A 112,048-nucleotide genomic window follows, 5' to 3' on the forward strand; every position below is an offset into this window, starting at 1 on the left:
CTAGCGCCTGTTTAAAAAGTGGATCTTCGTCCGTCGCCTGTGCGTGTCGGTCAGCGGAGATGAGTGAGGTCTCCGGTAGATGGATCAACGACCAAGAAGACCATCACCACCGGAGACCTCGTGGGCACCGTACTCGCGGGGGCCCGTCATGACCTCACCGACGCGCAGTGGCAGCTGCTCGAGCCGCTGCTACCTGCGGTGAGTGGGCGTGGACGGCCCCGAACCGGGACCTGGCGGCAGTTGATCGACGGGATCCGGTGGCGGGTCCGGTCCGGTACACCGTGGCGGGACGTGCCCGAACGGTACGGGTCCTGGCAGTCGATCTACGGCCTGTTTCGACGCTGGCAGCGCGACGGCACCTGGGCGGCGATCCTGGCTGGTCTGCAGCAGCTCGGAGACGCGGCGGGCCTGATCTGCTGGGACGTCTCGGTGGATTCCACCCTCGTGCGGGCGCATCAGCACGCCGCCGGCGCCCGCCGGGATCCGGCCAGCCAGGTCGAGCCGCCCGGCGCCGAGCCGGTCGACCACGCGTTGGGCCGGTCTCGGGGCGGGTGGACCACCACGCTGCATCTGGCCTGTGAGCAGGGGCGTAAGCCGCTGTCGATGGTGATCACCGCCGGGCATCGGGGAGACAGCCCGCAGTTTGTGCGGGTCCTGGAACGCATCCGGGTGCGGCGGCCGGGGCGGGGTCGGCCCCGGACCCGCCCGGACCGGGTCCTGGCCGACAAGGCGTACTCATCCCGGGCCAACCGGGCCTACCTGCGCCGCCGCGGAATCCGGGCGACCATCCCGACCAAGCGCGATCAGCAGGCCCACCGGCGCAAGCGCGGATCACGCGGCGGGCGGTCGCCACGGTTCGACCCCGACATCTACCGGCAGCGTCACGCCGTCGAAGCCAGCATCAACCTGCACAAACAGAACCGGGCAGTCGCCACCCGCTACGAAAAGCTGGCCCTGCGCTACGAAGCCACCACCCACATCGCAGGGATCAACATCTGGCTCCGCCGATTAGTAAACACGCGCGACCGGCCCGAGTGGCCGGCCTCGCCGAGGGCGTCGAGTGCCTCCTCGCACACCCGGGTCGCAACCGCGTTGACGGTGTGCTCGGCGAGCGCCGGCTCCAGGACGAGCCCGGCCTCGGCCATGAGCTCGGCGCTTCCGGCGGCGCGCGCGGCGGCCACCGCCCCGGTCGCGGCGGCGGCGCTGCCGGGCAGGTCGCCGGCGAGGTAGGCGGCTCGGCCGAGTGCGAGTAACACCCGGCAGCGGTCCGCCTCGGACATCGGCGCGGGGAAGCCGAGCGCGGCACGGTACAGCCGGACGCCTTCCTCGTGGGCGAGGTGACGCACGGCGTGCTCGGCCGCGCGGAGGGCCCAGGTCCGGGCGGTCTCCGCCGCCCCGTAGGGCGCGAGCCACGCCCAGTGCCGGGTGAGGTCGGCGAGGTGCTCACCGAGATCGTCGGCGAACAGGGTCTCGATCGCCTCGGCGACGGCCCGGTGCAGCGCCACCCGGTCGACAGTGGTGAGCGAGGCCTCCACCGCGTCCCGGGTGAGCACGTGGACGAACCGGTGATCACCCCCGTCGCCGACCCGTTCCACCAGCCCGTGCCCGATCGCCTCGTCGGCGAGCGGCAGGCACCGGGCCAGGGGCACGTCGAGCGTCGCCGCGACCAGGACCAGCGGGAAGTCCCACCCGACGATCGCCGCCGCCTGCACCAACCGGCGGCATCCGGTTCAGCCGCCCGGCGACGACGTCGAGCACGCTGCGCGGCGGCCGTTCCGGGCGCCAGCTCCCGTCCGCCATCGCGCGGGCAACCTCACGGACGAACAGCGGGTTGCCCTCGGTGATCTGAAGGATGGTGTCCGCCGGCGCGTCCACGTCCATTCTCGCCAGCTGCTCGCGCACCTCGGCCAGGTCGAAACGGCGCAGGTCGAGCCGCTCCACCGCCGGAGACCGGAGCAGGTCGGGGAACACGCGCGGCAGGACGTTGTCGGGCTCCCCGTCGCGGTAGGTGACGACGAGGAGCAGCGGAAGGGTGTGGACCTGGTCGGTGACGTGGCGCAGGACCAGCAGCGTCGGCTCGTCGGCCCGGTGGACGTCGTCGAGGACGACGAGCAGGCCGTCTGTCGCCTCGGCCGCGCCCCGCAGGGCCTCGGTCACGTCGTCGAACAGCCGGAACCGATCCTCAGGTGACCCGGCCCGGCCGGCGAGCACCGACTACACGCGGTGGCCGCGCGGACGGGTCGGAGGTCAGCCCCGGATCACGGTCCGGACCGGTCCGGCTCGGGCACGAGGACGACGGGGCAGCGCGTCGGCCAGCCATGTGCGGGCCGCGTCCTCGAACTCGGGGGCCGGAAGCGGCGCGGTGTCGGCGAACTGGACCGGTTGGTGCCACACGGCGACCGCGTGCACGGTCGCGCCGACGTCCCGGGCGTAGCGGACCGCCCAGTGCAGCGCCGCTCGCGCCTCGGCCGACCCGTCGATCCCGACGACCACACCCGGCCCTGCCGCCTCGTCGGCGGCCGGGCCGGGTTCGCCCGGCGCGCCGAGCTTGTGGGGTTGGATGTTGTCCGGGACGTCGCGCAGGTCCAACGGACCCGGCGCCCCGTCTGCTCCGGGTCGAGGTAGGGCTCGGACATATCGCCCGGATACCCGGTGACGGCACGGAGTACCCGGCCATGCGGTTCGACGGCATCGGTCAGCTCAGGCATCAGCGCCCGGTGCGGGCAGTTGCCCGTCCGCACGGTCAACCCGCCGAGCCCGCTTGTCGCCCTGCGGCATGCCGGGAAGGCTGGACGGCATCCAGCCGGACGTCGGTGCGGAGGTGGCCGTGGATCAGGAGCTCGGGAGCGGGCATGAGCACACCAGCCGAGCGTGGGCACCGCCGGTGGATGCCGTCAGTGGGGAGAATGTCCTCGATGACGCGGTTCGCGTGGGTCAGGAGTCGTTGGGCGGCCGGTTACTCGCCGGCTACGCCCTCGGCAGCCTCGCACACGGTGGCTTCAGTCCATCGGTCAGCGATGTCGATCTGGCGCTGGTCCTCGCCGACCCGCTTCAGTCGTCTGACCCCGAGTCGCTGCGCGGGGTCGCCGAGAAGGTCCGCTCGATGGGATCTTCCCTGCACTCACGTGTATCGATCTTCTGGGGGACACCGGCGTCCCTCAGCGGCCGTAGCGCGGGTGGACGATTCCCACCGCTTGATCGGCTGTGTCTGCTCGAGCACGGGCGACTGCTCACCGGTGACGATGCGCGGCACGGCCTGCCCCGGCCCGACCGTGGGGATCTCCTCGTGACCGGCGCACGGTTCGCCCTCGACGCTCTCGCAGAAGACGTCGTGGCCAAGGCCGACCGACCGGACCTGCTGGTCGCCGCAGGCGTACGTTGGACAACCAAGATCGTGCTGTTCCCGGTTCGCTTTCTGTTCACCGCGGAAACCGGCCGCGAAGGAACCAACGACGCGGCGGCCGGTCACTATCTTGCACAGGCACAGGCACAGGCACAGGCACAGGCACAGGCACCCGGAGCCGAGCTCGTCGCCGCCGCCCTCGGGTGGCGAGCGAACTCGCCGAGCCGAGACGATGCGATGGCAATGCTCGGAGACGGGCTTGTGCCCCTCTACGTGCACTACCTCACCGATCACATCCGGCGCCTGGAGGCATGCGGCAACTCCGAGTTGGCTCGGGCCTTCCGCGAATGGCGCTCGCGGCTTCTCCTCGCCTGAATCGTTGTGCTCACCACGGCGGCCACGTTCCCGGCCGCCGGGAGCGGCGCCCGGGACGACAGGAGAGGAACGTCCCGGACGCCACCAGCTGATGGCCGCTCCCTGCGATCAGCCGTTGGGCCGCTGCTCGACCCCGATCACACCCGGGATCGTGCGGGGAACGTCGGTGATCCACCTGGTGCCGTCGTTCGGGTCGTTCTCGCAGCCCGTGATCGTGCAGCCCTCGGGCGCCTGGTCACCGACGGCGAGGTAGGAACCGGGGGCGGCGTCGACCGGATAAATGATCGTCTCCGGGTCGAGGGCCAGGTCCGGCGAGCCGGTCCACGGACCGTCCGGATTCGCGATCGAGTCGCGGACGTCGTCGGGCATATCGGTCACAGCGCTCATCAGGGTCCGGAAGAAGTTGTAGTAGCCCTCCTTCACCGCGGCGCCGGCCAGCGGGTCGGCGTCGAGGTTCGGGGTGTTCTCCAGCGTGTCCGGCGGGACCTCACCGCTGCGGGTGACGACCATGTCCAGGCTCGGGATCACGAAGGTGTGCTGGCCGTGCAGACCGAAGCTGAAGTACATGTCCGACGGAGCCGAGGCGATCCACGGCTGGGCCGGTGCGATCACCCTCCGGGCGAACAGCGAGGCGTTCACCTGCATGTCGTCGCCCGAGCAGGAGTTCACCCACGTCAGGAAGCCGTAACCGCAGTTGGCCTCGGTGCCGGTGTGCAGCTCCCTCATGTATGACGGATCGATGATCTCCACACCGTCGTAGGTGCCGTCATTGCGCATCAGCTCGCCGAGCCGGCCGAACTCCAGCGGCCGCAGGAACAGCTTGGAGTAGCCGAGGGTGTTGCCCGAGCGGTCGCGCTGCCACCAGTAGGCCGACTGCGGGATGCCCAGCTTGTTGAAGAACTCGCGCTGCGCCCACTCCTGGTAGTCCAGGCCGGGTTCGGCCTTCCAGATCGCGTGCTGGACCACGTAGTTCAGCACCGACGGCGTCGTCTGGTCGTACTCGAAGTACTCGCCGGGCTCGTGCTCGATCGTCATCGACATCGCCTCGCGCGCACGGGAGATGTCGGTGAACAGGTTCAACCCACGCGCCCAGTTCATCTGGACGCCGGTCGTCATGTTCAGTACGTTGCGCACCGTGATCGCGCGGTGCGCCTCGTCACCGAGCCCCTCGGGCAGGTAGTCACCGATCGGGGCGTCGACGTCGATCAGGCCCTGCTTCTCGGCGACGCCCGCGATGAGCGCGGAGACGGTCTTGGTCTGGCTCCAGTTCAACCGCGGCACCCGCTCCAGAGCGGGGTCGAGGCCGCTCTCGCCGACGAGGCAGCCGTGCCGGAAGACCTTGACGGTCTCCGAACCCTGAGCGGCCCAGTAGTCGATGGCCTCCTTGACCTTCGCCGGGTCCAGGCCGACCGCCTCCGGTGAGGACTCCTCGTACTCCCCGGTGCGCGTCATCGCGCAGTCGGTGGCGTCCCCGCTCGCGATGATGGCGCCGGCGACGGGGAGTTCCGGCAGGCTGGGCAGGTCCGGGGCGGCGAAGGCGACGCCGCCGGCCAGCCCTCCCACGGTGATCACGGCCGCGACGGCAGCCGCGGCGATGCGACCAGATGCTCGCACTCTTCCTCCGTATGTCCTTGATGCGTCACGCACTCAGATAGACCAAACGGAGCACTACGGCGAGAGATGCGCGCATTACCCACCGGCGGGGGTAGGAGGACGACTGAGCACCGACAGGTCGACAGGCACTTCCCGACCAGCGGCACGGACGGCGTTGATCCGCGTTGGGGAACATCGGCGCCGTGGGTGGCGCTGACGTCCCTCAACGGACGATCACTCGGGCTTCTCGCGGTGGAGCCTCGTGATCGCGCCCACCGCAGCGCGCAACCGCTAGAGATCCGCGAGCGCCGGCAGCGGGTTCTCGATCGCGTCGGCGACGAACCTGAGGAACCCTCCCGCGGTGCCGCCGTCGCAGACCCGATGGTCGAAGACGAGCGAGAGCTGCGTGATCTGCCGCGGGACGATCCGCCCGTCGACGACCCAGGGCCGGGGGTGGATCCGCCCGATCCCGAGGATCGCGACCTCGGGGTGGTTGATGATCGCGGCGCTGCCGTCGACGCCGAGGATGCCGTAGTTGTTGAGCGTGAACGAGCTGCCGGAGAGTTCGGTCGCCGTAGCGGTGCCCTTGCGGGCCGCGGCGGTGAGCCTGCGGATCTCGGCGTCGAGGTCCCGGATGCTGCGGCGGTGCGCGTCGCGGACGGCCGGGACGACGAGGCCGCGGTCGGTCTGGGCGGCGATGCCGAGGTGGACGCCGTCGAGATGCTGGATCTCCTCGCGGTCGGGGTCGACGCGGGCGTTGAGCTCGGGGAACCGGACCAGCCCGGCGAGGACGAACCGCGCGACCAGGGCGAGCAGCCCGGGCGGGCGCCCGCCGATGTGCATCCCGGTGCGCAGGTCGAGCAGCGCGGTGGCGTCGACATCGACCCAGGTCGTGGCCTCGGGAATCTCCCGGCGGCTGCGGGTGAGCGTCTGGGTGACGGCCCGTCGCAGGCCGCGCAGCGGCATCCGGGTGCGGATCGGCAGCCCGGTGCGCGGGTCGGTCCCGGCAACCCCGGCGGGCTCCGGCCGGGTGGGCGCGGAGGCGGCGCGTTCGACGTCGTCACGGGTGATCAGACCGTCGGGTCCGGTGCCGACGAGTGCGGCGAGGTCGATGCCGCGCCGGCGGGCGAGCCGGCGCACGATCGGAGATGTCACCCTGGGCCGTTCGGCTCCGGGGCTACTCGACAAAGCGGGCGGTGCGGCGGCGGGCCGCCGCCTGCGACGGCCGGTCGTGCCGTGCTCGCCCGACGTGCCGTATCCGATCAGGACGTTCCCCGAGCCCGCGCGCTCCTCCTCAACATAGGTCGCGGCGGCCGCGTCGCCGGCCGGGTCGATCGAGATCAACGGTGCCCCGACGGGGATCGTCTCCCCCTCGGCGCCGTGCAGTTCGGCGACCACGCCGGCGAACGGGGACGGCACCTCGACCGTGGCCTTGGCCGTTTCCACCTCGGCGACGGGCGCGTCGACCGCCACCGTGTCGCCGATCGCGACCCGCCACGTCACGAGCTCGGCCTCGGTGAGGCCCTCGCCGAGATCGGGCAGGGTGAACACCCGGCGGCTCACGACGCGTCCCACTGCAGCTCGTCGACGGTGGCGAGGACGCGGTCGACGCCCGGCAGATGGTGGCGTTCGAGCTTCGGCGGTGGATAGGGGATGTCGAAGCCGGTGACGCGGCGGACCGGCGCCTCCAGATGGTGGAAGCAGCGCTCGGTCACCCGCGCGACGATCTCGGACGCGACGGAGGCGAACCCCGGGGCCTCGGCGACGACCACGGCGCGGCCGGTGGCGCGGACCGTGGCCGCGACCGTCTCGTCGTCGAAGGGCACGATCGAGCGGATGTCCACGACGCCGAGGTCGCGGCCCTCGTCCGCCGCCTGCTCCGCGGCGGCGAGGGCGACCGACACGCTGGGGCCGTAGGCGATCAGCGTCGCGTCGCGGCCCGCGCGGCGCACCACGGCACGCCCGACGGGCGGCACCGGAGCGGTGACGTCGACCTCCTCCTTGGTGAAGTAGTGCTTCTTCGGTTCGAGGAAGATCACCGGATCGGGGCTGTGGATGGCGGCGCGCAGCAGGCCGTGGGCGTCGGCGCCGGTCGCGGGGACGAGCACGGTGAGCCCGGGCGTATGGGCGTAGTAGGCCTCGGACGAGTCGCAGTGGTGTTCGACCCCGCCGATCCCGCCCGCATACGGGATCCGGATGACCATCGGCAGCCGCACCCGGCCGCGGGTGCGGCTGGCCATCTTCGCGACGTGGCTGGTGATCTGCTCGAAGGCCGGATAGGCGAAGGCGTCGAACTGCATCTCGACCACCGGACGCATCCCGTTCATCGCCATGCCCACGGCCATGCCGACGATGCCCGACTCGGCGAGCGGGGTGTCGAAGCAGCGCTGCTCTCCGAAGGTGGCGGCGAGCCCGTCGGTGACCCGGAAGACCCCGCCGAGGGCGCCGACGTCCTCGCCGAACACGACCACGGACTCGTCGGCGGCCATCGCCTCGCGCAGCGCGGTGTTGATCGCCTGCGCCATCGTCATCGTCACCCCACTCATCGCGCGGCCTCCTCGGTGAGCTCGGCGCGCAGCAGCGCCTCCTGCTCGGCGAGCTGCGCCGTCGGCCGGGCGTAGACGTGGGCGAACAGTTCGGCCGGATCGACGACGTCCTCGGCCGAGACGCCGTGGCGGACGTGCGCGGCCATCTCGTCCGCCGCGGCGGCGAACTCGGCCTCGCGCGCGTCGTCGAGCACCCCCTCGGCGATCAGGTAGGTGCGCAGGCGGGCGAGGGGGTCGCGCGGCAGCCACCGCGCCACCTCGTCCTCGGTGCGGTAACGCGCGGGATCGTCGGCGTTGGTGTGCGCGGCGACGCGGTAGGTGTCGGCCTCGACCAGGGTGGGGCCATCCCCGTCCCGGGCGCGGCGAACCGCGTCCGACAGGGTCACCGACAGCGCGGCGAGATCATTGCCGTCGACGAGAACCGCGGGCATCCCGTACCCGGCGCCCTTCGCCGCGAGCGACGGCGCCACCGACTGGCGCGCCAGCGGCACCGAGATCGCGTACTTGTTGTTCTGCACCAGGAACACCACCGGCGCGGCGAAGACCGCGGCGAAGTTGCACGCCTCGTGGAAGTCGCCCTCGCTGGTGGCACCGTCCCCGCACAGCGCCATCACGACGGTGTCCTCTCCCCGCAGCCGGGCCGCGTGCCCGACGCCGACCGCGTGCAGCAGCTGCGTGGCGAGCGGGGTGGCCTGCGGGGCGACCCGGTGCGCAGTCGGGTCGTAGCCGCAGTGCCAGTCGCCGCGCAGCAGCACGAGCGCCTCCACCGGGTCCACTCCGCGGGCGGCGACCGCCGCGGTGTCCCGGTAGGTCGGGAACAACCAGTCGTCCTCGCGCAGCACCGACACGGCGGCGACCTGGCAGGCCTCCTGGCCGTGCGAGGACGGGTACACCGCGAGCCTGCCCTGCCGGACCAGCGCGCCGGCCTGCTCGTTCAGCCGCCGGGCCAGCACCATCGCGCGGTAGCCGGCGAGCAGCTCGGCGGTCGGGGGCAGGACGGCGGGGTCGGCGGCGTGGCCGTGCTCGTCGACCAGCTGGACGACGCCGTCGACGGCGAGTGATGTGCTCATGGAACCTCCCGGCGGCGAGACCCTGGCCCAGGATGCTGGTCCCTCATCGAGCACACCGTCTACTCTCAACGTCCAACCGAAGACGTTCGGCTCTACACAGCCCACCGCCCTGGACGATCCGCCGACCGGCGCGCAACACCGGCGGAGCCCGCAGACGAATGGCAGCCCCGAGGGAGGCAGGCGTGGCGGACGAGCTCGACACGGTCGACCGGCGAATCCTGGCCGAGCTGCAGGCCGACGGCCGGCTGTCGATGCGGGCGCTCGCAGAACGGGTGCGCATCTCCCGCGCGAACGCCTACGCCCGGGTGGAGCGGCTCACCCGGAACGGAGTGATCACCGGGTTCCGCGCCGTCGTCGATCCGGTCCGGACCGGGCTCACCACCTCCGCATACGTGTCGCTGTCGGTGCGGCAGCACTCGTGGCGCGACCTGCAGGCCCGGCTACGGGCGATCCCCGAGGTGCGGCACATGGCCCTGGTCGGCGGGGAGTTCGACGTCATCCTGCTCGTCCGCGCCGCCGACAACGCGGCCCTGCGCCGCGTGGTCCTCGAGCAACTTCAGGCGATCCCCGGCGTCCTCGCCACCCGCACGTTCCTGATCTTCGAGGACGCCGAGAACCCCTGAGGGCCGCTCGCCGCGACGATCGGCGGGTCACTCAGGCGCCAGACGCCCCGGCCGGGCCCGCGGGCAGGAAGTCGGGCAGCGAGCGGTCGCGGGTTTCGGTTCCCAGCACCGCCACGGCCGCGGCCGCCAGCAGGAACGCGACGGCATACAGCGCGAGCGGGAGCACCAGCGTGGTGGTCAGCAGCGCCCCACCGACGATCGGCGCGAGAACCCCGCTGGTCAGCAGCAGGCCGGTACCCGCGACGCCCAGCCCGCATGGATGATCGTGCCGACGTGCTCGCCCTCGCGGGCCCGGGTGTCAGCCGCCGCGCAGCGGGTACCCGGGAGGACCCCCATCGAGAGGAGTGCGAGGCAGCGATGGCAACGACGAGCGAGACCGGTCAGATCACCGGCACCGCCGACAAGGACTACAACCTGATCTGGTTCCTCGAGGCATGCCTGTCCAACGCCCTGCGCCTGGAGACCTACATCCAGGACGCGGAGCGCGACGGCGACAGCGAGCTGGCGGAGTTCTTCCGCCGCGCCCAGGGCGAGAGCCGTAAGGGCGCCGACCAGGCCAAGCAGATGCTGACGGGGCGGCTGTCCGGCTGACGTCCCTGACCCGGCGCCGCGCAGGTCGGCCGAACACATGCGCGGCGCCGGCCGCCGCCTAGGCTGGCGGACATGACGTGGCTGGCCGTCGAAGTGGATGCCGCCCGCCGGTGCTTCCTCACCGCGGGCCAGGGTCTGTTCGTCGGCGACGCCGTGCGCGCCGAGGTCGCCGCCTCGTGGGAACGATCGCGGCGCCACGATGTGGACCCTGATCGGATCGCGGCCCGCTTCGTCGGCCACCAGCACGACGTCCCGGCGTCGGTCAGATGCGCCGACGCCGTGTTCGAGGAGTTCGCCGCCCTGCACCGCGGTGCCGGCTGCTCGCTCGTCCTGCTGGACGCCTCCGGAATCGTGCGGGCCCGTCGCGACTGTGACGCCACGTTCGCCCGGCTGCTCGACGGGCTGCTGCTGGTACCCGGCTACGGCTATGCCGAGCGGGTGGTCGGCACCACTGCGGCGTCGATCACGCTGCACGAGCAGCGGGATGTCGCGATCAGGGGAGCCGAGCACTACCACTCGCAGCTGACCTGTCTCAGCGCCGCGGCCGCACTCGTTTCGGACCCGGTGGATCACACGGTCTGCGGGGTCATCGCCGTGGTGTGCCACGACACCGAGCACAGCGCCCTGCAGCTCCCGCTGGCCCGCATGCTGGCCGACCGGCTCACCGAGCGGATGGCGGGCGATCCGCACCGCAGGACGCAGGCGATGCTGCAGACCCTCGAGCGCCAGCGCCACGACGGCGGCTGGATGATGGCCACCGACGGGGACTACGTGCTGAGCAACGGCATGGCCCGCAGGCTCGCCGCCGAGGACCAGCGCGTGCTCGGCGATCTCGTGCTCGCCGGCCTTGTGCTGCAGGACTTCTCCGCCAAACACGTGGACCTGCCCTCGGCCGGGTGCGGGGATGTCGTGATCGAGCCGGTTCATCTCGACGGAGAGGTGGCCGGCGCCGTTCTGCGGGGCGGCCGGGCCGATTCCCGGCAGACGGTGCAGCAACCGGAGGCGGTGCGCCGTCAGGGCTCGCACGTGGCGCCGCTGGCTCGCCGGGACTATGCGAAGGACCTGCACGCGGACTCGGCGCGACACGACCATGCCGCGGCTCGGATCAGGGCCAACCAGGAGTTGCTCTCGCCGTACCTGCGCGCGCAACAGGGCGTGGTCGCGAGCATCCGGCAGGGACGCCACCACCTGCTGATCGGAGAACCGGGGGTGGGCAAGCGGACGCTGCTGATGAGCACGTTCCGGACGGCGTTCCCGTCGGGCCGCGTGGTGACCGTGGACTGCGCGTCGGTCGCGAACGGGCCGGAAGGCACCGCGATCGCCGACGGCGGGCTGCGGCTGCCCGACGCCGACGACGGCCGCCCGCAACTGGTCGTGCTACACGGGCTGAACGCGCTCAGCCCGGTGAGCGCCCGCAGGCTCGACGAGGTGTTGCGGCCACTGCTGTCGTTGCCGATCCCACCGCTGGTGGCCGGCTGCCTCGACACTCCCGCGGTCGACGCCACCCGCCCCTACGGGCTGCTTCTGCGGCATTTCCACGAGGTCACCCGGGTACCCGCACTGCGGCACCGGATCGACGAGATCAGTGAGATCGCGTTGACGATCATGCGCCGGCTGTCCGGGCGGCGTTCGCTGCGGCTGAGCCTGCAGGTGATCCGTGTGCTGGAAGGCTACGCCTGGCCGGGCAACATCAGCGAGCTCGAGGACGTCCTTCGCTACGTCGTGGCCCGCAAGCCGATGGGCGAGATACAGCCGCCGGACCTGCCGCAACTGTGTTTCCAGGGCCGGGCCCGGCGGCTGTCGATGCTGGAGACCGCGCAGTGCGACGCGATCATCCAGGCGCTCTACGAGGCGAAGGGCAACCGCTACAAGGCCGCGGCGATGCTGGGCATCGCCCGCTCGTCGCTGTACCGGAAGATCGACGCCTTCGGGATCAGCTATATCGCGTGAGCAGGCGGGGACGGGCGGGATCGGGGGTTCACCCGTCCGCCGCCAGGTCAGGGGTCAGCTCGGAGTGATGATGACCTTCAGCGCGGAGTTCGCCGCGGCGTTCTTGAACACGTCGTAGGCCTCGTCCATCTGGTCGAACGTGAACGAGTGCGTGCCCATCTTCTCGGCCGGGATCCGCCCGCTGCCCACCATCTTGAGCAGGGTCGGGATCGAGACGGTGTCCACCAGGCCCATCGCCAGTGTCACGTTCTGGATCCACATGTCCTGCATGGGCAATTCCACCGGGGTGCCGTGCACGCCGACGTTGGCGATCGTCCCGCCCGGGCGGACCAGCGAGGCCGCGGTCAGCAGCGTCTCCGGGTAGCCGACCGCCTCGATCGAGACGTCGACGCCGAGGCCGTCCGTGAGCGCGATGACGTCGGCGACGGTGCTCGGGCCGACCTCGACGGCGTCGGTGGCGCCGAACTCCAGCGCCTTCTCGAGACGGAACTTGTTCGAGTCGATCGCGATGACCTTCGAGGCCCCCCACAATCCGGTCGTCAGGATCGCGGCGAGACCGACCGCACCCGACCCCACGACGGCCACCGTGTCACCGGGGCGCACGTTCCCGGCCAGCACCCCGACCTCGTAGCCGGTGGGCAGCGAGTCCGCGAGGAAGATCGCCTGCTCGTTGGTCACCGACTCGGGCACCGAGTACAGCGAGGTGTCCGCGTACGGTACCCGGACGAGTTCGGCCTGCGTCCCGTCGATCAGGTGGCCGAAGATCCAGCCGATACCGCCGACCGTCTGACAGTGCGACGGCATCCCGCGCTGGCAGTACTCACATCGGCCGCATTTGGTGATCGCCGGGACCAGTACCCGGTCCCCGACGTCGAACCCCTTCACCGCGTCGCCGATCTCGGTGATGGTGCCCACCGCCTCGTGGCCGAGGATGCGCCCTTCGGTCACCGCGGCGACGTCGCCCTGCAGGATGTGCAGGTCGGTGCCGCAGATGGTCGTCGTGTCCACCCGTACTACCACGTCGGTCGGGTCCTGGATCGTCGCGTCGGGAACGTCCTCCCAGGCCTTCTTGCCCGGACCGTGGTAGACCAGTGCCTTCATCGAAACCTCCTGGGTGAGCTGTACGGCGACCGACGCTAGTGGCGGCCCACGGCCCCCGCTGTTTCAAAATCGGACCATCGCCGCCCACCCGCGGCCCGGCGCGCGATCGACTGACCCGGATCCGGGACACAGGCCCGAGGCGGCTCCCCGGCAACTCCCGCAAGAGGTAAGTTATTGCAAGTATCTTGCATCAGAGTCGAAAGCTGGAGGGATTCCGTGACCGAGTACACGCTGCCCGATCTGCCCTACGACTACGGCGGGCTCGCCCCGCACATCGCACCCGAGATCATGGAACTGCACCACTCCAAGCACCACCAGGCCTACGTCAACGGCGCCAACGGTGCACTCGCCAAGCTCGCCGAGGCCCGCGCCGCCGGCAACTTCGACGCGATCGTCGGGCTGGAGAAGGCCCTCGCCTTCAACCTGGGCGGACATGTCAACCACACGATCTTCTGGACGAACATGTCGCCGGACGGCGGCGACAAGCCCACCGGGGACCTGGCCGCCGCGATCGACGACACCTTCGGCTCCTTCGAGGCGTTCCAGGCGCATTTCACCGCCGTCGCCACGACGATCCAAGGGTCCGGCTGGGCGATGCTGACCTGGGACACCCTCGGCGGGCGGCTGCTCGTCCACCAGGTCTACGACCACCAGTCCAACCTGCCGGCCGGGCAGACCCCGCTGGCGCTGCTGGACATGTGGGAGCACGCGTTCTACCTGCAGTACAAGAACGTGAAGCCGGACTACGTCAAGGCCTGGTGGAACGTCGTCAACTGGGCCGACGCTCAGGCCCGCTTCGCCGCCGCATCCCACCCCTGACCGTCGATAGCCGTTGACGGCAATTGAACACACGTTTAAACTCCTGAACGTGGGTTCAGTACGGGCATCAGTGGCCGCGGCGGACCTGACCACGCGCGCGCGAATCCGCGACGCCGCGATCCACCGTTTCGGCGCGGACGGTTTCGCGGCGTCGGTCCGGTCCATCGCCACGCAGGCCGGGGTGAGCCCCGGGCTGGTGATCCACCACTTCGGGTCGAAGGACGCGCTGCGGGCAGCCTGCGACGAGTACGTGCTGCAGGTGATCCGCGAGTCCAAGAGCCGGGCGCTGACCCCGGGCAGCGCGTCCGATCTGCTCGCCCAGCTCGCCGACGTGGAGGAGTACACCCCGCTCGTCGCGTACATGGTGCAGGGCATGCTCGCCGGTGGCGATCTGGCGGTCGCCTTCCTCGACCAGATGATCGCCGACGCCGAGGGCTACCTGGCCACCGGCGTCGAGGCCGGCACGGTCCGTCCCAGCCGCGACCCGGCGGCCCGGGCCCGGTACCTCGTGCTGGCGAACGTCGGCGCCCTGCTGCTGCACGTTCGCCTGCACCCGCCGGTCGACGGCGACTACGCGGCGACGATCCGCGAGCTCACGGCGCTGACGGCGGTCCCGGCGCTCGAGATCTTCACCGAGGGCCTGCTGACCGACCGCACGATGCTCGACTCCTACCTCGTGTACGTCCCGGACCCGCCGCGGCGGTGACCGTCCGCACCGTTCCCGTTCCGACGCATCCCGAGGCCAGCCATGTCCGCATCAGTCATGTCCCCATCCAGCGCTGTGCCGGCCGTCGAGGTCCGCGGCCTCACCAAGTCCTTCGGTAGCGTCCGGGCTCTCGACGGCCTGGACCTGACCGTCCCGTCGGGTCAGGTGGTCGGGTTCCTCGGCCCCAACGGCGCCGGCAAGTCCACCACCATCCGGGTCCTGCTCAGCCTGCTGCGCGCCGACGCCGGCACCGTCCGGCTGCTCGGCGGCGACCCGTGGGCCGACGCCGTGGCGCTGCACCGCCGCCTCGCCTACGTGCCCGGTGACGTCAACCTCTGGCCCAACCTCACCGGCGGCGAGGCGATCGACCTGCTCGGGCGGCTGCGCGGGGGAATGGACGCCGCCCGCAAGGCCGAGCTGCTGGGACGCTTCGAGCTGGACCCGACGAAGAAGGCCCGCACCTACTCCAAGGGCAACCAGCAGAAGGTCGCCCTGGTCGCCGCGCTCGCCGCCGACGTCGAGCTGCTCATCCTCGACGAGCCGACCTCGGGACTGGACCCGCTGATGGAGACGGTGTTCACCCAGTGCATCCGCGAGGCGAAGGCGGCGGGCCGGTCGGTGCTGCTGTCGAGCCACATCCTCGCCGAGGTCGAGAAGCTCTGCGACACGGTCACGATCATCCGCAACGGACGGACGGTGCAGTCGGGAACCCTCGCCGAGCTGCGCCATCTCACCCGCAGCACGGTCACCGCCGTCACCGTGGCCGATCCGGCGCCGCTGGCGCGGCTGGCCGGGGTGCACGATCTGCGGGTCGACGGCGAGCGGGTCACGTTCGACCTCGACAACGACCACCTCGACGACGTCATGCGCGAGCTCTCCGGGCTGGGGCTGCGCAGCCTGGTCAGCGCGCCGCCGTCGCTCGAGGAGCTGTTCATGCGGCACTACGGCGACGACCTCGCCGTCCTGGGTGGGGCCGGTGCGCGATGACGACGACCACCCTCACCCCGGTCGTACGCCCGGCGAGCGGCTCCGGCGCACTGGCCGGCACCGGCGCACTGGTCCGCTTCGCGCTGCGCCGGGACCGCCTACGGCTCGCGATCTGGATGCTCGCCGTCGGGGTGCTCCCGATCTATACGGCCTCGGCGCTGGACGCGGTCTACCCCACCGCGGCCGATCGGCAGGCCCGCGCCGCACTGATGGAGAGCCCGGCCGCCATCATGTTCAGCGGACCGGGCTTCGGCCGCAGCGAGTACACCCTCGGCGCGATGCTCGCCAACGAGATGGGCCTGACGCTGATGATCGCGGTCGCGATCATGTCGGTCCTGCTCGTAGTGCGCCACACCCGCGCCGAGGAGGAGTCCGGCCGCGCCGAGCTCGTCCGGGCCTGTGTGGTCGGGCGCCGGGCCCATCTCACCGCCGCGCTGATCCTCGCCGCGCTGGCCAACGCCGTCATCGCCGTGGTGACCACCGCCGGCCTGGCCGCGATCGGGCTGCCCGGCGTCGATGCGCTCGCCTTCGCGGTCGGGATCGGCCTGACCGGCATGGTCCTGGCCGCGGTCGCCGCAGTCACCGCGCAGATCAGCGAGCACACCCGGGCGGCGTCGGGCGCCGCGCTGGCCGTGCTCGGCGCCGTCGTCGTCGTCCGTGGTGTGGGGGACATCGCCGAACCCGGCGGAAGCCTGCTGTCCTGGTTCTCGCCGATCGCCTGGGCTCAGCAGACCCGCCCGTTCGTCGACCTGCGCTGGTGGCCCCTGCTGCTGTCGATCGCCCTGATCGCCGTCGCGGCCGGGCTCGCGCATCGGCTCGCGGAGCACCGCGATGTCGGCGCCGGTCTTCGGCCACCGCGTGGTGGAGCCGCCGACGCGTCGCCGCTGCTGTCCGGAGCCACCGCCCTCACCGCGCGGTTGCAGCGCGGCACCTTCTCCGGATGGGCGGTCGGGCTGGTGCTCACCGGGATCACCTTCGGCACCCTCACCGATGCGGTCGTCGACGCCGTCGCGGGCAACCCGCAGCTGTCCGCGTTCCTGGCCGCCGGCGCCAGCAGGGATCTGACCGACGCGTTCCTGGCCGCGATGCTGACCTATATCGCGCTCGGCAGTGCGGCCTTCGCAGTGACATCAGTGCTGCGGCTACGCGCGGAGGAGACGGCGGGCCGGGTCGAGCCACTGCTGGCCGCGTCGCTGGGCCGCGCCCGCTGGCTGGGTGGCGGACTGCTGGTGACGCTCGCGGGATCGACCCTGCTCCTGCTGGCCGGTGGCCTGGCCACCGGCATCGCGGCGGCCGTCACCCTCGGTGACGGCGGCCTCGTCGCCGTCATGACCGGCGCCGGCCTCGCCTACCTGCCCGCCGTGCTCGTGGTCGGCGGTGTGGCCGCGGCGCTGGTCGGGCTGGTGCCGCGACTGTCCGCACTCGCCTGGGTCGTCCTCGGTTACGCGCTGCTCGCCGGAATGTTCGGCGCGCTGCTGGATCTGCCGACGTGGGCGATGCGGCTCTCGCCGCTGGACTGGGTGCCGGCGCTGCCCGGGGAGTCGCTGGACGTCGCGCCGCTCGGCGGGTTGACGGTGCTCGCAGCGGCCCTGGTCGCCGCCGGCCTGGCCGGAATACGCAGGCGGGATCTGTCCACCGCCTGATGGGAGCTGCCCTGGCGGCCCTCGGACGACTAGCGTCGTGGTTCGGCTCCTATCCAGCGGAGGTCATATGCCGACGTACAACCCCGCGATGCAGAAGGCGTCGATCGACGAGATCACGCCCGAGGTACACGGCAAGATCAGCAAACGTACGGCGCAGCTCGACGGCGTCGACGTCACCCGCGTGACATTCGATGTCGGCGCGCGATGGTCGGTGGATCTCAAGGACTACGCCGGCACGGACAGCTGCGAGCTGCCGCACGTCGCGCTCGTGCTGTCCGGGACGCTGCGCGTCGTGATGGACGACGGGAGCGAGGAGGATTTCTCCGCGGGCCAGGTGATGCTGCTCCCGCCGGGCCACGATGCGTGGACCGTGGGCGACGAGCCCTGCACGTTCGTGGAGTTCTCCCGGGGCAACGACTACTACGCGGCCTGATCGGATCCGTCGCCGCGGGCCCGGCCGCAGAGGGCCGCCACCCACAGCAGGCCGGTGGCCAGCGCGATGCGTTCGCACAACCCGGACGGCGGGGCGGGCCAGATCGCCGCGTAGTCCAGGCCGGTGAGGACGGCGCCGAGCAGCCAGCTCACCGGGACGACGACCGCGACCGCGGCCGAGACCCGCGACCAGCCCGGCCGACCGGCCGCCCGCAGCCGGCGGGTGGCCGCGGCCGCGGCGGCGGTCAGCCCGGCGAACACCGCCGGCCCGGCGAGGTCGTGCACCGTCCCGTGCCAGCTCCGGACGGGCGCGGCCGCCGGCGGGTAGCCCTGGCCGGGATCGATCGGGAACGCCGCGGCGACCAGCAGCGCGGCGCCGGCGAGCGCGAGCAGCCGGGGCGCCCACGGACCGACCGCGGGCGCGCGCCGCAGGCCCGCGGCCCCGGCCAGCACCGCCAGGCCGGCCAGCGCGATCCCGGCCGCCCCCAGCCACCCGCGCTCCCCCAGCGCGAGATGGCTGATCTGGTGGCGCCACGCGTCGTATCCCGGCCGGGTGGCCCCGTCGACGATCCAGGCCAGGACCGAGACCGGCGCACCGATCGTCGCCGCCAGCAACCCGCCGCGACCGGGCTGCGTCCGTTCCCGCTCGTCCAGGATGTCGCTTCGCACGGCGTCCTCCCCCTCCCTAGAATCTCACTGACGACGGAAGTATCTTCCTTTGTCAGATACTGCGCGGGGAAGGGAATCCGTGTCAAGAGAAGCGCCGGAGCGCGTTCAGCTGCTCGCCGACATCCAGCGCGTGGTCCGGCAGGTCATCGCCCGTGGGGTGTTGTTCCACCAGGCGGTCGCCGCCCAGGTCGGGCTGGGCGCCACGGACCTGCAGTGCCTGGCGGTGCTCCAGGAGACGGGCGCCGTCACCGCGGGCGAGCTCGCGACCCGCACCGGACTGACCACCGGCGGCATCACCCGCGTCGTCGACCGGCTGGACCGGGCCGGGTTCGTCCGGCGCGAACCCGACCCGCGCGACCGGCGCCGGGTGCGCGTCGCGGCGGTGCCCGAGCGGCTCGGCGAGATCGGAGGCCGGTACGAATCGGTCGCCGCCGGATGGGCGGAGCTGCTCGCCGGCTACGACGACGAACAGCTGCGCCTGTTCCTCGAGCTGTTCACCCGCATGCGGCGGCTGTCCGACGAGCAGATCACCGCGGTCCGCGCCGACCGGATCGATCAGGCGAGATCGAGCGAGAGCGCGAAGCGGAACCGGTCGCCGCGGTAGTGGATCAGCGCGGCGTCCACGACCCGGCCATCGGTGTCGAAGGTGAGGTTGGTCGAGAGCAGGATGGGCTCATCGGGCTCGGTCCCCAGCAGATCGGCCAGATGGGGCGTCGAGCGCTGGGCTTCGAGGATGTTCTCGATCCGCCCCAGCTCCAGACCGGCCCGGTCGCGCAACACCATCGTCATCGGGGCGGAGGCAAGGTCGTCGTCGGCGATGCGCTCGGCGACGTGGAGCGGGACGAAGTTCTCCGCGTAGCTGCTCGGCTCCCCGCTCTCGTAGCGCAACCGCCGGAACACCGCGACCTCGGCGTCGTCACCGAAGGACGCAGCGAATACGGCCGGGGCCGGTCCCGTGCCGCGGCTGAGCAGCCGCGACTCCTCGCTGACCTGCTGGGCCACCACCGTGTCGGCCGTCCCGAGGAACCGCAGCGGCCGCGGTTCGTACGCCCGCGGGTTGATGAAGGTGCCCCGACGGCGGTGCCGCGAGACGAGGCCCTCAGCCTCCAGGGTGGACAGCGCCTGGCGCACCGTCGCCACACTGACGCCGTAGTAGCGGGCCAGCGCCGCCTCCGTGGGCAACCGCGTCGGCTCGCCGGTGCTGCGATGCACGATGTAGGCCCGCAGGCTCTGGCTGACCTGGTACCAGACCGGCAGCCGTCCCGAGACCGGCGACGGGAGCGGGCTGAGCATCGCGGTGATGCTCGACTCCGGAGCGGTCATCGGCGCGGGAACTGACGGCCGAGGCCGCTCCAGACGGCGTCGTAGTCCGGTTGCCGGTGTCCGGCGTCCAGGGCGCGGCGGGTCGGCACGAGCGCCCAGCGGCTCTCGAACATGAACGCCAGCGTGTCGTCGATCTTCTGCGGGGCCAGCTCGGCGGTGCTCGCCCGCGCGAATGTCTCGGCGTCGGGTCCGTGCGAGGTGAACGTGTTGTGCAGGCTCGCCCCACCCGGCACGAAACCCTCCGCCTTCGCGTCGTAGACCCCGTGCACCAGACCCATGAACTCGCTCATCACGTTGCGGTGGAACCACGGCGGCCGGAAGGTGTCCTCGCCGACCAGCCAGCGCGGCGGGAAGATCACGAAGTCGGCGTTGGCCAGCCCCGGTGTCTCGGTCGGCGAAGTGAGGACCGTGAAGATCGACGGGTCCGGGTGGTCGAAGCTGATCGTCCCGATGGTGTTGAACCGCGTCAGGTCGTACTTGTAGGGCGCGTAGTTCCCGTGCCAGGCGACGACGTCCAGCGGGGAGCGGTCGTAGTCGGCGGCCCAGAGGTTGCCGCCGAACTTCTGCACGACCTGGACCGGTGCCTCCAGGTCCTCGTAGGCCGCCTGCGGGGCAAGGAAATCGCGTTCGTTCGCCAGCCCGTTAGCCCCGATCGGGCCGCGCTCGGGCAGCCGGAACGGCGCTCCGTAGTTCTCGCAGAGGTAGCCGCGGGCGGCGGCGTCGAGCAGCTCGACGCGGAACCGGATGCCCCTGGGCACCACCGCGATCTCGGTCGGGCCGATGCCGAGGCGGCCGAACTCGGTGTGCACCAGCAGCCGACCGAGCTGCGGGACCAGCAGCAGCTCGCCGTCGGCGTCGACGAAGTAACGTTCGACCATGCTCCGGTTCGCCCGGTACAGGTGCACGCCGATGCCCGCGTGGGTCATCGTGTCGCCGTTGCCTGCGACGGTGAACAGGCCGTCGACGAAGTCGGTCGGCTCCTCGGGCAGCGGGAGCGCGCCCCAGCGCAGCCGGTTCGGCGACGGCACCGTCTCGTTGAACGGCGCCGACCGGAGCTCGCCGTTGTCGATCCGGCGGAACTCGGGGTGCGCGGCGGAGGGACGGATGCGGTAGACCCAGCTGCGCCGGTTGACCCCGCGGACCTGGGTGAACGCGCTCCCGCTGATCTGCTCGGCGTAGAGCCCCATCGGGGCCCGCTGTGGGGAGTTGCGGCCCACCGGCAGCGCCCCGGCCACCGCCTCGGTGACGTGGTGGTTGCCGAAGCCCGGCTGATACTCGAGCGTCACGTCGCTCTTCGGATCCCGCAGCACCCGGGTCATGAGACCTCCCGTTCGCTCACCGATTGATATGTTTCTTCATATCAATCGGTGAGATGGGGGGCAAGCGACGTCAGGCGGCGCCCACCGCGACCGGCAGGCCGTGGCGCTTCCACTCCGGGAAGCCGTCCTCCAGCCGCGCCGCGCGCAGGCCATGCTCACGCAGCTCGCGGACCGCCTCGTCGGCGTAGACGCAGTACGGGCCGCGGCAGTAGGCGACGATCTCGGTGTCGTCGGGCAGCGTGCGCAGCCGCCGGCGAAGCTCGGTGAGGGGCACCGATCGAGCGCCGGCGATGTGACCGGCGGCGTACTCCGCGGCCGGACGGACGTCCAGCACCAGCACCTCGCCGCGGCGCATCCGCTCGACCAGCGTCGCGCGGTCGACCGCCTCGAGCTCGCTGCGGTCCCCGAGGTAGGCCCGGGCGAGCCGGTCGAGGCCGGCGGAATGCTGCTCGGCGACCGCACGCACCGCCGCCCACAGCTCCTGCACGCGCTCGCCGGCGAGCGCGTAGTAGATGCGGGTCCCGTCGCGCCGCGTGCGCACCAGGCCGGCCCTGGCGAGCGTGCGCAGGTGGTGCGAGGTGTTGGCGACGCTCTGTCCGATCTGCTCGGCGACCTGTTCGACCGGGCGTTCGCCCTGGGCCAGCAGGTCGACGATCTCGGCCCGGCGGCCCGACCCCAGCGCCCCCGCCACCTCGGCGAATGCCGAGAACAGCGCGTCCTTCGCCGCGCGATCGCCCATTGGTCGATGCTCGCGCGCACCACCTCTTCTGTCAAGTTCATATGAATACTTGACAAGAGGCCGCTCGGAGCAGATCCTCAAGCATCTACTTGAAAAGTAGGCGGCGTGGCCGCTTCTCACCCGCCGGAGGACGGCATGAGCGACAAGGTGATCGTGAATCTCGCCACGGGCCTGGAGGACGCCGAACGCGTCACCGTCGCGTTCCTCGTCGCCACCGCTGCGGCCGAGCGTGGACAGCCGGTCCGGATCTTCCTGACGAAGGAGGCGGTGCGGCTCGGACTGAAGGACGGCATCATCGGGGTGGCCTGCGAGGGATGCCCACCGCTGCCCGGGCTGGCCGAGCGGTTCGCCACCGCACACGGGCGGCTGCTGGTGTGCCCGATCTGCTTCAACGCGCGCAGGCTGGACGACACCGCGCTGGTCGGGTACGCCGAGATCGCCGGGACCGCCCCGCTGTTCGACTGGATCGGCGGCGAGGCGGCCACCGTCTTCAGCTACTGAGCACCGAGGGAAGGCCCATCAATGCACGAGGTGCTGGTCGATGCCGACGTCCTGCGCGCGCAGGTCCGGGAGAAATACCGCGCCGTCGCGACGGAACCGGACGGCACCTACCACTTCCACACCGGACGCGGGTTGGCCGCCCGGCTCGGCTACGCCGACGCGGAGGCGCTGCCCGACGCGGCGGTGGAGTCGTTCGCCGGGGTGGGCAACCCGTTAGCGCTGCGGCCGCTGCAGCTCGGGGAGCGGGTGGTCGACATCGGCTCCGGTGCGGGCTTCGACAGTTTCATTGCGGCCGGACAGGTGGGCCCGGACGGCCGGGTGGTCGGGGTCGACATGACCGAGGAGATGCTGGTCAAGGCGCGTCGGACCGCGGAACAGCTCGGCCTCGCGCAGGTGGAGTTCCGCGTGGGCCTGGCCGAGTCTCTTCCGGTGCCCGACGGCTGGGCCAACGTCGTGATCTCCAACGGGGTGTTCAACCTGTGCCCGGACAAGGCGGCGGTGTTCGCCGAGGTCCACCGCGTGCTGCGGCCCGGTGGGTGGCTGCAGTTCGCCGATATCGCCAACGGTCGGCCGGTCCCGGTGGAGGCCATGCGCAACATCGACCTGTGGACCGGTTGAATTGCCGGCGGGCTGCCCCGTGCGGGCTGGCAGGCGATGCTCGAGCAGAGCGGGTTCACCGACGTTCGGATCGGACCGGCGTGGGATACCTTCGGCGGTGCCCTCGGCGAAGGCAACGCCCGTGCCTTCGAGGTCTTCGGCTACCCCTTCCTCGCCCGCAGACGGAGGTGACGCTGATGAACGCCCCATCCGTGCAGGTGATCCCGGTCGTGGACGAGGGGCTGGGCAACTCCAGTTACGTCGTGGACCTCGGCGACGGCGCCGCGCTCATGGTGGACCCGCCCCGGGACCTGCGCGGCGTCCGCGCCGCGACCCAGCGGCACGGGCTGCGGATCCGGTTCGCCGCCGACACCCACCTGCACGCCGACTTCCTCTCCGGTGCCGTGCAGCTGGCCCACGACGACGGCGCACAGGTGCTCGCCTCGGCCGCCGGGCGCCGCGAGTTCCCCCACCGCGGGCTGGTCGACGGCGAGCAGGTCGGCCTCGGCGGCCTGGTGCTCGCCGCGCTGGCCACGCCGGGGCACACCAACGAGCACCTCTCGTTCCTGCTGCTCGACGACGGCGTCCCGCGCGGGGTGTTCACCGGCGGGTCGCTGATCGTCGGGTCGGCGGCACGCACCGACCTGCTCGGCGCCGACCGGGCCGAGGAGCTCGCCCGCGCCCAGTACGGCTCGTTGCGGCGGCTGGCGACGCTGCCCGCCCAGACCGCGGTATGGCCCACGCACGGCGCGGGCTCGTTCTGCTCGGCCCCGCCCGGGGCGCAACGCACCTCCACGATCGGCCGGGAGCTCACGTCGAACCCGCTGCTGCAGGTCCCGGACGCCGACGCGTTCATCGACGCCCTGATCGGCTCGCTGGGCAGCTATCCCCCGTACTTCCGCCGCCTGGCCGAGCACAACCGGCGCGGTCCCGGGGTGCTTTCCGCCGACGCCGGGCCGCTGGCCCCGTTGCCGGTGCCGGAGGTCGGCAGGCTGCAGGCCGACGGCGCGCTCGTGATCGACGTCCGTCCGGTGCCGCACTGGGCCGCCGCGCACATCCCGGCCGCGCTGTCGATCCCCTTGCGCCCCCAGTTCGCCACCTGGCTGGGCTGGCTCGTCCCGGCCGACGCCACGCTGGTGATCGTGCGCGACACCGACCAGGACGCCGAGGAGGTCTTCTGGCAGGCGGTCAAGATCGGTTACGAACGCCTCGCCGGAGAGCTTGCCGGCGGGATGGACGCGTGGACGGCGGCCGGACGGCCGACGGCCCGCACCGAGCTGGTCGGCGCGGACCGGATGGAGGATCGCGCCGTGCTCGACGTCCGGCAGCATCCCGAGTTCCTCGGTGGGCATCTGCCCGGGGCTCGGCACGTCGAACTCGGCGCCCTCGAAGCGGCCGCGGACCGGGTGCCCGACGTGCCCACCGTGGTCATGTGCGGGCACGGGGAACGCGCCGCCGGCGCGGCCAGCCTGCTCGAGCGGGCCGGCCACCGCGACCTCGCCGTCCTGGTCGACGGCGCGGATGGTTGGTCCCGGGCCAGCGGGCGGGAGCTGGAGACCGGCGCGTGAGCAGTAGCGAGGCGACCGGCGGTCTGCGGCTGGGGCTGCGCGCCAACCTCGCCCAGTTCACCCTGCTCGTTGCGGTCAACGCCCTGGTCGGCGGGATGCTGGGGCAGGAACGCACGGTGCTGCCGCTGCTGGCCGACCGGGCGTTCGGACTCACCGCCTACACCGCCGCGCTGACCTTCATCGTCGCCTTCGGGGCCACCAAGGCCGCTACCAACTACATCGCCGGGACGCTCTGCGACCGGTTCGGCCGCAAACCGGTGCTGGTCGTCGGGTGGCTGATCGGGCTGCCGGTACCGTTGCTGCTGATCTGGGCGCCGAGCTGGGGCTGGGTGATCGCGGCCAACGTGCTGCTGGGGCTCAACCAGGGCCTGACCTGGTCCACCACCGTCATCATGAAGATCGACCTGGTCGGCCCGAGACGCCGCGGGCTGGCGATGGGGCTCAACGAGGCCGCCGGCTACCTCGCCGTCGCCGCGACCGCGCTGGCCACCGGCTACCTCGCCGCCCGCTACGGGCTGCGCCCCGAACCCTTCTACCTCGGCATCGCCTTCGCCGCCCTCGGGCTGGGCCTGTCCACGCTGGCGGTGCGCGAGACCCGCGGACACGCCCGGCTCGAGGCCGCCTCCCACACCGCCCGCCCGGACGGGCGCCACGACCACTTGCATGCCGAGCTCAGCAACCGGAAGGTGTTCACCCAGACCAGCTTCCACGAGCCCGCGCTGTCCGCGGCCAGCCAGGCCGGGATGGTCAACAACCTCAACGACGGCCTGGCCTGGGGGCTGTTCCCCGTGCTGTTCGCCGCGGCCGGCCTGTCGGTCGCCCGGATCGGGGTGCTCGCCGCGCTCTACCCGGCGGTGTGGGGGCTCGGGCAGCTGGTCACCGGGGCGCTGTCGGACCGGACCGGCCGCAAACCCTGGATCACGGGCGGGATGCTCCTGCAGGGCGCGGCGCTGGCTCTGGTCGCGGCCGGTGACACGTTCGGCGTGTGGGCGGCGGCCGTGGTGCTGCTGGGCGCCGGGACCGCGATGGTGTACCCGACGCTGCTGGCGGCGATCGGCGATGTCGCGCATCCGGTGTGGCGGGCCCGCTCGGTCGGGGTGTACCGGCTCTGGCGCGACGGCGGGTTCGCGGTCGGCGCGCTGGCCGCGGGGCTGCTCGCTGACGCCTTCGGCCTCCGGGCCGCGGTCTGGGTCGTGGCCGCGCTGACCGCCGCGTCCGGGCTGCTGGTCGCCGCACGCATGTACGAAACCCACCCGCGCGTCACGTCCGGGACGCCGGGATGAGCCTGCCACCGCTTCCGCGCGGCGCGGTCACCGATCGCATCGAACGACGAGTCATCGGCGCCGATTTCGGCGCCGACGGCTACACCACCCGCACCCAGGCCGACGAGCTCGCCCGTCACCTCCACCTGCGGCCGGGCCGGCGGCTGCTCGAGCTGGGCAGCGGCCGCGGATGGCCCGGCCTGTACCTTGCGGCCCGCACCGGTTGCGCGGTGGTGCTCACCGACCTGCCCGTCGACGGCCTCGCCATCGCGAACCGGCGGGCGACGCGGGAGGGAGTCGACGCGCGGTGTGCGGTCGTCGCGGCGTCGGGCCAGCACCTCCCCTTCGCCGCCGAGACCTTCGACGCGGTCGGCCATGCCGATGTGCTGTGTTGACTGACGGCCAAGCTCTCCGTGCTGAGAGCCAGCCGCCGCGTTCTGCGCCCGGGCGGGCGCACCGCGTTCTTCACCATCCACGTCGCCCCCGGCCTCTCCCCGGCCGCCCGGCGCCGGGCCGCCGAGGCGGGCCCACCCGCGGTCACCAGCCACGGCAACTACCGGAACCTGATGCGCTCGGCCGGGTTCGTCGAGGTCGAGGAGCACGACGTCACCGCCGCCTATCTCGAGACCGCGCGGGCGTGGCTGCGCCACGTCGAGGACGCCGCGGACGATCTCGCCGCGGTCGAACCGCCCGGGTTGGTCGCGGATCGGCTCGCCCGTCGTCGTGAGGTGGTCGCCGCGATCGAGTCCGGGCTCTTGCGGCGCTCGCTCCTGATCGGTTCTTGATCGGGTCGGGCGCTCGCGGCGATCGGCGCCGCAGAGTTGACGTCGCGCTCCCGGTCCGGTGTGCGCTCATCCCCTCGCTGTGAGCATGATGCAGTTGGCGGCCCGAAGGTAGCGGTACGCAACCGCACGCCGGCCTGCAGGGTGGTTTCCATCACGTCCATGCGGCATCGCGGATCTGCTGACGACTTGCCCGATCATCGGCTCGACCAACGGGTATGCGCCGTGGTCAGCGCGCTTCCCGGCCGCCTCGCGAGCGGTGGTTCCACCCTGCTGTCGCCACACCCCGGGGTGCGCGTGGGGACCTGCCTTGCATCGGTTCGCCGGCGACCGGCAGACTGCGGCCCGTGCGCGCCACGAAGCAGCCGACCGACCAGATCCGCGGCATCGCGGAGATCCTGGCGTTCACGTACTCCCCCTCCGACCTGAGCCGGATCCTCGTCGAGCACACGGCCGACGAGACCGGACACTGCCGCGGCTGCCAGTACCCGACGAAGGCGTCGCCGGTGTGGCCGTGCCCCCTCTGGGAGATCGCCAAGGAGACCGAGCGGATCCGGGGGCTGCCCGAGTCCGCGTAGCGTCCGCTGCCGGTTCCCGATGGTCGCGGACGGCGCTGTCACCGTCGTCGTCCCACGACAGATCTGCCGGCAGCGCCCGATCCACATCCACCCGCATCGTCGGGAAGTCGGGACACCGATGCCGATGATCATCAGGGAATCCCCAGCCCGTCGAGCAGGCCCTCGAGGAATCCGGCTTGCACCACCCACCACATCACGCCCTGACCAGCACGGTGAGCACCGCAACCAGCACGATGCGGAAGGCCGTGTAGTGCGGCGGCCCCGAACTCCTCACGACGCGCCCGTCAACACCCGCGCGGACTCCGGCATCCCGCTGCGCCCGATGATCCAGAGCAGCGGTCGCGCCGGAGAGATCGGACCGATCCCCCGAGCGGGAGGCAGGCCGAGGAGCAGGTCGCCTTGACCACGGCAACGGGGAGCGGCTTTCGGTGGAGCTTCACCTTCTGGGCCCGCAACCGGTTCACCGTGACCTGATAGGACTCCTCGGGGTGCATCCGCGCGGGCGAGGCGGCCGCGAGCAGGGATGCCAGCGAGCCGACGAGCTCGTCGGCGACGGCGGGAATCGAGAACGGGTCGAGCACGAGCACGAGCCTCTGCGCATCGTCGAGGGTCGGTGGGCGTGGGCGAGACGGACCGTGATTCCCGCGGGAGGCGCCCCGGCATCGGTCTTCGCGGTCTGAACCTGCGAGCCGATCACGTCGACCGCACGTCGAAACGTCGCCTCGCTCTCAGTCCCCATCGGCCGAAGGGCCCCGCCGATCGCCTTCATGTGCTGGTTCAACGTGACCCTTCCGGCGAAGACCAGGCGAGTCTTGCCCGCCGACGCCGGCCCGAACACCGGGACGACGATGTCGGTGAGCACGCGGCCCCGCCAGCAACGGACGGTCGCACCTCTGGCAGACGGCAACCATCTGGGCCGCGGCCCCCAGCACCGTGGTTGGCAGCTGTGCGCCGCATCCACAGCGGCGGATGAACGCACCGAGCCGGCCTGCACGGATGGCGTAATGGGTCTCCCCGCACTGCCGGCAACGATGCGCGGGAAGCCGGTTGCGGTAATTGCAGCTCGGGTGATGGCAGGTGGCGCGGCCCGGCGCAGTACCCGGACCCCGAGGTCGCCACCGCGCAGCAGGCCGACGGAGACGAGCCAGCCGAGCCAAGCCACCGCCAGCGCCGCCGCGAGAGCCGCATAGACGACGATGCCGGCAACCACTGCACCGGCCGTCAGCGCGGCGGCGGCGACCAACAAGATCCCGAACAGGCCACCGGCGAGGAGGTAGGGCGCCGCCGAGCAGATCCGCAGCGTCGTCTCCGACGGCCGGCTGTCCGAGGACATCGACCTCAGCGCACCGGTCCGGCGGAGCGCGGTGGGCGCGCCGCACCGATGGATCCGGCACGCGAGTCCGTCGGTAGGACATGTCTGCGAACGGATCGAGCACCAAGAACCTGGCCGACCTCTACGCGCTCGCCCCGCTCGGCTGGGACGCCGTCCGCCGGCGGCTGGCGACCAACCTCACCCAGGAACCGGGGACCGGCGGACCCGGCCATCACACCTGCTGGTTGTCGACGATCGACCACGACGGCTGTCCGCACATGACCGCGGTCGGTGCCTCCTGGATCGACGGACGCTACTACTTCTGCGGTGGCCCCGGTTCAGCAAGATCTGCAACGTCGAGCGCGACCCCCGCTGCGCGTTCGGCGTCGCCATCCACGGCTACGACGTCGCCTCGAGGAGGCGTACGCCGTGATGTCCGAGGAGCCCGGCGGCGCAACCCGCTGGACCTTCTGATCCACAGCGGGGCACGGGCGGGGGGACACGGGCGGGCTCAGCCGCCAGGCGGATCGGCACCGACCCGAGCCCCCGCTACGGCTCCGCCGGTTCGCACGTACTCCTGAGCTGTCCGGCGACGGTGCCGATCCGCCGATCGTCCCCCGATGGTCCGGTTCAGGGCTTTCGGGCGACGTAGTAGAGGTTGAACGGCTCGGCCTCCACCTCGTTGACCTTCACGTCGGTGAAGCCGGCACCGGCCAGCATCGACGAGGCCAGCTGGTGGCCCCAGCCGGTACCCAGGCCGGCCCCGTCCAGGCCGAGGGAGACGCTCATGCAGTGCATCGTCGAGACGGTGTAGATGTAGGTCCCCCACGGAATCCCCAGGTTGTCCTCCAGGTTGCTCGAGGCCTTGACGTCGCCGGCGAGGAACGTGCCGCCGGATCGCAGCGCGCGGAACGCGGCTGCCAGTGCGCCGGCCGGGTCGGCCTGGTCGTGGATGGCGTCGAACGCCGTGACCAGGTCGTAGCGCCCGGAGTCGCGCATCCGGGCCACGTCGACGACCTCGAACCCGGCGTTCGTCAGGCCGAGCTCGGCGGCCTCGTCGCGAGCCCAGCCGATGGCCTCCTCGGAGAAGTCGTAGCCGATGAACCTGCTGGCCGGGAACGCGCCGGCCATCAGGTTCACCGCGTGGCCGCGGCCGCACCCGACGTCGAGGACGTCGATGCCACGCCGCAGCCGGTCGACGAGTCCCGGAGCGAGCGGCAGGAGCACGTCGAGGAGAGCGCCGTCGACGGCCGCGCCGCTGACCCCCGCCATCGTCTCGTGGAAGCGCGGGTACGCGGAGTAGGGCAGCCCGCCACCGGTACGGAAGCACTCGACGATCGCGGGCTCGACCTCGCCGAGCATGGAGATGAAGGTGGTGAGCACGGCAAGGTTCTTCGGCCCGGAGGCGCGGCTCAGCGAGACGGCGTGCTCGGTCGGCAGGCGGTAGGTCTGTGCCTCGGGGTCGTACCCCACGACGCGGGCCGTGGTCATCGCCTTGAGCCACTCGCGCACGTAGCGCTCGTCCAGGCCGGCGGCGTCAGCGACGTCGCGGCTGGTGGCGGGGCGCAGCCCGGTGAGGGTGTCGAACAGCCCGGTCTGGTGGCCGATGCTGATCATCAGTGCGGCCGCGGCGTTGTCGAAGATGGTGAGCACCCGGCCGGCGAACTCCTCTGCCGCGGCCGGGTCGATCGATGTCCGGGGGGCGATGTCAGTGGTGGTCATGACGGCTCCTCTCGCTGCTGCGGACTCCGCCACGCTAGGAAGGCCAGGCAGCGCCGGGCATCGGGAGAAGCGCCACGATGTGGGGCACGACATACAGCGAATGCCGTAGTCAGGAACTCGCCCGGGGCGCCCGGACACCGTGATCGTGGGCCCAGGCGGACGCGGCGGTGCGGGAGGCGACGCCGAGCTTGAGGTAGATGTTCGAGAGGTGGCGTCCGACGGTCTTCTCGCTGATGTGCAGCGCGGCGGCGACCTGGCGGTTGGTCTCGCCCTCGGTGACCCGGCCCAGCACTTCGGCCTCGCGCCTGGTCAGCCCCCCGGGAGGTGCTCGGCGCGCGGACGTCGTGGCGCCGAGGTCAGCCAGCGACCGGCTGGCGACCAGGTCCTCGGTGTCGGCGTTCTCGTCGTGCCCGAGGTCGCGCAGGCAGTCGGCGAGCAGCAGCCGCGCCTGAGCGGCGGCGTACGGCGCGGACATCGCCTCGTAGCCTCCGACCGCCGTGCGCAGCGGGGCCAGCGCGGCTTCGTGGTCCCCGGCCGCCAGCAGCGCCATGCCGTGGGCGTGCGCGGCCCAGGCCCTCATCCCGGGGCTGGGGAAGCTCGCGCTGATCTCCGCGAGCTCGAGCCGGGCGGCCGCCGCAGCCGAAGGGTCGCTCGTCCGATACCCCACCTCCGCCTGCGCGAGCAGGAGCGGCGCGCGGTGCAACCGGTCGCCTCCGCTACGGGCGAGAGCCAGTCGCAGCCCCTCGACTGCCTCGTCGCCCGCGCCGCGGGCCAGCGCCAGCCGGGCCTCCTCGGGCTGGGTGTTCCCGCCGCGTACCCGTACCTGCTCGAGCGCGCGCGCCGCCTGATCCAGTTCCCCGCGGAGCCGGTGGATCTCGGCGAGCTGGCAGTGAGCTTCCGCCACCACCGATGCGTTGATTCCCTCGACGTCCAGGCAGACCTGCAGCGCCTCGCGCTCGGCCTCGCTCCACGCACCGGCGAGGTTGAGCAGCTGGACCCGACGGACGCGGCAGATGCTCAGATACATCGCCGCGCTGGAGAACTGCGCACACCAGAGCTCGGTGGTCTCGGTCCAGTGCCGCGCACGTTGCGGGTCGGCGAGGTCGTGGCAGACCGCGATCATGTCGCAGTAGATCCCACCGGCATACTCCGGTTGCACGTCCCCGGCGACCACCGGGAGCATCGCCTCGTCGAGCAGGCTGAGTCCGTTGGCGACGTGGCCGAGGCGGACCTCGGCGACCCCCTCGACCGCGAGTCCCAGCGCGGTCAGGGTGCTCTCGCCGAGTTCTGCGCCGAGCCGCTGCAGCTCCCGCCCGCCGTCGGCCGCCCGCTCCATGTCCGCCTCGCCCAGCATCCCCAGACACTCGACGTACCGGAGGAGTCCGTGGGCGAGCCCGGGCGGACGTCCCTCCTGCAGCCGCCGGGCACGACCCAGCCAGCCGGACCCGATCGTGACGTCGCCGCGCAGGATCCAGGTGACCGCCACGTCCACCGCGTTGGCTGCCGCCGCCTCCTCGTCGCCCTCGGCCAGGAACCGGCGGTGGCACTCCTCACCGATCTCGAGACTCTCGCCGACCTCACCCAGCCACCACGCGGCCAGGCCGAGATGGGCGAGGGCCGCTGCCGGGAGTCGCGTTCCGCCCTCATAGGCATCACGCAGCAGCCGGTGCACCGTGTGCCAGTCACCGCGCTCGCGGGCCGCCTCCGTCGCCTGGAGCAGCCGAGTCGTCTCGGAGTCCACCGCGGCCAAGGTAGCGGTTCCGCGGACCGGGCACAGGCGGTTGTCGTCTCCGGCGGCGGTCGGCGGGCGACGGTGCCACCTGGGCGGTCAGGCGCTCGACGGCGTCGCGACGAGCTCGTCCACCGTGGGCGTCGAGCCTTCCACGCGCGCCTCCGCCAGCACCTCGCCGAGCAGCGGCGCCAGCTTGAACCGGTTGTTCCCGGAGACCGCGAGCACCGACCCGCTCCGGCTGAGCCCGACGCGGTGTCCTCCACGGCGTGGACGTGCTCGTGCACGACGGTGTTGCCCGGCCGACCCGGCACAGCCCTGCGGGCCGACCATCGGCACGCCGGCGGCCAGCTCCCACTCGCGGAAACCGTTCCGGGACTGCTGCGCCAGCCGCACGAGGCCGGGTGTCGCGTGCGCGAGACGGAAGATGCGTGACGAGCCGGCCGACCGCTCGCCCATCACCACGGCGGACCGCTCGTAGCAGGTCACCTCGGCACCGCGGGCAAGGAGTTGGGCGGTCACCGACAGCCCGACGACGCCGGCCTCGACCACAGCGATCCGCACGTCGACGAGGGTGTCACGATCGAGCCGCCCGCCACGCTTCCGGTCGACGGCAAGGCCGTCGCGTCGGTCGTCGGGGCCCTCGGGCAGGATCGGTTCGTGGACGATCGCGACGTGAACCTCCTGCGGCGGTGCGTGGAACTGGCCGCCGAGGCGCTGGCGGCGGGTGACGAGCCGTTCGGTTCGGTGTTGGTCGGCGCCGAGGGCCGGGTGCTCGCCGAGGACCGCAACCGGGTCGCCGGGGGCGACCACACCCGCCACCCGGAGTTCGCGCTCGCGCGCTGGGCAGCGGACCATCTCACCCCGGCCGAACGCGCGGCGGCGACCGTCTACACGTCCGGCGAACACTGCCCTATGTGTGCCGCCGCTCACGCCTGGGTGGGCCTCGGCCGGATTGTCTACGCGAGCTCTGCCGAGCAGCTCGCGTCCTGGCTCCGGGCACTCGGCGTCCCGCCGCCCCCGGTGCGGATGCTGCCGATCCCTGACGTCGCGCCGGGCGTGGCCGTCGAGGGTCCGGCGCCTGGGCTCGCGGAGCAGGTTCGCGACCTGCACCGCCGCTTCCACCAGCCCGCCTGATCACCACGCGCTCGATGGGAACGAGGAGCACATGGCCGTCCTGACCTGCCTCGGGACGTTCGTCGACATCGACGGCCACGAAGCAGACCTGAGGGAGATGTCCGTGTCGGCCCGCCACGAGGCGGAGCTTTCCGACGGCGGCCGGGTGGTGCTGCTGAACGACCGAGGTTGGGGCCTGTCGCGGCTGACCCGGGCGAGCACCGCCGCCGAAGACGCCGCCCGGGACGATGACATGCCCGACATCTGGGCCGCGCAGACCGTGGACGACGTTCAGGAGACGGCGCGTGTGGTGGTCGGGCCGGACGAGCCGTTCGACGGCCGCTCGCAGGAGGACATGGAAGCCGACCATTGGGCCTACCTGCAGCAGATCCTCCAGCGGCAGGGCGTCGTCGTCGATGCGGCCCAGCTCCGGCGGTTGCCGCACGACGTCGTGCTCAGCCAGCGGATGCTCGCGCGCATGAGTGGCGAGCGCGGAGATACGTGACGAGGTGTGCGGGGTGAGCGGGTTGCGGGCCTCGGGCGGAAGGCAGGGGTGAGCTGGACGGCACGTGCGCGGCGAGCGCTATCGCGAGGGTGCCGTTGCCGCAGCGGCGTCGAGCAACGATCCGGGCTGCTGGTCGGAGGCAGCACCGGTGGTCGTGATCGTCGGCAATCACGGTTCTCTCATGCCAGTGGCAGTGTTGGCCAGGTGGAGCGCGAGGGCGATGAGCCATCCGAGGCCTGCGAAAAGGGCGACGCGCTCGGCGAGGCCCCAGGGCAGAGACGTCGAGGCGTCGGAGAACGCAACGACCGCCATTGCGCTGGCGGCGATCCAAGCGACCGCGACGACGACCGCGCAGACGACGCCCCAGCGACGTGCGAAGACTGTGCGGGTCGCCAGGCAGGCAGCGAAGAGTCCGAGGAAGGTGAGACCGCCGCCGGCGTCGCGGAACTGGCCGTGCCAGGTGAACGCGTCGTCGTACCGCGTGCCGGGTGGTGCGTGCGTCACCTGCCCACGTCGGCACCCTCTCGGTCCCAACCATTTTCAGGTTGCTATCCGGCCAGTGATGCCACGGCGGTCGACGGAGGTTGCCGACACACGCTGTCCGTGGATTTCCTGTGCCTTTCGGCCACCGGCATTCGCTTCTTGGGCATCCTGTCCCGCCGAGGGGTTCCGCCCCTCTTACGATCGGCCTAGCAGACCTCGGCGCCGATGGCTTCGACGTCCGTCTGGATCACGACGGGGTTTCCACTTTCCACTCACTCGAGTCACGACCGGAGTGGGTGCCCTCTTTACCCCGAGACCTCGTGGTGCTCTCGTGGCCGGTCTCGTGCCTCCGACCACCATGCGCCCCCTCTGCCAAGGGCAAGGTCCTATCGCCTCGGTCCACATCCCATCATCCGAGGCTGTCCGATAACGAGGCGTCATCAAGGGTTCACTCACGTTCACCCGCCCGGCCTTCTTCCTGGCCTGGTGATCCCCGGATGGAACAGGGGCTCCTTGGGCACGGACCCCGGGCTTCGCACTCCGCAGACCAGGAGCCTGCAACGCGCGCCGGGGCAGGAGACGGACGTTTGAGCACTTGCCCGGAGCTACGTCACCAGCATCACCGGTCCTCTGATCGACGCAGCCCGCTCACGGTGAGCGACTCGGTGTCGCACCACAAGATTCGGCTCGTTGAACCGCACCGACATGACGCGGCGGGCGTGAGATGCTCGAACCCGTCAGATGCCTCTCTGCTCGGAGTCATGATCGGCCTCGACAACCGACATCCTCCAGCTCAAGGGGCATTTGATCTTTCAGGCGCCGCCAACCAACCAGCTCGACCGTGGATCCGGGGTTAGGCAGGGACGGTGGCGGGAGTCAGTTCCTTGCCCGGCAGCCATCCCGAGCTGATGTCCGTCACCCGCCACAGCGAGACGGCCAGCTCGACCGCTTCCACCGGACCGGCCTCCACCAGCGGTTTGACCTGCGGATCCTTGCGGAGCAGCGCCTCGATCGTGGCCTGCTTGCCGGCCGTGTCGCACACCGTCGCCCGCACTCGCCCCTGGAGAAACGGCTGGAATGGGCCATTGGGCGCAATGACGATCGCGGCCGTCGGGTTGCCGCGCAGGTTGCGCAGCGTGGTACCGCCCGTCTCCAGAACCAGCGTCAGGGTGAACGGATCCAGCTCGGCGTAGAAGGCCCCGGCGTTCCAGACGTCGTCCTCCGAGGTGGCCAGATACATCGAACTGGTCGCCGCGAGCACCTCGACGAGCTTGTCGTGGACCGCCTGCTGGTCACTCGGTTGCATGGGTGGCCTCTCGTTTCCGATGGTGAGGGACGGACGACTACCGCTTGCGGCCGACACCGCCGAGGATCAGGTGCTGCTCGGGGTGCAGTTCCCGCGCCGGCGGTCCGGCGGGCCACCACTCTTCGAGCTCCGTCAGCCCCGGGGGCAGCATCTCCAGATCGCCGAACATCGCCGCGATCTCGCTGCGGTGCCGGAACCAGCCCGAGCCCAGATGCATCAGGCCCGCCTCGAGGTTGCGCGCGAACGCGTGCAGTTCGGCGTTCTCCTCGCCCGGGTCCCAGAAGTGGGTGATCGCCACGAACGAGCCCGCGGGCAGGGCGTCGAGGTAGGGCCGCATGAGGCCCGCGGGATCGTCCTCGTCGGGCACGTGATGCAGCGTGCCGCACTGCATCAGCACCATCGGACGGTCGAAGTCCAGCCAGCGGGTGACGTCCGGAGCCTCCAGCACGGTGGCCGGCTGGGTGAAGTCGGCCTCGACGAAGTGGGTGTACTCGTTCTCCTCCAGCAGCGCCCGTCCGTGGGCGTTGCAGATCGGGTCGATGTCGACGTACACCACGCGCGCCTCGGGATTGTGGTACTGCGCCACCTGGTGGGTGTTCTCCACTGTGGGCAGCCCGCTGCCCAGATCGAGGAACTGGTCGATGCCGACCTCTTCGGCGAGGTAGCGCACCACCCGGACCAGCCAGCGTCGGTTCATCTGGCTGACCGCCCCCTGGTTCGGGGCCGCCGCTTTGATCTGCTCCCATACCTGCCGGTCGACCTCGTAGTTGTCCTTGCCGCCGAGGCTCGCGTCGTACACCCGGGCAATGGACGGCTTGGTGGGGTCTATCGCAGTTGACGGCAGATGGGCTTCACTCATGGGCTGCTCCTTTGGCGACTGCGAGTCGCCAACCTATCGCACGCCGCACAGTCCAGCTTGGATACGGGCCCTCCCCTCTCCGTTGTGCCACAGCGGCGTCGAATGGCCTGTTCACCGTGGTTGAGCTGGGGAAAGGTCCGCATCGGATGGTCGAGCGGATCAGCCCTCCACGATCACTCGATCAGGTGTCCGATCATTGCCATCGCTACTCGATATGGTCGGGCACGGACGTTCCCCGCCGACGATTGCCGTGTACGGTTCACCGGCGGATCGAGTCGGATGGTCAACAGGGAGGAGCGATATGGCCGAGCGTGGCCGCTCCGAGGCAGCCGTTGCCGGGGAGGAGCCCACTCGGGGATCGACCGCCCGACGCATTGCGCTCGGCTCTCACCTGCGACGCCTCCGCGAGGCGGCGGGCATCTCGCGGGCCGACGCCGGATATGTCATTCGCGCCTCGGACTCGAAGGTCTCCCGCCTCGAACTCGGCCGGGTCGCATTCAAGGAGCGGGACGTCGCCGACCTGCTGACCACCTACGGGGTCACCGACGCCGACGAGCGCGAGGCCTTCCTCGACATGGTCCGGCAGGCGAACCAGCCCGGCTGGTGGCGCCCGTTCAACGACGTGATGCCCAACTGGTTCCAGGGCTTCGTGGGCCTGGAGGAGTCGGCGACGCGGATCCAGGACTACGAGCTGCAGTTCGTCCCGGGTCTGCTGCAGACAGAGGCATACATGCGTTCCATCCTCACCCGGGGACGGCCGGAGTACACGCCGCCGGACGCCGAACGGCGGATCACGCTGCGGATGAAGCGCCAGAAGATACTGACCGGCGTCGCGCCGACGAAGCTGTGGGCGGTGCTCGACGAGTCCGTCCTGTACCGGCCGATCGGCGGACCGCGCACGCTCAAGGAGCAGCTCGAGCACCTGCTGGAGCTGGCCCTGCTGCCCAACGTCACGATTCAGATCGTTCCGAACCAGCTGAGCGGGTATGCCGCGGAGGGCCCGTTCACGATCCTCCGGTTCGCCGAGCCGGAGCTGCCCGACGTCGTCTATATCGAGCACCTCAGCGGCGCCCTCTACCTCGACAATCGGGACGAGGTCGAGCTGTACAGCCGGACGTTCGACCGCCTGACGGTCGACGCGGAGACGCCCGACCGGTCCCGCCAGCTACTGACGAAGGCGCTCGCCGGGATCTGAGCCGGAGGAGGCTCCGCGCACCGGGGGGACAGTGCGCGGAGCCGCTGGCCCCTCAGACGGTTCCGCGGGCGGACCCATCCGTGGGGGGACCGAACTCGCCGTGCTGCACTCCGGCCACGAACGCCGTCCATTCGGCGGGAGTGAAGACCAGCGCCGGGCCGCCGGGATGACGGGAGTGGCGCACCGCGACCTCGCCGCCGTCCAGGTTCGCCACCTCCACGCAGGCGTGCTGGCCGCTGAAGCTGCTCTTGCGCCACACAGCACCATGAAGTCGTGCCGCAGAGCTGTCGTCGCGATCCTGATTCGGCATGCGATCATCCCCCTCGCTGGGAGTCTGTAGCGTCATGGCGGGCCGAAAGTAGCAGCTTGCAGCTGCACGTTCGCCTGCAAGGTGCTTTCCGTCACGTCCCGCGGCGCCGCAGATCCGATGGCGTCCCGCCCCCATCCTCGGTGCCATCAGCAGAAATACGGGATGGCCATCTCGTTTCTCGGCTGCCTCGCAAACGGCGATTTCACCCGGCGGTCTCGCACCCCTGAATGCACGTGCAGACGTACCTTGCATCCGCGCGCCGGACACCGGCAGACTGCACGCCGTGCGCGCCACGAAGCAGCCGACCGACCAGATCCGCGGCATCGCGGAGATCCTGGCGTTCACGTACTCCCCCTCCGACCTGAGCCGGATCCTCGTCGAGCACACGGCCGACGAGACCGGACACTGCCGCGGCTGCCAGTACCCGACGAAGGCGTCGCCGGTGTGGCCGTGCCCCCTCTGGGAGATCGCCAAGGAGACCGAGCGGATCCGGGGGCTGCCCGAGTCCGCGTAGCGTCGTTCGCGCCAGATCCGGCCTCCTCAGCACCGGATCATCTCTACCATGATCATCGACTGAGGGACGTAGGCGCCATGAGTGGCGCGGATGTCCCGTAACCGATGATCATGGTCAACGCTGCGGCCGCCTGACCGATGGAACCGATCCGGCAGGCAGCGCTCGGCAAGAACGGGACATCCACCGCAGACGCGTGGCGTACGTTCCATTTCCGACGCTCGCGGATGGGCTTCGCTGCCGATACGCCTCATGACCGACGTCTGGGAGCCAGCAACCGCGAAGGACACGACTCCCCCGGCCCAAACGCCGATCATGCCATGGGGCAGGCCGATCCGCATGGGCGATAAATCCGACGCGGTCGTGGTCTCGAACGGGGCCGCGATGGACGCGGTCCACTGACATGGGTGGAACTGAGGGGATTCGAACCCCTGACCTTTGACTGCCAGGCACTGGGAGTCAAGCCGCCAGCAGCGGCGCAACGGTGTGCGGACTGGTCGTCCTGTCTGTTGTCGTCCACACCGGTCCGCTGCTCGACGCGGCGGTTGTCGCTCACTTGCCCGCTGGCTGCAGATCTTGCGTGACCGATTGGCGTCGTTCCGCTGCGCGCGCTCTGAGGGACCGCTTGGCGTCGATCAGGATCCCGGCGAAGAAGTCGACCAGTGCCTCGTGTCCGTGCAGTGGGAGCACGTGCGAGACGTACTGGTCCGGGCGGACGACGACCATGCAGCCCGTCTCGCGGTTCACGCCTCGCAGCTCGAAGATGTCATCAGCCTTCGGGTCCGGGCAGAACATCTTCTCGTAGTCGACCAGGCCAAACCTGCCCTTCTTCGGCAGCAGGACCGACGGCATCTTCTCGACGGCCAGCTCACGATGCCCCTGCTGGAAGATGGCACGGACATCGATCACGGAGTCGGGGTCGGCATCGGCCGGCGTGAAGCGCTTGATCGGAGACGCGTCCGACTCCAAGAACTCGCACAGCTCCCGGGCGAGCGAGCCTCCGGTGGTCGGGTCGTTCCGGTCGGCGAAAATATGGATGCGCCAGGCGCCGTCCGCCCGAGCGACGTGGCCGAGGTGGACCGGTTTGGCGTCGGCTAACCGGACGACCGGGGCAGAGTGGAAGCGCATCCCGACCGGGAAGCCCTCCGCGAGGTGCTGGAACATCGCTTCGGCGGTGATCATTGACGGGGCGTACCTGGTTGCGGTTCCCGCAGTGAAACGGCCTTGCGTGATGAAGTACTGCTGGAACTCCTCCGGGTCGACGCCCTCTCCCTCGCCGCCGCCGGACTCCCTCGGGTGGGCGCTGAACATCTTGGCGAACTCGCGGTCGAAATCGATGAGCTGCTTGGCGATCTTCTGACGCTCCTCGGAGTAGGTGTGCAGGAGTTCCGGCTTGGCCGAACCCCTGAGGACGGCACCCAGCTTCCACCCGAGGTTCCAGGTGTCCTGCATGGACACGTTCATGCCCTGACCGGCCTTGGCGCTGTGCGTGTGGCAGGCATCGCCTGCGATGAACACCCTCGGAAGTCGGGTGGCCATCTCCGCCACCGGCACGTCGTCGAACTTGTCGCAGAGACGCTGGCCGATCTCGTACACCGCCCACCACCCGACGTCTTTGGCCTCAAGGGTGTATGGGTGCAGGATGCGATTCGCGACCTTGACCAGCTTCTCCGGGGTCACACTCCGGTTCTCGAGCATCTCCTTGTCGCTGACCTTGTCCAGCTCGACGTAGAACCGGACCATGTATCCGCCCTCACGCGGGATGATGAGGATGTTGCCCTGGTTCGCGGAGTGGATCGCGCACTTGAGCCGGATGTCCGGGAAGTCGGTGATCGCGAAGACATCCATGACGCCCCAGGACTGGTTCATCGGGTCGCCGACCAGTTCGCGGCCGATCGCGGTCCGGGTACCGCTGCGTGAGCCGTCGCAGCCGACGACATACCTGGCCCGGATCGTCGAGGTCTCGCCGGTTTCCTCGAGGTCCTTCATGTGCTGCAGGGCGACCGTCACCGGGTACTCCGACGAGCCGTTGGTGTCGATCTGGACGTCGCTGGCGTGGAGGCTGTAGAACGGCTCCAACTTGCTGGCGGACCGCTCCATGTGATCCAGAAGGTAGGCGAGCATTCGCGCCTGGTTGACGATCACGTGCGGGAACTCCGACAATCCCTCTTCGGTATCCCGGATGCGCCCGGTACGGGTGATCTTGGTCCGGTCTTCCGGGTCCGGCCGCCAAAAGCAGACCTCGTTGACCCAGTAGGCCTCGTTGACCAGACGGTCAGCCAGACCGAACGCCTCGAACATCTCCACGGTGCGGCAGGCGACTCCGTCGGCCTGGCCCACCTCGAGCGGACCGTCCTTGCGGTCGATGACCGCGGTCCTGATGCCGGGGAAGTTGGCCATTTGCGCAGCCAGGACGAGACCGGCCGGACCGCACCCGATGATCAGGACGTCGACATCCTGGGGAAGACTTCCCGGCCGCTCCGCCACGGACGGATGCGGGTCCTCGATGAACGGGTCGCCGGTCTTGTAGCCGTTGAGATAGAACTGCATCGTTCATACCCTTCCCACCGGGAGGTTGGCACGCCGAGACGACCAGACCCAGTGGCTGACCCGCGACTTCCGACCAGCGAGAGACGCTGGTGAGCGCTGCCACATGCAGTGAGAGCGGAGACGCTGGATCGAGCCGGGCCAGGGGTGTCGCGATGGCGGAGTCGCGCCCCCGCGCGAGCGCCTGCGGTGCACAACGTCCGCCGGTCGTTCCGCAAGGTGGTCGCCGCCGCGAGGCTCGACCTGAAGGACTGGACGCCGCTGGAACACGTCTCGCGCCTCGTCGAGCATAGTGGGACGGCCGTGACCGAAGCGGTGTACCGGCAGCAGCTCCGGCCGGTACTGGAAGACGGCGCCACCGCGATGGACACCATCTTCCCGATCAGCGACGCCGGTTAGTCACTCAGCTCGCTTCTGATCTTGCGAAAGGTCGCTCCGCGAGCCTCTGACCGGGGTGGAGCTGAGGGGATTCGAACCCCTGACCCCTTGACTGCCAGGCTCGGCCGGGGCGTCTGCGACGGTCCGTGTCCGTCGGTGACGTGGGAGAGCCCCGATGCATGATCGCGCTCTGGCCGGGCTGATCGGCGGCCGTTGCTATCAGCCCGCGCTATCAGTGGGTCGGGCTGCGACATGTACCTGTCAACGCGACCGGGGGCGACCGCGCGGCGCCATCCCCGCGATCCTGGCCGGCACTTGGCGGGACCGGACGGGGTCAACCCGGAACCCCCGATCCCGCTACCTGATCACCGCGGCGCCGGAGCCGAGCTGGGCGACGCCACCACTGGCGGGATCGGGGCGCGCAGCGGGGTTGACGCCGTTCGGGCACGCTAAGACGATCATGGCCAGCGGGGATGACCCGCTACGGCTCCAACCGACCCTGCCGGCGCGTAGCCGGCGGCCCATAGGTACGACCCGACCCAGAGGCCCCAAAGCCGCCGGGTCGGGTCGTTTGCCGTCCGGCCGCAGTCCGGCCCGCTCCCGGCAGGGAGCGGCTTGAAGACGTATCGAAAGTCCTCACCGCACGGCTGTCGTCGATCTTTAAGACGTATCGGGCGACCTCCGTCACACTTCGCGGCCAGCTTCACCGTTCGCCGGTCGCATCCGATCGGTCGCATCACCGACGGGCAGGCTCACGAAGATCCGGATTAGGGTTGCCGCCAGCGTACGTGGCACGAGGCGTCACGGCGCCCGGCACCCGACGTGCGAAGGATGGTCAATTCATGGCTGCGCTGCGTGCCTTGCAGCATCTCCGAGGCGACACTCTGCCTGCTCCTCGGTTGCTTTCCGTGACGAAGGAGGTGGCCTGGTAGTGGCTCTCAAGAAGTCGGACCTGTACAGCTCGCTGTGGCGGAGCTGCGACGAGCTGCGCGGTGGCATGGACGCCTCGCAGTACAAGGACTACATCCTCACGCTGCTGTTCGTGAAGTACGTGACGGACAAGGCCAAGGCCGACCCGCACAGCCTCATCGACGTGCCCGCCGGCGGGTCCTTCGACGACATGGTCGCCCTCAAGGGCGACAAGGAGATCGGCGACAAGCTGAACAAGATCATCGGCAAGCTCGCCGAAGCCAACGGGCTCGAAAAGGTCATCGACCTGGCCGACTTCAACGACGAGGAGAAGCTCGGCCGCGGCAAGGAGATGCAGGATCGCCTCTCAAGGTTGGTGACGATCTTCGCCGACCTCGACTTCCGCGGCAGCCGGGCCGAGGGCGACGACCTGCTCGGCGACGCCTACGAATATCTCATGCGGCACTTCGCGACCGAGTCCGGCAAGTCCAAGGGCCAGTTCTACACGCCGGCCGAGGTGTCGCGGGTGCTCGCCAAGGTAGTCGGCATCGGCCCGCAGACCCGCCAGGACCAGACGGTCTACGACCCGGCCTGCGGCTCCGGGTCGCTTCTGCTCAAGGTCGCTGACGAAGCGCCACGCGGCATCACCATCTACGGCCAGGAGAAGGACAACGCCACCTGGGCACTGGCCAAGATGAACATGATCCTCCACGGCAACGAGGACGCCGACATCCGCAAGGGTGACACCATCACCAGCCCGCAGTTCACCACCGGTAGCGCGCTGCGGACCTTCGACTTCGCGGTCGTCAACCCGCCGTTCTCGCTCAAGTCCTGGAGCAACGGCCTGGAGCAGGACTACGGCCGCTTCGAGTTCGGCCGGCCGCCGGAGAAGAACGGCGACTACGCCTTCCTGCTGCACGTGCTCAAGTCGCTCAAGAGCGCCGGCAAGGCGGCGGTGATCATGCCGCACGGCGTGCTGTTCCGCGGCAACGCCGAGGCGGCCATCCGCAAGCAACTCCTGCGCCGCGGCTACATCAAGGGCATCATCGGCCTGCCAGCCAACCTCTTCTACGGCACCGGCATCCCGGCCTGCATCGTCCTGCTCGACAAGGAGAACGCCCAGGCCCGCACCGGCGTCTTCATGATCGACGCCTCCAAAGGCTTCATGAAGGACGGCAACAAGAACCGCCTGCGTAGCCGGGACATCCACAAGATCGTCGACGTCTTCACCAAGCAGACCGAGCTTGAGCGCTACTCGCGCCTGGTGCCACTCGTCGAGATCGCCGACCCGAAGAACGACTACAACCTGAACATCCCGCGTTACATCGACTCCTCCGAACCGGAGGACCTCCAAGACCTCCACGCCCACTTGCACGGCGGCATCCCGAACCGCGACCTCGACGCCCTTGCTGGATACTGGGACGCTTTCCCGTCGCTCAGGAGTGCGCTCTTCAAGGACAACCGGTCGGGCTACAGCGATTTGGCTATCGCGCTCGAGCAGGTGCAGCAGATCATCCTCGACTCTGACGAATTCAAGAAGTTCGCCAGTGACGTCCGCGCCATCGTCGATGACTGGTTCTCCGCGCATCGCCCGATCCTGCAGTCCATCAATGAGACGACCGTTCCCAAGGACCTCATCGCGCACCTCGGCGACGACCTGCTCGCCCGCTTCAAGGACGTCCCGCTGCTCGACGAGTACGACGTCTACGAGCGGCTCATGACCTACTGGCACGACGTCATGCACGACGACGTCGCCCTCGTTCTGGGTAACGGATGGCTGGAGGCTGCAAAACCTCGTGCTGCCCGCATCCTCGGCTACGATAAGAATAAGAAGCCGAAGTTCGAAGACGCCCACATCCAGTTCGGCACCGGAGCAATCGCCGAGCGCTACGTCATGGATCTGATCCCACCGGCCCTCGTTGTTGGACGATTCTTGGCAGATCAGCAAGCTCAGTTCGATGAATTCACCGCCGCTGCCGAGGAGGCCACTCATCAGCTCGAAGAGTTCGTCGAAGAGCACGCTGTGGAGGACGGCCTCCTCTGGGAGGCTCTCGATGATAAGGGAAAGGTGACCCAGAAGTCGGCATCGAGTGCCCTCACGGACATCAGTGAAGCCGGTGACGATGAAGCGGCCGAGGCGATCGCCAAGGTGATCTCGTTCCTCAAATTCGAGAGCGGAGCCAAGAAGAAGGCTAAGGAAGCTCAAACCCAGCTTGAACGCGCCACGATCAAGCAGTACGTCGACCTCACGCTTCCCGAGGTCAAGCAGCTCGTGCTCGACGACAAGTGGCACACCACCATCGCTACCCGCGTTGCGGGTGAGGTCACGGCGCTCACGCTCACGCTTGTGGAACGTATACAGCAGCTGGGTCGGCGCTACACAGAAACCGTCGGCGAACTGGACGCCGCGCTTGGCGAGCTCGAGGCAAAGGTGGCGCGACATCTCGCAGAGATGGGGGTCGGTTCGTGAGCGCGCCCTCTGAGGCTTGGACACGAAGTCCGCTCGGTCACCATGCAACCGTGACGCGTGGAGCGTCGCCACGACCGATCGCGTCGCCTCGTTGGTTCAGCGACACCAGCGATGTGGGGTGGGTTCGTATCGCTGACCTGGGCCGTTCCGATGGGCTCGTACTCAGATCTACGACGCAGTGGCTCGCGCCTGACGGCATCACACGCAGCAGGCTTCTCCCGCCAGGAACGTTGATCATGAGCATCGCCGCCACGGTGGGTGTTCCGATCGTCACCGGTATTCGTGCGTGCATTCATGACGGCTTCGTCGCAATCCAGAACTTGCGTGGGCTCGACCAAACCTACCTCCTCTACACCTTGAGGTCGCTACAGAGCGAACTACGATCAGCCGGCCAAACGGGTTCGCAGCAGAATGTCAATACGGATATCGTCAAGGGCCTACAAATCCCGATGCCACCGATAGAGGAGCAGAGGGCGATCGCAGCTGCGCTCCTTGACATCGACCACCTGATTGGTGCGCTCGAGCGTACGATCGCCAAGAAGCAAGCGATCAAGAAGGGCATGATGCAGCAGTTGATGACGGGCAGGACTCGGCTGCCCGGATTCACAGATCCGTGGGAGGTCGTAACGCTTGGTGACCTCGGAGTCTTTCTGAAGGGCCGAGGTATCAAGCGTGACGATGTGCGCCAGTCTGGCATACCTTGTATCCGTTATGGCGAGCTCTACACAGACTTCGTCAACTACACCGATACTGCACGTTCATTCGTCAGCCCGGACATCGCGGCTACCGCCTTGCCCCTTCACTCGGGAGATCTCATGTTCGCGGGCTCTGGCGAGACGCGTGAGGAGATCGGCACGTGCGTGGCCTACATAGGCGAGGAACCGGCGGTAGCTGGCGGCGACATTGTGGTATTTCGCGGGAGCTTCAACCCTATCTATCTCGCGACCCTCGCAAATACTCCCGCAGTGTCGACGCAAAAAGCTCGCGCAGGTCAGGGCGATGCCATCGTGCACATCAATAGCCGTGCACTGGCTTCGGTAAGCATCGAACTTCCTCCACGACATGAGCAGGATGCGATCGCTGAGGTGCTGGTGGATGCTGACAATGTGATCAGTGCTCTCCGTAGCCGCCTTAACAAGGCCAAGTCCATCAAGCAAGGCACGATGCAGCAGCTTCTCACTGGGCGGACGCGCCTTCCTCTGGAGGTTGCGTCGTGAATGCGGAGTGGGCGATTACGGAACTGGATCGATTTATCGAAGCGACGTCTCTGACACATGTACCTCCGCCATCTGGAGTTGTCAGCGCCGGAACATACAGAACACAGCAGCCTGATGTCGAGATAGCGAAGATGGCGCATGTTGTGGAACAGATTCTCGACCGCTCTGTCGTAGGTTGGACGGCGCTGGATGTGAGTCTGAGGCGCAGTCGTTGGGCAAGACATCGCGAGGCGGCAATCAGAGGACGCGAGGCGATCGCCCGGGAAGACGAGATACGTGAAAACCTTGGCGAGAACGCACCTGAGTTATCCGCCGCGCGTCTGCATCCATGGGTCTGGGGTGGCGCCAAGTCTCTGTGGCAATCCGGCCACTATCGGGAAGCCGTTGAGGGGGCGATCAAGAAGCTGAATGCCGAGACCCAGAACAAGGTCGGGCGGCGCGATGTTAGCGAGACCGACCTGTTCAAGCAGGCATTCACTCTTGATGCTCCGACCGCAGGTAAGACTCGTCTCCGCCGGATAAGGCCGGAGGCAAGTGATACCTACAAGTCGATTCAGCGTGGCGCGATGACCTTCGCCGAAGGCGTGTTCGCGGGTATCCGCAATCCCCTCAGCCACGAGGCAGATCAGGAGCTCTCCGAGCAAGAGGCGTTGGAGTACCTTGCAGCACTCAGCGTGCTTGCGCGCTGGGTTGATGCCTCGGACGTGGAGACTTCCTCATGAGCAATGTAGGACAGATCGAGCGCTTGGCTCAGGACCGCGTGGTCACGCTGTTCCGTGACCAGCTCGGTTACGAGTACCTGGGCAATTGGGAGTACCGCGAGAACAACTCGAACGTTGAGGTCGAGTTGTTGGCGCAGAACCTGCGCGTCCGCGGCTACGACGACACTTTGATCACCAAGGCCATCGACAAGCTCAAGAGCGACGCCTCGCTCGGCGGCGGCCGCGACTTGTACGAAGCCAACCGCGACGTCTACGGCCTGCTGCGCTACGGCGTGAAGGTCAAACCCGGCGTCGGCGAGCAGACCGAGACGGTTTGGCTCATCGACTGGGCGCACCCCGAGGCCAACCACTTCGCCCTCGCTGAGGAAGTCACCGTCCTCGGCCAGCACCCGAAGCGCCCCGACGTCGTGCTGTACGTCAACGGCATCGCCTTCGTCACGCTGGAACTCAAGCGCTCCAAGGTGGCCGTCTCCGAAGGCATACGCCAGACCATCGGCAACCAGCGGCCGGAGTTCATCCGCCCGTTCTTCACGACCGTCCAGCTTGTGCTCGCCGGGAATGACGTCGAGGGGCTGCGCTACGGCGTCATCGACACACCGGAGAAGTACTGGCTGGCCTGGCCCGAGCCGTCGGACATCACCAACCCGCTCGATCGGGCGCTGATCCAGCTGTGCGCGAAGGCCCGGCTGCTCGAGCTCGTCCACGACTTCATGGTCTTCGACGCCGGCGTCAAGAAGACCTGCCGGCACAACCAGTACTTCGGCGTCAAGGCGGCCCAGGAACGCATCACCCGGCGAGAGGGCGGCATCATTTGGCACACCCAAGGCTCAGGCAAGTCGCTCACCATGGTCTGGCTCGCCAAGTGGATCCGCGAGCAGCAGACCGACCCGCGCGTGCTGCTCATCACCGACCGCACCGAGCTCGACGAGCAGATCGAGCAGGTGTTCAGCGGCGTAAACGAGGCCATCTACCGCACGACGAGCGGCACCGACCTGCTCGCCACGCTCAACCGCTCCGACGAGTGGCTCGTCTGCTCACTCATCCACAAGTTCCGCGGCTCTGACGACGAGGTGGCGCGTGACGCCGCCGAGGGCGACTACATCAAGGAGCTGCAAGCGAGCGTGTCGAAGGACTTCCGGGCCAAGGGCAATCTCTTCGTCTTTGTCGACGAGGCCCACCGCACCCAGTCCGGCAAGCTGCATGACGCCATGAAGCAGCTGCTACCCGGCGCCATGTTCATCGGCTTCACCGGCACGCCGCTGCTCAAGGCGGACAAGACGACGAGCATCGAGACCTTCGGCCGCTTCATCCACACCTACAAGTTCGACGAGGCCGTCGCCGACGGCGTCGTGCTCGACCTGCGCTACGAAGCCCGCACCATCGACCAGGAGCTGACCTCACCCGCCAAGGTTGACCTGTGGTTCGAGGCCAAGACCAAGGGCATGACCGACTTGTCCCGCGCCGAGCTCAAGAAGCGCTGGGGCACCATGCAGAAGGTCGTCAGCTCCGAGCCGCGCGCCCGGCAGATCGTCGACGACATCCTGCTCGACATGGAGACCAAGCCGCGGCTGTCTGACGGCCGCGGCAACGCCCTGCTCGTTGGGCAGAGCATCTACCAGGCCTGCAAGTTCTACGAGCTGTTCTGCCAGGCCGGTTTCAAGGGCAAGTGCGCCATCGTCACCTCATACGCGCCGCAGGCCGGCGACATCGCCAAGGAGGACGCCGGCGCGGGCGCCACCGAGAAGCTGCGCCAGTACGAGATCTACCGCCAGATGCTCGCCGACCACTTCAACGAGCCGGCCGACCAGGCCATGGCCAAGGTCGACGAGTTCGAGCGCCAGGTCAAGGAGCGCTTCGTCAAGCACCCGGGCCAGATGCGGCTGCTCATCGTCGTCGACAAGCTGCTGACTGGCTTCGATGCCCCGTCCGCGACGTACCTCTACATCGATAAGCCGATGCGCGATCACGGCCTGTTCCAGGCCATCTGCCGCATCAACCGGCTCGACGGTGAGGACAAGGATTACGGCTACATCGTCGACTACCGCGATCTGTTCAACTCGCTCGAATCCGCCATCATCGACTACACCAGCGGAGCGCTCGACGGCTACGAGAAGGCTGACATCGAGGGCTTGCTGTCCGACCGCATCGACAGGGCCCGCGAGGACCTCGACGAAGCCCTCGAGACCATCCGAGCACTCTGCGAGCCGGTCGCGCCGCCGAAGGACACCCTGCAATACCAGGAGTACTTCTGCGCCGTGGAACCTGGCAACGCCGAGCAACTCAAGACCAACGAGCCGAAGCGCGTCGAACTGTACAAGGCGGTCGCCGCGGTCACCCGCGCCTACGGCAACCTTGCCAACGACATGACCGCCGCCGGCTACGGTGAGGCCGAGGCAGCAGCCATCAAGACGGAGATCGCCCACTACGCGAACGTTCGCGACGAGGTGAAGCTCGGCGCCGGCGAAGACATCGACTTCAAGCAGTACGAGGCCGGCATGCGCCACCTGCTCGACACCTACATCAGCGCCAAGCCATCGGAAACCATCACCAACTTCGAGGACGCCGGGCTCATCGATCTCATCGTGCAACTCGGCACCGGTGCGATCGACAAGCTCCCGGCGGGAATCAAGCGGGACCCCGAGGCGGTCGCCGCGACGATCACCAACAACATGCGCAAAGTGATCATCGACGAGCACGCCCTGAACCCCAAGTACTACGACAAGATGTCCAAACTGCTCGACGCCATCCTCGAGGAACGGCGCCAGGGAGCGCTCGACTACCAGGTCTACATCGCCAAATTGCTGGGGCACGCCCAGAAGCTCGGCAAGGGTGAGTCCGATACGGCCTATCCAGCCTGGGCGGACACCGGCGCCCGCCGGGCTCTCATTGACTTCTTCCACCCGTTGGTCGAGCTCGCTGTCGAGATCGACACCACCATCCTCCATACCAAGCCGGACTCCTGGGTTGGCAACCCGATGAAGGAGAAGAAGGTTAAGCGCGCCCTGGCTCAGGCGTTGCCACCGGATTTCGATCGCCTCGACGAGCTCTTCGACCTCCTGAAGGCCCGCCATGAGTACCGCTAGTGCTTACCTGACGGTCCGCGGCATCGACGTTGACGTCGTCTACAAGAACATCAAGAACCTACACATCGGGGTCTACCCACCGCTTGGGCGGGTCCGGGTGGCGGCGCCGCAGCGGCTGAATGATGACGATGTCCGCCTGGCCGTCATCCAGCGACTGCCCTGGATCAAGCAGCAACGGGAGCAGCTGCGGTCGGCCGAGCGTCAGTCGGCACGCGAGATGGTGACCGGCGAGTCCCACTACGTCTGGGGTCGGCGGCACCGTCTCAAGGTGATTGAGCGGCCGGGCGGCGCCCACGTCGAGGTCGACGGCGAGCGTCTGTTGCTATACGTGCCCCCAGGCATGGATCGGAATGGCCGCCTGGCTGTCCTACAACGCTCGCAGCGCGCGCAGCTTCGCAGGCGAATTCCTGAACTGCTTGCCCGCTGGGAGCCCGCCGTCGGCCGCCCAGTGCCCAAGTGGAGCATTAGGCGGATGAAGACCAAGTGGGGCTCGTGCAACCGAGAGTCCGGCCACATCTGGTTCAACCTCGAGCTCGCCACGAAACATCCTGACTGCCTCGAGTACATCGCCGTCCACGAGATGACGCACCTGCTCGAGCGCAGCCACGGCGAGCGATTCACATCGCTCATGGATCAGCTGCTTCCCGACTGGCGCGTGCGGCGCGACCAGCTCAACGCTGCACCGCTTGCAGAGGAAGAGTGGACATAGGAGGGACAAGCAAGGGAGCACTTGCTGGGCGGTCAAGTCAGGGTCTGACGCTGCGCTTATGGGATCACACTGTGGCTGGAGTGACCGTGTCATAGCTGCTCAGTTTCGGTGCCTGCAGGCTCAGGCTGCGCCGCGGGCTGCCTCGACGAGGGCGTCGTGGAACTCGGCGGCTTCGGGTTCGGCCCCGTAGCGCTGGCGCAGGACCTCGTCCAACTCCTTGCCGATCATCAGGAGCGAGGGCTGGGACCTGCGCTCGATGGCCAGCGCCTCCTGGCCGTGGGCGGCGGCCTGGGCCAGATCGCCGCGGCGGGCGGCCACCACCCCGAGGGTGAGCCGGGCCTCGGCGTTGCGCATCGGGGCATTCGAGGTCCCGTCCGCGTTGGTGGTCTTGCGAATGATCTCGCGGGCGTGCATGTCGGCGAGCTTGTCGTCGCCGATGAGCCGGTAGCAGTCCATCGCGTAGAAGTCGAACTTGTCCGGGTCCACGACGAAGTGGTTGTCCGGGCGCTCGGGGTAGGGCAGCGAGTCCAGCAGCACCCGGCCCTTCTCCAGGGCGCGTACGACGTTGCGCTGGTTGCCCATCCGCGCCCACGCCTTGGCCTCCTGGCCGAGCAGCTGCACGGCGACCGACCGGCCGGGGGCCGCGTCCTGGCCGGCCTGTGCCGCGGCGATGACCTCCCGGAAGCGGCCGTGGGTGAGGGCGAACCAGGCGCGCATCTCGTGGGCCCACGCCACGACCGAGTTGTTGTCGGCCTCCTTGCCCAGCTCCAGCGCGGCCACCCGGGTGGCCTCGGCGGTGCGGGCCTGGCCGGTGTCGTACTCCAGGCAGCCGACGAGCAGGGTCAGCCAGCCGGCCGCGTCGAGGACGTCGCGGTGCTGGGCGAGGGTCAGCCGCTGGTCGAGCAGCCCGGTGAGGCGGGTCAGCCACTCCCGGCTCTCGGTGATCAGGCTGAACGGGTCACGGCTGGCGTAGTCGCAGCACAGCTGCTCCACCGTCAGGGCGAGGGCGTCGAGCGTGTGGTCGGTGACCGAGGACTGCCGGATGCGCTGGACGAGTTCGTGGGTGTCCATGCCGCTGCGGCCGATGAGCAGCTCGTCGGTGGTGCCGCGCCGACCAGTCGGCGGCCGGTCCTCACCGAAGATGGACTCGACGACGGTGCCGAAGGTGGCCGCAATCAACGGCCGGTAGAACTCATCCGGCCGGTTCCGGCCGCGCTCCCAGCGCTTCCACTGGTCGAGCAGGCCCTCCGGGAGCGGGACCTCGGCGAAGGTCCGCATCGCCGCCACGACATCGGACTGCGACCAGTCTCGCGCGAGGCGCTCCTGACGCAGCCGCTCTGCCCATGCCGGACGCTCCTGATCCTCAGCCACACGGCGAGGGTACCGAGTCGATCGGACCCGACCGGGTGACTTGCCGAAGCCGGTCACCGGTGCGGCCACCGAACGGCCGGCGATTGGTTCACAGATGTGAAGTGGGGGCAGGCGTGCCCCCACCGGCTGCCCCCATTACTGCCTCTGCTCTCCCGTGTGACTCCGAACGATGCTGAAGACACTCGTCCATCCGGACGCGTTTCCTGCAAGTTGATCCGCTGAAGGAGCACAGCAGTCATGGATCTCATTCTCGACACCTCCGACGTGAAGTTTCAGGTGAGCGGTGAGTTCGAACCGCGCCTGGACAAGGACGGTGTGCAGCGTCGCGACAAGAGCGGCGGCACGAACCTGCCCCTGTATGCCGTGAAGCTCGTTGCCTGGTTCGACGCGGACGCGGAGACGATTCTGGTCACGGTGGCGATCGCAGATCCGCCGAAGGTGAGCCAGGGTCAATACGTGACCGTAGAGCGTCTGCAGGCGATGCCGTGGGTGCAGAACGGCAACTCCCGGGTGGCGTTTCGTGCCAAGTCCGTGGTCCCGATGAGCGGATCCGGTTCGGGTTCCAAGTCGGCCTGATCGCCGAGCAACCGACCAATCATCGTTGAAGGGAGTTCGGCATGTCCGAGTCCAACGGTAAGCCGGTGACCATCGTCCCGCAGCATCAGGAGGACGACTACGAGAGCCGATACCGGCCCATGGCCAGCCGGAAGAAGGTGCACGAGCAGATCGAGAGTTCGCTTCGTGAGATCGTGCACAGCGCCGCGTATGAGGCGAGCCAGTTCGTTTCACTGGTCTACTGCGATCGGAAGAAGGACGTCGCGGTCCGCTACGGGCACCTGGTCGATGCCATCGAGAGTTTCGAGCTCGCGATGATCTACCTCGGCATGCTGAAGCAGGTGCTGTCGCACCGCATGCGCGTCGAGGACGAGCAGAACCTCGGAGATCCGCCCTTCTGACGAAGGGCTCTTCGACCGCCGATCGGCAAGGGTGGACACGGGACCGGCAGTTGTCCCGACCGGTTGATCCGGCCCCGCGTCCTCCTCTGTCGCTACATCGCCCTATCGAGCATGAGCGAGAGGAATCGTCATCATGGCACGTCGCCGAAGCCCCGGCGTGGGCAGCCGGCGCGGCTCCCAGCTGGGATTCGTGGAGTTGTTCACTCGTCCCGAGCAGCACCCGCTGATGCGTGTGCTCGGGTTCCTGGTCCGCTACCGCGCGGAACTGACCGTCACCACCGTGCTGGTGACCGTGGCCCTCGTGCTCCGTGCGGAGCTGGGTCCCGACCTCGCGATGATCACCCTGGCGGGCACGACGCTGATCGTGTTCGCGGTCCCGGCGTCCCGCCGGTACGTCCTGCGCCGGTCCTGGTGCGTGTACACCCGGCACCGTATCCGGACCTGCTTCGTGCAGACCGGCACGATGACCTACGACGGCCGTATGCCGTTCCTGCTGTGGTCACGGCCCTCCGAAGTCGGAGAACGCGTCCGAGTCTGGCTCCCCGCCGGGCTGTCGGTCAAGGACCTCGATCAGATCACCGATCGCCTCGCCGTGTCCTGCTGGGCACAGGAGGCCCGCGTCGAACCCTGCCGCCGGCAAGCGGCCCTCGCCGTGGTGGAGATCGTCCGCCGCGACCCGCTCGCCACCGGCGACAGTGTCGCACCCGCGGTCCTGGACGGCGTCAGCGTCAACATCCACGACACCGGCGCCGAGATCGCCGCCGTGGTGCCCCTGCCGAACCGGGCCGACCTGGTTCCTGTCCCGGCAGGCACCGACCGCACCCCGCCGGCCGCCGCGCGACCGGCACGACCGAAGCACACCGGCACGACTGCCAGCTCGGAGGGCACCGACACCCGCGTCACCGGGTTCGGCGGGGTCGACGTCAGCGACTACGTCTGACCTGGCCCTGCACGACGCCGACGGCCCGGGAGCGCCTGCTCGTGTCCCGGGTCCCGGCCACTCACGGAGACCAACCACATGCCCGAAGGAATGATCAGCGATGTTCCTGCCCGCCGCACGGCGCCGACGGCCCCGCCCGTCCCGCCCTGACGCGTTCTCGATCTACGACCCGGTCCACTTCGGCATCGACGAGAACGGTCAGGCGGTCACCGTCACCCTGATGTACCGCAACCTGCTCACCGGCGGCGAACCCGGCTCCGGGAAGTCGTCCCTGCTCAACACGATCATCGCCCACGCCGCGTTGTCGACGGATTGCCGACTGTGGCTGTTCGACGGCAAGGTCGTCGAACTCGGGCTGTGGCGCTCGGTCGCCGACGTGTTCGTCGGCAACGCCATCACCGACGCCCTCGATCGGCTCCGCGAACTCCAGGCGGAGATGGACACCCGCTACCGGCTGCTCGACGTCGCCGGCCGCCGCAAGATCCTGCGGTCCGACGGGCTTGACGTGATCCTCTGCGTCATCGACGAACTCGCCTACTACTCGGTCACCATCGGCACCCCGGCCGAACAGGACGAGTTCAAGACCCTCGTCCGCGACCTCGTCGCCCGGGGACGCGCCGCCGGCATCATCGTCATCGCTGCCACCCAGCGCCCGTCTGCCGACATCATTCCCACCTCGCTGCGGGACCTGTTCGGTTTCCGCGTCGCCTTCCGCTGCACCACCGACTCGTCCTCGGACATCATCTTGTCCGTCGGCTGGGCCAAGGACGGCTATTCCGCCAAGAACATCCGACCCGAAGATCGCGGGGTCGGCTGGCTGCTCGCCGAGGGTGGAATCCCCCGCCGGTTCAAGGCCGCCTATCTCGATGACGGCGCCATCCGCGCCCTAATCGCCACCGCACTACTCATCCGCGGAGGCAACGGCGCCGCTGGTTAGCGGTCTACCGCTTTTTATCCGGCACGAACACGAATTCGGGATAGCCGCCGCTATTCCGAACACAGGAGGAGTCTGCCCATGAACACCCTGCTCATCGTCACCCTCGGCATCCTCGTGATCGGTGCTCTGCTCGTCAGGCTCGTGTCCCGGCTCGCCGGCGTCGAGACCTACACGATCAGCGCCGCCGACTTCGCCGATGACGCCGGCGCCCTCCCGGCCGACACGTCCGTGTCATACACAGCCGCCCCCAGCCCGGGCACGCGGTCATGACCGCCGGGCAACGCCGGTACGCCGAGAAGATCGCCATCCGGCTCGCCGTTGAGATCCTCACCGGCCAGCGGCACCACGGCCATCACAGCTACCTCATCGCGGCCCGCTACCTCGGTTCCTGCCACGGCCCGCACAAGCGCGACGTGCTCACCAGCCTCGTCCGGCTGCTCGCCCTGCAGCACCCGGGCCGCTACCGGCCCACCGGAACCATCCGGCGCGCGCTCGCCCTCACGGACCCGAACACCCGTTGACGGTGACCCTCATCCCTGGCATCTCATCTGCGATTTGCCGGGGGTGTTGGTGAACGCCAACGGACCTCCCGACAGAAACGGAGAGACCCATGACCGCCACCCTCGACCACCCGGCGCCGGCCACGTTCCCGGCGACCGGCCGGACCGTGACCGCCCGCGACGAGCCGATCTACCTGCGCGCCGAGACCTACACCCTCACCGCCCGCCAGATCGTGCTTGTCCTCGCCGCACACCTGGCCCGCTACGGCGACACCCTCGGCGGCCGCGTCGTCGATCCCCTCTGCGCGGTCGATGCGGTCATGCGGTTCGACGGGGCCGACCTCACCTGCTGGACCGCCGGGCGCACGCCCGCCGACGTCGCCACCGTCCTGGCCCGCGCCGAGCACATCGCCCGGGACTACTTCGGCCACCACTTCCCCGCGATCCCCTGGTGAGACCGCCGATGAACGACCGCGACCAGAAGCCCGACGAACCCGACGTCGTCGGCATGCTGCGTGCCCATCCCGGCGATCAGTCCGCGCTGCTCGCCCCGGACCTCGCACGCACCGCCGACCCCCACGCCTACCGCGCTCCGGGCTACGTCAACCTCGGCGTCGCCCTCACCGGCGGGCATGTCCTGCTCGTCGCCCGCTCGGTCCTGCAGCTGCCGCGCCCCCTCGAGGTCGCGCTCTCCCCGGCGGCCGCCGACGAACTCGGCCACGCGCTGTGTGCGCACGCCCGATACACCGACCCGGCCCTCGTTTGCCGCGCAGCGGCATGACCGCAGCCGCCCCGACACCCGCGCTCCGGTCCGGGCACGAACGGACGCTGCTGCGCCGCGCGGGCTCCCCGGGTCTCGGCCGCTGGCTCGCCCACACCGCCAGCACCCGCGGCTGCGTGCGCCCGGTCCGGCTGACCGGCTCCGTGCACACCGTCGAACGCGCCACCGGCCGCGTCGTCGAGACCCGCCACACCCACACCATGCCCGACGGGGTCCTCTACGCCCCCTGCGGCGACCGCCGCGCCAGCGTGTGCCCGCCGTGCGCGGAGACCTACCGCGCCGACACCTTCCAGCTCATCAAGGCCGGCCTGGTCGGCGGCAAGGGCGTGCCCGCCTCCGTATCGGCCCATCCGGCGGTGTTCGCCACCGCGACCGCGCCGTCCTTCGGCCCGGTCCACACCCGGGTCGCGAACCGCACGACCGGCAAGGTGCGGCCCTGCCACATGCGCCGCGACATCCGCCGCTGCCCGCACGGCAAGCCGCTGGTCTGCACCCAGCGTCACACCGAACACGCCCCCTGCCTGGGCCGCCCGCTCTGCCTGGACTGCTACGACCACGCCCACCACGTCGTGTGGAACGGCTGGGCCGGCGAACTCTGGCGCCGCACCATGATTGCCCTCGCCCGGTCACTGCGGCCCCTGGAACGCCGCCACGGCGTCAAGCTCCGCGTCTCCTACGGCAAGGTCGCCGAGTACCAGCGCCGCGGCGTCGTGCACTTCCACGCCCTGCTGCGCCTCGACCAGATCGATCCCGCCGACCCGGATGCCATACTCCCCCCACCGGCCGAGATCACCGCCGACCACCTCGCCGAACTCGTCGCCGCCGCGGTCGCCAACACCGGATTCCGCACGCCGGACTACGCCGACACCGGCCACTCCTGGCCCATCCACTGGGGCCCGCAGCTCGACGTCCGCCCGGTCGCCCACCTCGGCACTGGCGAGATCACCCCCGAAGCCGTGGCCGGCTACCTGGCCAAGTACGCCACCAAGGCCACCGAGCCCACCGGGCTCCCGCTCACCGGCCGGATGACCGCCGAGACCGCCGAGTACTACAGCGACGGCGACACCCACCTCGGCCGACTGGTCGCCTACGCCTGGCAGCTCGGCGCCCGCCCCCGCGAGTACACCACCGACCAGCAGAAACGCGACTGGCACGACACCTACGGCCGGCTCCGACGCTGGACCCACATGCTCGGGTTCGGCGGGCATTTCGCTACCAAGTCCCGCCGCTACTCCACCACCCACAAGGCCCTGCGGGCCGCCCGCCGCACCTGGCGCCGCACCCAACAGGCCGAATGGCGTGCCCGCCACGGCCTGGATCACCACGACGAGGAGACCACCCTCATCGTCTGCGATCTCACCCTCGCCGGCATCGGCTGGCCCACCACCGCCGACGCCCAGCTCGCCGCCGGCGCCGCCGCCCGCGCCCGCGAGCACCGCCAGCGCATCAAGGAAGAACGCGCCACCGCATAGCCAGCCCACCGTATGGAAGGAGAACCACCATGGACCGCGTCCTGCTGACCGCCGAGGAGGCCGCCGAGGCACTCCACGTCGGCCGCTGCACGGTCTACGACCTGATCCGCACCGGCCAGCTCCAGTCCTTCAAGATCGGCAAACTGCGGCGCGTCCCGGTCGACGCGGTGCGCGAGTTCGCCCGCCGCATGCTCGAAGACAGCGACGTCGCATGAGCCGCAACGCCAACGGCGAGGGCAGCGTCTGGCACCGGAAGGACGGCCGCTGGTGCGCGGCCGCCTACCTGCCTGTCGTCACCGGCGGCCGCCGCCGGGTCGTGGTCTACGGCAAGACTCGCCAGGAGGCCCGCGCCAAGCTCCGGGAGCTGCTCGACAAGGCCGAGCGCCAGGTGCCGGCCACCCCGGCCGGCCTGTCCGTGGGCGAGTACCTCGCCGAGTGGCTGACCCACATACGCCAGCACGTGCGCCCCAGCACCTGGGCCGGCTACGAGAGCAACGTCCGGCTGCACCTGGTCCCGCGCATCGGGAAACGCAAGCTCGCCCGGCTCACCGTGCGCGACGTCCGGCTCATGGTCGACGCCATGCGCGCCGACGGGATGAACCCGCGCTCCATCCAGTACGCCCACGCCACCCTGCGCTCCGCGCTCGAACATGCCTGCCGCGAGGAGCTGGTCTCCCGCAACGTCGCCCGGCTCGTCCGCATCCAGACCCCCACCCCGCTCAAGCCGCGCGAACCGCTGTCGGCTGCGGAGGCCCGCAAGCTGCTGGCCGCCACCCGCGGGCAGCCCCTCGACGCGCTCTGGGCGCTCCTGCTCATGCTCGGTCTGCGCCGCAGCGAGGCCTGCGCGCTGCGCTGGGACGACATCGACTTCGCCGCCCGCACCCTGCGCATCGCCAGGAGCGTCCAACGGGTCGACGGCCGGCTCCGCGAGCTGCCCACCAAGACCCGCCGCAGCAACCGCACCGTGCATCTGCCGCCCCGCTGCCTCTACGCGCTGGCCGAGCACCACCGCCGGCTCCAGGAACTCCACGGCAGTGGGCCCGGCCGGCCCTGGCCGCCCACCGGCTACGTCTTCGGCACCCGCTGGGGCACCCCGCTGGAACCGCGCAATCTCACCCGCATGTTCGGCCGGCTCTGCGACGAGCATGGCATTCGCCGCGTCCCGCTCCACGGGCTGCGCCACACCTGCGTCTCGCTGCTGCTCGCGCTGGGCATCCACCCGCGGGTGGTCATGGAGATCGTCGGCCACAGCGCCATCGAGATGACCATGAACGTCTACGGGCACGTCAACCTGGAAACTCAGCGCGCCGCGCTCGACCACCTCGACGAACAGCTCTCCGACTGAGCCCGTTGCTATCAAACGTCGCTATCAGGCAGATTTGGGCGATCTTGCCACCAGGCGAAATACCTGGCCTGAAGGGTGGAGCTGAGGGGATTCGAACCCCTGACCCCTTGACTGCCAGTCAAGTGCGCTACCAGCTGCGCCACAGCCCCTTACGATAAGAGAACCGTACACGGTCCGTTCGGGGGCCCCGCAACCGGGTGGTTCATCCGCGACCAGCGGGCGGGCGAGCGACGATGCAGCTCGCCCGCCTGCCCGGTCAGCCCTGGCCGAGAGCCTCCTTGAGCCAGTCGCGGTTACCCAGATCGATCTTCTGGCCGTTGATGGCGACGGTGGGGGTCCCGAACTGCCCGTCGGTCTGCAGCGCCGGGTTGGCGGCCGCCTCGTTGGTCGCCGCGGTGATGGCGCCGGCGTGCCGGTTGCTGGTGACGCACTCCTGCCAGTCACCCGTGGCGCCCAGCGCGTTCCCCTTCTCGACCAGCTGCGCGGCGGTGAAGCCGGGCCCGCCCTCGGCGGGCTGGGTGTCGAAGAGCTCCTTGTGGAACGCGGGCCAGATACCCGCGGGCACCGCGCACATGCCGGCGTTCGCGGCAAGGGTCGAGTAACCGGGCGGGTTGCTGAACCGGTCCAGGATCGAGGTCGAGTGGTAGTTGACCTTGATCTTGCCCTCGTTGAGCGCCGTGGCGAGCTGCGGACCGTAGGTGGTCTCGAAGCGCTCGCAGACCGGGCACAGGTAGTCCTCGTAGACGTCGATGGTGATCGGCGCGTTCGCCTGGCCCGCCGCCACGGCCGTGCCGTCCAGCGCGACGGGGTAGTTGGCCGCAACCGGCTCGGTGGACGTGCGGCTGAGCCACACCCCGACGCCAACGGCCACCGCGACCACCACGACGATCGCGACGAGGATGATCGAGGTGCGGTTGGTTCCGGCCAGCCCGCTCTTCTTCGGCGTGATGCCGGCTGCGGCCAGGCGCTGCCTGGCCGCCTCCTGGCGTCGCTGCCTCTCGTTCCGCGAGGCTCCGCCCACGTCAGTCCCTTCCTTCCCCCGACCGGGCCACCGGCCGGGACTCAAGCCGCTCGTCGATCGAGAGCAGGGTGCGCGGCCGGACCAGAAGCCAGCCCGCGAGCACGAGGAACCCGGCGTCGCGCAGCAGCTCGACGCCGTACGCGGTCTCACCGGGGGCGACCTGGCCGCCGCCGCCGAAACAGCCGCAGTCGATCGACAGCCCGCGCACCCAGGCCTGGGTCACGCCGGCGATGAACACCAGAAGCAGCAGCGCCGAGAGCCCCGCGACCAGCCGGGTCCCGACGCCGAGGAGCAGCAGCACACCGAAAGCGATCTCCAGCCACGGAAGCACCTCGGCCACGACCCCGACCAACTCGGTCGGCAGCACGTCGTAGGCGCGCACGGCGACATAGGTCTGGTCCGGGTCGAGCGCCTTGAGCGTGCCGGAGACCAGCCAGACGGCCGCAAGCCCGAGCCGGGCCAACGTCCCGATGATGTCGAGTACCTGCCCGGACCCCTGCTTCACGCGTTCAGCCTATCGACGCTTGCTGAGCGCCCTTCCGCGAGCGGGCTCATCTCAGGACGACGGGTCGGTGTCGCGGCCGCGGGAACCCGGGACGGTCAGGCCGTCGCTGACGGCGGCGGCCGCGGAGGCGTCGACGGCCGCCGAGGAGCGGCCGGGCAGCGTCTCCGGTGCGCGCAACCAGAACAGCAGCGCCAGCGCCGACACCGCGCCGGTCAGCACGAACGCCGCCGCGAACCCGCTCGTCTCGGCCACGGCGCCGGCGAGCACCGGGCCGAGGATCGCGCCGACGTCGGCGGCCATCTGGAACCCCGCCAGCACCGTCCCGCCGCGGGCCTTCGAGCCGATCACGTCGGCAACGGCCGCGGTCATCGGCGGGTTCACCAGGCCGCTACCGGCCCCGCACACCAGCGAAACGGCGAGAAACAGCGGAAGCGATCCGATCAGGCCGAGCACCCCGGTGCCCAGTGCCGTCACCACCAGCCCGGCCATCACCGGTGGCCGTCGACCGTGCCGGTCGGCGAGCCTGCCGGAGACCATCAGCGCGGCGGCGTTCCCGACCGCGAACACGGCGAGCGCGTACCCGGCCCAGTCCTCCCGCTGGTGCAGGATCTCGACGACGAACAGCGGCACGAGCGCGACCCGCACCCCGAACACCGTCCAGCCGTTGGCGAAGCTGGCCGCGAGCGCGGCCCGGAAGGTCGGATGCTTCCATGCGACGCGGAAGGTCGCCGCCGGGGCCGCATCCGGATCGCTCGCGGGCGACCCCCCGGTCCGGCCGCGGAGCATCAGCCCGGACAGGACCAGCGCGACGACCAGCGCGACCGTGTACACGTAGAACGGCGCCCTGAGGCTGATGGTGATGAGCACCCCGCCGACCAGCGGGCCCGCGATGTTGCCGAGCAGGAAGCCGGTGGCCCACATGCCGGATGCCCGGCCCCGGGCCGCCGGTGGCGCGAGCCGGACGAGCAGCGAGATCGCCGAGACCGTGAACATCGTCGAGCCGATGCCGCCGAACGCCCGGAAGAACAGCAGCTGCCAATAGTTCGCGGCGAACGCGCAGGCGCCGGTGGAGAGCGTCGAGATGCACAGCCCCACCACATAGACGCGCAGCTCGCCGAACCGGCCGACCAGCCGTCCGCTGACCGGTGCGAACCCCAGCCGGAACACCGCGAACAGGCTGATCACGAACGACGCCGCCGTGACGCCGACGTCGAAGCTGCGGGCGAACGCGGGCAGCGCGGGAGCGACCAGGCCGAACCCGATCGCGATCACGAACGCCGCACCGACCAGCACCCAGATCTCCCGGGGCATTCCTGTCGGTGCGGCGGTGCGCGTGCCCGGGCCTTCGTCGACGGCCACTCACGTCCTCCTCGTCCGCTCCGTTAGCAACGCTACGGGACTTCGGACCGTCACGATGCGACGCCTGGGGGTTCTCCCGCCTCAGGTGGTCGGGTCGGCCCCGGCGAACGTAGGGAGAGCATGCTGGTCCGGGGCGCCGGCCGCGGCGCAGTCTTTGCACCGTCCAACGAGACCACCGGTCTCGGTCCGAGAACCAGCCATCCCGTCGCCCGGAGAGCCAGACACCGCCATGACCGTCATCGCCCTGCCCACCGCGGGCCGGATCGGCGCCGGCCCGCACACTGCCACCGACCTCGCCGGCCGGATGGAGTCGCGCCAGCACGCGACGAGCGCCGCCGGGCTGGTCCACGACGCCACCGCGCCGCTGCTCGCCGCGCTGGAGGGCGCTGTCTCCGCAGCCGCCGCTCGGGGCATCAACGACACCGGCGCCCGCAGGACCGCCGATGCGCTACGGGAGGCTCGCATCGCACTCGACTTCGCCATCATCGCCGCCGGTCGCGCCCTCGCCGACCGAGAGGTGCCCGTCCGGCCTCTGACCGGCTGAGAGGATCGGGGGTGGCGAGCTCGCCACCCCGGGCGTCACGACGGCCGCCGCGGGCGATAACGGACCGCAGCCCCCTCCTCCGGGAGGAGGCTGCGACCGATCTTGCTCGAGGGGCCTCCTCATCGGCTCCGTTCGAGTACGCCACCACTGGTGGAGGTGCCGGGAATCGAACCCGGGTCCTCCGTCGCGTCACAAGGGCTTCTCCGTGCGCAGTCCGCGTCGCCTCTACTCGGACCCACCGGTCATGCGAACCTGCCGGTGTGACGATCCCAGTCGCTGTGTGATGTCCCGTGCAGCCCCGCGACCGAGCCGCACGGTCAGTTCCCTAGCTGATGCCGGTTACCGGGTCGGGAACGCTCCCGGGCCGACAGCGACGCTCCTGCCTCAGGCGGCGAGGGCGTACGCAGTGCGCTTATCAGCGGCACTTATTTTTTTGCGACGCGTGGTTAACGAGGTCATCGTCGCCTTCCTCGGCACGCTTCCCCTTGCTCAACATCCGGAGTCGAAACCGTTCACCCCCTTGACCCGCCCGGCCTGGGCAGGACGTCGAGTATAACGCCCAGGGGTCCGCGGATCATCCCAGCCGCAGAAGTCGCAGCGGCGTGTCGTGCAGCACCGAGCGCAGGAACCCGGTCCCGAGCCGGTCGTCGGCCGCGGCCCAGCCCGCGATGGCCTGCAGCTGCTCCGCATAGGGGTAGGGGATGTTGGGGAAGTCGGTGCCCAGCACCACCCGGTCGGCGACGTCGACGATCCGCGCGGGCCAGTCCGGCGGCAGCGGGGCGATGCGCTCGCTGAAGGCGGTACCGACCATCGTGGTGTCGATGTACACCCGCTCGTAGCGGCGTACCAGTTCGAGCGCCTCGGCGAAGTCGGGCATACCGGCATGCGCGAGTACCACCGTCAGCCGCGGATGCGCGGCAAGAACCTCACCGAATACATCCAGACCGGTGTGCTCGCCGGGGATCGGGCCGTGCCCGCAATGCACGATCGCGGGCACCCCCGCCTCGGCGAGCATCCCCCACGCGGGGCGCAGCAGCTCATCGCGCGGGTCGAAGGCGCCGACCTGCACGTGCACCTTCACCACCCGCGCCCCGGCCTCCAGGGCCGCACCGAGGTAGTCGGCGACGTCGGGCTCGGGATAGATCGTCGCCGTCGGGACCGCCGCGGGGTTCGCTTCGGCGAACTCGGTGACCCATTCGGTGAGCCAGCGGCCCATCCCCGGCTTGTGCGGGTAGACCAGCGGCGCGAACGCGCGGACACCGAGCTTCTCCAGCGTCGCGACGCGGTCGGCTTCCGGCGTCCGGTACTGAACCGGCCACGGCGTGCCGTAATGCGTTTCGGCCTCGTCGAAGTAGGCCCACACCTTGCGCATGACCGGCTCGGGCAGGAAGTGCACGTGGGCGTCGACGAGCCCGGACAGACCGAGATCGGCGGTGAATCGGGGCACGTCGCCGTCGTCGACGGGCGGGGTCGGGAGGCTCACCGCAGCGCCCTCGCCCGGCCCTTCGCGGCCCGTCCGTAGGCCCGCTGGATCTCCCGTTCGGCATCGCGCTTGGCCAGGTCGCTGCGCTTGTCGTAGCTCTTCTTGCCGCGCGCCAGTGCCAGCTCGCATTTGACCTTGCCGTCGCTGAAGTACAGCGACAGCGGCACCAGAGTCAGGCCGCCCTCACGGATCTTGCCGATGAGGCGCTCGATCTCGCCGCGATGCAGCAGCAGCTTGCGGGTCCGCCGCGGCTCGTGGTTGGTCCAGCTGCCCTGGGTGTACTCCGGGATGTGCAGCCCGCGCAGGAAGACCTCGCCGTCGTCGACCGTGGCGAAGGCGTCGGCGAGCGAGGCCCGGCCCAGCCGCAGACTCTTGACCTCGGTGCCCATCAGCGCGATCCCGGCCTCGTAGGTGTCGAGGATGGCGTAGTCGTGTCGCGCCCTGCGGTTCTGCGCGATCACCTTGCGGCCTTTCTCCTTCACTCGTCCAGCCTACGTCGGCGCGGCGGGATCAGACCTTCACATAAAGCCGCAGCGTCACATACCCCGTGATACCGGCGATGAGGGCACCGATCGGCAACAGGTAGAACGAGGTCTGGACGACGTCGAGCAGACCGATCGGGGGGATCACGCCGTTCTGCGCGATCCCGGCCAGCAGATCGTCGATGAAAAGGAACTTCGCCGAGATCAGCCCGATCGAGGCGAGCACCGCGCCCACGACGCCCGTCACCACCGCCTCGATGAGGAACGGCAGCTGGGTGTACCAGCGGGTGGCCCCGACGAGCCGCATGACGCCCACCTCGGCCCGGCGCGTGTACGCCGAGACCTGCACCGTGTTGGAGATCAGCAGCAGCGCCGCGACCGCCTGCACGAGCGCGAGTGTGAATGTCACGTTGCGGACCCCGGCGAGGAAGTCGAACAGCTTGCCGACGACGTCGCGCTGGTCGATCACGGTGCGCACGCCGACCTGGTCGGCCATCGCCTGGCGCACCGCCTCGGCGCCGGCGTTCTGGTCGGCGAGCTTGACCCGCAGCGTCGCGGGCAGCGACTGCGGCCGGGCGATCTCGGCGATCGACTGCCCGGCGAACAGCTCCTGGAACCGCTCATAGGCCTGCTGCTGGCTCTCGAACCGCACCGACGCGACCAGCGGCGAGTTCTCCAGCGTCGCCTTGAGCCCGGTGCAGATGGGCTGGGTGCAGTCATGGTCGGCCGCCGACACGTCCTGGGTCAGGGCGACCTGCACCTCGAGCCGGTCGCTGTAGATCGACTCGGTGGCGTCGATCGTCCGCACCGCGAGCAGCCCCGTGCCGACCAGCCCCAGCGAGATCGCCGTGGTGAGGACCATGGCCACGGTCATCGTGACGTTGCGGCGCAGGCCGGTGAGAACCTCCCGCGTGACGAAGTCGCTCCGCATGGCTATCGCCCCACACCGTAGACGCCGCGCGACTCGTCGCGGACGACCTGCCCGAGATCGAGCTCGACCACCCGGCGGCGCATCGAGTCGACGATGGAATGGTCATGAGTGGCCATCAGCACCGTCGTACCTGTTCGGTTGATCCGCTCCAGCAGCAGCATGATGTCCTGGCTGATATCGGGGTCCAGATTGCCCGTCGGCTCGTCGGCCAGCAGGACCAGCGGCCGGTTGACGAACGCCCGCGCGATCGCGACCCGCTGCTGCTCACCGCCGGAGAGCTCGTGCGGCATCCGATCCGCCTTGCCCTCCAGCCCGACGAGCTGGAGCACCTCGGGGACGACCTTGCGGATCGTCGGTCCCGACTTGCCGATCACCTCGAGGGCGAACGCGACGTTGGCGCCGACCGTCTTGTTCGGCAGCAGCCGGAAGTCCTGGAACACGCATCCGATGCGCTGGCGCAGCCGCGGCACCCGCCGCCGCGGCAGCTTCGCGACGTCGAGGTCGGCGACGAAGATGCTTCCCCTGGTCGGGACGTCCTCGCGGAGCAGGAGGCGGAGGAACGTCGACTTGCCCGAGCCGGATGGCCCGATGAGGAACACGAACTCACCCTTGTCGATGGACACCGAGACGCGGTCGAGGGCGGGGCGCGTCGAGGTCTTGTACATCTTGGTGACGCGTTCCAGGCGGATCACGGACGCGGACGTTACCGTCGTGCCGCGACCGGACCGTGATCCGACCCCCGGAGGCCCGCGGGTTCGGGCGGCGCTACGCCCCGGTGGTCTGGGTGCGCCGCCAGCGGATGGCGGCCTCGATGAACCCGTCGATCTCACCGTCGAGCACCGCGCCCGGGTTGCCCACCTCGTGCTCGGTGCGCAGGTCCTTGACCATCTGGTATGGGTGCAACACATAGGAGCGCATCTGGTTGCCCCAGGACGAGCCGGTGTCCTTCAGTGCGTCCATCTTGGCCTGCTCCTCCTGGCGGCGCCGCTCCAGCAGCTTGGCCTGCAGAACCGCCATCGCGGTGGCCTTGTTCTGCAGCTGGGAGCGCTCGTTCTGGCAGGAGACCACGATCCCGGTGGGGATGTGGGTGAGCCGGACCGCCGAGTCGGTGGTGTTGACGCCCTGCCCGCCCGGCCCCGACGAGCGGTAGACGTCCACCCGCAGGTCCTTCTCGTCGATGTCCACGTGGTCGCTCGACTCGACGACCGGCGCCACCTCGACCCCGGCGAACGAGGTCTGGCGGCGGCCCTGGTTGTCGAACGGCGAGATCCGTACCAGCCGGTGCGTGCCCTGCTCGACCGAGAGCGTCCCGTAGGCGAACGGCGCGCGTACCTGGAACGTCGCGGACTTGATGCCCGCCTCCTCGGCGTAGGAGGTGTCGTAGACGTCGACGGGGTAGCCGTGCCGCTCGGCCCAGCGCAGATACATCCGCATGAGCATCTCGGCGAAGTCGGCGGCATCGACGCCACCCGCCTCGGCCCGGATGGTCATCAGCGCCTCGCGAGGGTCGTACTCGCCCGAGAGCAAGGTGCGGATCTCGAGGGACTGGATCTCCTCGCGGAGCTTGCGGCGCTCGGCGTCGGCGTCGGCGAGCGAGGACTCGTCGCCCTCCTCCTCGGCGAGCTCGTACAGCACCGGGAGATCCTCGAGCCTGCGGTGCAGCTCCTCGATCCTGCGCAGCTCACCCTGGGCATGCGCGAGCCTGCTGGTCACCTTCTGCGCGGCCTCGGTGTCGTTCCACAGATCGGGCTGGCCGGCTTGTTCGGACAGGTCGGCGATCTCGGCGCGCAGCGCAGGCAGGTCGGTGACCGTCTCGATGCCGTCGAGGGTGCCGGCGAGGTCCTTCAGGTCGGCTGCGACGTCGGGGTTCACAACCGTCCAGGGTACGCACCGGCAGCTACTCGGTCGGGATCGAGTCCAGCAGTTTCACCATGGCCCTGGTGTGCGCGACGGCGAAGTCGGCGACGGCCCTGCGATACGGGTCGGTCTCGCCGCGGGCGGCGGCGCGGGCGGCGTCCAGCCGGGCCGCGTAGTCCAGCCGCGCGGTGCGGATCAGCTCGGCCCGCTGCTTGGCCGTCAGCGTGCCGGCGTGCAGCACGCGCAGCACGAGCGGGCTGCGCAACGCGTCCGAACCGCTGCCGGAGATGAGCCACGCCTTGAACGCGCGCTTACCTGCGGCGGTGATCACATACTGCTGCGAGGCCCGCGGGCCCTGCTTGCCCAGCCGCAACAGCCCTGCCTCGGCGAGCACGGGCAGCTCGCGGTAGACCTGGCTGCGGGTGACCGAGAAGAAGGAACCGAACTGCTCGCCCGCCGTGGCCACCAGCTGGCCGCCCGTCATCGCCCCGTCGTGCAGCAGCCCGAGCAGGGCGGCAGCGGTGGCGTTGACAGCGACAGGGCCCGGCATCTCTCCACCGTGCCACGGACCCGCGCTGATCGCATCCACAGCGGACCGAAAGGGGTCCAGTGTGGGCGAACCAAACCCCTGTGAGTGCGTAACAGTGTTAGAACACTGTTACGCACTCACAGGGCCGAGCGTCAGCGAGGCGATCTTCTGGCGCTGTGCGTCGGAGTCCCCGAACTGGCCCGCGAGGCGCTTGGCGCGCTTGTAGAAGAAATGCGTCTCGTGTTCCCAGGTGTAGCCGATACCGCCGTGGTACTGGATCATCGCGGCGGTCGACTGCAGGGCCGCGTCACCCGCCTTCGCCTTGGCCACGGCGACCGCGAGCTCGCGGCCCGCGAGACCGGACTCGACGGCGTATGCGGCATACAGCACCGCATGCTCGGCCATCGTCACCCCGACGTGCAGGTCCGCCAGCGCATGCTTGATCGCCTGGAACGACCCGACCGGAACGCCGAACTGCAGCCGTTCCCGGTCGTAGGCCACCGTGCGCGAGAGCGACTCGCGGGCGATGCCGACCAGGTCGGCCGCCACGAGCACGGTCGCCCGCGCCGTCAGCTCGACGATCATCGCCTCGCTCGCCCTGGGCAGCACCGCGCCGGCGTCCGGCACGCTGAGCGACGCCAACCGGGTTGTCCCGTCATAGGAGCGCTGCGGGGTCGCGTACGAACCCGGTCGCTCGACGAGCGCGAGACCAACACCCGACCGGACCACCGCGACGCCGGCGATCCGGCCGTACTCCACCCCCGGGATGGTTCCGGGCGCCGAGCCGCGCAGCGCCAGCGCGCCGACCACCTCACCGGATGCCACCCTCGGCAGCCAGTCCGCCTGCTGCTCATCGGAACCGGCGAGCCGGATCGCCTCGCCGGCCAGCACCGTGCCGCGCCACGGCCCCGGCACCATCCCGGCGCCGAGCGCCCTGGCGATCACCTGGGCCTCCACCATGCCGAGCCCGAGACCCTCGTGGTCCTCCGGGACCAGCACCGCCGGCCAGCCCTGCTCGGCCGCGGCCTTCCACAGCGCCTCCGGGTGGCCCTCGCCCACCGGCTCCGCCGAGACCGCGTCCTCGAACTCGCCGCGCACGGCCGCCAGGTCGAACCGCTCGGCGAGATAGCCGCGCACGGCGGCGTCGAACTCACGCTGGTCGTCGGTGAGAGCGAAATACATGTCGAACCCTGTTCCCCTCGATCAGCGCGGCAGACCGAGCACGCGCTCCGCGGTGATGTTGCGCTGAACCTGCGAGGACCCGCCCCAGATCGTCACCGACCGGGACCACATCGACTCCGTGTGCATCGGCCGCAGGTCGAGCTCCCCGATCGAGTCGAGCGTCGCGTCCTCGCCGAGGATGTCGTCGAAGACCTCCCAGAGGTCCTGGAACGTCTCCGACCACTGCAGCTTGGTCATCGACGACTCGCTGCCGAGGTCGCGGCCACACTCGACCTGGGTGAGTACGTACATGGCGTGCAGCCGCAGACATTCCAGCTCGGTGAGCACCCTGGCGAGCCGGTCGCGGATCACCGGGTCGCGGTCGCGGCCCAGCCGCTTGGCGACGGCCGCGATCTCGTCGTACTGCCTGCGGAACTCGGTGTACTGCGCGATCCCCGACGCCCCCCGCTCGAACGAGAGCAGCAGCATCGCGGTGCGCCAGCCGTCGCCGATCTCCCCGAGACAGTCGGTCGCGGGCACGCGGGCATCGGTGAAGAACACCTCGCCGAACTCGCTGGCGCCGCTCATCTGCCGGAGCGGACGCGCCTCGACACCCGGTTGGTGCATGTCGATGAGCAGCATCGAGATTCCGCGGTGGCGGGTGCTGCCCGGCTCGGTACGGACGAGGGCGAAGATCTTGTCCCCGTGCACGGCATTGGTGGTCCAGACCTTCTGCCCGTTGACGATGAAGTCGTCGCCGTCGCGCACGCCTTTCGTGGCGAGGGCCGCAAGATCTGAGCCGGCGCCGGGTTCGGAGAAGCCCTGGCACCAGATGACCTCGTTGCGCAGCATCGGGCCGATGATCTCCTTGCGCTGCGCGTCGGTGCCGATCGCCATGACGGTGGGCGCGAGGAATGTCAGGCCGAGCGGGTTGACCGTGCGCGGGGCGCGGGCGAGCACCATCTCCTCGTCGTAGATGGCCTTCATCCCCGGGGTGCCGCCGCGTCCGCCGTACTCGGTCGGCCACTGGATACCGGCGAACCCGGCAAGCGCCTTGGCCCGCTCCCATTCGCGGCGCAGCCGGAAGCTCTCGTCGTCGTCGAAGGACTCCCAGAAGCCCGGCCGTTTCCACTCCTCGGGAATGTTGGCCCGCAGCCATGCGCGCAGCTGCCTGCGGAAGTCCTCCTCGGCCTCGGTGAAGGTCAGGTCCATCACGGCCTCCTCGCGCGCTGGTCCGCCACACTCGCCGTCTGCCTGTCCACCTTGGCATACTCGCGAGTAACCTGTCGCGCCCCAACCTCGCGCGCTCACGCCGGGTATGCGCCCGCTAGCCTGAGAGTATGCGCAGCGAACGGGTGACCGTTACTCTGCCTGCCGAGCTCGTGGCCAAGGCACGGGACGCGGTACGGCGGGGATGCGCGGCGAGCCTGTCGGCCTATGTGGCCGAGGCGGTCGCCGCCCGGCAGTCGAGGGACCGCTCCCTGGCAACCCTGGCCGACCTCTACGGTGGACCGCCCCCACAGGACGAGTTGGACGCGGCGCGGCGGTCGCTGCGCCTGGTTCCGTCCGCGGCCGTCGGCTGAGTCGGCGTGATCGGCGGAAGAGTCCTCGACGCCTCGGCGCTGGCGGCGTTCGCCACCGGACGGCCCGTCTACGTGCGCGCCCTGGTCTGGGCGGCCGTCGAGGAGAACCTCGTCATCGCGATCCCGAGCGCGGCGCTCGGCCGCGCCTGGGCGCTTCTGGCCCCCGAGCACCACCCGGCCCTGCAGGTTCTGCTCGGGCTGCCCATCACGGTCATCGACGAGCTGGGACCGGCCGCCGCTCAGGAGTCCGGGCTGCTGATGGCGGCGTCCGGGCACGATGACATCGTCGCCGGTCAGGTCGCGGCCTCGGCCCGACGGCGCGGCTGGCCGGCGGTCACCGGCGATCCCGGCGCGCTGCGCAAGCTCGACGGCGCGGTCGTCATCGAGGAGTTGCCGTGAGGCTCGTGAGCGGCACGTAACGCCCAGGCGTTACGTGCCGCTCACGAGCGCCTCAGCGCAGCGGGGAGCAGCCGCGCGCCGGCGCCCTGTGCCGCGGCCCGGTCGCCCGGGTTCATCAGCCTGCAACGCGCCAGCGACAGGCAGCCGCAGCCGATACAGGAGTCCAGACCGTCGCGCAGCGCCACCAGCGCCTCGATCTGTTCGTCGAGAAGGCCGCGCCAGGCCCGCGAGAGCCTGGTCCAGTCGCCTCTGGTCGGTGTCCGGCCCGCCGGCAGCCGGTCCAGCGCCTCCCGCACGTCGTCCAGGCCCACACCGATGGCCCGCGCGGCGCGGATGAAGGCCAGCCTGCGCAGCACCCCGCGCTCGTACCGGCGCTGCCCGCCGGAGGTGCGCGTGGCGCTCACCAGACCCTCTCGCTCGTAGTAGCGCAGTGCCGAATGCGGAAAGCCGCTGCGCTGCACGACCTCGCCGATGGTGAGCAGATCCCTCGCGTCCACAACTCCCCCTTGACCTGAACCTGACTCCAGCTCCGATCGTAGGGGGATGAGTACCGCACTGGTCACCGGAGCCGCCCAGGGCTTCGGCTTCGCCCTCACCGCCGCCCTCACCGACCGCCGCACGACGACCGTCGTCGACGCCCGCGACGGCGGCAGGCTGCATGCCGCCGTCGCCACCCTGGCCCACCCGGACCGGGTCGTCGCCGTACCCGGAGACGTCACCGACCCCGCCCATCGCGGCGCGCTGCTCACCGCGGTGCGCGCCGCCGGCGGGCTGGACCTGCTCGTCCACAACGCGAGCGAGCTCGGCCCCAGCCCGCTGCCGAGCCTCGCCGAGCTGCCGCTGCACGCGTTCGAGGCCGTGTACGAGACCAATGTCATCGCCCCGTTCGCCCTCACCCGGCTGCTGCTGCCGCTGCTGCGCTCGGCGGCCGCGGCAACGGTCGTCACGATCAGCTCGGACGCGGCCACCGAGGCGTACCCCGGCTGGGGCGGCTATGGCTCCAGCAAGGCCGCGCTCGACCAGCTGGCCGCGGTGCTCGGCGCCGAGGAGCCGGCGCTGCGGGTCTATGCGTTCGACCCCGGGGACATGCGCACCGCCATGCACCAGCGGGCGTTCCCCGGGGAGGACATTTCCGACCGGCCCGAACCCGCCACCGTGGTGCCCGCGTTGCTGCGGCTGCTTGACGAGCGCCCCGCCAGCGGGCGCTATCGCGCCGCCGATCTCGGCTCGCCGATACCGCGCGAGGCCGGTCGGTGACCGCCGCGACCCGGTTCGAGCTGCCGCCAGAGCTCTCGGCCACCGAGCCGCCCGAAGCCCGCGGAGCCGCCCGCGACGACGTCCGGTTGCTGGTGGCCCGGCCCACCGGCTCGATCCGGCACCGCCGATTCCGGGACCTGCCCACCGCGCTGGTCCCCGGCGACCTCGTCGTCGTCAACACCTCGCCGACCGCGCCCGCCGCCGTCGACGCCCTCCGCGGCGACGGGCGCGGGGTCACGGTGCACATCTCGGGGCCCGTGCCCGGCGGGCCGGAGGAGTTCGTCGTCGAGCTGCGTTCGCCGGGGGGCGAGCGGGTGTCCGACGGGCGGGCAGGTGAACAGATCGAGCTGCCCGGCAACGGCTCCGTCGTCCTGCGCGGCGGGCATCCGGACGAGGCCGTTCGCGCCGGAAGCAGGCTGTGGCGGGCCCGGTTCGACATCGGGGCCGATCTGATGGGCTGGCTGCACCGGCACGGCAGACCGATCAGCTACTCCTATCTGCGCCGTCACTGGCCGCTCTCGGCGTTCCAGACGATCTTCGCCCGGCCCGGCACCGCCGACGGGCATCCCTTCCCCAGCGCCGAGATGCCCAGCGCCGCACGGCCGTTCACCCACCCCGTGCTCGCGGCGCTGGCCGCCCGCGGGGTCGGCGTCGCCGAGATCGTGTTGCACACCGGGGTGTCGTCGCTGGAGGCGGACGAGGTTCCGCTGCCCGAGCGCTACCGGGTGCCACCCGCCACCGCCGACGCGGTGAACGCGACCCGCGCGGCCGGCGGGCGCGTCGTCGCGGTCGGCACCACCGTGACCCGCGCGCTCGAAACCGTGGCCGCCGCCGACAGGACGGTCCGGGCCGGCGCCGGATGGACGGATCTCGTGCTCGGGCCGGACCGCCCGGCCCGGATCGTCGGCGGCCTGATCACCGGCTGGCACGAACCTCAGGCTTCGCATCTGCTCCTGCTCGAGGCCGTCGCCGGAGGCGAGCTCGTCGCGCGGGCGTACGCGGCCGCGCTCGCCGAGCGCTACCGGTGGCACGAGTTCGGGGACACGTGCCTGCTGTTCGGTCCGGACCGTCTCCTTCCTGCGACAACAACCACCGATCGCATCAGGTGACCGTTCGGCGCACGGCCGGCGGCCGCCCGGACGCAGCCCGAACCGGTGGACGGCGGCTGATCAGCGACGACACGCCAGCGACTCGCTTGTCGTCACGCGTTCACTTTCCGTAACGTGCCCCGGCAGTCGTCACGATCCGATTACGAGCGGACACCGAGCCGGACTCCCCACCGGCTCACCGGACCCCCGACCGGCCGTCCGCTCGCGGGTCGGCCGAGCGCGGAAGGACAGGTCTTGGCAGGTCACCGCTCCCCCAGCGGCAGGCCCGTGCCTGTGGTCCGGACCCCGATCCGGACCACTCCCCGGCACCGGGCTGCTCATCGGCAGGTCGTCAGCGGCCTGTCACCGCAGCGCAGCATCGGAACGAGCACCGCGGCCATCGGCGCCGCGTTCGGCGTTGTCACGACCGGAGCCTTCGCCGTCGTGCTCCCGGCACCGATGAGCGGGCCGGACACCGCCGAAGCCGCCGAGATCGGCCCCGCCGCACTCACCGCGAACGCGCGGACCCTCCCGGCAGGCTCGGGGCCCGCCACGAGCGTCGGTCACGTGTCGCCGGTCGGTTTCATCGTCGACACCGAGGACGCCGAGTCGGACGCGTCCGCGGAGGACGCCCTGGCCTCGCTGGACAAGGCGGGCAGGCTGGCCGACGAGCTCGCCAGACTGCACGCCCAGCAGGCGCGGGAGCAGGCGGAACAGGCCCGCATCAACGCGATCATCGCCAAGGGCGGCGTGGACGGGTGGATCGCCGAGGCGCTGCGGATCACGGAGCTACCGCAGTCGCTGGCCCCCGGGATCAAGAAGATCATCATGGCCGAGTCGGGCGGCAACCCGAAGGCGATCAACCTCTGGGACTCGAACGCGCGGCGCGGCACCCCCTCGCAGGGGCTGATGCAGACCATTCCGTCGACGTTCAAGAAGTTCGTGCACCCCAGCCTCGCCGACCGGCCGATCACCGACCCGATCGCGAACATCACCGCCGGCGTCCGGTACATGATCGCCACCTACGGGATCGACACGGTCAGGGCCGGCGGCCGCAGCAACTCCGCGGGCAGCTACATCGGATACTGACGCAAGCCCCGGAGGGTGAGCACCAGGGCGCTCTCGGTAACCCTCCATGAACCGTCGGTGATCGACGCATGCCATCATGGCCCGGGGGACATCGGTCTCGTCCCCGTCCCGAGCCGATCATCGGCCGGCCGGCTCACTGAGCGGCGGCCCAGGACCGACCGGAGGACCCACACCGGATGAGCCATGTTCGATCCATGGTCCGCATCCGGACGACCGACGAGCAGGTGGCGCGGCGGTTCCGTCCCGAACTGCAGGGCCTGCGCGCGCTGGCCGTGGCGCTCGTCGTCGTCTACCACGTGTGGTTCAACCGGGTCTCCGGCGGCGTCGACGTCTTCTTCCTGATCTCCGGATTTCTCATCACCGGCCAGCTGTTCCGGGCGGCAGCACGCGGGCCGATCCCGTTCCGCCCGATGTGGGGCCGCCAGATCGCCCGGTTGTTCCCGGCGGCGCTGACCGTGCTGCTGGCGACCGTGGTCGCGGGCCTGCTGCTGCTGCCGGAGGCCCGGTGGCTGCAGACGGTGCGTGAGGTCGTCGCCTCGGCGTTCTTCCTGGAGAACTGGCGGCTGGCCGCCGACGCCGTCGACTACTCCGCCCAGCACAACACCGCCAGCGTGGTGCAGCACTTCTGGTCGCTGTCCATCCAGGTGCAGTTCTACGTGGTGTGGCCGCTGCTGGTGGCGCTCGTGGCCATGGTGGCGGGCCGGGCGCGGGAGCGGTTGCGCGGCCACCTCACGCTGACGCTGCTCGGGGTGTTCGTCGCGTCGCTGGTCTTCTCGGTGCTGCTGACGATCACCAACCAGCCGCTGGCCTACTTCCACTCGCTCACCCGCGTCTGGGAGTTCGCGCTCGGCGGGCTGCTCGCGCTCGGCATCGACGCGATCGTGCTCGCGCCGCGGCTGCGGGTGGTGCTCGGCTGGGTCGGGATCATCGGGCTGCTGAGCTGCGGGATGGTGCTGCAGGTCGGCAGCGTGTTCCCCGGCTACGCCGCGCTGTGGCCGACGCTCTGCGCCAGCCTGGTCATCCTCGCCGGAGCGACCGGCAGCCCGCACGGCGCCGACCGCTTCCTCAGCACCCGGGCCATGCGTTACCTGGGCGATATCAGCTACGCGCTGTATCTGTGGCACTGGCCGGTGCTGCTGTTCGTCCTGGTGGTCGGTGAGCAGGAGACGGTCGGGTTCGAGGGCGGCACATTGATCATCGCGGGCTCGCTGCTGCTGGCCGTGCTCACCCACCACCTCGTCGAGGAGCCGGTGCGTCGCGCCCCGTTCGGCCTGCGCGGGCAGTACCGGGTGGGCGCCGTGAGCCTGGTCGTGGTACTGGTGGCCGCGGCGGTGTGGCAGTTCGCGGCGGTCGCCAGGGCCAACCCGCTGGCCGCGATCGGCGATCCGGACCACCCGGGAGCAATCGCCCTGCTCGACGGCTTCAGCTACTCGGGTTCCCCGGACGCCGAGGCCCTGCCACCGATGATCACCATCAACGAGGACTGGGCGCACCTCGAGCACTGGGAATGCGCGCCGCTGGCGGGGTTCCCGGCTATGGACCGGTGCGTCCAGCCCGTCGACTCACCGACCCGGCGGATCGTGCTGGTCGGCGACTCCCACATCCAGCAGTACGCCGCCGCGATGATCCCGGCCGCCGAGGATCGCGGCTGGCAGCTCGTCACGATCATGCGCGGCGCCTGCCCGTTCTCGACCGCTTCGGAGGTCGATCCCGACGACCAGGAATGCGTCGACTGGAACGAGGCGGCCGTCCAGGAGATCATCGACCTGCAACCGGACGCGGTGTTCGCACTCGCCTCCCGGGACGTCCGGGCCGGGCTCACCGAGCAGACCCCGCCGGGTTTCGTCGAGCAGTGGCGGCGACTGGACGAGCTGGGCATCCCGGTACTCGCCGTGCGGGACAACCCCCGCTTCGACTACTCCCCACCCGACTGCCTCCAACAACATGGCCGGGGCGCCCAGGAGTGCGGGGTGGCCAGGGACGAGGTCTACGCGCCGGTTCCGCCGTACGCGCTGATCCCCGACATGCCCGCGAACGTGCGGTTCCTCGACTTCAGCGACCTGCTCTGCAACGACCGGTTCTGCCCCGCCGAGGTCGGCAACGTACTCGTCTATATGGACTTCAACCACGTCACCGCGACGTACATGGCGTCGATGGCGCCGGTGGTCGGGCAGCGGATCGACGCCGAGATGGGCTGGTAGCCCCCATCCGGCGCTCAGCCGCGCGCCAGCACCGGCCGGACCCGGCGGTCCCCGACGGCGACGACGTCTCCCGAGTGCAGCTGTGCGCCACGGCGGATCTCCAGCCGTCCGTTGAGGTACACCTGTTCGGTCTCCAGCAGCTCGCGCGCGTGGCCGCCGTCCTCGGCGATCCCGGACAGCTTGAGAAACTGCCCGAGCCGGATCGGGTCCTCGGAGATCTCCAGGTCCTGGATGGGAGACTTGGCCATGGGTCCATCATCCCCGCCTCCGAGGACGACGTTCCGCCGGCCGTCAGGCGCGAACGCGACGCCGCGCACGGTCCTGCCCGCCCCCGGTGGCGGCGCAGTTCGCGACCGGGTGATTCGAACCGCCGACAGCTACGGACGCGCCTCGATGATGAGGTTGAAGGGTGTCTCCGTCGCACGCAGGACGCGCGTGAAGCCGGCACCGTGAAGGAGTTCGGTCAGCCGTTCCTCGCCGGCCTGCGCACCGAGTGCCGTGCGCGGTTCCTCGCTCATCGAGTGCGGCACACAGACGACCGTGGATGCCGTGTAGTACAGGCGACCGACCGGGTTGATGTTGTCCTCGACCTTGTCGTTGGCGTAGGGCTCGACGAGGAGGAAGGTCCCCTCCGGTTTGAGCGACTCGCGGATGTGCTTCGCCGCGCCGAGCGGGTCGGGCATGTCGTGCAGCGCATCGAAGATCGCGACGAGGTCGTACTCCGTGCCGGGAAAGTCGGCGGCTGCTGCCATCTCGAAGGTCACCCTGGCCGCGAGACCGGCGTCGGCCGCGCGGCTGCGCGCCTGCTCGATCGACGGACCGTGGTAGTCGAAACCGGTGACCTGCGATCTCGGGTACGACTCGGCGAGCAACAACGTCGACGCACCGTGTCCGCAGCCGACGTCGGCGACCTTCGCGCCGGCCCGCAGTTTCTCGTCCACCCCGTCGAGCGCGGGGATCCACGAGGACACCAGGTTCGCGACGTACCCGGGCCGGAAGAACCGCTCGGTCCCCTCGAACAGCGCCGGGTTGTGCTCGTGCCACCCGAATCCGCCGTTCGTCCGCACCGCGTCGGTGATCCGTTCTGTGCTCTTGGCGACCGCGACCGGGATGTGGAACGCCGCCGCGATCTGCATCCCGTCCGGTGAGGCCAGCGCGAACGCCTGCTCCTCGGTGAGCGAGAAGCGTTCGGTGGCGGGGTCGTAGGTGACGTAGCCGCCGGCGGCCTGACCTCTGAGCCACTCGCGCACGTACCGTTCACCGGCGCCCGCTTCCGCGGCGACCTCGGCGGGCGTGCCCGGCATGACGGCGAGCAGCGACCGGTACAGGCCCAGCCGATCGCCGATCACCGCGCTGATGGCCTGGAAGCTCCCCCCGAGATCGGCGACGAAACCCCCCAGCAACTCGTTCAGTTTTCCCTCGTCGACGGCCATGTCCTGTCCTCCCTGTCGCCTCCCTGTCGCACGGACGCGGTGAACCGCGTTCGCTGCACGTGCCCCTTGCGGGCGCCGCGCCTGTTCCTGTCGAGGTCGCGGGAGCAGGCCGGGAGGATCCGGTCATCCAGGCCTGATCCGGTCACAGGTCGTGGGCTTCGTCGTAGCCGTAGTCCCCCTCCGGCTCGACCGTCCCGGCAGCCGCAGGAACATCGTCGTGCGGCGCCCGGCTCGCCCTGTCGCGCTGCGCTTCGGACGTGACCATCACCTCGTGCGCCAGGTCGTAGCTGTAGTCCCCCGAGAGTTCCTGGTCCGGCATCCCCATCTCCACGGACCTTCCGGATAGCGCCGCCTCGTCCGACCGCCGGTGTGCTCGATGCTGACCCTCCCGGCCTCGTTCCGCAAGGCCCTGGCGTGCTCCCGAATGTCGCGGGTGAGCGTGCCGAAGGCCGAAGGGACTTTGGACCCTGGCCGTGGCCCGAAGCCCGCTGCACACTTCGCGCACTTCGACCATGTGAACGTGCTGGAGGATGGCGAGTGAACGCCCGGATGAATCTGGCTGGTGTCGCTGTGGCGACGCAGGGCGAGGTGTTGGACAGCTCGCGGGAGTACGTGCTCCGGCAGGTGGCGCGGTTCGCGCGCCGGGTGCCCGAGGGCCTGGAGTCGATGCGGGTCAGGCTCGCGGTGTTCCACCGACGAAACCTGCCGTGGTCGGCGCTGGTCCAGACGAACCTCGAGGTCGACGGTCATCCGGTCCGGGCCCAGGTGGCCGGCGCGTTCTTCACCGAGGCCGGTCGGCTGCTGCGCAGCCGGCTGAGCGAGCAGATCGCCCGGTTGCGCAACCCGGACGTCGGCAGGACATGGCCCCCGCCCGGCGGGCCGCGCTCCATTCCCGCAGCGGGGTCGACGGACCCGCGTCGCATCGTGCGCACGAAGTCCTACGAGTTGAAACACTGCTCGCCGGACCAGGCCGCGCTGTTCATGGACGTGATGGACTACGACTTCCACCTGTTCGTCGACGCCGACACCGGCCAGGACAGCGTCATCTACCGGGTGGGCCCCACCGGCTACCGGCTGGCCAGGCTGAGCGGCGTGACGCCGGCCACCCCGACCCGGGTGCCGTTGACGATCAACGTGTACCCGGTGCCCTGGTTGACGCCCACCCAGGCGGTGGCCCGCCTCGACGACACCGAGATGGCGTTCCAGTTCTTCGGCGACGGACAGTCGGGGCGGGGCGCGGTGCTGTACCGCCGCTTCGACGGCCAGTACGGGCTGATCACCGCCGAGGGCGAGGCCGAGGGCGAGGACAGCGAATGACCGTCACCTTCAACCACACCATCATCGCCGCCAAGGACTGCAACGAGTCGGCCGTTTCTTCCGCGAGCTGTTCGAGCTCCCGGAAGCGCCGTCCTGGGGCCTGTTCACCAACGTCCAGCTCGACGAGGGAGTGCTGCTGCAGTTCGCCGAGCCGCCGGCGGGGATCCAGATGCAGCACTACGCCTTCCTGGTCGACGACGACCTGTTCGACCGGGCCTACCGTCGGCTCCGCGACGGCGGCGTCGAGCACTGGGCGGATCCGCAGATGACGCGCCCCGGCGAAACCAACACCGAGCACGGTGAGCGTGGGGTCTACTTCAAGGATCCCGCCGGCCACGCGATCGAGATGTTCACCCGGCCCTATCTGTAGTCACGTCGCGCGAGGCATGGCGGAAGGCCCCGGACCGATGGTCCGGGGCCTTCCGCGTGGTAGCGGGGGTAGGATTCGAACCTACGACCTCTGGGTTATGAGCCCAGCGAGCTACCGAGCTGCTCCACCCCGCGTTGCTGTTGTGCCTTGAACTTTACCACCCCCGCAAACTGCCCGCCGCCGGGGGGGTCCCCCCCTTCGTGATCGGCGGTTGGGAGCCGCGAACCGCGATTCCCGCGGCTCCTGATTCCCAACCGCCGATCATGGATATGGGCTCAGCCGCCCGGCGCCGGAGCGGGCTGCGCCGCCTCCGCCGCCTGGAACTTCTTGACCGCGGCGTCGAGCGCGGCGAGCGCATCACCCTGGGCGGCGAAGTCGCCGGACTGCTGGGCGGCCTTGAGTTGGTCGATCGCCGACTGGATCTCTCCCGCCGCGGCGGCCACCTGCGGATTGGGCGTACCCGCCCCAGGCGCGGCCGGAGTCTGCGCCGTCCCGGGGTCCGGCGGCGGGGCGCCCTGACCGGTCTGCGTCGCACCGGCTCCGGCGCCGGCGCCGAAGACCTGGTCCAGCGCGGTCGACAGGTTGGCGCTGTAGCCCACCTTGCCGCCGTAGGAGACCAGCACCCGCGCCAGCTGCGGATATGACGCCTCCTGCCCGGCGCGTTCGATGTAGACCGGCTCGACATAGAGCAGCCCACCGGCCACGGGCAGCGTGAGCAGGTTGCCGTAGTCGATCGTCGTCTGGTTCTGCCGCAACAGGTTCAGCTCCTGTGACACGTTCGGCGAGCCGAGGAACTGGGCCTGCACCTGCTGTGGGCCCAGGGTCTGGGTCTCCGCGGGTAGCTGCAGCACCGTGATCTGGCCGTATGTCTCGGGTTCGGAGCTCGCCGACATGTAGGCGGCCATGAACTGCCGTCGCAGGCTCACCAGCGCGCTGGTGAGCTGGAAGGTCGCGCCGTCCTCACCGGGCAGCCCGGAGAGCATGTAGTACGGCGGCTGCGCGGCCTGCCCCGCCCCGGTGTTGCCCTGCACGGTCGGGTCGGACGGCACGTCCCAGAACGACACCGTCGAGAAGAACTCGCCGGGGTTGTCGACGTGGTAGCGGGTCAGCAGTTCGCGCTGGACCTTGAACTGGTCCTCGGGGTACCGGAAGTGCTCGCGCAACTCCTTGCTGATGTCCGAAGCCGGCTCGACCACACCGGGGAAGGTCTTCATCCAGGTCTGCAGCACCGGATCCTTCTCGTCGAAGGCGTAGAGCGTGACCGTGCCGTTGTAGGCGTCGACCGTGGCCTTCACCGAGTTGCGCAGATAGCTGACGTCGGTATCGGGCAGCCGCTGCACCCCGCTCTGGATGCTGTCCCTGGTGGTCTCGCCGAGCGGGACCTTCTGCGCGTACGGGTAGTTCTTCAGCGTCGTGTACCCGTCGACGATCCACATGATCTTGCCGTCGATCACCGCGGGGTACGGGTCGCCGTCCGCGGTCAGCCACGGCGCCACGGCCTCGACCCGCTCACGCGGATCACGGTTGTACATGATCTTCGATTCGGAGTTGATCGAGCTGTTGAACAGGATGTTCCGCTCGCCGTAGTACAACGAGAAGACCAGCCGGTCGAACAGGTTGCCGATCGGGACACCACCGCTTCCGGTGTAGGTGTACTGCTGCGAGTCGGTGTCGTACTCGCGGGGCGCCTCACCCGGTTCCGCCCCGACGATCGAGTAGGCGGTGATCTTCTCGCCGTAGTAGATCCGGGGCTCGCTGACCGGGATCGCGCCCTCGGTCGACGTGTCGCTCACGGTGAACTTGGGCAGCCCGCCCTGGCCGCCGGTGTCCTCCAGCGCGGCGTTCACCTGGTTCGCCGGAGCGGCCACGAACCCGTTGCCGTGGGTGTAGACGAGGTGTTTGTTGATCCAGTCCGTCTGGTTCCCGACCAGCGCGCTGCTGTCGAGCTCGCGGGCGGCGACCACGTAGTCCTGCTTCTGCCCGTCGACCGTGTAGCGGTCGATGTCGAGCTTGTCCGGGAAGCCGTAGAAGTTGCGCCGCTGCTGCAGCTGGGTGAACGTCTTGGCCAGCTTGTTGGGGTCGAGCAGCCGGATGTTGGGGATGGTCGAGGTGTCAGCGCGCACCGCCGCCGGGGTGGCCGTCGAGGTGCCGCTGTAGGGCTCGATCGCGACCTTGTCGCCGGTGAGCCCGAAGGCCTGCCGGGTCGCCTCGATATTACGCGAGATGGACGGGGCCTCGCGCTCGTTCGCGTTGGGCGCCACGACGAACTGCTGCAGCACCGCGGGCCACGCCGCCCCGATCAGCACGCTGGAGAGCACCAGCAGCACCACCGCGATCCCCGGCAGTTGCAGGTTGCGCCGGAACACCGCCGCGAAGAACGCCGCCGCGCAGATCAGCGAGATGAACAGCAGGATCAGCTTGGCCGGCATCACCGCGTTGAGGTCGGTGTAGGTGGCGCCGGTGAAGTTGTCGTTGCGCGTGGAGAACAGCAGTTCGTAGCGGTCGAGGTAGTAGGCGACGGCCTTGAGCAGCACGAACACCCCGGCCAGGACGGCGAGTTGGGCGCGGGCCGCGTTCGAGACCTGGGCGGACCGGCCGGCCAGCCGGATGCCGCCGAACAGGTAGTTCGTGACCAGCGCGACCACGAAGCTGATCGCGACCACGACCATGAACCAGCTCAGCAGCATTCGATAGAACGGCAGCGTGAACGCGTAGAAGCTGACGTCCTTGCCGAACTCGGGGTCCGTGATCCCGAACGGGGTTGCGTGCAGGAACATCTGCACGGTCTGCCAGTCGCCCAGCGCGGTGAGCCCCGCGATGATCCCGACCGCGATCGGGATGCCGATCGCGAACAGCCGCAGCCGCTGGATGATCACCGTGCGGTAGCGGGCGATCGGATCCTCGGGACCGCTCACCGGCACGAACACCGGACGGAAGCGATAGCCCAGCCACAGCATCACCGCGACGAGGCCGCCGACGAGCAGGCCCGCCAGCAGGAACTGCACGATCCTGGTGAACAGCACCGTGGTGAACACGCCACGGAAGCCGGCCTCGCCGAACCACTGCCAGGTGACGTAGAAGTCGATCAGCCTCGAGCCGCCCAGCAGCAACACCACGAGCACACCGGCGACGATGAGCAGAATCCGGGTGCGACGGGACAGCGAGTGGGATCCCACCGGGGTGGGCATGGCCACAGTCACACTCCTGACGTCGGGGGTCGATCCGGCCGGGACGCCCTGCGTCGTTCCGGAGCTGAGTCGACACGTCGTCGTCACGGCAGCCGGCCCATGGCGCGTCCTGCCGTACCAACTCTACGGAGGCTGTGCGGAGTTCCCGCGCCCGGTCGGCTGTCGATTCCCCCGCCGCCCGTACCGTAACGAGCCGTGAGCCGTCGCAGAAGGACCCTGGTGGTGGGGATCGTACTGCTGTTGGGCATCGGAGTGCTCGGCACCACGGTCCGGGTCCCGCTGGTGGCGCTGGGCCTCGGGCCGACGTTCAACACCCTCGGCATGGTCGACGGCGAACCGATCGTCAGTATCAGGACGCTGCCGACCTATCCCACGTCCGGCAACCTCAACATGACCACGGTCGGGGTCATCGACGACCTGACCATGTTCGACGCCGTCCGGCTGTGGGCCTCCAGCGATCATCAGCTGGCCCCCCGCCACACCGTCTACCCGCCCGGGGAGACACCGCAGCAGGTCAACGAGGAGAACCGCAGGCAGTTTCTGGACTCGCAGGCCAACGCCGAGGCGGCCGCGCTGGACTTCCTGCGGCTGCCGACGAGGGTGGTCGTCGGCGCGGTGCCGGACGGTTCGCCCGCGGCGGGGCTCCTCGCGGTCGGGGACGAGCTGATCGAGGTGGCGGGCCGACCCCTGCAGTCGATCGACGATCTGCACGCGGCGCTCGCCGACACCCGACCCGGCCAGCCGGTCTCGGTGCGGGTGCGCAGCGACGACGCGGCGCCGCGGGAGGTGACGGTCACCCTCGGTACCCGGCCCGACGGCCCGCAGGGCCTGCTCGGGGTGTCCCCGATCGCGCGGCCAGCGGCCGACGACGAGATCACGATCTCGCTGGCCGATATCGGCGGCCCGTCGGCTGGGCTGATCTTCGCGCTGGCCGTGGTCGACAAGCTGACCCCCGGCGAGCTCACCGGGGGCCGGTTCATCGCGGGCACCGGCGCGATCCGGTCCGACGGCGTCGTGCAGCCGATCCGGGGAATTCCGTTCAAGACGAAGGCCGCCCGCGACGCGGGCGCGACCGTGTTCCTGGTGCCCGCCGAGAACTGCGCGGAGGCCCGCTCGACGACGCCCGACGGCCTCGAGCTGGTGCGGGTGGACGACCTGGCCGACGCCGTCGCCGATCTGGAGGCACTTCGCGACGGCCACTCGCCGGGCGGTTGCTGAGACCCGAACAGCCCCGGCCGGATCTCGTCGTGGCCCCCACCGCGTGCCGGCAGGCCCGCGTACCGTAGTCGTATGAGCGATACCCCGTTCGGGTTCGGACCCGCCGACCGCGACCCCGACAAGGACAGGGGGAACCGTGACGAGGACCGTCCCGGCAAGGGCGGCGGCCATGGCCCGGAGGACCCCTTCGGTTTCGGCGACCTACCCGGCATGCCCCCCGGCGGCATTCCCGGGTTCCCCGGCATGCCCCCCGGCGGTGCCGGCGGCTTCGACGTGAGCCAGCTCGGTCAGATGCTGACCCAGCTCGGCCAGATGCTCAGCCACGCCGGTTCGTCCGGCGGCGGACCGGTCAACTACGAACTCGCCGGGCAGCTGGCCACCCAGCAGCTCGCGCAGACAACCTCCTCCCTGACCCCCGACCAGCGCAAGGCCGTTGCCGATGCGGTGCAGCTCGCCGAGCTGTGGCTGAACCCGGCAACGGAGTTCCCGGTCGGTGCCACCGAAACCCAGGCCTGGACCGCGATCGACTGGGTGAAGGCGAGCATGCCCACCTGGAAGCGGCTGTGCGACCCGGTTGCCCAGCGGGTGGCCGGCGCATGGGTCGAGGCGCTGCCCGAACCGGCGCGCGCGGCCGCGGGTCCGATGCTCGCGATGCTCGGCCAGATGGGTGGGCTCGCCTTCGGCAGCCAGCTGGGCAGCGGGCTGTCCCAGCTCGCCGCCGAGGTCCTGACCTCCACCGATATCGGCGTTCCGGTCGGGCCGGAGCGCACCGCGGCGCTGCTGCCCGAGGCCATCGAGAAGTTCACCGCCGGGCTGGATCGTCCGGCCAGTGAGGTCATGATCTTCCTCGCCACCCGGGAGGCCGCGCACCAGCGGCTGTTCGCGCACGTCGGCTGGCTGCGCGAGCGGCTGCTCGGCTCGGTCGAGGAGTACGCGCGAGGCATCACGGTGGACACCTCGCGGATCGAGGAGCTGGCCGGCCAGATCGACCCGGCGAATCCGGCGTCGATCCAGGAGGCCATGCAGTCCGGGATGTTCGAGCCGCAGACCACGCCCGCCCAGAAAGCGGCGCTGGCCCGGCTCGAGACGCTGCTCGCGCTGATCGAGGGCTGGGTGGACGCCGTCGTGGCCGACGCCGTGCGCGAGCGGCTGCCCGGCGCCGAGGCGCTGCGCGAGACGCTGCGCCGCCGCCGGGCCTCCGGCGGGCCCGCCGAACAGGCCTTCGCCACGATCGTCGGGCTGGAGCTGCGGCCGCGGAAGCTGCGCGCCGCCGCCGAGCTGTGGCGGTTGCTCGGCGAGCAGCGCGGGATCGTCGGGCGCGACTCGCTGTGGGCTCACCCGGACCTGGTTCCGACGGCCGAGGACCTCGACGATCCGGCCGGTTTCGTCAACCGCGTCGACGACATCGACCCGATCGCGGAGATCGAGCGGCAGGTGCGCGCCGACGAGGCGATGGACGCCGCCAAGAAGGCGGGCGAGGAACGCCGGGCGGCGCAGTCCGAGCAGGCCGAGAATCCGGAGTCGGACCAGCCGAAACGATCGGGCGACGATCCGGACCGTCCGGACGCCTGACCCGGCTCAGCCCGCGGCCTCGTCGTCGATCTCGTCGGCGTCGTCGATCCCGTCGGCGCCGTCCACGTCGGGACCCGGCCCGTCGCCGTCCGGCGCGAGCAGGCCGAGCCCGGCTGCGGCCGAGAGCCCCTCGAGGTAACCGATGGCCCGCTCGGTGCGCGGGTAGCGCTGTACCAGCGACCAGAAGTAGTCGTCGTGCCCGGGGGCCAGCAGGTGCGCCAGTTCGTGGACCAGCACGTAGTCGACGACCCAGCCGGGGGCGTCCCGCAGCCGCTCGCTCACCCGGATCGTCCCGTCCACCGGGGTGCACGACGCCCATCGGGTACGCATCGGGGCGACCCAGCGCACCGTCATCGGCTCCGCGAGGCCGTCGAGATAGCGACGGGCGAGTTCCCGGCTGCGCCGGAGCAACGCCTCGTTGCCGGCGCGCGCGGGCGAACGGCGCCGGGCCTCGCTGCGCTCCAGTCTGCGGACCATCTCGTCCACCCAGCGCAGTTCCTCGGACTCGCTCATCCAACCCGGGATGAACACGATGACGGTGTCGCCTTCACGTCGCGCGCTCACCATCCGGCGCCGCCGCTCGCTCCTTCTGACCTCGACGACCGCAGGACGCGCCATATGCTCAGAGTAGGCCCGAAATGATCGCGCCGCCGCCCCTTCACACAACACCAGTTGTCCACAGGGTTCGAGACCGACCTGTGGACAGGTATCCACATCGTTCCTGACGACCCACCAACATCGGTGGCATGCCCGACGACCCCGCCGCCCACCTCCCCGCCGAGCTGACGCTGGCGCCGCACCGCACACTGCTGCACTGCGGCGCCGGCAGCCGGGTGATCGGGCTCGACCCGGCGCGCGGCGTCGTCGTCGAGGAGCTGTCCGCCCCGCTCGCTGCGCTGCTCGACGAGCTGACGGTCCCCGTTGCCCGCGACGCCCTGCTGAGCAGGGCGGTCCGGGCCGGCGCCGACCAGAGCGCTGCGGTCGGGCTGCTCATCGAACTCGTCACCGCGGGTGTGGTCGTCGATGCGTCGGGCCCCTCGCGGACGGCGCGGCGGCGCGCGGACGCGGTGGTCCGGGTCTGCGGGGACGGACCGCTCGCGGTCGGGATCGCGCACGGGCTCGGGCTGGCCGGTATCGGCACGGTGGTGGTGCAGGCCGGGGGCACCGTGGCGGCCGCCGATCTGGGCACCGGCTACCTCGACCGCGATATCGGCCGCCCGCGCGCCGCCGCCGCGGCTGCCGCGGTGGGCAGGGTCGCGCCCGCGACCCGCACGACGCGGCGCGCCCGCAGCGCGCCGGACCTCATCGTGCTCGCCGACGCGCTGACCGTCGAGCCGGCGACGGCACGATCGCTGACGGCCGCCGGCGTGGAACATCTGCACGTGCGGCTGCGCGACGGCCGCGGCGTCGTCGGCCCCCTCGTCCTCCCGGGGCGGTCGGCGTGCCTGGAATGCCTGGAGCGCCGCCGCGCCGAGCACGACCCGAGCTGGCCGGCGATCGCGACCCAGCTCGACGGGGTTCGCGGCGGCGCCGACCCACCCACCGCCGTCGCGACCGCAGGGCTCGCCACCGCGCAGGCTCTTGCCGCGGTGGACGGTCCCGCGGCCGGGCCGGTCGCCCCGGCGGCGGTCGACGCGACGCTGGAGCTGGACGTCGCGGCGGGAACGTTGATCCGCCGGACATGGGCCGTGTGTCCCGACTGCCACTGTCGGGCGGCGCCGCATGCGCGCCCACCGAGGCTCGGGAGACAATCATGATGTGACGGAGCGTGCAAGGTGACCGAGATCCCGCGACGGACTGCGGCGCGTACCGCGAAGCTGGCCAGCCTGCCCCTGGGGGTGGCGGGCCGGGCCGCCGCGGGCTGGGGCAGGCGCCTGATCGGCGGCGATAGCGAGCATATCTCCGCGCAGATGATGGCCCGCAGCGCCGAGCACCTGTTCGCCGTGCTCGGCGAGCTCAAGGGTGGCGCGATGAAGTTCGGCCAGGCCCTGAGCGTGTTCGAGGCGGCGGTGCCCGAGGAGTTCGGCGAGCCCTACCGCGAGGCCCTCACCAAGCTCCAGGCGGCCGCCCCGCCGATGCCCCCGGCCGATGTGCACCGGATGCTCGCCGAGCAGTTCGGCCGCAGCTGGCGCACCCGGTTCCAGGACTTCGACGAGGCCCCTGCCGCCGCGGCCAGCATCGGCCAGGTGCATCGCGCGATCTGGCGCGACGGCCGCGAGGTCGCGGTGAAGGTGCAGTACCCGGGTGCCGAGGAGGCGGTGCTGTCCGATCTGCGCCAGCTGTCGCGGATGAGCAGGCTGCTGCAACCCCTCGCGCCGGGCATGGAGATCAAACCGCTGATCAACGAGCTGCGCGAGCGGATGGTCGAGGAGCTCGACTACCGCACGGAGGCCGACAACCAGCGGGCCTTCGCCGCCGTGTACGCCGGTGACGACAAGGTTCGGGTGCCGAAGGTGGTGGCATCGGCGCCCCGGGCGATGGTCAGCGAATGGGTCATGGGCCGGCCCCTCGCGTCGATCATCCGGGACGGCAGCCAGCACGACCGCGACGCCGCCGCGGCGCTGCTCGCCGAGTTCCACTACTCCGCGCCGGCCAGGGCCCGGCTCCTGCATGCCGACCCCCATCCCGGCAACTTCCAGATCCTTGCCGACGGCAGGCTGCTGGTCCTCGACTTCGGGGCGGTCGCCCGTCTGCCCGAGGGTCTCCCGCGCGAACTCACGATCATGACGAAGTACGCGCTGGAGATCCGGCCGTCGGAGCTGATGGCGCTGATGCGCGAGGAGGGCTTCGTCCGGCCGGACACGATGATCACCGCCGAGGAGGCGATGGCCTACCTCTCCCCCTTCACCGAGCCGCTGCGTACCGAGCGGTTCCATTTCACCCGCCGCTGGCTGCGCGGCCAGGCCGAACGCGTCGGCGACCTGCGCAGGCCGGAGTTCGACACCGGCCGCTCGCTCAACCTGCCGCCGCAGTACCTGCTGGTGCACCGGGTGACGCTGGGGACCCTCGGCATCCTGTGTCAGCTCGACGCCAACGTTCCGCTGCGCGGGATCGTCGGGCACTGGCAGCCGGAGCTGTTCGCGGACGAGGCCCCGGCCGCGGGCAGCTGAGTTGATCGCCGGGCCCGCCGGGTGGCGTAGCCGCCCAGCCGGGCCCAGAGCCGTCCCGCGGTGAGGCGGCGGACCAGCCGGTACTCCTCGGCCTCGCGTTGTCGCGATCGGGCCATGGCTTCATGAAGCGACATCACGTTCTCTCCCGCTCGCGCTGCGTCAGGCGGTGGCGGCCGCGTAGGCGCGGTCGCGTTCGAGGTCGACCTTGCGCGGACGTCCGCGCGGCCGCTTGCGTGGGACCACCACGCCCCGCTCGAAGATCTCCCCGCCCCAGACACCCCAGGGCTCCTCCCTGCTCAGCGCCCCGGCCAGGCACTCGGCCCGGATCGGGCACTTCCCGCAGAGCGCCTTGGCCTGCTCCAACAGCGCAGGCGACTCGGCGAACCACAGGTCTGCGTCGCCCGAGCGACAGGGCAGCTCAAGACCGGCAGCAGGAGCCGCATCGAGAAGGCTCCCCAAGACCGGAGCGGTGTTACCGCCCGTTTCCTCGGGGGTGACCGCTCCGCCGTTCAACGGAGCTGATCGGACTGGCACCGCACAACCTCCTGGTGAGAGACGTGGTCGGAAAACAAAAGGGCCGCGGAACCCAAGGTGTGGGTTCCGCGGCCCGAGAGCTTCGGCCTGCGAGCGTCTCGATCTACGTTCGATATCGACGCCTGGGAACGGACACACCTGTGGTGCTATCGGTGACGATCGGGCTGACGAGGCGGTGCACCAACGCGGGCTTCTTCTCGAAGCGCTCGACGAGGACGTACGCCATCTCCCGGACGGCACGCACCCGGGCACCAAACGCGCCACGGGTCGCGGGGGTGCCGACACCGCCGATCGTCATGATCGTCCGCATCGAAGGCACCTCCCCACCGACTCTCAGCACGGGCCCGAGTGGGCCCGATCCGGTCCGCAGGACACATTAGAAGGGCCCCCCGGACCGCACAACCGAATTAACTCGTTGCTTGCTCAATCATCGCGCGTCGGTCACCAGTGCGAGTACGGCACTGCCGTAGCGGTCGAGCTTGCGGGCCCCGATGCCCGGGATCGCGACGAGCGCGGCCGGATCGGCGGGGCGCTGCTCGGCGATCGCGGTCAAGGTGGCGTCGGTGAACACCACATAGGCCGGGACCTGCTGTTGTCTAGCCGTCGAGGCCCGCCACTGCTTCAACCGGTCGAGCAGCTCGAGGTCCACATCCGACGGACAGGCGGCGCAGCGGCGCAGCTTCATCGCCGCCGCACCGATCAGCGGTGCGCCGCAGATCCGACAGCGCGGTTTCGCCCCGCCCGACCGGGACGCGGGAATGCGCGAGGCCGGGTGATGGTCCGGGATCAGCCCGTAGAGAAACCGGCTGCGCCGCCGCGACCGGCCGCGGCCCGGGCTTCGGGCCAGCGCCCAGGACAGCGTGAGAACCCGGCGGGCGCGGGTCAGACCGACATAGAGCAGCCTGCGCTCCTCCTCGACGGCCTCGTCGTCACCGTCGGCATGCTGGATGGGCAGCGTCCCGTCGACCAGCCCGACGAGGAACACGACGTCCCACTCCAGCCCCTTGGCGGCGTGCAGCGAGGCGAGCGTGACGCCCTGGACGGTCGGCGGGTGCGCCGCGTCGGCACGGGTCTGCAGTTCGGCGACGAAACGTGGGAGGTCGGTTTCCGGCCGGACCGCGGCGAGTTCCTCGGCCAGCCCGACGATCGCCAGCAGCGACTCCCACTGGGCCCGCGCGTTCGCCCCCGGCGGCGGCTCCTCGATCAGCCCGATCGGGGCGAGCAGGGCGCGCACCGCGGCGACCAGATCGCCGCCGGGACCCTGGCCCGCCACCCGCAGCGCACTCACCGCGCGGCGCACCTCGGGGCGGGCGAAGAACCGCTCCCCGCCGCGGACCTGGAAGGGCACGCCCACCTCGGTGAGGGCCTGCTCGTAGGCCTCGGACTGGGCGTTGATCCGGAAGAGCACCGCGATCTCGGCGGCAGGCGTGCCCTCGGCGATCATCCGTTTGATCTTCGTCGCGACCGCGGCGGCCTCGGCGGGCTCGTCATCGTGCTCGGCGAAATCCGGGTCGGGGCCGGGCGGGAGCTGGCCGATCAGTCGCAGCCGCGAGCCGGCGATTCGCCCGCGCGCGGCGGAGATCAGCGTATTCGCGGCGGCCACGACCTGCGGGGTCGAGCGGTAGTCGCGTTGCAACCGGACGAGGACGGCATCGGGGAACCGGCGCGGGAAATCGAGCAGGTAACGCGGGGTGGCGCCGGCGAAGGTGTAGATCGTCTGGTTGGCGTCACCCACGACCGTGAGATCGTCGCGGTCGCCGAGCCAGGCGTCGAGCAGGCGCTGCTGCAGCGGCGTGACGTCCTGGTATTCGTCGACAACGAAGCAGCGGTACCGGTCGCGGAACTCCTGGGCCACGCTCGCGTGCTCCTCCAGCGCGGCTGCGGTGTGCAGCAGCAGGTCGTCGAAGTCGAGCATTGCGGCCCGGTTCTTCAGCGTCTCGTAGCCCGCGTAGACCGCGGCGACCTGTTCGGCCGGGGCCGGGACGTCGCGGTGCCGCTTCACCACCGCCGCCGGATAGTCCTCCGCAGTGATCAGGCTCGCCTTCGCCCACTCGATCTCGCCCGCAAGGTCGCGCAGCGCGTCCTGATCGGTCCCGGCCTTCGCCCGCGCGGCGGCCTGCCCGACGACTCGCAGCTTGCCCTCGAGCAGCTGCCACGGCTCGTCGCCGACCACCCGGGGCCAGAAATAGCGCAGCTGGCGCAGCGCGGCGGCGTGGAACGTCCGGGCCTGCACGCCGTCGGCGCCCAGGGCGCGCAGCCGGGTGCGCAGCTCGCCCGCGGCCCTGGCGGTGAACGTCACGGCGAGAACCTGACCGGGCGCGACGTGACCGGACCGCACGAGATGCGCGATCCGCCGGGTGATCGTGCGCGTCTTGCCGGTACCGGCGCCGGCGAGCACGCACACCGGACCGCGCGGAGCGGTCACCGCGGCCCGCTGCTCGTCGTCCAGGGCATCCAGGGCGTCGGCGGTCACCGCCCCATCTTGGCAGGGGCGGGTCCGGTGACTCATGCCACAGGCGGCCCTGGAAGGGTGGCCGTGGTCGGCGAGGTTGACCCCGACATGGCGCAGCTGACGATGTACTCGACGAACTGGTGCGGCTACTGCCGCAGGCTCAAGCTCCAGCTCGACGAGGCCGGCATCCCGTATGTCGAGATCAACATCGAGCGGGATGCCGACGCGGCCCGCTTCGTCGAAAGCGTCAACGGCGGCAACCAGACCGTGCCGACCGTGCTGTTCCCGGACGGCACGACCGCCATCAACCCGTCGATCGCCGAGGTGAAGGCAGCACTGGAGGCCGCAGCCTGACCAGGTTCCGCCTACCGGTTCAGAAGGGGGGGCGGATCGTCCTCGGGGCCCGGCTCGGGGGCCGGGAGCAGGTGCGGGGGATCGGCTCGGGCGCCGGGGGAGGATCGGCTCACCGCGGGTGTGGTAGATGCGCCCCAGCGGGCTGTGGATGCGGGAGTGGCCGGGAGCGGGCTGGCCGGCCTGCCATCCGGCCTTGTGCTTGAGCGAGTGATGGCCGAGGCAGCGGCCCGAGGTTGCCGGGCACGGTGGGGCCGCCGACGGCGTGGCCGACGGTGTGATCCTGCTCGGCTCGGGTGGCGGAACGGCGGCAGCCGGGGTGTACGCAGGTGCGGTCGCGGATTTCGAGATGGCGACGAAGCGCGGCATGCGGGAAGCGGGCGTGGGGGTGATCGGTCAGCGCGCGCAGCAACTCGTCGCGGTGGGCGTACTGGGTGGCCAGGTCCGCGATCACCGGCGCCCAGTCGTCGACGATGCCACCGATGACGCCACCGCCGGTGGCGGCGCCGGCCAGTTCGGCGAGCATGGTGGCGGATATCTGGAGCTCGACCACGCCGCCCCGGCTGTGAAGGACGTCGTCAGGTCGTGAGCAGCGGGGGCGGCGGGTGAGCCCGGCCAGGATCAGGTAGCCCTCGGGATCGCAGATCGCAAAGCGCCATCCGGCGCGGCGCTGGCAGGCGACCGCGGCGCGGGCGGGTGGCGGGCAGCACGGGGCCCAGCCCGGAATCTCGCCGGGCCGCTCGTCCAGCCCGAGCAGGGTCGAGAGCGGCACCCGGATCTCGATGCCGGCCCGGCCGTCGGGCTCGGGCACGGCGGCCGGAACAGGCCCGCCTCCCCGTCGGTGGCCGGCTCGGGGTCGTCCGGGGCGCTGGGGCCCGGCTCGGGGCCGTCCGAACCATCCTCCTCCGAGGAGGCTTCGAGACGGCGCATCCACGCGGTGTCCATCCGCCTCAGTGCCGCCGCCGGCGCGGCACGGGCCCGTTCCCCGGCTCGGTGCTCATAGAGCGGCACCGCGCCGACGAGTGCGCGTTCCCGCAGCACCGGACCCGCCGCGTCCAGCACCACGAGATCGATGAGATCGATGTCCCCGCCTGCGGCACGCTGCAGATCCCCGATCAGCGCCAGGTGATCGACCCGGTGTCCCGGCCGGTGGAGCACCGCGACGTCGAGGTCCCGGGCCGCGGTGTCGCCCGCGCCGCACTGCCGAAGACGGTCAGGACGCCGACGCCGTGGCGTTCGCACACCGCGTCGAGCCGGCCGTCGGCGCCCGGTCCCGCAGCCGGGCCCGCCCGGCCTCGGGACCGGCGGGCGGTGTGCTCATGTCGCCATCATGGCAGGAACCGCCGATCACCTGCGGATGCCGGACCGGACGCCACGAGGGCCGAGCCGGGCGGCCTGGGCGGCGTAGCAGTGCAGCCGGCACGGCCACTGGTGCCAACCGGCCTGCGCCCCGACCGCGCACTGCCGGCACCGGCCGTCGGCGCCGGGCACGTGCTCGGCGAGCAGTCGCTCGGACAGCCCGGGGACGGCGCTGATCACCGCAGCCAGTCCGTGCCCCTCGTCCATTCCTGGTGTCATGTCCAACGCCACCCCCATGTCCATATGTCCAGACCAATACTCAGAGGGCAAAGCATGCCAGTTGTACATACAGCTTGCAAGGGGCCTGGTCGGACTCGGTGCGTCGCGGCCGTGGGACGGCCGGTTACGGTTCCGGCATGGCCGAGGCTCGAACCACGTGGCGCGACATCGCCTGCGACCTGCGGGTGGCGATCGCCCGCGGTGACTACGTCCCGGGCGATCGGCTGCCGAGCCGGAGCCGGCTGACCCAGCGGTACGGTGTCGCCCCGCAGACCGTCGTCAACGCGATCAACGCGCTCCGGGCCGAGGGCCTGGTCGTCGGGGTCACCGGCTCGGGATGGTACGTGCGCCGGTACGGTCCGGTGATGCGGATGGCCCGGACCCGCCTCAGCCGCGCCGAGCGCGTGGCCGGGCGCGGCGCCTTCCACACCGACGCCCACACGGGAGGCTGGACCGCCCGGGTCGAGGCCGAGATCCGCATCGAACCGGCCTGCGAGGAGATCGCCGCGGCGCTGGGCCTCGAACCCGGAGCCGAGGTCCTGGTGCGCGACCGCGTCATGTTCGCCGACGACCAGGCCGTCCAGCTCGCCACCAGCTCACTGCCCCGGGACCTCACCGCCGGGACCCTCGTCGAGCAGGAGGACACCGGGCCCGGTGGGATCTACGCCCGCCTCGAGGAGGCCGGCCACGTTCTCACCCACTTCGACGAGACCGTCCGGATCGGCCGGGCCACCGAGCACGAGGCAGACCGGCTCGACGTGCCCGTCGGCGCCGCAGTCTACCGGATCCGCCGGATCACCCATACCGCCACCCGGCCCGTCGAGATCAACATCATCACCGCGGTCGGGGAACGCTACGAGCTCCACTACGAGCTGCCCGCCGAGTAGCCGGCGGAGAGCACTATGGCTCCATGACGTCGTTCGCGGCCGCGTCCCGAGCGCGTCATGGCTCCATAACGCAGATCCTTCGACTCGCGCTCACACCGCGCGGCGGAGCAGCCCCTGATACACCGCCGGGTCGTCGGCGTCGACCACCGGGAACCCGGACGCGAACGGGCCCTCCCAGTGCACCTTCATCCCAGGATTCGCCGCCGCTGTCCCGTCCGGGAGCCGGAAGGTCGGGCTGCCGGCGATCGCGTCCGTCCGGGCGACCGCGAAGTCGCCCATGACGTCGCCACGGTGCCGACCGGAGTCCAGGGCGTCGGCGAGCGCGCCCACCTCGAGCCCGGACACCTCACCGGCGACGTCGAGGATCACCGCCCGGTGCGCGATCGACCGCGAATGCGTCCAGAACGCGCTCCGCAACGCGAGGTCCAGCTCCTCGGCGGCCCCGGGTCCCTGCTGCGCGGCGGCGTGCACCGCCTCCGCGGCGAGCAGCACCGTGTGCGGGAACGGTCGTCCGGCGCCGTCCACACCCGGAAGTGCGCGTCCGGCTCGATCGAGCCGAGCGCGGCGGCCTCCGAGTCGGTGCCCCGGCGCTGGTGCGGGCCGTCGAACAGCTCCAGCGGGAACGTCCGGTGCTCGAGTCCGACGTCCACCCCGAGCCGCTCCCGGGCCCGCCGCAGCCGCAGCAGTCCGATATAGGCGAACGGGCACAACAGGTCCGACCAGACCTGGATCGTGCCCGGGGCCACCGGCGGTGGGACGGGCGGCATCGGCGCTCCCCTGAAGATCGATAGTTCGTGGGTGGACCGCTACGCAGGGTTCGCGAGCCCGGCCCGCACCGCGGCAACCAGGTCGGCGATCGGGACCTGCGCGGCCACGGCCGCCGGCCGGGTGATGAAGCATTCGGCGTGGTACCAGCCGTCCGCCTCCTTCCCGGCCGGGTCCAGGCCGCGGCGGACGACCTCGTTCACCGCCGCCTCGTGCTCGGTGCGGTCGGCGAAGCGCCGCTGCCGGAACGTCATGCCGGGCACCCGCTCGGTGACCAGCCCGTGGCGCGTGAACAACTCGGTGATCTCGTCGTAGTCGAAGATCCGCAGGACGAAGACCGCCGCCCAGAGGTCGTGCGGATCCCTGATCGCGCGCAGCAGCCGTTCGAAGGTGGGAGCGCCGACGTACCCGACGCCTCCCGTCGAGACGATCAGCCCGACGTCGCGGACGCCGGCGGCCAGCTCCGGGGACGGATCGGACGTCTCCAGGTCCTCGGCCCACCCGTCGGTCATCAGGCCGGCCCGCACCCCGTAGCCGACCGCGGGCACCGCGGAGTCCACGCCGAGCACCGTGAGGTCGGGCCGGCGCGGCCGAGACGTGTAGTACTCCCTGTCGGCGTCGGCCAGCTCGTCGGGCGACAGCGCGGCCAGCGCCGGATCGGTGTAGTGAGCGCGCATCTCGTCCATGTCGACCCCGAAGCGGAGCAACGCGGCGTTGATCCCGTAGGAGCAACAGACGTCGAGGACGGTCCGGGGGCGCCCCGCCCGCGCCGAAGCGCCCAGCACCGCCGCGACGACCGGCAGCCCCTCCTGCGGGATCCGGTAGTCCACGCTCTTGAGGGTCTCGAAGTACGGCCGGGGGTCAGGCCGGTCGTAGATACCGCTGAAGTCGGCCTTCGGATACTCGGCCGAGGCATGGTCATCGGGCATCGGTGCCTCCCTTGTCCTCGGTGGCCGGTCGGTCGGAGAGCTCGCAGATCACCCGCGGCAGCCTATCGGGGACGAAAGTCACTCACCGCGAAGCTGTCGAACCTCACACCGCAGGCCCGGAACACCTGTGAGCTTGCCGTCGACGGTGACGAGTTCCACGCCCAGCGACTCCGCGAGCGCCACGTACGCCGCGTCGTAGGGCCACATGTTCTTCCGCAGCTCCCAGATCCGCTGCACCAGCGGCACGTGGTCGAACCGCCTCAACGGCATCACGCCCAACAGGCGCAGCGCCCGTCTCCCCTCGTCGGCAGGGAGCTTCTTGCCACGCACCAGGCCACGGAGCGTCGAAGCACATTCGAGGTCAACAGCGTGAGGGGCGGCCAACCGCTCGCCGACGCACGCCGCTCGCACCCGCTCGGCGAGCGCATCCGCGCCGACCAGGAATTCCACCAGCGCCGACGTGTCCAGGACGATCATTCGCGCGCCCGGCGCGTCTCGCCGATCGCCTCGACCACGTCATCGGCGGTCACGGACGAGCGCTCCGCGATGGCGCGTGCCTGCTCGGCGGCCTCCTCGAGCGTCAGCGTTGCGGCCTCCTCATCGAGCAGATGCCGCACATACGCCTGCAGCGACTGGCCGGACCGCGCTGCGCGCACCTTGAGCGTGCGGAGCGTGCCTTCGGACACCTCACGAACATGAATGGTCCCCATGCAAGCATCATGCTTGCGCATGGACGATTTCGCATGCGGATACGGCCAGCATGGTCGGCGAGCGACGGCCCGTCGAGGAGGACGAGGCGACGCACCCGCCGCACCACCGGCGACCTCGGCCGCGCGGCGCCCACTCCTCGGCGAAGGTCTCCATCTGGGTCAGCACGAGCCGGGTGGCGGCGGGCCTGGGCGTCCGGCGGGTAGCCGTGCCTGGCCAGCAGCCGCTTGACGGTGGTGCGCAGCTTGGCCCGCACGCCGTCGCGCGACACCCAGTCGGTGGTGACGTCGCGGCGCAGCGCGGCCACCAGGTCGCGGGCGATGTCGGCCAGCATCCCGGTGCCCATCTGGTCGACCGCGGACTCGTTCTGCGCCACCGCGTCGTAGAAGGCCAGCTCGCCGTCGGTCAGCGGCGGGTCGAAGCGCTTCCCCCGGGCGGCGTCGGCGGCGACCTCGCGGGCCATCGCCACCATCTCGGCGATGACCTCGGCGGCGGACAGGTTCTGGCTGGTGTAGCGGCGCATCAGCTCCAGCAGCCGGTCGGAGAAGCTCTGCCGGCGCACCACGTTGTGCCGGGTGGCCCGGCGCGTCTCCTGCTCGATCAGCCGGCGCAGCGCCTCGAAGTAGGCGATGTCGTCGCGGTAGGGGTTCATCGCCCCGGTGCTCGCGCACAGCGCGTAGAAGCGGGCGAGGTTGGCCGACGCCTTGCGGAACCGTTCGGCGAGCGGCTCGTCGCCGCCCTCCCCGTCCTCGGAGCCGCCCTGGTTGCCCGGGGTGCGCAGGTACTCGACCGCGCCGAGCACGGTGTTGATGAACATCTTCGGCCCGGGCACCGCCAGCCGGGCGCGCCAGTCGGAGCCGGCGAGGATGACGTCGCCGATCGTCTGGTGCAGCTCGCGGACCTTCGCCAGCGCGTCGTCGAGATCGCGCCCCATCGGCCTGGTCTCCTGGTCGCGCACCGTGTACTCGGCGAGCGCCCGGTAGAGGTTGTCGGTGAGCGGGGCGTAGCCGACGAGCAGGCCATCGCACTTGTTGCGGAACCGGCGGTTGACCCGGGCGAGGGTCTGCATGAGCTGGGCGCCGCGCATCGGGCGGTCCAGGTAGAGGGTGTGCAGCGGCGGCGAGTCGAACCCGGTGAGCCACGTCGACTGCACGATGGTGATCTCCAGCTCGTCGTCCGGGTCCTTCATCCGCTGCTGGATCACCTTGTTCTGCGCCGGCCGGCGGACGTGGCGGCGGATCGGGTCGGGGTCGCCCGGGTCGCCGGTGTAGACGACCTTGAGCACGCCCTTGTCCAGCTCGTCGCTGTGCCAGTCCGGGCGCCGCGCGATGATCTCGGCGTAGAGGTGGGCGCAGATCTCCCGGGTGGCGCAGACGATCATCGCCTTGCCCGGGCCGTCGATCTGGGTCAGCATCCGCGCCCGCCGGTTCTCCCAGTGCTCGACGACGTCGGCGGCGAGCGTGCGCACCCGGTCGGGCGCGCCGTAAACGGCGTTCATCGCGGCGACGGCCTGCTGGATGCGGGTGCGTTCGGAGTCGTCCAGACCGACGGTGACCTCGTCGGCGCGTTCGTCGATCTCCTCGGGGTCGACGTCCTCGGGGAGCTGAACGGGAATGAGCCGACTTTCGTAATAGACCGGGACGGTGGCGCCGTCCTCGACGGCGCGGGTGAGGTCGTAGACGTCGATGTGGTCGCCGAAGACCTTGCGGGTATCGCGGTCGGCCCCGGCGAGGGGCGTTCCGGTGAACGCGATCAGCGTGGCGTGCGACAGGGCGTCGCGCAGGTGGCGGGCGTAGCCGTCGAGGCTGTCGTAGTGGCTGCGGTGCGCCTCGTCCACGATGACGACGATGTTGCGCCGGTCCGACAGCAGCGGGTGGTTGCGGCCGGACTCGCGTTCCAGCTTCGTCCTCCCGAACTTCTGCAGGGTGGTGAAGATGATCCCCCCGGTGGTGCGGTTGCCCAGCTCGCCGACGAGACGAAGCGGATCTGGGCCGCCCTCCGCCAGGAAAGCAACGTCGACATCAGATCGATCACCCTGCCCAAGCCGGTCGGAAAAATCCGGTGGGTCGACATCGCGGCCGAGGTGGACGGGGCGCCCGCGGGCGCGCTCGGGGTCTTGAGCACCGGCGAGTTGCACGCCCTCACATTCGCCCTGTTCATTCCGCGCGCCACCCGCCCGGAGAGCCCGTTCCGGTTCATCGTGCTCGACGACCCGATCCAGGCGATGGACCCGAGCAAAATCGACGCCTTCGTGGAGGTGCTCGCCGACCTCGCAGAAACACGGCAGGTGGTGGTGTTCTCCCACGACGACCGGTTGCCGCAGGCTGGCCGTGAACGCCCGGATCCTGGAGGTCGACCGCTCGGCCAACTCCGCCGTCTCGATCAGCAGTGCACTCGACCCCTCCCGTCGAGACGTCCAGGACGCGTTCGCGCTGTCGGACGATCCGGGAGTACCCCGGAGATCATCCGCCGGGTGCTGCCCTGGCTCTGCCGCTCAGCGGTGGAGACCGCCGCCCGGGACGTGTACTTCGCACGCTCCCTCTCAGCGGGCCGGGAACGACACGAGGTGGAGTCGACCTGGAACAAGGCGAGGAATCAGCGCCAACGCCTTGCCCTGGCGCTGCACGGTGACCCGGAGAAATCGATCGACCGGTGGATCGGCGCCAAGCCGTGGCGCCGCGCCGCGCTCACGGTAGCCGGTCCGAAGGTCCACAGCGGACTCACCTCCGATCCGAAAGGCGCCGTCCGCGATGTGGAACGGCTCGTGGACGACCTGCGGGCGGAGGCTCGGTGACCGTGCATCTCCTCGGCCAGGCCGCAGACCTGCTGGAGCTCGCCCGGGCTGTCCTCGACGAGAAGGTGGCCGTTCCCGCCCGGCAGCGGGCCCGTGCGGCGGCGCACCTCGGACGCCTCGCGCTGGAGGAGATCGTCTCCCGGTTGTGCGCCCGCGTCGGTGCGGAGCTGCCCCGCGCGTCCATGCGTTCGCGACTCGTCGTGCTCCAGGTCCTGGCCCCGCCGGAGTGGTCGCGGTCGGCATGTGCGGCGTGGGAGGGGCTCAGCCGGGCCTGTCACCGGCATGCCTACGAACTCTCCCCCGCCGACGCCGAGATCGGCGCATTACTCGACCACGTCGCCGTGCTCCTGCTGCCCCATGCCCGGAAAGGATCGTGACATGTCCTCGGACCAGCACGCTCAACCAGACCCGGCCCGTCAGGCAGTCGAACGGCTCGACGTTGACCCTGATCTTCAGCGTCACGATCACCGCGAGCAGCACGCCGGCCCACCACAGCGCCGTCGGCTGACGGGCCCACCACAGCACCGCCACCCACAGCCCGATGGACAACCCCGGTAGATGTTCTCGACGGGGGTGGCCGGGGTGACGGGGGCGGCGGGGAGGTAGGGGTTCACCCCGACGCGGCCCACGACTCCAGCATCGAGCGGGCGATCGAGACCCGGCCGGGCAGCAGCACGACCCGCTGCCCGGGCTCCGGGCGCTGGTCCCAGTCCCCCCGCGCCAGCGCCGCGCGCACCTCGTCGCGGGTGATCCAGAACGCCTCGGCGATCTCGCCGTCGTCCGGGTGCAGCGGCTCGTCGGGGTCGGCCAGCGCGTGAAAGCCGACCATCAGCGAGCGCGGAAACGGCCAGGCCTGGCTGCCGAGGTAACGGACGTCGCGGACCTCCAACCCCACCTCCTCGCGGATCTCCCGCTCCACACACGCCTCCAGGGACTCCCCGGCCTCGACGAAGCCGGCCAGCACCGAGTACCGGCCCGGCGGCCAGACGGGCTGGCGGGCGAGCAGCATCCGGTCGGCGCCGTCGTGGACCAGGCAGATGACGGCGGGATCGGTGCGCGGATACTCCTCGTGACCCTCCGCGCAGCGACGCACCCAGCCGGCGTTGTACGGCTCGGTCGGCGAGCCGTCCCGAGCGCAGAACCGCGCGGCATCGTGCCAGTTCAGCACCGAGACGGCCGTGGTCAGCAGGCCCGCCCCGAGCGCGTCGAGGGCGGCGCCGACCGCACGCAGGTCGGCCCACGCCGTCGGATCCTCCCCGGCAAGCAGATCCGGCCTGCCCCGCATCGCCCAGTAGGCGACGCCCTCGTACTCGCCGAGCAGAACCGCCTCCCCAGGGGGCGCGTCGGCCACCTCGGTCGCGGCCCTGGTCCGCAGCCGCCCACCCGAGCCGGCCGCGGCGTCCCAGCCCGCGGCGTCGCCGTCGCGGAAGGTGGCCCCGGGCGGGGTGTCCCAGGTGACCGGGGTGCGCCCCCGCTCGTCGACGAGGACGACGCGGGCCGCGGCCCACCCGGCGCGCTGGTACTCGACGTCGGTGCGCAGCGGTTCGTCACGCAGCAGGACCGAACGCGACAGCACCGGCGCGACGACAAGGTCGAAGTCCCCCGCCGTGCGGGTCACCCGATCCCTCCCAGCGCCCGCAACCCGGCGCCGACGACCTCCGCGTCCCCGACCACCACACCGGTGAACCGGCTGGGCGCGAAGAACTCCAGCGCCACCTCGGCCACCTGCTCGGTGGTCACCGCCTGCAGCCGCTGCGGCCGGTCGCGCAGCCAGTCGATGTCCAGCCCGTCGGCGTCCAACGAGGACAGCGTCGAGGCCAGACCGCCCTGGCTGTCGAGCGAGATCAGCAGCGAGCCGATGGCATAGCGGCGCGCGGCCTCGACCTCCTCGGCCGTCGGCGGAACCATGGAGAGCCTGCCCAGCTCGTAACGGCACTCCAGCAGTGCGGGCGCGGTGACGCCGGTGGCCGTGTCGGTCTCGACGCCGAGCACCGCACCGCCCGGAACGAACTCGACCCCCGAACTCGCGTGATAGGTGTAGCCCTTGTCCTCGCGCAGGTTCTCCACCAGCCGGGACGAGAAGTAGCCGCCGAACACCAGGTTGGCCAGCTGCAGCGCGGCGTAGCGTTCGTCGGCGCGCGGCAGGGCAGGCGCGGACAGCCGCAACTGCGACTGCACGGCGCCGGCACGATGCACCAGCTCCAGGTCACCCGGGACGAGCGCGGGCGGCAGCGCGAGCTCGCGGGCGGGGTGGTCGGCGGTCCAGCCGCCCAGGGCCTGTTCGACCTGGGCGATCGCGGCCTGCGGGTCGATATCCCCGACGAGCACCAGCGTCGAGCCGCCCGGAACCAGCGCCGCGGCGTGCAGCGCGCGCACCTGCTCCGCCTCGACGGCGGCGACGTCGGGCCCGGCCGGCATCTCACGCACGATCGGATGGTCGCCGAACCGCTTGCGCTGCAACGCTTCCCGCGCGATCGTCCGCGGCTGTGCGCGGGCCACGATGATTCGCTCGACGAGTCGGTCGCGCTCGCGCGCGAGCTCGGCGTCGGGGTAGGCGGCGCCGGTGAGGACGTCGGCGAGCACCCCGAGCACCGCCGGCAGCCCGGCGGCAAGCCCGGAGCCCACGATCTGCAGTCGCTCCGGGTCGACGCCGACGTCCAGGTCGGCGCCGACGGCGGCCAGCTCGTCGTCGATGGTGACCCGGTCGCGGGCGGCGGTGCCGGTGAACAGGGTCGAGGACAGCAGCTCCGCCCGTGCGGGGTGCTCGCGCTCGTCACCAGCGAAGGGCACCCGCAGCCGGACCTCGACCATCGGCACCCCGGGCCGGTGCGCGGCCAGCACCCGCAACCCCGAGCGCAGAGTCTGGGTCGCCACGGCGGGCAGCGGCACCGACCGGGTCTCGCCGAGGGGCGGCAGCGGGCGCGGCCCCCGGGCGGTCCGGCCGATCTCCTCGGCCGTGCGGTGCGCGCGGGTCGAATCGGTCACCCTGGTCACTCGGTCTCCCCCTTGCTCGCCGGTTCCACCAGCAGCACCGCACGACCCGCCGAGCGCAGCGCGCCGGCGGCGGCCTGCACCCGCTGCGGGGTCACCGCGGCGAGCCGCTCGGGCAGCTCGAAGGTGAGCTCCGCCCGTCCGAACAACAGTTCGCGGGCGCCGAGGCCGAGCATCCGGTACATCACCCGGTCGTCCTCGTGGTGCAATGCCGCCGCCCAGCGGGCCGACTGCCGGGCCAGTTCCTCGGCGGCCGGGCCGTGGGAGGCCAGGCGATCGAGCTCCTCGTCGACGGCGACGAGGACCTTGTCCGGATCGACGTTCGCCGGGTGCACGGCGGTGATCGTGAACGTGTCGGGGTCGCGGGCGTCGAGGGCGCCCATCAGCCCGTTGCTCGCCGACACATCGGTGACCAGCCCGTCGGCGTGCACCAACCGGCGCTGCAGCCGGGCGGCCTCGCCATCGCCGAGGACCGAGGCGAGCAGGGCGTGGCCCAGGTAGTCGTCCAGCTCTGTCGACGGGTCCGGGATCCGGTAGCCGAGGGCCAGCGCGGGCAGCGGGGCGTGGACGTCGGGCACCGACTGACGCCGCTCGGCGCCAGGCAGCGGCTCGCCGAACGACGGCCGCGGCGGCGTCGGACGGGCCGGGATGTCCCCGAAATGTCTCTCGACCAGCGCCAGCGTCTCGTCGACCTCGATCGGTCCGACCACCGTGAGCAGCGCGTTGCCCGGCGCGTAGTAGGTGTCGAAGAAGGCGGCGGCGTCGTCGAGGCTCGCCTGCTCCAGCTCGGAGAAGTCGCCGTAGCCGTTGTGCGCGTTGGGAAAGGTGTCGTAGAGGACCGGCGGAAGCAGGATCCAGGGGAACCCGCCGTAGGGCCGGTTCAGCACGTTGAGCCGGATCTCCTCCTTGACGACGTCGATCTGGTTGCGCAGGTTCTCCTCGGTCAGCCGGGGGGCGCGCAACCGGTCGGCCTCGAGGAACAGCGCGCGCTCCAGCGCCGCGGCGGGCAGCACCTCGAAGTAGTCGGTGTAGTCCTGGTGGGTGGAGCCGTTGAACACCCCACCCGAGGACTGGACGTGCCGGAAATGGGCCAGCTTCTCGAGACTCTCGCTGCCCTGGAACATCAGGTGCTCGAACAGGTGGGCGAACCCGGTTCGACCCTCCGGTTCGGAACGGAAACCGACATCCACGTGCACCGCGACGCCGACGACGGGGGTGGTGGGGTCCGGCGCGAGCAGCACGCGCAGTCCGTTGGGCAACGTCACCCGATGCAGTTCGAAGGCTGGCACGCCCCGACCCTAGCCCGGCGGCGCCACTCGTCCAGCCATCGTGTTCGGCGGCGGCGCCTCTCGGGGTGCTATGAGGCGGGCGGGAGCACGACGAACTGGCGCAACGCCAGATCGACGTAGGTCACCGGGCCGCGCGGGCCGGGCGTGCGGTCGACGTTGATGCCGGTTTCGGGCAGGCCGAGCAGCTTGTAGCCGTCCAGCAGCCGGGTGGTCGTGTTCCAGAACACGCCGGTACCGGTGTAGGCGTCGACGAACGCGGTGGCCGCGGCCTCGTCGGTGGCGCAGACCGTGGCGGCGAGGCCGCTGGTCTCGCGGGCGGCCGTCGCGGCGGCCTCGGCCGGGCCGTCGACTGTGGCGACGGTCACATGAGCCTCGGAGCCGGAGTCGAGCGCCCACTCGTGGCCGAGCCGATGTCCGTGCGGCGGCAGGCTCGGGGTGATGCCGCGCTCGACCAGCGCCCGCTCGGCGATGGGCCAGAGCCGCTCGTAGCCGGGGCGGTCGATCAGCAGCAGGTTGAGCCGGTTGCAGACGCCGAGCCGGTCGGTGCCTTCGACGATCAGGCGCGCGGCGAGGTCGGGGTCGGCGCTGGCGTCGAGGTAGAGCACGCCGCCGCCGTCGGCGTGGGCCAGCACGCGGGTGCCGGCGGTCGCCCCGAGCGCGGACAGCTTGCGGGTGACCTCGCCGCTGCCGCGTACCACCACGAGCGGAACCAGATCGGGCAGCGCGACGAGCGCCTCGGCCCCGGCGTGCCCGGGGGTCGGGACGAGCGCGACGGCGGCGGCGGGGATCCCGTGCCCGCGCAGCGCCGGGGCGATGACCTGCTCGACCAGCGCCTGCGCCGAACCCAGCGCCGCCGAGCCGGTCCGCAGCACCGCGGCGCTGCGGGCCTTGAGGACCTGCGACGCGACGTCGACAGTGACGTTCGGGCGGGCCTCGAACACCGCGCCGATCACCCCGACGGGAATGCGCCGCTCGAACACCCGCTCCCCCGACGGCAGCGTCCGGACCTCGCGCTGCACCGGCGGCTCCGGGGTGGCGGCGAGCACCTCGAGCTGGGTGGCCATATCGGTGAGCCTCTCCGGGGTGAGCCGCAACCGGTCGAGCAGACCCGGAGCCATTCCACCGGCCTCGGCGGCCGCCACGTCGTCCGCGTTGGCCGCCAGCAACCGGGGCGCGCGGTCGCGAAGCAGCCCGGCCGCCGTCCGTAGCGCGGCGTCGATCGCCGCTCCGCCCGCCGCCCGGACTCCCGGGGCAGCCGCGGCCGCGCGCTCGGCGGCGGCGCGGACGGCGTCGAACTCGGGGCTGTGGGGCCGCTCGGCGGACGCTGTGGTGCTGGTGCTCACGGCGTTCACGGTACCGACGCCGGATCCGGGCCCGGGCGGCTCCCGCCGGAACCGGGCTCCGCCACCCGCATGATCACCGTTTGGGAGGGGACGACCGCGACCGGCGCGGCTCAGGGCGCCGAAACGCCGATCACCGGTGGGCGGGGGTTGGAGCCGGGGCGGGGACGGCGTAAACCACCACGTTGTCGGCGTAGCTGCGGGTCGAGCGGTCGAACCGGCCACCGCAGGTGATCAGGACCAGCCGCGGGGCGCCGTCACGGGCGAAGAGCTCGGCCGGCAACTGGGCCTTGGCGAACTGCCTGCGCGCGACGACCTCGTACTCGATCACCCGCCCGTCGCGTCCGCGCACCCACACCGGTTCCCCGGCCGCGAGCTCGGGGAGCACGGCGAACACTCCGAGGCCCTCGACCCGGGAGTCGACGTGCCCGGCGAGAACGACGGTCCCGCTGCCGGAGCCGGCCAGCGCACCCGGGGCCCACCACCCGACGGTCGAGGGCGGGTCGGGCACCACGAGACCGCCGTCCGGATCGGTCCCGACCGCGACGATCGGCGCGCCGATCCCTCGCGCCGGGAGCGCCAGCGCGACCGGGACCGTTCCCGGCGCCGCGGGCAGGGACTCGGGCGCGGCGGGCGCCGTGCCGCCGGTGCCCAGCGCGCCACCCGCCTCGGCGGCGGGACGGACGGCGACCAGCACGACGCCGATGAGCACGCAGAGCACACCGCAGCAGGCGATGAGGACCGCGGGCCACCGGCGCCTGCGAGACACCGTCAGGCGCGGCGGCGACACCACCACCAGCCGACCCCCCCGAGCAGCACCGCGCCAAGGCCGATCAGGCCGATGGCGCCGATCGGTGCGGTCTGCGTCGCCGCCTGGCCGCCGGTGCCGGCGTTCACCGAACCCGGGGTCGCCGAGCCGGCCTCGCCGGCCGCCTGCCGCAGCTGCGCGAGCAACGCATCGAGCTGGGCGAGGGTGCGCTGTGCGGCCGCCTCGGCCTCCGGGGTGGCATTCGGATCGTTGAGCACCGCGTTCGCGGCGTCGCGAGCCTGCTGCTGCATATCGAGCGCGGCCCGCAGCCACGCCTGGTCGAACGGCTGGCCGGTGCGGGACTGCAGATCCGCCAGCATGCTCTGCTGCTGCGCACTGAGCTGGTCACCCAGCGCGACCCCCTGCGCGTTGGCGGCGCTGCGGATCTGCTGGTCGAGGCTCTGGCCCTGCTCCTGCAGCTGCGGGCCGAGCGTCCGGACCTGTTCGCTCGCGCCCTGCTGCGCGCCGAGACCACCCAGCGCGACGAGCGCGAGCGCGCCCTGGTGGGCCTGCCCGAGCGCGGCCCGCTGGGCGTCGGTGGCCTGACCGGCGCCGGGCGCGGCGGCCGGGTCGCTCGCCGGAGGCGGCGCTCCGGGGGCCGGCCCCGGTGCCGGCTGGTTGGGCGAGCTGCATGCCGCGGCGCCCGCCAGGGCGAGCGTGGCCAAGATCGTGCCGACCGCGAGGCGGCTTCGTCGAATGTTCATGAGATCCCCGACTTGGTGTTGTGCTGCACGTTCGCGGGACATCGTCCGTCCATGCCGGGAATAGCGCAGTACGGGATGAACCGGCCCGATCACGTCGCCGGGATCAGGACAGATGCGGCAGTTTCGCCGGGGTGGTCGGCGGCGGGACGACGGGTCCGATGTCCCCGTCTGGCGCCTCGTCGAGGTCGACGATCACGGGCGCGTGGTCGCTGGGCCCGGAGCCCTTGCGCGCGGCCCGGTCGACCCAGGCGGCCTGTACCCGGCCCGCGGCGTCCGCGCCGACGAGCACGAGGTCGATCCGCATGCCCTTGTCCTGGTGGAAGCGGCCGGCCCGGTAGTCCCAGTAGGAGAAGACCCGATGCCCGGGCCAGCGTTCGCGGACGACGTCGTGCAGGCCCAGCGCCATCAGCTCACCCAACGCGGCGCGTTCGGCCGGGGTGACATGGGTGGATCCGACGAACAGGTCCGGATCCCAGACATCGGCGTCGGTCGGGGCGATGTTCATGTCCCCGGCGACGACGGCGGAACCGGGCGTACCCGAGGCGAGCATCGCGCGCAGCGCGTCGAGCCAGCGCAGTTTGTAGCCGTAGTGCGGGTCGTCGGGGGTGCGGCCGTTGGGCACGTAGACCGAGGTGACCCGCAGCCCGCCGCAGGTGGCCGTGATCGCGCGGGCATCAGGAGAGGACCCGGGCTCCGGGAAGCACGGCTCGTCGGGCAGGCCCCGATCGACGTCGTCGAGGCCGACCCGCGACAGCAGGGCGACCCCGTTCCAACGGCCCTGCCCGAAGTGCGCGACCTGGTAGCCGCGCTCGGCGAGCGCGCTGTCGAAGGTCGTGGCGAAGGCCTGGTCGGAGAGCTTGGTCTCCTGTAGACAGACGACGTCGGGCGCCCGCTGGTCCAGCCAGGCCAGCAGCCGGGGCAGTCGCGACTTGGCGGAGTTCACGTTCCAGGTGGCTACGCGCACGCCGTGGGACCTTACGACCCGTGCCGACGGCCTCCCGTCCGCCACCGCCGGGACGGTACGCCGGATCTCAGTCGTCCTCGGGAAGGCTGGCCTTGCGCACATACAGCAGCCGGTCGCCCCGTTCCAGGGCATCGACCGCGGCGGCGTCGACGCGGTAGAGCTTGCTGTCGCGGACCACCCCGAGAACGATGTCGGGGAGATGCCGCGGCGAGCCGCCGACCTCCGCCTCCTCGACCGGGCGCTCGCTGATCGCGAACCCGGCCTCCGGGGTGAGCAGGTCCTCGATCACCTCGACGACATTGGGCGTCGTCGTGGCAACCCCGAGCAGCCGACCCGCCGTCTCCGCCGAGACGATCACCGAGCTCGCCCCCGACTGGCGCAGCAGATGCACGTTCTCCGACTCCCGCACCGCCACCACGATGTTGACCTTCGGGGCCAGCTCTCTGGCGGTCAGGGTGACCAGCACGGCGGTGTCGTCCCGGTTCGCCGCGACGACGAGCGCGGCCGCCCGCTGCACGCCGGCGATGCGCAGCACGCTCGACCGCGTCGCGTTCCCGGTGACCGTGACCAGCCCGAGCGCGGACGCGGCGTCGAGCTGGGCGCGGTCGACGTCGACGACGACGATCTCCGATGGTTCGGTGCCGTCGCCCAGCAACGCGTCCACCGCGGCGCGGCCCTTCGTGCCGTAGCCGACGACGATGGTGTGGTCGCGCACGCGTGACCTCCAACGTTGGGTTCGGAACGCCTGGCGGGAGCGCTCGGTGAGCAGTTCGACCGTCGTGCCGACCAGGACGATGAGGAACAGCAGCCGCAGCGGGGTGATCACCAGGCGGGTCGACTGGGTGGCCGGGGTGATGTCGCCGTAGCCGGTGGTGGACAGCGACACCGTGGCGTAGTAGAGCGCGTCGATGAACGTGAGCGGGCCGGGGTTGTTCGAGTCGACGTAGCCGTCCCGGCCGAGGTAGACGATCACGGCGCTGGCGAACAGCGCGCCGAGCGCGATGGCGATCCTGCGCAACAACGAGACGGCCGGCCCCACCGCGGGGTCGGGCATTCGCAGTACCCCGACCAGCGCCGGATCGGCGGGCCGGCGGCGCGGCCGATCGGTCACCCGGCGGAGCGTAACGCCCCGTGCTCCCGCCCCGCCGTCGTGGTCTCCCGGACCGCGGACCCGCCAATAACCCCTGTGCTGGGCACTGGGCCGTCCGTGGGACCGTGACGCACGTGAACACGGTGACCGCCCAGGACGTCGATGCCGCTGCCGAACGCCTGCGTCCCGTGATCGGGCCCAGCCCGTTGCAGCTGTCACCTCGTTTGTCCGAGGCCGTGGGCGGCGAGGTCTGGCTCAAGCGCGAGGACCTGCAGCCGGTGCGCTCGTACAAGATCCGCGGCGCCTACAACCTCATCGCGCAGCTCGACGAGGCGGCGTGCGAGCGGGGCGTGGTCTGCGCGAGCGCAGGCAACCACGCCCAGGGCGTCGCGTTCGCCGGCGCCCGGCTCGGCGTGACGGCGCGGGTGTATCTGCCCCGGACCACCCCCCGCCAGAAGCGGGAGCGGGTGGCGACGCTCGGCGGGAGGTTCGTCGACCTCGTGGTCGGCGGGAACACCTACGACGAGGCGGCCGCCGCAGCCATCGCGGATGCGAACGACACCGGCGCCACCCTCGTCCCGGCCTTCGACGATCCGCGCACCGTCGCGGGCCAGGGCACCGTCGCCCGGGAGATCATCTCGCAGCTGGGCCGCGCGCCCGATCTGGTCGTGGTTCCCGTCGGCGGCGGCGGCCTGCTGGCCGGAATGGCGACGTGGCTCGGCGACCGGAACCCGGACGTCCGGCTCGCTGGTGCCGAGCCGGCGGGGGCGGCCGGAATGGCGGCGGCGCTGGCCGCGGGCGCACCCGTCGTCCTCGAGGATCTCGACCCGTTCGTCGACGGTGCCGCCGTGCGCCGGGTCGGAGAGGTCACCTTCGCCATCGTCCGGGATGCCGGCGTGGCCCCGACCCTGGTGCCCGAGGGCCGGGTCTGCGTGGAGATGCTGGCCCTGTACCAGTCCGACGGGATCATCGCCGAGCCCGCCGGGGCACTCGCGCCGGCCGCGCTCGACGCGCTGGACATCGACCCGGGATCGACCGTCGTCTGTGTGCTCTCCGGCGGCAACAACGACGTCAGCCGGTACGCCGAGGTCATCGAGCGGGCCCTGGTGTACGAGGGCCGCAAGCACTACTTCCTCGTCGACTTCCCGCAGGAGCCGGGGGCGCTGCGCCGCTTCCTCGACGACATCCTCGGCCCGGACGACGACATCACGCTGTTCGAGTACGTCAAGCGGAGCAACCGGGAGACCGGGCCTGCGCTCGTCGGGATCGAGCTGGGCCGTCCCGAGGACCTCGATGCGCTGCTGAAGCGGATGGACGCCGCGCCACCGCGGATCGAACGGGTGCCGCCGGACAGCTCGCTCTTCCGGTACCTGCTCTAGTGCGGCTGCGCCGCCTGTGAGTGGCAGTGATCGCTAGAGCGATCACTGCCACTCACAGGTGCGTCAGCGCAGGAGGGCGCGGGCCATGACCACGCGCTGGATCTGGTTGGTGCCCTCGTAGATCTGGGTGATCTTGGCGTCGCGCATCATCCGCTCGACCGGGAAGTCCCTGGTGTAGCCCGCACCGCCGAGCAGCTGAACGGCGTCGGTGGTCACGGCCATCGCCACGTCGCTGGCCATGCACTTGGCGGCGCTGGAGATGAACCCGAGGTCCGGCTCGCCCCGCTCGGCGCGGGCCGCCGCGACGTAGACGAGCTGGCGCGCCGCCTCCAGCTTCATCGCCATGTCGGCGAGCATGAACTGCAGGCCCTGGAACTGGGCCAGATGCTTGCCGAACTGCTTGCGCTCCTTGACATAGCTGATCGCGATGTCCAACGCGCCCTGCGCGATACCCAGCGCCTGCGCGCCGATGGTCGGGCGGGTGTGGTCGAGCGTGGCGAGCGCGGTCTTGAACCCGGTGCCCTCGGCGCCGATGATCCGGTCGGCAGGGATCGTGCAGTTGGTGAAGTAGATCTCCCGGGTCGGCGAGCCGGTGATGCCCAGCTTGCGCTCCTTGGGGCCGACCTCGAAGCCAGGGTCGTCGCGGTGGACCACGAACGCGGAGATGCCGTTGGCCCGCTTCTCCGGGTCGGTCACCGCCATCACCGTGTACCAGGTCGACTCGCCGGCGTTGGTGATCCAGCACTTGGTGCCGTTGAGAACCCAGTTGTCGCCGTCGCGGTGGGCCCGGGTCTTCATCGAGGCGGCGTCGGAACCGGCCTCGCGCTCGGACAGCGCGTAGGAGATCATCGCCTCGCCCGCCGCGATGGACGGCAGGACCTGCTGCTTCAGCTCCTCCGATCCCGAGAGCAGGATCGGGATCGTACCCAGCCCGTTGACCGCGGGGATCAACGAGGAGGACGCACAGACTCGCGCCACCTCCTCGATGACGATGCAGCCGGCCAGCTCGTCGGCGCCCTGGCCACCGTAGGCCTCGGGAAGGTGCACGGCGTGGAAGCCCGCCTTGGTGAGGGCCTCGCACGCCTCGCGCGGGAACCGCCCCTGCTCGTCCACCTCGGCGGCATGAGGTGCGATCTCCTTCTCGGCGAGCGCGCGCACCGCGTCGCGCAACGCCTCATGCTCATCGCTGAGCCGGTAGATGTCGAAGTCAGGGTTCATATCCTCGTTCCTGTCCGCGAGTGGTCCGCTGCTCGGTTGCCAGACTAACGGCACTCCGTGCCATCATTCAACCGGAATGATACCCTGAGTGCCATGAATCGCCCGGACGCCAGCTCCCCCGCGCGCCGCGGCCGTTCCGCCGAGAGCCGCGCCGAGGTACGCCGCCACCTGGTCGACGCCGCGGTCACGCTGTTCACCGAACACGGCTACGACGAGACGACCGTCGACGACATCGCGGCCGCCGCCGGCGTCGGGCGCCGCACGTTCTTCCGTTACTTCCGGGGCAAGGAGGACGCGGTCTCACCAGACCACGAGGCGAGCCTCGCCCGGGTGGAGGCCGTGTTCACCGAGGCGCACCCGGACGAGCCGCTGCTGTCGGTGGTGTTGCGGGCCGGCGAGACCGTGTTCGACCTGTACTTCGACGACCCGGTCGTCGCCCACAAGCGCTTCGCGCTGACCCATCACGTTCCCGCGCTGCGGGACCGGGAGGCCGCGAGCGTCGACCGCTACCGACGGCTGTTCACCCGGCAGCTGCGGGCCCGGCTCGCCGAGGCGCCCGACGGGGAGCTGCGGGCCGCGGTCATCGCCGCGGCGGTCGTCGCCTCGCACAACCTCGCACTGCGGACCTGGCTGACCGAAGGGGCCACCGCCGCCGGAACCAGGACGTGCCGGGAGCAGTTCCGCCGGGTGGCCGGGCTGCTGCCGTTCGAGACCGGCGACGAGCTGAGCGACGTCGCGCGCCGCCTCGAGGATGCAGTGGAACGCCTGGAACGCACCGCGTCCGCCTGAGGAGAACGCGGGTGGGCATGCGTGATCCCCGGGCCGCGCCGCGGAGGGCGCGCACGCCGAGCTGGACGGGCTCGGGCCCGGGGATCACGGGCGACTGCCTGGAATTCGCCGGCACCACGTCCGGCTTCCACTGGCCGTCGGAGAACGAGTCCTGCGGTGCTAGCGGACAGCCACCTCACGAGTCCTGCAGCTAATCAACGCTGGACCACCTCCCTTCTCGTGTACGGCCACGGTACGGCCGCGCGGCGCAGATCGGCAATGCGGTTTCAAGGGGCCGGA

Annotated in this window: 114 protein-coding genes, 2 tRNA genes, 1 other RNA gene and 4 pseudogenes; 60 read left to right on the forward strand and 61 right to left on the reverse strand. The window is 70.7% G+C overall.

Features of this window, described 5'->3' with window-relative positions; all coding sequences use genetic code 11:
* Positions 1 to 120 precede the first annotated feature (120 nt).
* Positions 121 to 1,008, forward strand: a pseudogene (locus G567_RS33210) (IS5 family transposase); the annotation flags it as partial.
* Here the strand turns inward: G567_RS33210 and G567_RS35175 are convergent.
* Complete coding sequence (locus G567_RS35175; protein WP_211223919.1) at positions 960 to 1,712, reverse strand: hypothetical protein; 753 nt, start codon at positions 1,710 to 1,712, stop codon at positions 960 to 962. The pseudogene G567_RS33210 and the gene G567_RS35175 sit on opposite strands and share 49 nt — an antisense overlap.
* 535 nt (positions 1,713 to 2,247) lie before the next feature.
* Positions 2,248 to 2,589 carry a universal stress protein gene (locus tag G567_RS32065; RefSeq protein ID WP_051232913.1) on the reverse strand — a complete coding sequence of 114 codons (342 nt, stop codon included), beginning with the start codon at positions 2,587 to 2,589 and terminating at the stop codon, positions 2,248 to 2,250.
* A 697-nt stretch (positions 2,590 to 3,286) separates the two neighbouring features.
* Between G567_RS32065 and G567_RS34210 the strand changes: the two genes are divergently transcribed.
* On the forward strand, positions 3,287 to 3,718 hold the full coding sequence (locus G567_RS34210) for a hypothetical protein (RefSeq protein WP_147201252.1): 432 nt from the start codon (positions 3,287 to 3,289) through the stop codon (positions 3,716 to 3,718).
* A 108-nt stretch (positions 3,719 to 3,826) separates the two neighbouring features.
* Here G567_RS34210 and G567_RS28535 read toward each other — a convergent pair whose 3' ends face one another.
* From G567_RS28535 to pdhA, 4 genes are all read right to left on the reverse strand, one after another.
* Positions 3,827 to 5,290, reverse strand: coding sequence for a serine hydrolase domain-containing protein (locus G567_RS28535; RefSeq protein WP_147201253.1), 1,464 nt, complete (start codon positions 5,288 to 5,290; stop codon positions 3,827 to 3,829).
* A 312-nt stretch (positions 5,291 to 5,602) separates the two neighbouring features.
* Positions 5,603 to 6,886, reverse strand: coding sequence for a dihydrolipoamide acetyltransferase family protein (locus G567_RS0112850; RefSeq protein ID WP_037057065.1), 1,284 nt, complete (start codon positions 6,884 to 6,886; stop codon positions 5,603 to 5,605).
* Entirely contained in the window at positions 6,871 to 7,857 is a 987-nt protein-coding gene (locus G567_RS0112855; RefSeq protein ID WP_028930317.1) for an alpha-ketoacid dehydrogenase subunit beta, read from the reverse strand. The genes G567_RS0112850 and G567_RS0112855 overlap by 16 nt, the downstream gene beginning before the upstream one ends.
* Positions 7,854 to 8,927, reverse strand: a complete 1,074-nt coding sequence (pdhA, locus tag G567_RS0112860) for a pyruvate dehydrogenase (acetyl-transferring) E1 component subunit alpha (protein ID WP_028930318.1) — start codon at positions 8,925 to 8,927, stop codon at positions 7,854 to 7,856. The genes G567_RS0112855 and pdhA overlap by 4 nt, the downstream gene beginning before the upstream one ends.
* 158 nt (positions 8,928 to 9,085) lie before the next feature.
* Between pdhA and G567_RS0112865 the strand changes: the two genes are divergently transcribed.
* Positions 9,086 to 9,550, forward strand: a complete 465-nt coding sequence (locus G567_RS0112865; RefSeq protein ID WP_028930319.1) for an Lrp/AsnC family transcriptional regulator — start codon at positions 9,086 to 9,088, stop codon at positions 9,548 to 9,550.
* A 31-nt stretch (positions 9,551 to 9,581) separates the two neighbouring features.
* Here G567_RS0112865 and G567_RS36645 read toward each other — a convergent pair whose 3' ends face one another.
* On the reverse strand, positions 9,582 to 9,716 hold the full coding sequence (locus G567_RS36645) for a hypothetical protein (RefSeq protein ID WP_261763872.1): 135 nt from the start codon (positions 9,714 to 9,716) through the stop codon (positions 9,582 to 9,584).
* Positions 9,717 to 9,907: 191 nt separating this feature from the next.
* Between G567_RS36645 and G567_RS0112875 the strand changes: the two genes are divergently transcribed.
* Together G567_RS0112875 and G567_RS0112880 are read left to right on the forward strand one after the other, a co-directional pair.
* Positions 9,908 to 10,141, forward strand: coding sequence for a hypothetical protein (locus tag G567_RS0112875; protein ID WP_028930320.1), 234 nt, complete (start codon positions 9,908 to 9,910; stop codon positions 10,139 to 10,141).
* Between the two features lie 72 nt (positions 10,142 to 10,213).
* Positions 10,214 to 12,091: an AAA-type ATPase lid domain-containing protein gene (locus tag G567_RS0112880; protein ID WP_028930321.1), complete on the forward strand. Its 1,878-nt coding sequence runs from the start codon at positions 10,214 to 10,216 to the stop codon at positions 12,089 to 12,091.
* A 54-nt stretch (positions 12,092 to 12,145) separates the two neighbouring features.
* On the opposite strand, the gene G567_RS0112885 is transcribed toward G567_RS0112880, so the two are convergent.
* The gene (locus tag G567_RS0112885; RefSeq protein WP_028930322.1) at positions 12,146 to 13,192 is read right to left on the reverse strand and encodes an alcohol dehydrogenase catalytic domain-containing protein; all 1,047 of its coding nucleotides are present in this window, start codon (positions 13,190 to 13,192) and stop codon (positions 12,146 to 12,148) included.
* Between the two features lie 216 nt (positions 13,193 to 13,408).
* Between G567_RS0112885 and G567_RS0112890 the strand changes: the two genes are divergently transcribed.
* From G567_RS0112890 to G567_RS0112910, 5 genes are all read left to right on the forward strand, one after another.
* Positions 13,409 to 14,011 carry a superoxide dismutase gene (locus G567_RS0112890; RefSeq protein WP_028930323.1) on the forward strand — a complete coding sequence of 201 codons (603 nt, stop codon included), beginning with the start codon at positions 13,409 to 13,411 and terminating at the stop codon, positions 14,009 to 14,011.
* A 49-nt stretch (positions 14,012 to 14,060) separates the two neighbouring features.
* A complete protein-coding gene (locus G567_RS0112895) occupies positions 14,061 to 14,717 on the forward strand; it encodes a TetR/AcrR family transcriptional regulator (protein WP_037057068.1) in 657 nt (218 codons plus the stop codon).
* Between the two features lie 57 nt (positions 14,718 to 14,774).
* Positions 14,775 to 15,704, forward strand: coding sequence for an ABC transporter ATP-binding protein (locus G567_RS0112900; RefSeq protein ID WP_028930325.1), 930 nt, complete (start codon positions 14,775 to 14,777; stop codon positions 15,702 to 15,704).
* Positions 15,701 to 17,347 (forward strand): ABC transporter permease, encoded by a 1,647-nt coding sequence (locus tag G567_RS0112905; protein WP_037057070.1) that lies wholly within the window; start codon positions 15,701 to 15,703, stop codon positions 17,345 to 17,347. Before G567_RS0112900 ends, G567_RS0112905 begins: the two co-directional genes overlap by 4 nt.
* 67 nt (positions 17,348 to 17,414) lie before the next feature.
* On the forward strand, positions 17,415 to 17,780 hold the full coding sequence (locus G567_RS0112910) for a cupin domain-containing protein (protein ID WP_028930327.1): 366 nt from the start codon (positions 17,415 to 17,417) through the stop codon (positions 17,778 to 17,780).
* Here G567_RS0112910 and G567_RS28540 read toward each other — a convergent pair.
* Positions 17,768 to 18,448: a DUF998 domain-containing protein gene (locus G567_RS28540; protein WP_051232919.1), complete on the reverse strand. Its 681-nt coding sequence runs from the start codon at positions 18,446 to 18,448 to the stop codon at positions 17,768 to 17,770. The genes G567_RS0112910 and G567_RS28540 overlap by 13 nt on opposite strands.
* A 79-nt stretch (positions 18,449 to 18,527) precedes the next feature.
* Here G567_RS28540 and G567_RS28545 point away from each other — a divergent pair, with 79 nt between their 5' ends.
* Positions 18,528 to 19,052: a MarR family transcriptional regulator gene (locus G567_RS28545; protein ID WP_037057073.1), complete on the forward strand. Its 525-nt coding sequence runs from the start codon at positions 18,528 to 18,530 to the stop codon at positions 19,050 to 19,052.
* Here the strand turns inward: G567_RS28545 and G567_RS0112925 are convergent.
* The 3 genes from G567_RS0112925 to G567_RS0112935 all read right to left on the reverse strand — a co-directional run bounded on the left by G567_RS0112925 (position 19,004) and on the right by G567_RS0112935 (position 21,829).
* The gene (locus G567_RS0112925; protein ID WP_028930328.1) at positions 19,004 to 19,741 is read right to left on the reverse strand and encodes a GntR family transcriptional regulator; all 738 of its coding nucleotides are present in this window, start codon (positions 19,739 to 19,741) and stop codon (positions 19,004 to 19,006) included. The two genes, G567_RS28545 and G567_RS0112925, sit on opposite strands and share 49 nt — an antisense overlap.
* Positions 19,742 to 19,767: 26 nt before the next feature.
* Positions 19,768 to 21,090 carry a homogentisate 1,2-dioxygenase gene (gene hmgA, locus G567_RS0112930; protein WP_028930329.1) on the reverse strand — a complete coding sequence of 441 codons (1,323 nt, stop codon included), beginning with the start codon at positions 21,088 to 21,090 and terminating at the stop codon, positions 19,768 to 19,770.
* Positions 21,091 to 21,160: 70 nt separating this feature from the next.
* Positions 21,161 to 21,829 carry an ArsR/SmtB family transcription factor gene (locus tag G567_RS0112935; protein WP_028930330.1) on the reverse strand — a complete coding sequence of 223 codons (669 nt, stop codon included), beginning with the start codon at positions 21,827 to 21,829 and terminating at the stop codon, positions 21,161 to 21,163.
* 135 nt (positions 21,830 to 21,964) lie between these two features.
* Between G567_RS0112935 and G567_RS0112940 the strand changes: the two genes are divergently transcribed.
* The 8 genes from G567_RS0112940 to G567_RS28555 all read left to right on the forward strand — a co-directional run bounded on the left by G567_RS0112940 (position 21,965) and on the right by G567_RS28555 (position 27,117).
* On the forward strand, positions 21,965 to 22,330 hold the full coding sequence (locus G567_RS0112940; protein WP_028930331.1) for a DsrE family protein: 366 nt from the start codon (positions 21,965 to 21,967) through the stop codon (positions 22,328 to 22,330).
* A gap of 21 nt (positions 22,331 to 22,351) precedes the next feature.
* Positions 22,352 to 22,948 carry a methyltransferase domain-containing protein gene (locus tag G567_RS0112945; RefSeq protein ID WP_028930332.1) on the forward strand — a complete coding sequence of 199 codons (597 nt, stop codon included), beginning with the start codon at positions 22,352 to 22,354 and terminating at the stop codon, positions 22,946 to 22,948.
* Positions 22,949 to 22,984: 36 nt separating this feature from the next.
* On the forward strand, positions 22,985 to 23,119 hold the full coding sequence (locus G567_RS37345) for a hypothetical protein (RefSeq protein ID WP_261763873.1): 135 nt from the start codon (positions 22,985 to 22,987) through the stop codon (positions 23,117 to 23,119).
* A gap of 5 nt (positions 23,120 to 23,124) precedes the next feature.
* Complete coding sequence (locus G567_RS0112955) at positions 23,125 to 24,495, forward strand: MBL fold metallo-hydrolase (RefSeq protein WP_028930333.1); 1,371 nt, start codon at positions 23,125 to 23,127, stop codon at positions 24,493 to 24,495.
* Positions 24,492 to 25,778: an MFS transporter gene (locus tag G567_RS0112960; RefSeq protein ID WP_028930334.1), complete on the forward strand. Its 1,287-nt coding sequence runs from the start codon at positions 24,492 to 24,494 to the stop codon at positions 25,776 to 25,778. Before G567_RS0112955 ends, G567_RS0112960 begins: the two co-directional genes overlap by 4 nt.
* Positions 25,775 to 26,152, forward strand: a complete 378-nt coding sequence (locus G567_RS28550; RefSeq protein ID WP_028930335.1) for an SAM-dependent methyltransferase — start codon at positions 25,775 to 25,777, stop codon at positions 26,150 to 26,152. The genes G567_RS0112960 and G567_RS28550 overlap by 4 nt, the downstream gene beginning before the upstream one ends.
* 18 nt (positions 26,153 to 26,170) lie before the next feature.
* Positions 26,171 to 26,542, forward strand: coding sequence for a hypothetical protein (locus G567_RS0112970; RefSeq protein ID WP_028930336.1), 372 nt, complete (start codon positions 26,171 to 26,173; stop codon positions 26,540 to 26,542).
* A 344-nt stretch (positions 26,543 to 26,886) separates the two neighbouring features.
* Positions 26,887 to 27,117: a hypothetical protein gene (locus G567_RS28555; RefSeq protein WP_037057075.1), complete on the forward strand. Its 231-nt coding sequence runs from the start codon at positions 26,887 to 26,889 to the stop codon at positions 27,115 to 27,117.
* Between the two features lie 1,942 nt (positions 27,118 to 29,059).
* On the opposite strand, the gene G567_RS0112985 is transcribed toward G567_RS28555, so the two are convergent.
* The 3 genes from G567_RS0112985 to G567_RS0112995 form a co-directional block, all read right to left on the reverse strand.
* A complete protein-coding gene (locus G567_RS0112985) occupies positions 29,060 to 30,151 on the reverse strand; it encodes a class I SAM-dependent methyltransferase (protein WP_037057078.1) in 1,092 nt (363 codons plus the stop codon).
* A 109-nt stretch (positions 30,152 to 30,260) separates the two neighbouring features.
* Positions 30,261 to 31,892 (reverse strand): LuxR C-terminal-related transcriptional regulator, encoded by a 1,632-nt coding sequence (locus G567_RS0112990; RefSeq protein WP_037057129.1) that lies wholly within the window; start codon positions 31,890 to 31,892, stop codon positions 30,261 to 30,263.
* 87 nt (positions 31,893 to 31,979) lie between these two features.
* Entirely contained in the window at positions 31,980 to 32,444 is a 465-nt protein-coding gene (locus G567_RS0112995; RefSeq protein WP_147201328.1) for an FAD-dependent oxidoreductase, read from the reverse strand.
* A 96-nt stretch (positions 32,445 to 32,540) separates the two neighbouring features.
* Here G567_RS0112995 and G567_RS0113000 point away from each other — a divergent pair, with 96 nt between their 5' ends.
* On the forward strand, positions 32,541 to 33,017 hold the full coding sequence (locus G567_RS0113000) for a nucleoside deaminase (RefSeq protein ID WP_028930341.1): 477 nt from the start codon (positions 32,541 to 32,543) through the stop codon (positions 33,015 to 33,017).
* Between the two features lie 31 nt (positions 33,018 to 33,048).
* Entirely contained in the window at positions 33,049 to 33,501 is a 453-nt protein-coding gene (locus tag G567_RS0113005) for a hypothetical protein (protein WP_028930342.1), read from the forward strand.
* Between the two features lie 168 nt (positions 33,502 to 33,669).
* On the opposite strand, the gene G567_RS0113010 is transcribed toward G567_RS0113005, so the two are convergent.
* From G567_RS0113010 to G567_RS0113020, 3 genes are all read right to left on the reverse strand, one after another.
* Positions 33,670 to 34,005 carry a DUF998 domain-containing protein gene (locus G567_RS0113010; protein ID WP_028930343.1) on the reverse strand — a complete coding sequence of 112 codons (336 nt, stop codon included), beginning with the start codon at positions 34,003 to 34,005 and terminating at the stop codon, positions 33,670 to 33,672.
* 832 nt (positions 34,006 to 34,837) lie between these two features.
* Positions 34,838 to 35,290, reverse strand: coding sequence for a hypothetical protein (locus G567_RS0113015; protein ID WP_028930344.1), 453 nt, complete (start codon positions 35,288 to 35,290; stop codon positions 34,838 to 34,840).
* Between the two features lie 37 nt (positions 35,291 to 35,327).
* A complete protein-coding gene (locus G567_RS0113020) occupies positions 35,328 to 36,149 on the reverse strand; it encodes an SAM-dependent methyltransferase (protein WP_028930345.1) in 822 nt (273 codons plus the stop codon).
* A gap of 301 nt (positions 36,150 to 36,450) precedes the next feature.
* On the opposite strand from G567_RS0113020, the gene G567_RS0113025 reads away from it, so the two are divergent.
* Positions 36,451 to 37,344, forward strand: a complete 894-nt coding sequence (locus tag G567_RS0113025; protein ID WP_028930346.1) for a helix-turn-helix domain-containing protein — start codon at positions 36,451 to 36,453, stop codon at positions 37,342 to 37,344.
* Between the two features lie 52 nt (positions 37,345 to 37,396).
* Here the strand turns inward: G567_RS0113025 and G567_RS0113030 are convergent, their stop codons facing one another.
* The gene (locus G567_RS0113030) at positions 37,397 to 37,654 is read right to left on the reverse strand and encodes a DUF397 domain-containing protein (protein WP_028930347.1); all 258 of its coding nucleotides are present in this window, start codon (positions 37,652 to 37,654) and stop codon (positions 37,397 to 37,399) included.
* A gap of 283 nt (positions 37,655 to 37,937) precedes the next feature.
* Between G567_RS0113030 and G567_RS28570 the strand changes: the two genes are divergently transcribed.
* Positions 37,938 to 38,168, forward strand: a complete 231-nt coding sequence (locus tag G567_RS28570) for a hypothetical protein (RefSeq protein WP_037057075.1) — start codon at positions 37,938 to 37,940, stop codon at positions 38,166 to 38,168.
* Between the two features lie 549 nt (positions 38,169 to 38,717).
* On the opposite strand, the gene G567_RS28575 is transcribed toward G567_RS28570, so the two are convergent.
* Positions 38,718 to 40,715 (reverse strand): FAD-binding monooxygenase, encoded by a 1,998-nt coding sequence (locus tag G567_RS28575; protein ID WP_084796114.1) that lies wholly within the window; start codon positions 40,713 to 40,715, stop codon positions 38,718 to 38,720.
* A gap of 186 nt (positions 40,716 to 40,901) precedes the next feature.
* Here G567_RS28575 and G567_RS28580 point away from each other — a divergent pair, with 186 nt between their 5' ends.
* From G567_RS28580 to G567_RS0113075, 6 genes are all read left to right on the forward strand, one after another.
* On the forward strand, positions 40,902 to 41,111 hold the full coding sequence (locus G567_RS28580) for a hypothetical protein (protein WP_051232923.1): 210 nt from the start codon (positions 40,902 to 40,904) through the stop codon (positions 41,109 to 41,111).
* 910 nt (positions 41,112 to 42,021) lie between these two features.
* Positions 42,022 to 44,469, forward strand: a complete 2,448-nt coding sequence (locus tag G567_RS0113055) for a type I restriction-modification system subunit M (protein ID WP_084796115.1) — start codon at positions 42,022 to 42,024, stop codon at positions 44,467 to 44,469.
* A 113-nt stretch (positions 44,470 to 44,582) separates the two neighbouring features.
* A complete protein-coding gene (locus G567_RS0113060) occupies positions 44,583 to 45,686 on the forward strand; it encodes a restriction endonuclease subunit S (protein ID WP_261763848.1) in 1,104 nt (367 codons plus the stop codon).
* Entirely contained in the window at positions 45,683 to 46,408 is a 726-nt protein-coding gene (locus G567_RS28585; RefSeq protein ID WP_037057085.1) for a TIGR02391 family protein, read from the forward strand. The genes G567_RS0113060 and G567_RS28585 overlap by 4 nt, the downstream gene beginning before the upstream one ends.
* Entirely contained in the window at positions 46,405 to 49,491 is a 3,087-nt protein-coding gene (locus G567_RS0113070) for a type I restriction endonuclease subunit R (protein ID WP_028930350.1), read from the forward strand. The genes G567_RS28585 and G567_RS0113070 overlap by 4 nt, the downstream gene beginning before the upstream one ends.
* Complete coding sequence (locus G567_RS0113075; RefSeq protein WP_028930351.1) at positions 49,478 to 50,200, forward strand: M48 family metallopeptidase; 723 nt, start codon at positions 49,478 to 49,480, stop codon at positions 50,198 to 50,200. The genes G567_RS0113070 and G567_RS0113075 overlap by 14 nt, the downstream gene beginning before the upstream one ends.
* Before the next feature lie 120 nt (positions 50,201 to 50,320).
* On the opposite strand, the gene G567_RS0113080 is transcribed toward G567_RS0113075, so the two are convergent.
* Positions 50,321 to 51,571: an NsdA family TPR-like regulatory protein gene (locus G567_RS0113080; protein WP_028930352.1), complete on the reverse strand. Its 1,251-nt coding sequence runs from the start codon at positions 51,569 to 51,571 to the stop codon at positions 50,321 to 50,323.
* A gap of 237 nt (positions 51,572 to 51,808) precedes the next feature.
* Between G567_RS0113080 and G567_RS0113085 the strand changes: the two genes are divergently transcribed.
* The 11 genes from G567_RS0113085 (at position 51,809) to G567_RS0113135 (ending at position 58,502) form a co-directional block, all read left to right on the forward strand.
* A complete protein-coding gene (locus tag G567_RS0113085; RefSeq protein ID WP_028930353.1) occupies positions 51,809 to 52,147 on the forward strand; it encodes a hypothetical protein in 339 nt (112 codons plus the stop codon).
* Positions 52,148 to 52,188: 41 nt separating this feature from the next.
* Positions 52,189 to 52,527, forward strand: a complete 339-nt coding sequence (locus tag G567_RS0113090) for a hypothetical protein (protein WP_028930354.1) — start codon at positions 52,189 to 52,191, stop codon at positions 52,525 to 52,527.
* Positions 52,528 to 52,660: 133 nt separating this feature from the next.
* Positions 52,661 to 53,467 (forward strand): hypothetical protein, encoded by an 807-nt coding sequence (locus G567_RS32075; protein WP_147201086.1) that lies wholly within the window; start codon positions 52,661 to 52,663, stop codon positions 53,465 to 53,467.
* 100 nt (positions 53,468 to 53,567) lie between these two features.
* Positions 53,568 to 54,404, forward strand: coding sequence for an FtsK/SpoIIIE domain-containing protein (locus G567_RS0113100; RefSeq protein ID WP_037057090.1), 837 nt, complete (start codon positions 53,568 to 53,570; stop codon positions 54,402 to 54,404).
* A 78-nt stretch (positions 54,405 to 54,482) separates the two neighbouring features.
* On the forward strand, positions 54,483 to 54,674 hold the full coding sequence (locus G567_RS0113105; RefSeq protein WP_028930356.1) for a hypothetical protein: 192 nt from the start codon (positions 54,483 to 54,485) through the stop codon (positions 54,672 to 54,674).
* Complete coding sequence (locus G567_RS0113110) at positions 54,671 to 54,925, forward strand: hypothetical protein (RefSeq protein WP_028930357.1); 255 nt, start codon at positions 54,671 to 54,673, stop codon at positions 54,923 to 54,925. The genes G567_RS0113105 and G567_RS0113110 overlap by 4 nt, the downstream gene beginning before the upstream one ends.
* Before the next feature lie 89 nt (positions 54,926 to 55,014).
* Positions 55,015 to 55,359 (forward strand): hypothetical protein, encoded by a 345-nt coding sequence (locus G567_RS0113115; protein WP_028930358.1) that lies wholly within the window; start codon positions 55,015 to 55,017, stop codon positions 55,357 to 55,359.
* 8 nt (positions 55,360 to 55,367) lie between these two features.
* Positions 55,368 to 55,685, forward strand: a complete 318-nt coding sequence (locus tag G567_RS0113120; protein ID WP_028930359.1) for a hypothetical protein — start codon at positions 55,368 to 55,370, stop codon at positions 55,683 to 55,685.
* Positions 55,682 to 57,157 (forward strand): replication initiator, encoded by a 1,476-nt coding sequence (locus G567_RS0113125; protein WP_037057096.1) that lies wholly within the window; start codon positions 55,682 to 55,684, stop codon positions 57,155 to 57,157. Before G567_RS0113120 ends, G567_RS0113125 begins: the two co-directional genes overlap by 4 nt.
* A 29-nt stretch (positions 57,158 to 57,186) precedes the next feature.
* A complete protein-coding gene (locus G567_RS0113130) occupies positions 57,187 to 57,372 on the forward strand; it encodes a helix-turn-helix domain-containing protein (RefSeq protein WP_028930361.1) in 186 nt (61 codons plus the stop codon).
* Positions 57,369 to 58,502: a tyrosine-type recombinase/integrase gene (locus G567_RS0113135; protein ID WP_028930362.1), complete on the forward strand. Its 1,134-nt coding sequence runs from the start codon at positions 57,369 to 57,371 to the stop codon at positions 58,500 to 58,502. Before G567_RS0113130 ends, G567_RS0113135 begins: the two co-directional genes overlap by 4 nt.
* Positions 58,503 to 58,578: 76 nt before the next feature.
* Here the strand turns inward: G567_RS0113135 and G567_RS0113140 are convergent.
* The 4 genes from G567_RS0113140 to G567_RS28600 form a co-directional block, all read right to left on the reverse strand.
* Positions 58,579 to 58,651, reverse strand: a tRNA-Ala gene (locus G567_RS0113140).
* A gap of 107 nt (positions 58,652 to 58,758) precedes the next feature.
* Positions 58,759 to 59,523 (reverse strand): DsbA family protein, encoded by a 765-nt coding sequence (locus G567_RS0113145; RefSeq protein WP_028930363.1) that lies wholly within the window; start codon positions 59,521 to 59,523, stop codon positions 58,759 to 58,761.
* A 1-nt stretch (position 59,524) separates the two neighbouring features.
* Complete coding sequence (locus G567_RS28595) at positions 59,525 to 60,028, reverse strand: MauE/DoxX family redox-associated membrane protein (protein ID WP_037057099.1); 504 nt, start codon at positions 60,026 to 60,028, stop codon at positions 59,525 to 59,527.
* Positions 60,029 to 60,079: 51 nt separating this feature from the next.
* On the reverse strand, positions 60,080 to 61,387 hold the full coding sequence (locus tag G567_RS28600; protein WP_307724145.1) for an MFS transporter: 1,308 nt from the start codon (positions 61,385 to 61,387) through the stop codon (positions 60,080 to 60,082).
* A 229-nt stretch (positions 61,388 to 61,616) separates the two neighbouring features.
* Between G567_RS28600 and G567_RS0113160 the strand changes: the two genes are divergently transcribed.
* Positions 61,617 to 61,931 (forward strand): hypothetical protein, encoded by a 315-nt coding sequence (locus G567_RS0113160; protein ID WP_028930364.1) that lies wholly within the window; start codon positions 61,617 to 61,619, stop codon positions 61,929 to 61,931.
* Positions 61,932 to 62,079: 148 nt separating this feature from the next.
* Here the strand turns inward: G567_RS0113160 and ssrA are convergent.
* The 9 genes from ssrA to G567_RS0113200 form a co-directional block, all read right to left on the reverse strand.
* Positions 62,080 to 62,451, reverse strand: a transfer-messenger RNA (tmRNA) gene (gene ssrA, locus G567_RS33215).
* 54 nt (positions 62,452 to 62,505) lie between these two features.
* On the reverse strand, positions 62,506 to 63,414 hold the full coding sequence (locus G567_RS0113165) for an amidohydrolase family protein (protein WP_028930365.1): 909 nt from the start codon (positions 63,412 to 63,414) through the stop codon (positions 62,506 to 62,508).
* The gene (gene smpB, locus G567_RS0113170) at positions 63,411 to 63,896 is read right to left on the reverse strand and encodes an SsrA-binding protein SmpB (protein WP_028930366.1); all 486 of its coding nucleotides are present in this window, start codon (positions 63,894 to 63,896) and stop codon (positions 63,411 to 63,413) included. Before smpB ends, G567_RS0113165 begins: the two co-directional genes overlap by 4 nt.
* A gap of 28 nt (positions 63,897 to 63,924) precedes the next feature.
* Positions 63,925 to 64,827 carry a permease-like cell division protein FtsX gene (ftsX, locus tag G567_RS0113175; protein ID WP_028930367.1) on the reverse strand — a complete coding sequence of 301 codons (903 nt, stop codon included), beginning with the start codon at positions 64,825 to 64,827 and terminating at the stop codon, positions 63,925 to 63,927.
* A gap of 2 nt (positions 64,828 to 64,829) precedes the next feature.
* Entirely contained in the window at positions 64,830 to 65,519 is a 690-nt protein-coding gene (ftsE, locus tag G567_RS0113180) for a cell division ATP-binding protein FtsE (RefSeq protein ID WP_028930368.1), read from the reverse strand.
* Between the two features lie 73 nt (positions 65,520 to 65,592).
* Positions 65,593 to 66,699 (reverse strand): peptide chain release factor 2, encoded by a 1,107-nt coding sequence (gene prfB, locus G567_RS0113185; protein WP_028930369.1) that lies wholly within the window; start codon positions 66,697 to 66,699, stop codon positions 65,593 to 65,595.
* Between the two features lie 25 nt (positions 66,700 to 66,724).
* Positions 66,725 to 67,234 carry a PadR family transcriptional regulator gene (locus G567_RS0113190; RefSeq protein ID WP_028930370.1) on the reverse strand — a complete coding sequence of 170 codons (510 nt, stop codon included), beginning with the start codon at positions 67,232 to 67,234 and terminating at the stop codon, positions 66,725 to 66,727.
* Between the two features lie 108 nt (positions 67,235 to 67,342).
* Positions 67,343 to 68,395, reverse strand: coding sequence for an acyl-CoA dehydrogenase family protein (locus G567_RS0113195; protein ID WP_028930371.1), 1,053 nt, complete (start codon positions 68,393 to 68,395; stop codon positions 67,343 to 67,345).
* 21 nt (positions 68,396 to 68,416) lie between these two features.
* Positions 68,417 to 69,586 carry an acyl-CoA dehydrogenase family protein gene (locus G567_RS0113200; protein WP_028930372.1) on the reverse strand — a complete coding sequence of 390 codons (1,170 nt, stop codon included), beginning with the start codon at positions 69,584 to 69,586 and terminating at the stop codon, positions 68,417 to 68,419.
* Positions 69,587 to 69,714: 128 nt separating this feature from the next.
* Here G567_RS0113200 and G567_RS0113205 point away from each other — a divergent pair, with 128 nt between their 5' ends.
* Together G567_RS0113205 and G567_RS0113210 are read left to right on the forward strand one after the other, a co-directional pair.
* A complete protein-coding gene (locus tag G567_RS0113205; protein ID WP_028930373.1) occupies positions 69,715 to 69,957 on the forward strand; it encodes a ribbon-helix-helix domain-containing protein in 243 nt (80 codons plus the stop codon).
* A gap of 6 nt (positions 69,958 to 69,963) precedes the next feature.
* Positions 69,964 to 70,356, forward strand: coding sequence for a type II toxin-antitoxin system VapC family toxin (locus tag G567_RS0113210; RefSeq protein ID WP_028930374.1), 393 nt, complete (start codon positions 69,964 to 69,966; stop codon positions 70,354 to 70,356).
* Positions 70,357 to 70,397: 41 nt separating this feature from the next.
* On the opposite strand, the gene soxR is transcribed toward G567_RS0113210, so the two are convergent.
* Positions 70,398 to 70,853 carry a redox-sensitive transcriptional activator SoxR gene (soxR, locus tag G567_RS0113215; RefSeq protein ID WP_028930375.1) on the reverse strand — a complete coding sequence of 152 codons (456 nt, stop codon included), beginning with the start codon at positions 70,851 to 70,853 and terminating at the stop codon, positions 70,398 to 70,400.
* Positions 70,854 to 70,899: 46 nt separating this feature from the next.
* Here soxR and G567_RS0113220 point away from each other — a divergent pair, with 46 nt between their 5' ends.
* The 4 genes from G567_RS0113220 (at position 70,900) to G567_RS0113235 (ending at position 75,991) form a co-directional block, all read left to right on the forward strand.
* Positions 70,900 to 71,613 (forward strand): SDR family NAD(P)-dependent oxidoreductase, encoded by a 714-nt coding sequence (locus G567_RS0113220; protein WP_028930376.1) that lies wholly within the window; start codon positions 70,900 to 70,902, stop codon positions 71,611 to 71,613.
* Complete coding sequence (locus G567_RS28605) at positions 71,610 to 72,722, forward strand: S-adenosylmethionine:tRNA ribosyltransferase-isomerase (protein ID WP_051232927.1); 1,113 nt, start codon at positions 71,610 to 71,612, stop codon at positions 72,720 to 72,722. The genes G567_RS0113220 and G567_RS28605 overlap by 4 nt, the downstream gene beginning before the upstream one ends.
* Before the next feature lie 267 nt (positions 72,723 to 72,989).
* The gene (locus G567_RS32080) at positions 72,990 to 73,790 is read left to right on the forward strand and encodes a transglycosylase SLT domain-containing protein (protein ID WP_147201087.1); all 801 of its coding nucleotides are present in this window, start codon (positions 72,990 to 72,992) and stop codon (positions 73,788 to 73,790) included.
* A gap of 194 nt (positions 73,791 to 73,984) precedes the next feature.
* Positions 73,985 to 75,991 (forward strand): acyltransferase family protein, encoded by a 2,007-nt coding sequence (locus tag G567_RS0113235; protein WP_051232932.1) that lies wholly within the window; start codon positions 73,985 to 73,987, stop codon positions 75,989 to 75,991.
* Between the two features lie 14 nt (positions 75,992 to 76,005).
* Here the strand turns inward: G567_RS0113235 and G567_RS0113240 are convergent, their stop codons facing one another.
* The 3 genes from G567_RS0113240 to G567_RS0113250 all read right to left on the reverse strand — a co-directional run bounded on the left by G567_RS0113240 (position 76,006) and on the right by G567_RS0113250 (position 77,743).
* The gene (locus G567_RS0113240; RefSeq protein WP_028930378.1) at positions 76,006 to 76,239 is read right to left on the reverse strand and encodes an RNA-binding S4 domain-containing protein; all 234 of its coding nucleotides are present in this window, start codon (positions 76,237 to 76,239) and stop codon (positions 76,006 to 76,008) included.
* Between the two features lie 129 nt (positions 76,240 to 76,368).
* Complete coding sequence (locus tag G567_RS0113245) at positions 76,369 to 77,424, reverse strand: class I SAM-dependent methyltransferase (protein ID WP_028930379.1); 1,056 nt, start codon at positions 77,422 to 77,424, stop codon at positions 76,369 to 76,371.
* Positions 77,425 to 77,566: 142 nt separating this feature from the next.
* Positions 77,567 to 77,743, reverse strand: a complete 177-nt coding sequence (locus G567_RS0113250; RefSeq protein ID WP_154667148.1) for a hypothetical protein — start codon at positions 77,741 to 77,743, stop codon at positions 77,567 to 77,569.
* 218 nt (positions 77,744 to 77,961) lie between these two features.
* Between G567_RS0113250 and G567_RS28615 the strand changes: the two genes are divergently transcribed.
* Both G567_RS28615 and G567_RS28620 read left to right on the forward strand, forming a co-directional pair.
* A complete protein-coding gene (locus G567_RS28615; RefSeq protein ID WP_051232934.1) occupies positions 77,962 to 78,741 on the forward strand; it encodes a sigma 54 modulation/S30EA ribosomal C-terminal domain-containing protein in 780 nt (259 codons plus the stop codon).
* Positions 78,738 to 79,111: pseudogene (locus tag G567_RS28620) on the forward strand (VOC family protein). The gene G567_RS28615 and the pseudogene G567_RS28620 overlap by 4 nt, the downstream one beginning before the upstream one ends.
* Before the next feature lie 57 nt (positions 79,112 to 79,168).
* On the opposite strand, the gene G567_RS0113270 reads toward G567_RS28620, so the two are convergent.
* Both G567_RS0113270 and G567_RS0113275 read right to left on the reverse strand, forming a co-directional pair.
* Positions 79,169 to 79,245: transfer RNA gene (locus tag G567_RS0113270), tRNA-Met, on the reverse strand.
* Positions 79,246 to 79,386: 141 nt separating this feature from the next.
* Positions 79,387 to 82,299, reverse strand: a complete 2,913-nt coding sequence (locus G567_RS0113275) for a UPF0182 family protein (protein WP_037057149.1) — start codon at positions 82,297 to 82,299, stop codon at positions 79,387 to 79,389.
* A 222-nt stretch (positions 82,300 to 82,521) separates the two neighbouring features.
* Here G567_RS0113275 and G567_RS0113280 point away from each other — a divergent pair, with 222 nt between their 5' ends.
* Entirely contained in the window at positions 82,522 to 83,517 is a 996-nt protein-coding gene (locus G567_RS0113280; protein WP_245585644.1) for a YlbL family protein, read from the forward strand.
* 72 nt (positions 83,518 to 83,589) lie between these two features.
* Entirely contained in the window at positions 83,590 to 85,089 is a 1,500-nt protein-coding gene (locus G567_RS28625) for a zinc-dependent metalloprotease (protein ID WP_051232936.1), read from the forward strand.
* A 6-nt stretch (positions 85,090 to 85,095) separates the two neighbouring features.
* Here the strand turns inward: G567_RS28625 and G567_RS28630 are convergent, their stop codons facing one another.
* Complete coding sequence (locus G567_RS28630) at positions 85,096 to 85,707, reverse strand: M48 metallopeptidase family protein (RefSeq protein WP_084796117.1); 612 nt, start codon at positions 85,705 to 85,707, stop codon at positions 85,096 to 85,098.
* A gap of 128 nt (positions 85,708 to 85,835) precedes the next feature.
* On the opposite strand from G567_RS28630, the gene G567_RS28635 reads away from it, so the two are divergent.
* Positions 85,836 to 86,846: a TOMM precursor leader peptide-binding protein gene (locus tag G567_RS28635; protein WP_051232939.1), complete on the forward strand. Its 1,011-nt coding sequence runs from the start codon at positions 85,836 to 85,838 to the stop codon at positions 86,844 to 86,846.
* A gap of 18 nt (positions 86,847 to 86,864) precedes the next feature.
* Entirely contained in the window at positions 86,865 to 88,199 is a 1,335-nt protein-coding gene (locus tag G567_RS0113300; RefSeq protein WP_028930383.1) for an ABC1 kinase family protein, read from the forward strand.
* 159 nt (positions 88,200 to 88,358) lie between these two features.
* Here G567_RS0113300 and G567_RS28640 read toward each other — a convergent pair whose 3' ends face one another.
* From G567_RS28640 to G567_RS0113315, 3 genes are all read right to left on the reverse strand, one after another.
* A complete protein-coding gene (locus G567_RS28640) occupies positions 88,359 to 88,658 on the reverse strand; it encodes a WhiB family transcriptional regulator (RefSeq protein WP_051232941.1) in 300 nt (99 codons plus the stop codon).
* Positions 88,659 to 88,836: 178 nt separating this feature from the next.
* Positions 88,837 to 89,043, reverse strand: coding sequence for a hypothetical protein (locus tag G567_RS0113310; RefSeq protein ID WP_028930384.1), 207 nt, complete (start codon positions 89,041 to 89,043; stop codon positions 88,837 to 88,839).
* A 117-nt stretch (positions 89,044 to 89,160) separates the two neighbouring features.
* The gene (locus tag G567_RS0113315; protein ID WP_051232943.1) at positions 89,161 to 91,242 is read right to left on the reverse strand and encodes an ATP-dependent DNA helicase UvrD2; all 2,082 of its coding nucleotides are present in this window, start codon (positions 91,240 to 91,242) and stop codon (positions 89,161 to 89,163) included.
* Between the two features lie 51 nt (positions 91,243 to 91,293).
* Between G567_RS0113315 and G567_RS0113320 the strand changes: the two genes are divergently transcribed.
* Complete coding sequence (locus G567_RS0113320) at positions 91,294 to 91,539, forward strand: mycoredoxin (RefSeq protein ID WP_028930386.1); 246 nt, start codon at positions 91,294 to 91,296, stop codon at positions 91,537 to 91,539.
* A gap of 109 nt (positions 91,540 to 91,648) precedes the next feature.
* On the opposite strand, the gene G567_RS0113325 is transcribed toward G567_RS0113320, so the two are convergent.
* Together G567_RS0113325 and G567_RS0113335 are read right to left on the reverse strand one after the other, a co-directional pair.
* Positions 91,649 to 92,347, reverse strand: a complete 699-nt coding sequence (locus G567_RS0113325; RefSeq protein ID WP_028930387.1) for an HNH endonuclease signature motif containing protein — start codon at positions 92,345 to 92,347, stop codon at positions 91,649 to 91,651.
* 536 nt (positions 92,348 to 92,883) lie between these two features.
* Positions 92,884 to 93,138 (reverse strand): hypothetical protein, encoded by a 255-nt coding sequence (locus G567_RS0113335; protein ID WP_147201088.1) that lies wholly within the window; start codon positions 93,136 to 93,138, stop codon positions 92,884 to 92,886.
* A gap of 113 nt (positions 93,139 to 93,251) precedes the next feature.
* Between G567_RS0113335 and G567_RS0113340 the strand changes: the two genes are divergently transcribed.
* Entirely contained in the window at positions 93,252 to 94,001 is a 750-nt protein-coding gene (locus G567_RS0113340) for a GntR family transcriptional regulator (RefSeq protein ID WP_028930389.1), read from the forward strand.
* A 90-nt stretch (positions 94,002 to 94,091) separates the two neighbouring features.
* Here the strand turns inward: G567_RS0113340 and G567_RS35495 are convergent, their stop codons facing one another.
* The 6 genes and pseudogenes from G567_RS35495 to G567_RS33220 form a co-directional block, all read right to left on the reverse strand.
* Positions 94,092 to 94,526: a DsbA family oxidoreductase gene (locus G567_RS35495; RefSeq protein WP_211223912.1), complete on the reverse strand. Its 435-nt coding sequence runs from the start codon at positions 94,524 to 94,526 to the stop codon at positions 94,092 to 94,094.
* Between the two features lie 281 nt (positions 94,527 to 94,807).
* Positions 94,808 to 95,695: a hypothetical protein gene (locus tag G567_RS0113350; protein ID WP_028930390.1), complete on the reverse strand. Its 888-nt coding sequence runs from the start codon at positions 95,693 to 95,695 to the stop codon at positions 94,808 to 94,810.
* A 78-nt stretch (positions 95,696 to 95,773) separates the two neighbouring features.
* Positions 95,774 to 96,172: a type II toxin-antitoxin system VapC family toxin gene (locus G567_RS0113355; RefSeq protein WP_028930391.1), complete on the reverse strand. Its 399-nt coding sequence runs from the start codon at positions 96,170 to 96,172 to the stop codon at positions 95,774 to 95,776.
* Positions 96,169 to 96,312 (reverse strand): hypothetical protein, encoded by a 144-nt coding sequence (locus tag G567_RS0113360; RefSeq protein WP_245585645.1) that lies wholly within the window; start codon positions 96,310 to 96,312, stop codon positions 96,169 to 96,171. Before G567_RS0113360 ends, G567_RS0113355 begins: the two co-directional genes overlap by 4 nt.
* A gap of 27 nt (positions 96,313 to 96,339) precedes the next feature.
* Positions 96,340 to 96,426 (reverse strand): annotated as a pseudogene (locus tag G567_RS37185) (hypothetical protein); the annotation flags it as partial.
* Positions 96,427 to 96,647: 221 nt separating this feature from the next.
* Positions 96,648 to 98,708: pseudogene (locus tag G567_RS33220) on the reverse strand (type I restriction endonuclease subunit R); the annotation flags it as partial.
* Between the two features lie 168 nt (positions 98,709 to 98,876).
* Here G567_RS33220 and G567_RS36865 point away from each other — a divergent pair.
* The 3 genes from G567_RS36865 to G567_RS36655 are packed head-to-tail and all read left to right on the forward strand — an operon-like array spanning position 98,877 to position 99,705.
* Positions 98,877 to 99,197, forward strand: a complete 321-nt coding sequence (locus G567_RS36865) for a hypothetical protein (protein ID WP_028930393.1) — start codon at positions 98,877 to 98,879, stop codon at positions 99,195 to 99,197.
* Complete coding sequence (locus tag G567_RS0113375) at positions 99,194 to 99,574, forward strand: hypothetical protein (protein ID WP_154667150.1); 381 nt, start codon at positions 99,194 to 99,196, stop codon at positions 99,572 to 99,574. The genes G567_RS36865 and G567_RS0113375 overlap by 4 nt, the downstream gene beginning before the upstream one ends.
* Positions 99,571 to 99,705 carry a hypothetical protein gene (locus tag G567_RS36655; RefSeq protein ID WP_261763847.1) on the forward strand — a complete coding sequence of 45 codons (135 nt, stop codon included), beginning with the start codon at positions 99,571 to 99,573 and terminating at the stop codon, positions 99,703 to 99,705. The genes G567_RS0113375 and G567_RS36655 overlap by 4 nt, the downstream gene beginning before the upstream one ends.
* A gap of 102 nt (positions 99,706 to 99,807) precedes the next feature.
* Here G567_RS36655 and nudC read toward each other — a convergent pair whose 3' ends face one another.
* From nudC to G567_RS0113420, 8 genes are all read right to left on the reverse strand, one after another.
* Positions 99,808 to 100,815: an NAD(+) diphosphatase gene (nudC, locus tag G567_RS0113385; protein WP_028930395.1), complete on the reverse strand. Its 1,008-nt coding sequence runs from the start codon at positions 100,813 to 100,815 to the stop codon at positions 99,808 to 99,810.
* Entirely contained in the window at positions 100,812 to 102,191 is a 1,380-nt protein-coding gene (locus G567_RS35500) for a M16 family metallopeptidase (protein ID WP_028930396.1), read from the reverse strand. The genes nudC and G567_RS35500 overlap by 4 nt, the downstream gene beginning before the upstream one ends.
* Complete coding sequence (locus G567_RS0113395) at positions 102,188 to 103,477, reverse strand: M16 family metallopeptidase (protein WP_028930397.1); 1,290 nt, start codon at positions 103,475 to 103,477, stop codon at positions 102,188 to 102,190. Before G567_RS0113395 ends, G567_RS35500 begins: the two co-directional genes overlap by 4 nt.
* Before the next feature lie 68 nt (positions 103,478 to 103,545).
* Positions 103,546 to 104,820, reverse strand: a complete 1,275-nt coding sequence (locus G567_RS0113400; protein WP_051232983.1) for an aldehyde dehydrogenase family protein — start codon at positions 104,818 to 104,820, stop codon at positions 103,546 to 103,548.
* Between the two features lie 130 nt (positions 104,821 to 104,950).
* Positions 104,951 to 105,607 (reverse strand): class F sortase, encoded by a 657-nt coding sequence (locus tag G567_RS28660; protein ID WP_161631703.1) that lies wholly within the window; start codon positions 105,605 to 105,607, stop codon positions 104,951 to 104,953.
* Positions 105,589 to 106,329 carry a DUF4142 domain-containing protein gene (locus tag G567_RS32085; RefSeq protein WP_051232949.1) on the reverse strand — a complete coding sequence of 247 codons (741 nt, stop codon included), beginning with the start codon at positions 106,327 to 106,329 and terminating at the stop codon, positions 105,589 to 105,591. The genes G567_RS28660 and G567_RS32085 overlap by 19 nt, the downstream gene beginning before the upstream one ends.
* 103 nt (positions 106,330 to 106,432) lie before the next feature.
* Entirely contained in the window at positions 106,433 to 107,293 is an 861-nt protein-coding gene (locus G567_RS0113415) for an exodeoxyribonuclease III (protein ID WP_028930399.1), read from the reverse strand.
* 67 nt (positions 107,294 to 107,360) lie between these two features.
* The gene (locus G567_RS0113420) at positions 107,361 to 108,347 is read right to left on the reverse strand and encodes a potassium channel family protein (RefSeq protein ID WP_084796126.1); all 987 of its coding nucleotides are present in this window, start codon (positions 108,345 to 108,347) and stop codon (positions 107,361 to 107,363) included.
* Positions 108,348 to 108,526: 179 nt separating this feature from the next.
* Between G567_RS0113420 and ilvA the strand changes: the two genes are divergently transcribed.
* Positions 108,527 to 109,762 carry a threonine ammonia-lyase IlvA gene (gene ilvA / locus G567_RS0113425; RefSeq protein ID WP_028930401.1) on the forward strand — a complete coding sequence of 412 codons (1,236 nt, stop codon included), beginning with the start codon at positions 108,527 to 108,529 and terminating at the stop codon, positions 109,760 to 109,762.
* Positions 109,763 to 109,825: 63 nt separating this feature from the next.
* Here ilvA and G567_RS0113430 read toward each other — a convergent pair whose 3' ends face one another.
* Positions 109,826 to 110,980, reverse strand: coding sequence for an acyl-CoA dehydrogenase (locus G567_RS0113430; protein ID WP_028930402.1), 1,155 nt, complete (start codon positions 110,978 to 110,980; stop codon positions 109,826 to 109,828).
* A gap of 93 nt (positions 110,981 to 111,073) precedes the next feature.
* On the opposite strand from G567_RS0113430, the gene G567_RS28670 reads away from it, so the two are divergent.
* A complete protein-coding gene (locus G567_RS28670) occupies positions 111,074 to 111,769 on the forward strand; it encodes a TetR family transcriptional regulator (RefSeq protein ID WP_037057109.1) in 696 nt (231 codons plus the stop codon).
* Positions 111,770 to 112,048: the final 279 nt, after the last annotated feature.

The organism is Pseudonocardia asaccharolytica DSM 44247 = NBRC 16224 (assembly GCF_000423625.1).
GTDB classification, from domain to species: Bacteria; Actinomycetota; Actinomycetes; order Mycobacteriales; family Pseudonocardiaceae; genus Pseudonocardia; species Pseudonocardia asaccharolytica.

Excerpts from the sequence above, each read along its gene's own strand:
- G567_RS0112855 (WP_028930317.1), bottom strand. The coding sequence starts at position 7,857 with ATGAGTGGGGTGACGATGACGATGGCGCAGGCGATCAACACCGCGCTG.
- pdhA (WP_028930318.1), bottom strand. The coding sequence starts at position 8,927 with ATGAGCACATCACTCGCCGTCGACGGCGTCGTCCAGCTGGTCGACGAG.
- G567_RS0112865 (WP_028930319.1), top strand. The coding sequence starts at position 9,086 with ATGGCAGCCCCGAGGGAGGCAGGCGTGGCGGACGAGCTCGACACGGTC.
- G567_RS0112875 (WP_028930320.1), top strand. The coding sequence starts at position 9,908 with ATGGCAACGACGAGCGAGACCGGTCAGATCACCGGCACCGCCGACAAG.
- G567_RS0112880 (WP_028930321.1), top strand. The coding sequence starts at position 10,214 with ATGACGTGGCTGGCCGTCGAAGTGGATGCCGCCCGCCGGTGCTTCCTC.
- G567_RS0112885 (WP_028930322.1), bottom strand. The coding sequence starts at position 13,192 with ATGAAGGCACTGGTCTACCACGGTCCGGGCAAGAAGGCCTGGGAGGAC.
- G567_RS0112900 (WP_028930325.1), top strand. The coding sequence starts at position 14,775 with ATGTCCCCATCCAGCGCTGTGCCGGCCGTCGAGGTCCGCGGCCTCACC.
- G567_RS0112905 (WP_037057070.1), top strand. The coding sequence starts at position 15,701 with ATGACGACGACCACCCTCACCCCGGTCGTACGCCCGGCGAGCGGCTCC.
- G567_RS0112910 (WP_028930327.1), top strand. The coding sequence starts at position 17,415 with ATGCCGACGTACAACCCCGCGATGCAGAAGGCGTCGATCGACGAGATC.
- G567_RS0112925 (WP_028930328.1), bottom strand. The coding sequence starts at position 19,741 with ATGCTCAGCCCGCTCCCGTCGCCGGTCTCGGGACGGCTGCCGGTCTGG.
- hmgA (WP_028930329.1), bottom strand. The coding sequence starts at position 21,090 with ATGACCCGGGTGCTGCGGGATCCGAAGAGCGACGTGACGCTCGAGTAT.
- G567_RS0112935 (WP_028930330.1), bottom strand. The coding sequence starts at position 21,829 with ATGGGCGATCGCGCGGCGAAGGACGCGCTGTTCTCGGCATTCGCCGAG.
- G567_RS0112940 (WP_028930331.1), top strand. The coding sequence starts at position 21,965 with ATGAGCGACAAGGTGATCGTGAATCTCGCCACGGGCCTGGAGGACGCC.
- G567_RS0112945 (WP_028930332.1), top strand. The coding sequence starts at position 22,352 with ATGCACGAGGTGCTGGTCGATGCCGACGTCCTGCGCGCGCAGGTCCGG.
- G567_RS37345 (WP_261763873.1), top strand. The coding sequence starts at position 22,985 with ATGCTCGAGCAGAGCGGGTTCACCGACGTTCGGATCGGACCGGCGTGG.
- G567_RS0112955 (WP_028930333.1), top strand. The coding sequence starts at position 23,125 with ATGAACGCCCCATCCGTGCAGGTGATCCCGGTCGTGGACGAGGGGCTG.
- G567_RS28550 (WP_028930335.1), top strand. The coding sequence starts at position 25,775 with ATGAGCCTGCCACCGCTTCCGCGCGGCGCGGTCACCGATCGCATCGAA.
- G567_RS0112985 (WP_037057078.1), bottom strand. The coding sequence starts at position 30,151 with ATGACCACCACTGACATCGCCCCCCGGACATCGATCGACCCGGCCGCG.
- G567_RS0113005 (WP_028930342.1), top strand. The coding sequence starts at position 33,049 with ATGGCCGTCCTGACCTGCCTCGGGACGTTCGTCGACATCGACGGCCAC.
- G567_RS0113015 (WP_028930344.1), bottom strand. The coding sequence starts at position 35,290 with ATGCAACCGAGTGACCAGCAGGCGGTCCACGACAAGCTCGTCGAGGTG.
- G567_RS0113020 (WP_028930345.1), bottom strand. The coding sequence starts at position 36,149 with ATGAGTGAAGCCCATCTGCCGTCAACTGCGATAGACCCCACCAAGCCG.
- G567_RS0113025 (WP_028930346.1), top strand. The coding sequence starts at position 36,451 with ATGGCCGAGCGTGGCCGCTCCGAGGCAGCCGTTGCCGGGGAGGAGCCC.
- G567_RS0113030 (WP_028930347.1), bottom strand. The coding sequence starts at position 37,654 with ATGCCGAATCAGGATCGCGACGACAGCTCTGCGGCACGACTTCATGGT.
- G567_RS28575 (WP_084796114.1), bottom strand. The coding sequence starts at position 40,715 with ATGCAGTTCTATCTCAACGGCTACAAGACCGGCGACCCGTTCATCGAG.
- G567_RS0113070 (WP_028930350.1), top strand. The coding sequence starts at position 46,405 with ATGAGCAATGTAGGACAGATCGAGCGCTTGGCTCAGGACCGCGTGGTC.
- G567_RS0113075 (WP_028930351.1), top strand. The coding sequence starts at position 49,478 with ATGAGTACCGCTAGTGCTTACCTGACGGTCCGCGGCATCGACGTTGAC.
- G567_RS0113085 (WP_028930353.1), top strand. The coding sequence starts at position 51,809 with ATGGATCTCATTCTCGACACCTCCGACGTGAAGTTTCAGGTGAGCGGT.
- G567_RS0113090 (WP_028930354.1), top strand. The coding sequence starts at position 52,189 with ATGTCCGAGTCCAACGGTAAGCCGGTGACCATCGTCCCGCAGCATCAG.
- G567_RS32075 (WP_147201086.1), top strand. The coding sequence starts at position 52,661 with ATGGCACGTCGCCGAAGCCCCGGCGTGGGCAGCCGGCGCGGCTCCCAG.
- G567_RS0113100 (WP_037057090.1), top strand. The coding sequence starts at position 53,568 with ATGTTCCTGCCCGCCGCACGGCGCCGACGGCCCCGCCCGTCCCGCCCT.
- G567_RS0113105 (WP_028930356.1), top strand. The coding sequence starts at position 54,483 with ATGAACACCCTGCTCATCGTCACCCTCGGCATCCTCGTGATCGGTGCT.
- G567_RS0113110 (WP_028930357.1), top strand. The coding sequence starts at position 54,671 with ATGACCGCCGGGCAACGCCGGTACGCCGAGAAGATCGCCATCCGGCTC.
- G567_RS0113115 (WP_028930358.1), top strand. The coding sequence starts at position 55,015 with ATGACCGCCACCCTCGACCACCCGGCGCCGGCCACGTTCCCGGCGACC.
- G567_RS0113120 (WP_028930359.1), top strand. The coding sequence starts at position 55,368 with ATGAACGACCGCGACCAGAAGCCCGACGAACCCGACGTCGTCGGCATG.
- G567_RS0113125 (WP_037057096.1), top strand. The coding sequence starts at position 55,682 with ATGACCGCAGCCGCCCCGACACCCGCGCTCCGGTCCGGGCACGAACGG.
- G567_RS0113130 (WP_028930361.1), top strand. The coding sequence starts at position 57,187 with ATGGACCGCGTCCTGCTGACCGCCGAGGAGGCCGCCGAGGCACTCCAC.
- G567_RS0113135 (WP_028930362.1), top strand. The coding sequence starts at position 57,369 with ATGAGCCGCAACGCCAACGGCGAGGGCAGCGTCTGGCACCGGAAGGAC.
- G567_RS0113160 (WP_028930364.1), top strand. The coding sequence starts at position 61,617 with ATGACCGTCATCGCCCTGCCCACCGCGGGCCGGATCGGCGCCGGCCCG.
- ftsX (WP_028930367.1), bottom strand. The coding sequence starts at position 64,827 with ATGCGGAGCGACTTCGTCACGCGGGAGGTTCTCACCGGCCTGCGCCGC.
- G567_RS0113190 (WP_028930370.1), bottom strand. The coding sequence starts at position 67,234 with ATGCCGGGCCCTGTCGCTGTCAACGCCACCGCTGCCGCCCTGCTCGGG.
- G567_RS0113195 (WP_028930371.1), bottom strand. The coding sequence starts at position 68,395 with ATGTATTTCGCTCTCACCGACGACCAGCGTGAGTTCGACGCCGCCGTG.
- G567_RS0113200 (WP_028930372.1), bottom strand. The coding sequence starts at position 69,586 with ATGGACCTGACCTTCACCGAGGCCGAGGAGGACTTCCGCAGGCAGCTG.
- G567_RS0113205 (WP_028930373.1), top strand. The coding sequence starts at position 69,715 with ATGCGCAGCGAACGGGTGACCGTTACTCTGCCTGCCGAGCTCGTGGCC.
- G567_RS0113220 (WP_028930376.1), top strand. The coding sequence starts at position 70,900 with ATGAGTACCGCACTGGTCACCGGAGCCGCCCAGGGCTTCGGCTTCGCC.
- G567_RS0113235 (WP_051232932.1), top strand. The coding sequence starts at position 73,985 with ATGGTCCGCATCCGGACGACCGACGAGCAGGTGGCGCGGCGGTTCCGT.
- G567_RS0113240 (WP_028930378.1), bottom strand. The coding sequence starts at position 76,239 with ATGGCCAAGTCTCCCATCCAGGACCTGGAGATCTCCGAGGACCCGATC.
- G567_RS0113245 (WP_028930379.1), bottom strand. The coding sequence starts at position 77,424 with ATGGCCGTCGACGAGGGAAAACTGAACGAGTTGCTGGGGGGTTTCGTC.
- G567_RS0113250 (WP_154667148.1), bottom strand. The coding sequence starts at position 77,743 with ATGCCGGACCAGGAACTCTCGGGGGACTACAGCTACGACCTGGCGCAC.
- G567_RS0113275 (WP_037057149.1), bottom strand. The coding sequence starts at position 82,299 with ATGCCCACCCCGGTGGGATCCCACTCGCTGTCCCGTCGCACCCGGATT.
- G567_RS28625 (WP_051232936.1), top strand. The coding sequence starts at position 83,590 with ATGAGCGATACCCCGTTCGGGTTCGGACCCGCCGACCGCGACCCCGAC.
- G567_RS28630 (WP_084796117.1), bottom strand. The coding sequence starts at position 85,707 with ATGGCGCGTCCTGCGGTCGTCGAGGTCAGAAGGAGCGAGCGGCGGCGC.
- G567_RS28635 (WP_051232939.1), top strand. The coding sequence starts at position 85,836 with ATGCCCGACGACCCCGCCGCCCACCTCCCCGCCGAGCTGACGCTGGCG.
- G567_RS0113310 (WP_028930384.1), bottom strand. The coding sequence starts at position 89,043 with ATGCGGACGATCATGACGATCGGCGGTGTCGGCACCCCCGCGACCCGT.
- G567_RS0113315 (WP_051232943.1), bottom strand. The coding sequence starts at position 91,242 with ATGAGTCACCGGACCCGCCCCTGCCAAGATGGGGCGGTGACCGCCGAC.
- G567_RS0113320 (WP_028930386.1), top strand. The coding sequence starts at position 91,294 with ATGGCGCAGCTGACGATGTACTCGACGAACTGGTGCGGCTACTGCCGC.
- G567_RS0113335 (WP_147201088.1), bottom strand. The coding sequence starts at position 93,138 with ATGGACATGGGGGTGGCGTTGGACATGACACCAGGAATGGACGAGGGG.
- G567_RS0113340 (WP_028930389.1), top strand. The coding sequence starts at position 93,252 with ATGGCCGAGGCTCGAACCACGTGGCGCGACATCGCCTGCGACCTGCGG.
- G567_RS0113350 (WP_028930390.1), bottom strand. The coding sequence starts at position 95,695 with ATGCCCGATGACCATGCCTCGGCCGAGTATCCGAAGGCCGACTTCAGC.
- G567_RS0113355 (WP_028930391.1), bottom strand. The coding sequence starts at position 96,172 with ATGATCGTCCTGGACACGTCGGCGCTGGTGGAATTCCTGGTCGGCGCG.
- G567_RS32085 (WP_051232949.1), bottom strand. The coding sequence starts at position 106,329 with ATGAACATTCGACGAAGCCGCCTCGCGGTCGGCACGATCTTGGCCACG.
- G567_RS0113420 (WP_084796126.1), bottom strand. The coding sequence starts at position 108,347 with ATGCCCGACCCCGCGGTGGGGCCGGCCGTCTCGTTGTTGCGCAGGATC.
- G567_RS0113430 (WP_028930402.1), bottom strand. The coding sequence starts at position 110,980 with ATGAACCCTGACTTCGACATCTACCGGCTCAGCGATGAGCATGAGGCG.
- G567_RS28670 (WP_037057109.1), top strand. The coding sequence starts at position 111,074 with ATGAATCGCCCGGACGCCAGCTCCCCCGCGCGCCGCGGCCGTTCCGCC.